General features: G+C 38.7%; 108 protein-coding genes, 2 pseudogenes and 2 riboswitches (1 of these 112 running past the window's edge). Of the genes and pseudogenes, 33 read left to right on the top strand and 77 right to left on the bottom strand.

Going from position 1 to position 115,343, the window contains the following annotated elements; genetic code table 11:
- Positions 1-1,161: the 5' portion of a peptide chain release factor 3 gene (locus V3595_RS11300; RefSeq protein WP_485907275.1), read on the bottom strand. The gene continues 414 nt to the left of window position 1, outside the view; only the first 1,161 of its 1,575 coding nucleotides appear in the window; its start codon is at positions 1,159-1,161; its stop codon lies beyond the left edge, outside the window.
- A gap of 502 nt (positions 1,162-1,663) precedes the next feature.
- A complete protein-coding gene (locus V3595_RS11295; RefSeq protein ID WP_485907273.1) occupies positions 1,664-1,831 on the bottom strand; it encodes a hypothetical protein in 168 nt (55 codons plus the stop codon).
- 221 nt (positions 1,832-2,052) lie between these two features.
- On the opposite strand from V3595_RS11295, the gene V3595_RS11290 reads away from it, so the two are divergent.
- Positions 2,053-2,256: a cold-shock protein gene (locus tag V3595_RS11290; protein WP_061462203.1), complete on the top strand. Its 204-nt coding sequence runs from the start codon at positions 2,053-2,055 to the stop codon at positions 2,254-2,256.
- 97 nt (positions 2,257-2,353) lie between these two features.
- On the opposite strand, the gene V3595_RS11285 is transcribed toward V3595_RS11290, so the two are convergent.
- The 3 genes from V3595_RS11285 to V3595_RS11275 are packed head-to-tail and all read right to left on the bottom strand — an operon-like array spanning position 2,354 to position 5,575.
- Positions 2,354-4,321, bottom strand: a complete 1,968-nt coding sequence (locus V3595_RS11285; protein ID WP_485907271.1) for a DUF6449 domain-containing protein — start codon at positions 4,319-4,321, stop codon at positions 2,354-2,356.
- Positions 4,296-5,195 (bottom strand): ABC transporter ATP-binding protein, encoded by a 900-nt coding sequence (locus V3595_RS11280; protein ID WP_485907269.1) that lies wholly within the window; start codon positions 5,193-5,195, stop codon positions 4,296-4,298. The genes V3595_RS11285 and V3595_RS11280 overlap by 26 nt, the downstream gene beginning before the upstream one ends.
- Entirely contained in the window at positions 5,192-5,575 is a 384-nt protein-coding gene (locus tag V3595_RS11275; RefSeq protein WP_101224476.1) for a GntR family transcriptional regulator, read from the bottom strand. The genes V3595_RS11280 and V3595_RS11275 overlap by 4 nt, the downstream gene beginning before the upstream one ends.
- 191 nt (positions 5,576-5,766) lie before the next feature.
- On the opposite strand from V3595_RS11275, the gene V3595_RS11270 reads away from it, so the two are divergent.
- Positions 5,767-6,183 (top strand): organic hydroperoxide resistance protein, encoded by a 417-nt coding sequence (locus tag V3595_RS11270; RefSeq protein WP_137018930.1) that lies wholly within the window; start codon positions 5,767-5,769, stop codon positions 6,181-6,183.
- A 53-nt stretch (positions 6,184-6,236) separates the two neighbouring features.
- Here the strand turns inward: V3595_RS11270 and V3595_RS11265 are convergent, their stop codons facing one another.
- Positions 6,237-7,553 (bottom strand): MFS transporter, encoded by a 1,317-nt coding sequence (locus V3595_RS11265; RefSeq protein WP_485907267.1) that lies wholly within the window; start codon positions 7,551-7,553, stop codon positions 6,237-6,239.
- 209 nt (positions 7,554-7,762) lie between these two features.
- Between V3595_RS11265 and V3595_RS11260 the strand changes: the two genes are divergently transcribed.
- Entirely contained in the window at positions 7,763-8,584 is an 822-nt protein-coding gene (locus V3595_RS11260; protein ID WP_485907266.1) for a glycerophosphodiester phosphodiesterase, read from the top strand.
- Between the two features lie 672 nt (positions 8,585-9,256).
- Here V3595_RS11260 and V3595_RS11255 read toward each other — a convergent pair.
- On the bottom strand, positions 9,257-9,472 hold the full coding sequence (locus tag V3595_RS11255) for a hypothetical protein (RefSeq protein ID WP_485907264.1): 216 nt from the start codon (positions 9,470-9,472) through the stop codon (positions 9,257-9,259).
- A gap of 304 nt (positions 9,473-9,776) precedes the next feature.
- On the opposite strand from V3595_RS11255, the gene V3595_RS11250 reads away from it, so the two are divergent.
- Together V3595_RS11250 and yidC are read left to right on the top strand one after the other, a co-directional pair.
- Positions 9,777-10,064, top strand: coding sequence for a hypothetical protein (locus tag V3595_RS11250; protein ID WP_048687259.1), 288 nt, complete (start codon positions 9,777-9,779; stop codon positions 10,062-10,064).
- A 28-nt stretch (positions 10,065-10,092) separates the two neighbouring features.
- On the top strand, positions 10,093-10,878 hold the full coding sequence (yidC, locus tag V3595_RS11245; protein ID WP_232782986.1) for a membrane protein insertase YidC: 786 nt from the start codon (positions 10,093-10,095) through the stop codon (positions 10,876-10,878).
- 95 nt (positions 10,879-10,973) lie between these two features.
- On the opposite strand, the gene cphA is transcribed toward yidC, so the two are convergent.
- Together cphA and V3595_RS11235 are read right to left on the bottom strand one after the other, a co-directional pair.
- Positions 10,974-13,595, bottom strand: coding sequence for a cyanophycin synthetase (cphA, locus tag V3595_RS11240; RefSeq protein ID WP_485907262.1), 2,622 nt, complete (start codon positions 13,593-13,595; stop codon positions 10,974-10,976).
- The gene (locus V3595_RS11235) at positions 13,592-14,407 is read right to left on the bottom strand and encodes a cyanophycinase (protein ID WP_485907260.1); all 816 of its coding nucleotides are present in this window, start codon (positions 14,405-14,407) and stop codon (positions 13,592-13,594) included. The genes cphA and V3595_RS11235 overlap by 4 nt, the downstream gene beginning before the upstream one ends.
- A gap of 185 nt (positions 14,408-14,592) precedes the next feature.
- Here V3595_RS11235 and V3595_RS11230 point away from each other — a divergent pair, with 185 nt between their 5' ends.
- Positions 14,593-15,015 (top strand): pyridoxamine 5'-phosphate oxidase family protein, encoded by a 423-nt coding sequence (locus tag V3595_RS11230; protein ID WP_485907258.1) that lies wholly within the window; start codon positions 14,593-14,595, stop codon positions 15,013-15,015.
- Between the two features lie 244 nt (positions 15,016-15,259).
- Here V3595_RS11230 and V3595_RS11225 read toward each other — a convergent pair whose 3' ends face one another.
- The 8 genes from V3595_RS11225 to V3595_RS11190 all read right to left on the bottom strand — a co-directional run bounded on the left by V3595_RS11225 (position 15,260) and on the right by V3595_RS11190 (position 22,481).
- The gene (locus V3595_RS11225) at positions 15,260-16,306 is read right to left on the bottom strand and encodes a M42 family metallopeptidase (protein WP_485907256.1); all 1,047 of its coding nucleotides are present in this window, start codon (positions 16,304-16,306) and stop codon (positions 15,260-15,262) included.
- A 94-nt stretch (positions 16,307-16,400) separates the two neighbouring features.
- Complete coding sequence (locus V3595_RS11220) at positions 16,401-16,538, bottom strand: hypothetical protein (RefSeq protein WP_241590503.1); 138 nt, start codon at positions 16,536-16,538, stop codon at positions 16,401-16,403.
- Between the two features lie 30 nt (positions 16,539-16,568).
- The gene (locus tag V3595_RS11215; RefSeq protein WP_034314269.1) at positions 16,569-16,757 is read right to left on the bottom strand and encodes a hypothetical protein; all 189 of its coding nucleotides are present in this window, start codon (positions 16,755-16,757) and stop codon (positions 16,569-16,571) included.
- A 109-nt stretch (positions 16,758-16,866) separates the two neighbouring features.
- Positions 16,867-18,630 (bottom strand): oligopeptide ABC transporter substrate-binding protein, encoded by a 1,764-nt coding sequence (gene opp4A, locus V3595_RS11210; protein WP_485907254.1) that lies wholly within the window; start codon positions 18,628-18,630, stop codon positions 16,867-16,869.
- A gap of 18 nt (positions 18,631-18,648) precedes the next feature.
- Positions 18,649-19,548, bottom strand: a complete 900-nt coding sequence (locus V3595_RS11205) for an ABC transporter permease (RefSeq protein ID WP_485907585.1) — start codon at positions 19,546-19,548, stop codon at positions 18,649-18,651.
- A 22-nt stretch (positions 19,549-19,570) separates the two neighbouring features.
- On the bottom strand, positions 19,571-20,536 hold the full coding sequence (opp4B, locus tag V3595_RS11200) for an oligopeptide ABC transporter permease (protein ID WP_137018948.1): 966 nt from the start codon (positions 20,534-20,536) through the stop codon (positions 19,571-19,573).
- A 15-nt stretch (positions 20,537-20,551) separates the two neighbouring features.
- On the bottom strand, positions 20,552-21,478 hold the full coding sequence (locus V3595_RS11195; protein ID WP_137018949.1) for an ABC transporter ATP-binding protein: 927 nt from the start codon (positions 21,476-21,478) through the stop codon (positions 20,552-20,554).
- Entirely contained in the window at positions 21,456-22,481 is a 1,026-nt protein-coding gene (locus tag V3595_RS11190) for an ABC transporter ATP-binding protein (protein WP_485907252.1), read from the bottom strand. Before V3595_RS11190 ends, V3595_RS11195 begins: the two co-directional genes overlap by 23 nt.
- Positions 22,482-22,974: 493 nt before the next feature.
- Here V3595_RS11190 and V3595_RS11185 point away from each other — a divergent pair, with 493 nt between their 5' ends.
- Positions 22,975-23,610: a Bax inhibitor-1/YccA family protein gene (locus V3595_RS11185; protein WP_101224033.1), complete on the top strand. Its 636-nt coding sequence runs from the start codon at positions 22,975-22,977 to the stop codon at positions 23,608-23,610.
- 202 nt (positions 23,611-23,812) lie between these two features.
- Here the strand turns inward: V3595_RS11185 and V3595_RS11180 are convergent, their stop codons facing one another.
- From V3595_RS11180 to V3595_RS11170, 3 genes are all read right to left on the bottom strand, one after another.
- Positions 23,813-24,355, bottom strand: coding sequence for an acyl-CoA thioesterase (locus V3595_RS11180; protein ID WP_101224034.1), 543 nt, complete (start codon positions 24,353-24,355; stop codon positions 23,813-23,815).
- Positions 24,356-24,486: 131 nt separating this feature from the next.
- On the bottom strand, positions 24,487-24,963 hold the full coding sequence (locus V3595_RS11175) for a M15 family metallopeptidase (RefSeq protein ID WP_485907584.1): 477 nt from the start codon (positions 24,961-24,963) through the stop codon (positions 24,487-24,489).
- Positions 24,964-25,098: 135 nt separating this feature from the next.
- Positions 25,099-25,581, bottom strand: coding sequence for a DinB family protein (locus tag V3595_RS11170; protein ID WP_485907250.1), 483 nt, complete (start codon positions 25,579-25,581; stop codon positions 25,099-25,101).
- A gap of 204 nt (positions 25,582-25,785) precedes the next feature.
- On the opposite strand from V3595_RS11170, the gene V3595_RS11165 reads away from it, so the two are divergent.
- Positions 25,786-27,603: an ABC transporter ATP-binding protein gene (locus tag V3595_RS11165; protein ID WP_485907248.1), complete on the top strand. Its 1,818-nt coding sequence runs from the start codon at positions 25,786-25,788 to the stop codon at positions 27,601-27,603.
- Between the two features lie 42 nt (positions 27,604-27,645).
- Here V3595_RS11165 and V3595_RS11160 read toward each other — a convergent pair whose 3' ends face one another.
- Positions 27,646-28,347, bottom strand: coding sequence for a GDSL-type esterase/lipase family protein (locus V3595_RS11160; RefSeq protein WP_485907247.1), 702 nt, complete (start codon positions 28,345-28,347; stop codon positions 27,646-27,648).
- 218 nt (positions 28,348-28,565) lie between these two features.
- Here V3595_RS11160 and V3595_RS11155 point away from each other — a divergent pair, with 218 nt between their 5' ends.
- Positions 28,566-29,072 carry a GNAT family N-acetyltransferase gene (locus V3595_RS11155; protein WP_485907245.1) on the top strand — a complete coding sequence of 169 codons (507 nt, stop codon included), beginning with the start codon at positions 28,566-28,568 and terminating at the stop codon, positions 29,070-29,072.
- Positions 29,073-29,140: 68 nt separating this feature from the next.
- Here the strand turns inward: V3595_RS11155 and V3595_RS11150 are convergent, their stop codons facing one another.
- Together V3595_RS11150 and V3595_RS11145 are read right to left on the bottom strand one after the other, a co-directional pair.
- On the bottom strand, positions 29,141-29,335 hold the full coding sequence (locus V3595_RS11150) for a Spo0E family sporulation regulatory protein-aspartic acid phosphatase (RefSeq protein WP_485907243.1): 195 nt from the start codon (positions 29,333-29,335) through the stop codon (positions 29,141-29,143).
- Between the two features lie 253 nt (positions 29,336-29,588).
- Complete coding sequence (locus tag V3595_RS11145) at positions 29,589-29,777, bottom strand: Fur-regulated basic protein FbpA (RefSeq protein ID WP_034314291.1); 189 nt, start codon at positions 29,775-29,777, stop codon at positions 29,589-29,591.
- Between the two features lie 175 nt (positions 29,778-29,952).
- Positions 29,953-30,057: riboswitch (SAM riboswitch) on the bottom strand.
- 157 nt (positions 30,058-30,214) lie between these two features.
- Positions 30,215-30,320, top strand: a riboswitch (TPP riboswitch).
- 89 nt (positions 30,321-30,409) lie between these two features.
- On the opposite strand from V3595_RS11145, the gene tenA reads away from it, so the two are divergent.
- From tenA to thiE, 5 genes are read left to right on the top strand one after another with little or no spacing between them, the layout of a single operon-like run.
- Positions 30,410-31,099, top strand: a complete 690-nt coding sequence (gene tenA, locus V3595_RS11140) for a thiaminase II (protein WP_485907241.1) — start codon at positions 30,410-30,412, stop codon at positions 31,097-31,099.
- 15 nt (positions 31,100-31,114) lie between these two features.
- Positions 31,115-31,636, top strand: a complete 522-nt coding sequence (gene thiW, locus V3595_RS11135; RefSeq protein WP_063232144.1) for an energy coupling factor transporter S component ThiW — start codon at positions 31,115-31,117, stop codon at positions 31,634-31,636.
- Positions 31,605-32,411 (top strand): bifunctional hydroxymethylpyrimidine kinase/phosphomethylpyrimidine kinase, encoded by an 807-nt coding sequence (gene thiD / locus V3595_RS11130; protein WP_485907240.1) that lies wholly within the window; start codon positions 31,605-31,607, stop codon positions 32,409-32,411. The genes thiW and thiD overlap by 32 nt, the downstream gene beginning before the upstream one ends.
- Positions 32,408-33,223, top strand: a complete 816-nt coding sequence (gene thiM, locus V3595_RS11125; protein ID WP_485907239.1) for a hydroxyethylthiazole kinase — start codon at positions 32,408-32,410, stop codon at positions 33,221-33,223. Before thiD ends, thiM begins: the two co-directional genes overlap by 4 nt.
- The gene (gene thiE / locus V3595_RS11120; protein ID WP_485907237.1) at positions 33,204-33,836 is read left to right on the top strand and encodes a thiamine phosphate synthase; all 633 of its coding nucleotides are present in this window, start codon (positions 33,204-33,206) and stop codon (positions 33,834-33,836) included. The genes thiM and thiE overlap by 20 nt, the downstream gene beginning before the upstream one ends.
- 39 nt (positions 33,837-33,875) lie before the next feature.
- Here thiE and V3595_RS11115 read toward each other — a convergent pair whose 3' ends face one another.
- Positions 33,876-35,081, bottom strand: coding sequence for an MFS transporter (locus V3595_RS11115; protein ID WP_485907235.1), 1,206 nt, complete (start codon positions 35,079-35,081; stop codon positions 33,876-33,878).
- A 272-nt stretch (positions 35,082-35,353) separates the two neighbouring features.
- Between V3595_RS11115 and V3595_RS11110 the strand changes: the two genes are divergently transcribed.
- From V3595_RS11110 to V3595_RS11100, 3 genes are all read left to right on the top strand, one after another.
- Positions 35,354-36,841 carry an aldehyde dehydrogenase family protein gene (locus V3595_RS11110; RefSeq protein WP_485907233.1) on the top strand — a complete coding sequence of 496 codons (1,488 nt, stop codon included), beginning with the start codon at positions 35,354-35,356 and terminating at the stop codon, positions 36,839-36,841.
- 294 nt (positions 36,842-37,135) lie between these two features.
- On the top strand, positions 37,136-38,368 hold the full coding sequence (locus tag V3595_RS11105; protein ID WP_249596490.1) for an aminopeptidase: 1,233 nt from the start codon (positions 37,136-37,138) through the stop codon (positions 38,366-38,368).
- A 236-nt stretch (positions 38,369-38,604) separates the two neighbouring features.
- Positions 38,605-38,772: a hypothetical protein gene (locus V3595_RS11100; protein WP_164855016.1), complete on the top strand. Its 168-nt coding sequence runs from the start codon at positions 38,605-38,607 to the stop codon at positions 38,770-38,772.
- Positions 38,773-38,896: 124 nt separating this feature from the next.
- Here V3595_RS11100 and cspC read toward each other — a convergent pair whose 3' ends face one another.
- Entirely contained in the window at positions 38,897-39,097 is a 201-nt protein-coding gene (gene cspC / locus V3595_RS11095; RefSeq protein ID WP_034314312.1) for a cold shock protein CspC, read from the bottom strand.
- 290 nt (positions 39,098-39,387) lie between these two features.
- Between cspC and V3595_RS11090 the strand changes: the two genes are divergently transcribed.
- Complete coding sequence (locus tag V3595_RS11090) at positions 39,388-39,648, top strand: hypothetical protein (RefSeq protein ID WP_485907231.1); 261 nt, start codon at positions 39,388-39,390, stop codon at positions 39,646-39,648.
- A 34-nt stretch (positions 39,649-39,682) separates the two neighbouring features.
- On the opposite strand, the gene V3595_RS11085 is transcribed toward V3595_RS11090, so the two are convergent.
- The 3 genes from V3595_RS11085 to V3595_RS11075 form a co-directional block, all read right to left on the bottom strand.
- The gene (locus tag V3595_RS11085) at positions 39,683-40,240 is read right to left on the bottom strand and encodes a YdcF family protein (RefSeq protein WP_485907229.1); all 558 of its coding nucleotides are present in this window, start codon (positions 40,238-40,240) and stop codon (positions 39,683-39,685) included.
- 136 nt (positions 40,241-40,376) lie between these two features.
- Positions 40,377-41,162, bottom strand: a complete 786-nt coding sequence (locus V3595_RS11080; protein ID WP_485907228.1) for a serine hydrolase — start codon at positions 41,160-41,162, stop codon at positions 40,377-40,379.
- A gap of 172 nt (positions 41,163-41,334) precedes the next feature.
- The gene (locus tag V3595_RS11075) at positions 41,335-41,502 is read right to left on the bottom strand and encodes a YezD family protein (protein WP_137020354.1); all 168 of its coding nucleotides are present in this window, start codon (positions 41,500-41,502) and stop codon (positions 41,335-41,337) included.
- 518 nt (positions 41,503-42,020) lie between these two features.
- Here V3595_RS11075 and V3595_RS11070 point away from each other — a divergent pair.
- Positions 42,021-43,409: an amino acid permease gene (locus tag V3595_RS11070; protein ID WP_485907226.1), complete on the top strand. Its 1,389-nt coding sequence runs from the start codon at positions 42,021-42,023 to the stop codon at positions 43,407-43,409.
- A 40-nt stretch (positions 43,410-43,449) separates the two neighbouring features.
- Here the strand turns inward: V3595_RS11070 and V3595_RS11065 are convergent, their stop codons facing one another.
- From V3595_RS11065 to V3595_RS10975, 19 genes are all read right to left on the bottom strand, one after another.
- Entirely contained in the window at positions 43,450-44,424 is a 975-nt protein-coding gene (locus V3595_RS11065) for an aldose 1-epimerase (protein ID WP_485907224.1), read from the bottom strand.
- Positions 44,425-44,653: 229 nt separating this feature from the next.
- Positions 44,654-44,953 (bottom strand): YxcD family protein, encoded by a 300-nt coding sequence (locus V3595_RS11060; RefSeq protein WP_076366987.1) that lies wholly within the window; start codon positions 44,951-44,953, stop codon positions 44,654-44,656.
- Positions 44,941-45,375: a hypothetical protein gene (locus tag V3595_RS11055; protein WP_485907583.1), complete on the bottom strand. Its 435-nt coding sequence runs from the start codon at positions 45,373-45,375 to the stop codon at positions 44,941-44,943. The genes V3595_RS11060 and V3595_RS11055 overlap by 13 nt, the downstream gene beginning before the upstream one ends.
- A 197-nt stretch (positions 45,376-45,572) precedes the next feature.
- Positions 45,573-46,949 carry a C40 family peptidase gene (locus tag V3595_RS11050; protein WP_485907222.1) on the bottom strand — a complete coding sequence of 459 codons (1,377 nt, stop codon included), beginning with the start codon at positions 46,947-46,949 and terminating at the stop codon, positions 45,573-45,575.
- 514 nt (positions 46,950-47,463) lie between these two features.
- Positions 47,464-48,528 carry a sulfate/molybdate ABC transporter ATP-binding protein gene (locus V3595_RS11045; RefSeq protein WP_485907220.1) on the bottom strand — a complete coding sequence of 355 codons (1,065 nt, stop codon included), beginning with the start codon at positions 48,526-48,528 and terminating at the stop codon, positions 47,464-47,466.
- 10 nt (positions 48,529-48,538) lie between these two features.
- Positions 48,539-49,378, bottom strand: coding sequence for a sulfate ABC transporter permease subunit CysW (cysW, locus tag V3595_RS11040; RefSeq protein ID WP_485907582.1), 840 nt, complete (start codon positions 49,376-49,378; stop codon positions 48,539-48,541).
- Between the two features lie 55 nt (positions 49,379-49,433).
- On the bottom strand, positions 49,434-50,273 hold the full coding sequence (gene cysT, locus V3595_RS11035; protein WP_063232096.1) for a sulfate ABC transporter permease subunit CysT: 840 nt from the start codon (positions 50,271-50,273) through the stop codon (positions 49,434-49,436).
- A gap of 67 nt (positions 50,274-50,340) precedes the next feature.
- The gene (locus tag V3595_RS11030) at positions 50,341-51,372 is read right to left on the bottom strand and encodes a sulfate ABC transporter substrate-binding protein (protein ID WP_350301810.1); all 1,032 of its coding nucleotides are present in this window, start codon (positions 51,370-51,372) and stop codon (positions 50,341-50,343) included.
- 266 nt (positions 51,373-51,638) lie between these two features.
- Positions 51,639-52,292, bottom strand: a complete 654-nt coding sequence (gene nadD / locus V3595_RS11025; RefSeq protein WP_241590536.1) for a nicotinate (nicotinamide) nucleotide adenylyltransferase — start codon at positions 52,290-52,292, stop codon at positions 51,639-51,641.
- 300 nt (positions 52,293-52,592) lie between these two features.
- Positions 52,593-53,438 carry a tryptophan 2,3-dioxygenase gene (gene kynA, locus V3595_RS11020; RefSeq protein ID WP_485907217.1) on the bottom strand — a complete coding sequence of 282 codons (846 nt, stop codon included), beginning with the start codon at positions 53,436-53,438 and terminating at the stop codon, positions 52,593-52,595.
- A gap of 17 nt (positions 53,439-53,455) precedes the next feature.
- Complete coding sequence (locus V3595_RS11015) at positions 53,456-54,805, bottom strand: amino acid permease (RefSeq protein WP_241590539.1); 1,350 nt, start codon at positions 54,803-54,805, stop codon at positions 53,456-53,458.
- Positions 54,806-54,819: 14 nt separating this feature from the next.
- Entirely contained in the window at positions 54,820-56,106 is a 1,287-nt protein-coding gene (gene kynU, locus V3595_RS11010) for a kynureninase (RefSeq protein WP_485907581.1), read from the bottom strand.
- A gap of 32 nt (positions 56,107-56,138) precedes the next feature.
- Complete coding sequence (locus V3595_RS11005) at positions 56,139-57,653, bottom strand: carboxylesterase/lipase family protein (RefSeq protein ID WP_485907215.1); 1,515 nt, start codon at positions 57,651-57,653, stop codon at positions 56,139-56,141.
- A 230-nt stretch (positions 57,654-57,883) separates the two neighbouring features.
- The gene (locus V3595_RS11000; protein WP_241590541.1) at positions 57,884-58,297 is read right to left on the bottom strand and encodes a MerR family transcriptional regulator; all 414 of its coding nucleotides are present in this window, start codon (positions 58,295-58,297) and stop codon (positions 57,884-57,886) included.
- Positions 58,298-58,382: 85 nt separating this feature from the next.
- Entirely contained in the window at positions 58,383-60,023 is a 1,641-nt protein-coding gene (locus V3595_RS10995; RefSeq protein ID WP_485907213.1) for a SulP family inorganic anion transporter, read from the bottom strand.
- Positions 60,024-60,532: 509 nt separating this feature from the next.
- Positions 60,533-61,942, bottom strand: coding sequence for a GH1 family beta-glucosidase (locus tag V3595_RS10990; RefSeq protein WP_485907212.1), 1,410 nt, complete (start codon positions 61,940-61,942; stop codon positions 60,533-60,535).
- 262 nt (positions 61,943-62,204) lie between these two features.
- On the bottom strand, positions 62,205-63,326 hold the full coding sequence (locus V3595_RS10985; RefSeq protein ID WP_485907210.1) for an NADH-dependent flavin oxidoreductase: 1,122 nt from the start codon (positions 63,324-63,326) through the stop codon (positions 62,205-62,207).
- A 21-nt stretch (positions 63,327-63,347) separates the two neighbouring features.
- Positions 63,348-63,656: an iron-sulfur cluster assembly accessory protein gene (locus V3595_RS10980; RefSeq protein ID WP_137020368.1), complete on the bottom strand. Its 309-nt coding sequence runs from the start codon at positions 63,654-63,656 to the stop codon at positions 63,348-63,350.
- Positions 63,657-63,737: 81 nt separating this feature from the next.
- Positions 63,738-64,736: a Gfo/Idh/MocA family protein gene (locus tag V3595_RS10975; RefSeq protein ID WP_485907208.1), complete on the bottom strand. Its 999-nt coding sequence runs from the start codon at positions 64,734-64,736 to the stop codon at positions 63,738-63,740.
- A gap of 207 nt (positions 64,737-64,943) precedes the next feature.
- Here V3595_RS10975 and V3595_RS10970 point away from each other — a divergent pair, with 207 nt between their 5' ends.
- Entirely contained in the window at positions 64,944-65,729 is a 786-nt protein-coding gene (locus V3595_RS10970; RefSeq protein ID WP_101224066.1) for an SDR family oxidoreductase, read from the top strand.
- 52 nt (positions 65,730-65,781) lie between these two features.
- On the opposite strand, the gene V3595_RS10965 is transcribed toward V3595_RS10970, so the two are convergent.
- Together V3595_RS10965 and V3595_RS10960 are read right to left on the bottom strand one after the other, a co-directional pair.
- Entirely contained in the window at positions 65,782-67,005 is a 1,224-nt protein-coding gene (locus V3595_RS10965) for a multidrug effflux MFS transporter (protein ID WP_485907205.1), read from the bottom strand.
- 509 nt (positions 67,006-67,514) lie between these two features.
- A complete protein-coding gene (locus V3595_RS10960; RefSeq protein WP_485907203.1) occupies positions 67,515-68,492 on the bottom strand; it encodes a 2-hydroxyacid dehydrogenase in 978 nt (325 codons plus the stop codon).
- A 318-nt stretch (positions 68,493-68,810) separates the two neighbouring features.
- Between V3595_RS10960 and V3595_RS10955 the strand changes: the two genes are divergently transcribed.
- Positions 68,811-69,776 (top strand): MBL fold metallo-hydrolase, encoded by a 966-nt coding sequence (locus tag V3595_RS10955; RefSeq protein WP_485907201.1) that lies wholly within the window; start codon positions 68,811-68,813, stop codon positions 69,774-69,776.
- Positions 69,777-69,830: 54 nt separating this feature from the next.
- Here the strand turns inward: V3595_RS10955 and V3595_RS10950 are convergent, their stop codons facing one another.
- The gene (locus V3595_RS10950; protein WP_485907200.1) at positions 69,831-70,802 is read right to left on the bottom strand and encodes a TRM11 family SAM-dependent methyltransferase; all 972 of its coding nucleotides are present in this window, start codon (positions 70,800-70,802) and stop codon (positions 69,831-69,833) included.
- Positions 70,803-70,948: 146 nt separating this feature from the next.
- The gene (locus V3595_RS10945; RefSeq protein WP_485907199.1) at positions 70,949-72,040 is read right to left on the bottom strand and encodes a CotH kinase family protein; all 1,092 of its coding nucleotides are present in this window, start codon (positions 72,038-72,040) and stop codon (positions 70,949-70,951) included.
- Positions 72,041-72,187: 147 nt separating this feature from the next.
- Here V3595_RS10945 and V3595_RS10940 point away from each other — a divergent pair.
- Positions 72,188-72,265: pseudogene (locus V3595_RS10940) on the top strand (CotG/ExsB N-terminal domain-containing protein); the annotation flags it as partial.
- 97 nt (positions 72,266-72,362) lie between these two features.
- Complete coding sequence (locus V3595_RS10935; protein ID WP_485907597.1) at positions 72,363-72,623, top strand: hypothetical protein; 261 nt, start codon at positions 72,363-72,365, stop codon at positions 72,621-72,623.
- Positions 72,624-73,193: 570 nt separating this feature from the next.
- On the opposite strand, the gene V3595_RS10930 is transcribed toward V3595_RS10935, so the two are convergent.
- The 3 genes from V3595_RS10930 to V3595_RS10920 are packed head-to-tail and all read right to left on the bottom strand — an operon-like array spanning position 73,194 to position 75,936.
- The gene (locus V3595_RS10930) at positions 73,194-73,505 is read right to left on the bottom strand and encodes a DUF3870 domain-containing protein (protein WP_485907197.1); all 312 of its coding nucleotides are present in this window, start codon (positions 73,503-73,505) and stop codon (positions 73,194-73,196) included.
- A 23-nt stretch (positions 73,506-73,528) separates the two neighbouring features.
- On the bottom strand, positions 73,529-74,734 hold the full coding sequence (locus tag V3595_RS10925) for an acyl-CoA dehydrogenase family protein (RefSeq protein WP_485907580.1): 1,206 nt from the start codon (positions 74,732-74,734) through the stop codon (positions 73,529-73,531).
- A 14-nt stretch (positions 74,735-74,748) separates the two neighbouring features.
- Complete coding sequence (locus V3595_RS10920; protein WP_485907195.1) at positions 74,749-75,936, bottom strand: CaiB/BaiF CoA transferase family protein; 1,188 nt, start codon at positions 75,934-75,936, stop codon at positions 74,749-74,751.
- A 447-nt stretch (positions 75,937-76,383) separates the two neighbouring features.
- On the opposite strand from V3595_RS10920, the gene V3595_RS10915 reads away from it, so the two are divergent.
- Positions 76,384-77,322, top strand: coding sequence for a DHH family phosphoesterase (locus V3595_RS10915; protein ID WP_485907193.1), 939 nt, complete (start codon positions 76,384-76,386; stop codon positions 77,320-77,322).
- 339 nt (positions 77,323-77,661) lie between these two features.
- Here V3595_RS10915 and V3595_RS10910 read toward each other — a convergent pair whose 3' ends face one another.
- From V3595_RS10910 to V3595_RS10895, 4 genes are all read right to left on the bottom strand, one after another.
- Positions 77,662-78,678, bottom strand: coding sequence for an aliphatic sulfonate ABC transporter substrate-binding protein (locus V3595_RS10910; protein WP_485907191.1), 1,017 nt, complete (start codon positions 78,676-78,678; stop codon positions 77,662-77,664).
- A gap of 35 nt (positions 78,679-78,713) precedes the next feature.
- Positions 78,714-79,472 carry an ABC transporter permease gene (locus tag V3595_RS10905; RefSeq protein ID WP_137020379.1) on the bottom strand — a complete coding sequence of 253 codons (759 nt, stop codon included), beginning with the start codon at positions 79,470-79,472 and terminating at the stop codon, positions 78,714-78,716.
- The gene (locus V3595_RS10900; protein WP_485907189.1) at positions 79,405-80,247 is read right to left on the bottom strand and encodes an ABC transporter ATP-binding protein; all 843 of its coding nucleotides are present in this window, start codon (positions 80,245-80,247) and stop codon (positions 79,405-79,407) included. The genes V3595_RS10905 and V3595_RS10900 overlap by 68 nt, the downstream gene beginning before the upstream one ends.
- Positions 80,248-80,534: 287 nt before the next feature.
- Positions 80,535-82,637: a YhgE/Pip family protein gene (locus V3595_RS10895; protein ID WP_485907187.1), complete on the bottom strand. Its 2,103-nt coding sequence runs from the start codon at positions 82,635-82,637 to the stop codon at positions 80,535-80,537.
- Positions 82,638-82,946: 309 nt separating this feature from the next.
- Between V3595_RS10895 and V3595_RS10890 the strand changes: the two genes are divergently transcribed.
- Positions 82,947-83,639: a DUF421 domain-containing protein gene (locus V3595_RS10890; RefSeq protein ID WP_485907185.1), complete on the top strand. Its 693-nt coding sequence runs from the start codon at positions 82,947-82,949 to the stop codon at positions 83,637-83,639.
- Between the two features lie 199 nt (positions 83,640-83,838).
- Here the strand turns inward: V3595_RS10890 and V3595_RS10885 are convergent, their stop codons facing one another.
- Together V3595_RS10885 and truA are read right to left on the bottom strand one after the other, a co-directional pair.
- On the bottom strand, positions 83,839-84,363 hold the full coding sequence (locus tag V3595_RS10885) for a type 1 glutamine amidotransferase domain-containing protein (protein ID WP_485907184.1): 525 nt from the start codon (positions 84,361-84,363) through the stop codon (positions 83,839-83,841).
- Positions 84,364-84,462: 99 nt separating this feature from the next.
- Positions 84,463-85,200, bottom strand: a complete 738-nt coding sequence (truA, locus tag V3595_RS10880) for a tRNA pseudouridine(38-40) synthase TruA (RefSeq protein WP_485907182.1) — start codon at positions 85,198-85,200, stop codon at positions 84,463-84,465.
- A 1,194-nt stretch (positions 85,201-86,394) separates the two neighbouring features.
- On the opposite strand from truA, the gene V3595_RS10875 reads away from it, so the two are divergent.
- Positions 86,395-87,531, top strand: a complete 1,137-nt coding sequence (locus V3595_RS10875) for a site-2 protease family protein (protein WP_485907180.1) — start codon at positions 86,395-86,397, stop codon at positions 87,529-87,531.
- 585 nt (positions 87,532-88,116) lie between these two features.
- Here the strand turns inward: V3595_RS10875 and V3595_RS10870 are convergent.
- The 6 genes from V3595_RS10870 to V3595_RS10845 all read right to left on the bottom strand — a co-directional run bounded on the left by V3595_RS10870 (position 88,117) and on the right by V3595_RS10845 (position 93,715).
- Entirely contained in the window at positions 88,117-88,944 is an 828-nt protein-coding gene (locus tag V3595_RS10870; protein ID WP_485907179.1) for a hypothetical protein, read from the bottom strand.
- A 1,378-nt stretch (positions 88,945-90,322) separates the two neighbouring features.
- Complete coding sequence (locus tag V3595_RS10865; protein ID WP_485907177.1) at positions 90,323-90,880, bottom strand: DUF5381 family protein; 558 nt, start codon at positions 90,878-90,880, stop codon at positions 90,323-90,325.
- A 13-nt stretch (positions 90,881-90,893) separates the two neighbouring features.
- Positions 90,894-91,691 (bottom strand): hypothetical protein, encoded by a 798-nt coding sequence (locus tag V3595_RS10860; protein ID WP_485907175.1) that lies wholly within the window; start codon positions 91,689-91,691, stop codon positions 90,894-90,896.
- A 9-nt stretch (positions 91,692-91,700) separates the two neighbouring features.
- Positions 91,701-92,948: a glycine zipper domain-containing protein gene (locus V3595_RS10855; protein ID WP_485907174.1), complete on the bottom strand. Its 1,248-nt coding sequence runs from the start codon at positions 92,946-92,948 to the stop codon at positions 91,701-91,703.
- 261 nt (positions 92,949-93,209) lie between these two features.
- Positions 93,210-93,377 (bottom strand): hypothetical protein, encoded by a 168-nt coding sequence (locus V3595_RS10850; protein ID WP_157831085.1) that lies wholly within the window; start codon positions 93,375-93,377, stop codon positions 93,210-93,212.
- A 35-nt stretch (positions 93,378-93,412) separates the two neighbouring features.
- Entirely contained in the window at positions 93,413-93,715 is a 303-nt protein-coding gene (locus V3595_RS10845; RefSeq protein WP_268572502.1) for a WXG100 family type VII secretion target, read from the bottom strand.
- A 1,141-nt stretch (positions 93,716-94,856) separates the two neighbouring features.
- On the opposite strand from V3595_RS10845, the gene V3595_RS10840 reads away from it, so the two are divergent.
- Together V3595_RS10840 and V3595_RS10835 are read left to right on the top strand one after the other, a co-directional pair.
- Entirely contained in the window at positions 94,857-95,126 is a 270-nt protein-coding gene (locus V3595_RS10840; protein WP_485907171.1) for a hypothetical protein, read from the top strand.
- An 18-nt stretch (positions 95,127-95,144) separates the two neighbouring features.
- Positions 95,145-95,687, top strand: a complete 543-nt coding sequence (locus tag V3595_RS10835) for a site-specific integrase (protein WP_485907169.1) — start codon at positions 95,145-95,147, stop codon at positions 95,685-95,687.
- 651 nt (positions 95,688-96,338) lie between these two features.
- Here the strand turns inward: V3595_RS10835 and V3595_RS10830 are convergent.
- From V3595_RS10830 to V3595_RS10795, 8 genes are all read right to left on the bottom strand, one after another.
- Positions 96,339-97,352, bottom strand: coding sequence for a hypothetical protein (locus tag V3595_RS10830; protein WP_485907167.1), 1,014 nt, complete (start codon positions 97,350-97,352; stop codon positions 96,339-96,341).
- Between the two features lie 319 nt (positions 97,353-97,671).
- Entirely contained in the window at positions 97,672-99,234 is a 1,563-nt protein-coding gene (locus V3595_RS10825) for a DUF4365 domain-containing protein (RefSeq protein ID WP_485907166.1), read from the bottom strand.
- Positions 99,235-100,259: 1,025 nt separating this feature from the next.
- A complete protein-coding gene (locus tag V3595_RS10820) occupies positions 100,260-103,046 on the bottom strand; it encodes a TrlF family AAA-like ATPase (RefSeq protein ID WP_485907164.1) in 2,787 nt (928 codons plus the stop codon).
- 525 nt (positions 103,047-103,571) lie between these two features.
- On the bottom strand, positions 103,572-104,498 hold the full coding sequence (locus V3595_RS10815; RefSeq protein ID WP_485907162.1) for a hypothetical protein: 927 nt from the start codon (positions 104,496-104,498) through the stop codon (positions 103,572-103,574).
- Between the two features lie 492 nt (positions 104,499-104,990).
- On the bottom strand, positions 104,991-106,883 hold the full coding sequence (locus V3595_RS10810; protein ID WP_485907160.1) for a DUF3732 domain-containing protein: 1,893 nt from the start codon (positions 106,881-106,883) through the stop codon (positions 104,991-104,993).
- A complete protein-coding gene (locus V3595_RS10805; RefSeq protein WP_485907158.1) occupies positions 106,880-107,392 on the bottom strand; it encodes a three component ABC system middle component in 513 nt (170 codons plus the stop codon). Before V3595_RS10805 ends, V3595_RS10810 begins: the two co-directional genes overlap by 4 nt.
- On the bottom strand, positions 107,385-108,668 hold the full coding sequence (locus V3595_RS10800) for a hypothetical protein (protein ID WP_485907156.1): 1,284 nt from the start codon (positions 108,666-108,668) through the stop codon (positions 107,385-107,387). The genes V3595_RS10805 and V3595_RS10800 overlap by 8 nt, the downstream gene beginning before the upstream one ends.
- 157 nt (positions 108,669-108,825) lie before the next feature.
- Complete coding sequence (locus V3595_RS10795) at positions 108,826-109,071, bottom strand: hypothetical protein (RefSeq protein ID WP_485907154.1); 246 nt, start codon at positions 109,069-109,071, stop codon at positions 108,826-108,828.
- A gap of 865 nt (positions 109,072-109,936) precedes the next feature.
- Here V3595_RS10795 and V3595_RS10790 point away from each other — a divergent pair.
- The 4 genes from V3595_RS10790 (at position 109,937) to V3595_RS10775 (ending at position 113,191) form a co-directional block, all read left to right on the top strand.
- Positions 109,937-110,074 (top strand): hypothetical protein, encoded by a 138-nt coding sequence (locus V3595_RS10790; protein ID WP_387548570.1) that lies wholly within the window; start codon positions 109,937-109,939, stop codon positions 110,072-110,074.
- A gap of 72 nt (positions 110,075-110,146) precedes the next feature.
- Positions 110,147-110,314 carry a hypothetical protein gene (locus V3595_RS10785; RefSeq protein WP_353871899.1) on the top strand — a complete coding sequence of 56 codons (168 nt, stop codon included), beginning with the start codon at positions 110,147-110,149 and terminating at the stop codon, positions 110,312-110,314.
- A 1-nt stretch (position 110,315) separates the two neighbouring features.
- A complete protein-coding gene (locus V3595_RS10780; RefSeq protein WP_485907151.1) occupies positions 110,316-111,713 on the top strand; it encodes a recombinase family protein in 1,398 nt (465 codons plus the stop codon).
- Positions 111,710-113,191: a recombinase family protein gene (locus V3595_RS10775; RefSeq protein ID WP_485907149.1), complete on the top strand. Its 1,482-nt coding sequence runs from the start codon at positions 111,710-111,712 to the stop codon at positions 113,189-113,191. Before V3595_RS10780 ends, V3595_RS10775 begins: the two co-directional genes overlap by 4 nt.
- Positions 113,192-113,560: 369 nt before the next feature.
- On the opposite strand, the gene V3595_RS10770 is transcribed toward V3595_RS10775, so the two are convergent.
- Positions 113,561-113,728, bottom strand: a complete 168-nt coding sequence (locus V3595_RS10770) for a hypothetical protein (protein WP_485907147.1) — start codon at positions 113,726-113,728, stop codon at positions 113,561-113,563.
- Between the two features lie 229 nt (positions 113,729-113,957).
- Here V3595_RS10770 and V3595_RS10765 point away from each other — a divergent pair, with 229 nt between their 5' ends.
- Positions 113,958-114,206, top strand: a complete 249-nt coding sequence (locus V3595_RS10765) for a hypothetical protein (protein ID WP_485907145.1) — start codon at positions 113,958-113,960, stop codon at positions 114,204-114,206.
- 89 nt (positions 114,207-114,295) lie between these two features.
- Here the strand turns inward: V3595_RS10765 and V3595_RS10760 are convergent, their stop codons facing one another.
- Together V3595_RS10760 and V3595_RS10755 are read right to left on the bottom strand one after the other, a co-directional pair.
- Entirely contained in the window at positions 114,296-114,640 is a 345-nt protein-coding gene (locus V3595_RS10760) for a YolD-like family protein (protein ID WP_485907143.1), read from the bottom strand.
- Positions 114,641-114,859: 219 nt separating this feature from the next.
- Positions 114,860-115,036: pseudogene (locus tag V3595_RS10755) on the bottom strand (CPCC family cysteine-rich protein); the annotation flags it as partial.
- Between the last annotated feature and the right edge of the window lie 307 nt (positions 115,037-115,343).

Below are 115,343 nucleotides of genomic sequence, written 5' to 3'. Positions count from 1 at the left end.
CAGCCTTTCAAACTGAAACATGTCTTTGCTTGTTGTAATCGTATCGCCAATTTGGTAGTTACCGGTATCATATAAACCGATGATATCTCCGCTTACCGCTTCATTTACGGTGTTCCGATCATCAGCCATGAATTGAGTAGAAGAAGAAAGGTTGATTGGTTTTCCTGTCCTGCTCAGGTTGACGCTCATCCCACGTTCGAATTTACCGGAGCAAATGCGAAGGAAAGCGATCCGGTCACGGTGTTTTGGGTTCATATTCGCCTGGATCTTGAAAATGAAACCAGAAAAATCATTACTGACAGGGTCCATTTCACCTGACGTTGTCATCCGCGCTTGTGGAGCTGGTGCAAATTTCAGATAAGCATCCAAAAACGTCTGAACACCGAACGTCGTTAAAGCACTCCCGAAAAATACGGGACTAAGTTTTCCATTCGCAATGTTTTCTTCAGAGAATTGGTTACCTGCTTCCGTCAACAGCATGATTTCTTCCAAAGTTTGCTCATATAACTGGGAATCCTTAAGTTTATGATCCACTTCGAGTTCACCATCTTCATTCAACGGAAGGAAACGCTCTTCCCCTTCCGTTTTGAACTGTTCAATCCGATTATTGAACCTGTCGTAAATGCCCACGAAGTCTTTTCCCATCCCAATCGGCCAATTCATTGGATATGTTTCTATACCTAATACCTCTTCGAGTTCGGCAAGCAATTCTAGCGGCGTTTTACCTTGTCGGTCCATTTTATTGATAAAAGTGAAAATCGGGATACCCCTCATCCGGCATACTTTGAATAATTTAACCGTTTGATCCTCGATACCTTTTGCCGAGTCGATGATCATCACGGCGCTATCAACAGCCATCAGTGTACGATATGTGTCTTCACTGAAATCTTGGTGGCCTGGTGTATCGAGAATATTGACACGGAAATCATCATAATCGAATTGCATGACTGAAGAGGTAACGGAAATTCCCCGTTGCTTTTCAATCTCCATCCAGTCACTTGTTGCATACTTCCCTGTTTTTCTAGCTTTAACTGTTCCGGCATCACGGATCGCGCCGCCAAACAGCAATAATTTTTCTGTCAAAGTCGTTTTCCCGGCATCCGGGTGAGAGATGATTGCGAAGGTCCGTCGGGATTGAACCTCTTCTTTTAAAGTAGTCATAAAATGTTCCTTTCATTAGTGGAGTCATCAATAAAAAAATTTATAGGGGGTTCATTTGAATTTTTTACATTGGAATGGCAACCTTTCTTTGTATGCGAAAATCCTGATCATACACAATATATGTAAGAAGAAATATATCATAAGGCTTAAACCTTTGCTACTCTGCATTCATTTCAATCAACCTTTCTATTTTAACACGATATGAAGGAAAGATGTAGAGGTGAATGAATCACCATAAGGGGTTTTGTTCAGATGGCAAAACAAAAGACGCTTAATCAGCGCCTCTTATCTTAATCCATATGGTTACCGTTCATTTATTCATGGTTTAACTTATTTACCTAGCAGGTTTAATCGCTTTTTGATTCCGTTTGTTCTTCCAGCGTTTTTTTACTTCCTTGAATATGATTGGAGCAGCAAAAATGAGGGCCCTTTTTAATAATTTCTTCATTTTTCATCAGTCCTTTCTTTCTTATCCTATACCCGATTATTTTCGTGAAAAACTTTAATGCCAAATTGTTTTCCTAATCTCCACTCTAAAGGCTTTTCCTATTGGCACCGTCATTTTCAATCCAGGAAACTCCTGTGCGACAATGACAATACCGTTATGCTTCCCCGTATAAAACCTGTCTAATATTATTTTCCCAAATAGGAATGTATAAATTAATTCCATTTGTTTTATCCTTTATAAAGGTGGGTATATACTAAAAAACTGGAAATTGCCCCTAAGGTTAGCGGGTTAATTTATCCTGTAGGCTTTCACATATTATCAAGCATCTTCGTATGATAATTTTAACTTGAATGAGGGTGCTGGATAATGTGTGAAATTGATTTTTCCATCACGGTAAAATCATCACCATTAATATTTTTTAACTTTTTAGGAGGATTCATCGAATGACAGTAACAGGTAAAGTGAAATGGTTCAATAGTGACAAAGGATTTGGATTTATCGAAGTACCAAACGAAGACGATGTTTTCGTACATTTTTCCGCCATTCAAGGAGAAGGTTTCAAGAGCCTTGATGAAGGTCAAGAGGTTGAATTTGAAATCGAAGAAGGAAACCGCGGACCTCAAGCTAAAAACGTCGTAAAACTCTAAAGCATAGACACACAAACATATTGATAGGCTTGCAAAAGGATGCCGCCCGGATTGGGCGGCATCCTTTTCCTTTATATGTACAAGCGGCATATTCACGTTATCTTTCATTAAAATGATCCAAAATGAAGCCGGGAACATGTTCGCCAGAAAAACTCTTGATGTCCACATCTCTGCTTTCTTTATAATAAAAGGCAGCTGAGTACTCCCCGCCCCAATCGATTTGGGCATTATCAATGGCCGTCTCGATTTCCGAAGCGGTCTTAATTTTCAAGCGGTTTGGCTGTTGTTCAATCTGCTGTGCGATTTCACTTTCAGAATACGAATGATAAACTTTCGAATCGGTCTTCGCAACCAGGATATAAGAGATATCATCAACCATTAACCGTGCTTTTTCCGATTGTCCGGTACTTTCCATCCATTTTGAAAACTGAGTATATGAAGAGTCCCAATTCATATAAATGGTTTTGTCATTATGCAAGAGAATGTCGATGGAGGCATAATCACCAAAAGAAGATGTCATTTGGTCGAACGATTGATTATTCAGATCCTCCGACAATGCCTTTACGGCTGCTTCCAGCTGTTGACCGTCCGTGATCGTTATTGATTTGTCTAATTGTCCGCTCGCCGTTATCTTGATTTTAGATACGTCTTCAGCAGAAACATTCAATAACTCATTAACCATTTTTTTATATTCATTCGACTCATAAATTTTCGCCAATAGCGGCTTGTATGAGTCGTAGTTTTGCAAATGATACTCCCTTGCTAACCGTTTTCCATTCTTGAGTTCATACATCAGGAATACGGATTGTCCATCATTCAATTCACCTATGGAAACCTTTTTACCCTTATCGATAATTTCCTGATGCAATAACCTGATCGCTTCTATATTTTCCTTCTCTTTAAGATAATTGGAAGCGTTATCCGATTTGTCACCATCTTCAAAAAATAAAGGAGAATTGCCAATATAAATTTGGCTAATCATCTTTTCATCAGGAATCTTGGCCTTATACTGAAGGGGATCTATTTTTATAATGAGTGCCAGCACAAGGATGGCCACTATAAATGCTGCATAACCTTTCAGGTTGACCCGTATTCGCCAAGTCTTTTGCAGGACCATTTCCCCTAAATAATATCCAAGCAAAGAACCGACGGTATATCCGAAGAAAATCCACCCAGGTTGTCCTGTCGTTTCGCTAAAATACAGCCCTGTAAACAGCATCATGCATAATGTCAGGCCGAATTTAAATAATGGCTTAATCTTCGGATAAACAAATGCCTGCGATACATGCTCCAGCTTTCTCCTCTCATAGAGAAAAAGAGAACTAATCAGAAAAAGTAAGGTTAATATACTATAAATTAAAGTATTAACAGAGAAAAAGTCCATTTTTTCCATCTCCGTTGCTGCTAATAAGGGGGAGATGCCATTCATATTGGAGCTTAGATAATAATCTGCAGAAAATCCTGCTATCAAAAACTTCACATTGGCTGCAAACAATACAAACAGCCCCACCGGCAAAGCAAGAAAAATATAGGTCAGCAGTCCTTGAAAGGCTGATAATCCCGTCACCATTCCAATTAAAACGGCAACAGAAAAGGTCAAAGCTTCCAAAATAAATGTAGTCCCCATCCAAGACCATATATCAGGCATGGTATATAGCGTTTCTATATCAATTGCCGAGTGGAATAATATCAAAATTAAACCTGTAAACAATATCGGCAAACCCAAGAAGCCAATTCCCGTCCCAATCATATGAATGTAGATGCTGCGTCTAGTAATCGGTAAGCTATGAATAAAGTCAGAGGCTTGTTTCATTTGTAAAAACCGAAAAAGGAAGATGGCAAGTAATACTGGAATAACGATGACCAAGACAAACTGTATCATCTGCTGACAGGAAAAAAGGTTTTCGAATTCCACATATTCATTGTTCTCATTCAATATAATCGCTAACATTTCCAAAGGCAGCGCAAATATGAGGCCGACGAGATACAGGAAGCCAATCCAGCCAGTGCTTCTGAAAATATAGATAATCAATTCTCTATTAAACAAGGTTATTCTGGATGACATAACCGATATCCCCCATTTCATAAATGAATATCTCCTCTAGAGTAAGGGGGAGAATATCTAATATTTCTGGCTGAAACTGATTAAAGTGCGATTTAATCATGGATTCTTTACCTTTAACGATGCAAACGATCACGCTGCCGCGTCTTTCCTTGTTTAGAATTTGAATTCCGCGGTATAAACCGTGGGGAATTTTATGTTTAAAGGCGATTTGCACTTTGTGTACATCCGCTTTTAAGTCATTCAAATCCTTTTGGATCACAAGCTCACCTCCATGCAAAATCCCTACATGATCGGCTAAATCTTCAATTTCCCGGAGATTATGGGACGATAGTAAAATCGTCATATCCCTTTCCGATACATCCTGAATCAACAACTGCCTCACATTTTTACGCATGACCGGATCTAACCCATCAAACGGTTCATCCAGGATGAGAACTTCCGGCATCGTCGAGAGTGCGAGCCAAAAAGCAACCTGTCTTTGCATACCCTTCGATAGTTTATGTATTTTATTTTTGACGGGTATCGGAAATATTTCCTGTAATTGATAGAAACGTTCCTGATTCCATTCACTATAAATATGGCTATAAAAACCTGCCATTTGCATGATCGTATAGTTAGCCAGGAAATAAGGCGTATCAGGAAGGAAGAAACAACGATTTTTCACTTCACGGTTTTCAAACACATATGATCGATCAATTAAAACTTCACCTGCATCCTGTATCAGATTGCCTGAAAGCATTTTTAATAAAGTCGTTTTCCCCGCCCCATTTGAACCTAATAACCCGAATATGGAGCCTTTTTGTATGACCAAGGTTACGTTTTTGATCGCTTCTTTTCCTTCATATAATTTACTCACCTGTTTTATTTCAATCATGAATCTCCCCCCTTTGCCAATGGACTAATTTCCTTTATCAATCTATAAATTTCATGTTTATCGATTCCGATATAAAGAGCTTCAGCAAGTACCCTTGAAAGCTCGTTTCTGATCTTTTCTTCTTTCAATGAATTTTTCAAGGATTTAGGAGGTGCCACGAAATTCCCTTTGCCTGGTAATGTATATATAAACCCGTCAGATTCAAGCTGCTTGTACGCTTTCTGGATCGTATTTGGATTGATGGTCAATTCCTGAGCCAATATTCGTATAGATGGGAGCTGATTATGTTCCTGTAAAACTTCATTGATCATTAGTTCCTTTAACTTATCCATCAATTGCTCATATATCGGCTTTCCATTTTGAACATCCAACTCAAACATCATAAACCCTCCTTGCAAATGGGTGTATTACATCTCCTAATACAGTACATTATAAAACAATATCTTCCAATTTAGAACCAATTTAAAACCATTTTCACACAATACTCTCCATAAACTCGCTTTCATTTTGTTTAACAAGACTTACAGGAGGGAACTAATGATAGTAAGAATAAACAAAGGAGTTGTTTTCATTGAAACCATTATATACAGCTACAGTTACCGTACAAGGCGGTCGTGAGGGACATGTTAAATCAGAGGACGGGATTCTGGACTTCGATGTGAGATCACCGAAGGAATTAGGAGGTTCCGGTGAGCGCGCCACAAACCCTGAACAGTTATTCGCAGCCGGTTACGCGGCTTGCTTTGACAGTGCCTTGAATCTTGTTCTGCAAAAAGAAAAGAAAAAAGTAGATACTTCCGTGACGGCAAATGTCACGATCGGTAAAGATGAGGAAGACGGCGGCTTTAAATTGGCTGTAAGATTGGATGTTTCTATTCCCGACCTAAGCAGGGAAGAGGCTGAAGACTTCGCCAAAAAAGCACATATGACCTGCCCCTATTCAAAAGCGACTCGCGGGAACGTCGATGTCACCTTGATTTTGGTATAAGATTATGCAAGGGAATGGATACGGCATTAAGGCCGGCTCCATTCCCTTTTTTCTTAGTTCACTTCTTCCAATCCCTTCATTTTTAAAAGAAAGCCCAGACCTATTACCGCCATGATGATCAATGAGCCCAATGCCATCCTGCTCGCCAATGTACCGAGGTCATGGAATACCAACGTTATCGTTCCATATAAAAGCGGGCCGATTATTGAAGAGACTTTTCCTGAGAATGCAAATAGTCCAAAAAATTGCCCCCTCTTCTCATCCGGGGTCAATTCAATGATATATGTCCGTGATGTCACCCACATCGAACCTAGCGAAATGCCGAACATACTCCCTGCAACCCAGAACCATAGAGCGGTTTGTGCAAAGACCGCTATAAATAAAGCAACCAAAAGCAGAACTCCCACATATGTCACAGCTAGCCGCGGCCCCTTCGACTGTGTGATGTATCCAAACAGAAACGATCCGGCAATACTCGATACTGTCGAAACCAAGTAAAGCAAAATGAATCCGCTTGAGGAAAATCCAACAACAGTCTTGGCATATACGGCCATCATGCCGATAGTGGTCGCAATTGCATCATTTAAAAAGAAATAAGCAATCATGAATGTAAAAACCAATCGATAGGATTGCATCTCTTTAAATGTGGATTTAATTTCCTTATAACCGGATAAAAAAGGTTGTTTCGCTTTTTGCTGTTTTGGTGACTCTTTTAAAAAAAAGAACAATGGAAGGGAAAAAACCAGAAATAAAATGGCCGTGGGAATAAAGGCTTCATGTGAACTCCCTTTACTTATGAATGGATAGATTGACAGGCCCACTAACGTTCCAAGGTAGCCTACCGCCACGCCAAATCCTGATATAAGCGGCAATTGCTGTTTCGTGCCTAAATCACTCATCATCGTATCATAGAAAACAAGACTCGAATGATAGAAAAACTTTGCTATCACAAATAAAAGAATGACGATCGCTAAGGAAGTTGGAATGCCAAGAAGCTTCCCATCGAACGGCGCCCCTCCAAATACCCCCATTAAAAATGTACATACAACAGAAATGAGTGTGAAAATCATAATGTATTTTTTCATTTTTCCCGTTCGATCGATCATGACACCGAACAGCGGGGAAAACAAAACTAGAAACAAGCTGGCAATCGCATTTGCGTAGGAGATGAAGGTACTGGCAATCTGATCAAGAACGGCATTTTCCCCAATCTGTTCCTGGAGGAAGAATGGAAAGAAAATCGTATTGATATTAGAAGAAAAAATCGTATTGGCAAAATCGTAAAACGCCCAAGACAGAATGGGCAGGGAAAAATATAAACCAAAATTCCCCCTCCATTTTTTAGACTTCGGTTTCACCTGCAATTCCATCTGCTTTCCCCCCTTATTAATACTTAAATTATATGTATTCCATACCTTTCCAATAAATCCTTTAAGTCGGGATTAACATTGTGTAAAACATGATTTTTCCCTGCCTAACATGTAAAATTATGAAAGGAGGCTGTCCTGAGAACTTCTTTATATTCTTTTTAAAGAATATTTAAGAATTTTAATTAATGTGCCTAATAGGAGTGTGAAAGATGATTGAATTTTTTCTTATTATCTTGGTAACCATACTTGTCCTGTTCGCCATCTATTCTAATCGAACAAAGGGTGTTTTCCCTGAGGACTTCAAAATGCAGCATTCCCCTCTTAAAATTGGACATCGCGGTGCATCTGGATATTGCCCCGAGAATACAATGGCATCTTATAATAAAGCTATTGAATTGGGAGCTGATTTCCTGGAAGTGGATATCCATCTTAGTAAAGATGATGTACTTGTGGTTCATCATGACCCAACTCTGGATCGAACCACGAACGGCAAAGGGAACATCCGTGATTACACGGCTGCCGAATTAAAGGAACTGGATGCAGGAAGCTGGTATCATTCCCGTTATAAAAACGAAAGGATTCCTTTACTAAGTGAGGTATTGGAGAGTTTCGGGTCTGAAGTCGGAATCTTAATCGAATTAAAACATCCATCTGCTTATCCCGGCATTGAACAGAAACTTGCAGAGGAATTAGGAAAATTCCAGGAATATTCAACAAGTGAAAATAGGATAATGGTTCATTCGTTCGATATGGAATCCATGAAAAGGTTTCATCAATTAATGCCGGACATACAAGTGGGCGTTTTGATAAAACGGCGAATTAATGACCAAAAGTTAAAGGAGATTGCCGAGTTTGCATCATTTTTGAATCCAAAGCAAACGATTTTGAGTACGAAACTGCAAATGCGAATCCAAAAGCACGGGATGAAAGTATATACATGGACCGTCAACAATAAAAAACAAATCCGCATGTTCAAAAAGATGCAGTTAGATGGGATCATTTCTGATTTTCCTGATTATTTTTTTGATTGAATCTTTGAATGAATCCGACTTCTTTAATAACCTTACACTTGATTTCAGAAATCCGCTCCCTTTCCGCCCGCTGTCTGTCAAGCCTCATCAAAGCAAGCATCTAGGGGGTCTCAACTTGCCAGTTATTCGGCAGGAGTCTCGCAGATTTCTTCAATCTAATAAGGGTTACAGTAAAAAACATTAAGGATAATCTAGTCTCGTTTTATAATCATGGTTCGGGGTGAGACCATTCCGAACCTCCTTCTTAAAAAAACATCCCCGTTGTTTTCAGCCGGAGCACTTTTTTCGGCCGTCCACGCATTTTTTCGACCGTTCTCGCATTTTTTCGACGCACTTTATTCGACCGTTCACCAATTAGTTCGACTAGACCGTACTTTTTTCGCCCCCCTTTTGTCCACAACTGAACAATCCGCTAATGCGGATTGTTATTTTAATAACAATGAAAGAATTGTATCTCATGCGCGTCCGTTCCATAATAGGCCCATCGCTGTTGACTTCGTCTCCATCGATAACCTGCCACGGAATTATAGCCGACATATGTGGGGTAAAACCAAAATGAGCGGCCATTTTTAAGCCATACATACGTATGTTTGTATAAACACCCTTTCATTGAACCAGTGTCCATTGCCTTAGACATTCCATCGTGAAGTTGTGGAGTGAATAATGGCGGAGCTATATGAGGCGGGCCTCCTCCGTGCGGCGGCCGCGGCGGCGGCTGGTCCCCGTAGGACGGCCAGGCGGGCCAGGAGGAGTCCTTACATCCATTATCTGATTTTCATATGGCACTGCCAAGAAATCATTATCCATGTTTCGGAGATGTGCATTTTGATATATATTTTCAGTACCGTTATTGTGATTTTGTTGATCGAATGAATTGTATGGTTTCATACTTTTTCACCTCATAATTAACTTCCTTTTATCCGTATGTAGACGAACGACCATGTGTGCATCTTCATTCCGAATTACTGTCTCGACTCTGGGGTTCTACCGAATCTTTAATCGGAAAATAATGCATCAGAAAATATTCCCTGTTTATTTTTTGAAAAAATCCCTATATTTTTTAGCTTTCTTGCACTAGAATTTGATATAGTGTTCTTAATGATTTAAACTCAATAAGGTCAAAAGTCATTTCAGGCCCTGAATCATTTTTGGAGGCCAAATTTTCTTATCTTAGAAAAAACGAGGGATTCCTATGTGGGAATTATTATTAGAATTCGATTATCAGACCGTTCGCCATGCGGTATGGGCAGGTTACTTATTTACCTTTGTCTTTCCACTGGCTGCGTTTTACTTCTTAAATAAAAAGCAATCGCTCTTGAACGACAAATATCAAGCTTCCGTTCATACAGATAAAAGTAAATCCCCTGTTCATGCGGGCAGCATTTTTGACTGGCGCGGTGCACAGCGCTTCTTCACATTTATCCGGCAAAAGGATTCACCAGATGATTCCGATGAGCCAAGCCTCCTTCTCGTTGTTTAACCACTAACAATTTGAGGAGGAAATTATATTGAAGAAGAAAAACATGTTTCTAATTGCCGTACTATTTCTGGCAACGACCCTATTGACAGGATGCTCAGCAGCAACGAGCGGTCCATTTCATACCGCTTTGGTTAACCCGATGACAAAAATGCTAGAGTTTAATGCTGATTTATTTAATGGCAACTATGGTTTAAGCATCATCATGATGACATTTTTGATTCGCCTTGTCTTGCTTCCACTGACTGCCAAGCAATATAAAACACAGCTTAGCATGAAAACGAAGATGAATGGGCTGAAACCGGAAATGACTGCAATCCAGCAGAAAATCAAAGAGACGAAAGATCCAGCTAAACAAAAGGCCCTTCAACAGGAAATGATGCAGCTTTACCAAAAGCATGGAGTCAATCCTTTAAACATGGGCTGTTTGCCGCTCTTAATTCAAATGCCGATTCTAATGGGCTTTTATTATGCGATCCAAGGCTCCCATGAAATTGCGACCCATAGTTTCCTTTGGTACAGCCTTGGTCAGCCGAATATTGCCATGGCGATTATTGCTGGTGTCATTTATTACTTCCAATCGGTCATTTCCATGAGGCAAATGCCGGAGGAACAGCAGAAACAAATGAAGATGATGAGCCTGCTCTCACCAGCAATGATTTTATTCATTTCTTTCTCCGCTCCTGCTGCTTTGCCGTTATATTGGTCAATCGGAGGTATATTCATGATTGTTCAGTCCATTGTGCTTCAGCGAATATATAAAAAAGACCATGCCGTTGTTCCGGCTGCAAATGAAACGGTTATGAAAAAAAGCTAATCCAATTGGATTAGCTTTTTTTTCATACAGTGAAATTTTCGCGAGTAATTGCTAGCCTTGATGGAAAGTGGATTTTCAGGGCGAAATTCACTATTTTATTTCTTCGGCAATGGATTTGTTGAAACCTTTTCGAAAAACTTCTCTACATATTCAAAATCCGTGTAAAAGAACAATAATAGGTCACCCGGTTGTGATGTTTCCCAGGCTTTTACGAATGCGTCCAATTCATTAGGTTCGATTAAGGTCCGATCTTTTTGTAACCCTGCTTCTACGGCAGCTTCCTGAAGCAGCCTGGCTACTTCGAAAGGCTCCCTGCCCCGCAAATCATCGTCTTCTTTAATGATGAACAGATCAGAATTCATGGCCGCCGCCTTGGAGAGCCTGATAAGCTCTTCATCAATACGGTCCCCAGGTCCTGCCAAAACAGTGATAAGCCGATTTTTGTTATAAGCACTGACCGTTTCGAATATTGCCTTTAATCCTGCTTCATTATGGGCATAGTCGATGATGATCGTGCGCTCTTTCAACTTTTTTAAATTGAAACGTCCTTTTGACAAATTCATATCAGGCATAAATGTGGCAGCCTTCCTTCGTAGTTCTTCCATGGAAATTCCTTGAGTTTCGGCTGCAGCTAACGCCTGAAGTAAATTGGCGATATTATGACGTGCCATGCCGGAAATCGTTATTGGAATCTTGGTGCAATCCATAAATTGATGGATGACACCATCAGATGAATGACAGATTACACCTTGTTCATTGACGTACCAAACTTTACATCCGCCATTTATCGCAGCCTTAACGTGAGGCTGGGTGGCATCAGTAGAGGTGTAAATGACCTCTCCATCTGTATAAGCGTTCATGGCAGCTACATTCGGATCATCTGCATTCAGCACACAATAGCCTGTTTTCATTACGACTTCGGCTACCAGCCTCTTTAATTTAATGAGATCATCCAAAGTATCGATTCCATCACGGCCGAGGTGATCCTCACTTACATTGGTAATGATCCCCACATCACATTTACGAAAAGCAAGACCTTCACGCAGAATCCCTCCTCTGGCCGTTTCCAATACGGCTACATCAACTTCAGGATGGGCCAATACCATTCTTGCACTGACCGGACCACTGCAGTCACCTTGATCCAAAACCTCATCGCCGATATATACTCCATCAGAATTCGTCATACCCACCTTTGTATTTTCATTAGAAAGAAAATAATGAACCAATCGGGTCGTTGTCGTCTTTCCATTTGTTCCGGTCACTGCGATGATCGGTATAGCTGCCTCTTCCCGAGTCGGAAATAAATAATCGACAATGGCCTTGCCTACATCCCTTTTTTTCCCTTCGCTCGGATAATGATGCATTCGAATTCCCGGTGCAGCATTCACTTCAATAATCGCAGTCCGTGTATGTTCGATTGGTTTTGATATATCCTCACAGATAAAATCGATTCCGGCTATATCCAAACCAATCGCTTTCGCGGCAGCAACCGACATATTCTTAATGGTGGGATGAACCTGATCCGTTACATCGATTGCCTTTCCACCAGTTGAAAGATTTGCATTGCCGACAACTTGAACCAATTCCCCTTGATTCGGAATGGTCTCGAGCGTCCGATTCGATTTTTCCAAGTAACAGGTCACGGTATGTGTAAGTGGGATTTTTGACATCGGCTTCTCATGTCCTTCTCCCCGCAAATCATTACAATTTTCCTTTTCTATCAATTTACGTATCGATTCCTTACCGTTGCCAATAACATAGGGAGGAAGCCTCAAACTAGCGGCTATAAGTTCACCGTTGACTATCAGTAACCGATAATCATGTCCTTCAATATGCCGTTCGACTATGTACTTCTCCACATGCGACTCCAAACAATTGATTACATTGAATAGTTCATCCTTATTTTTGATATGGGTGATGACACCCTGCCCCTGCCTTCCATTATACGGTTTAATGACCAGCGGAAAACCCAGCCTGTCCGCCGAGGCAAAGATATCTTCGATGGAATGGGCAACTTCCCCTTCAGGTACAGGGAGGCCACACCCTCTTAAAATTGATTTGGTCAATGATTTGTCACAAGAATTCTCAACGGCAATATTCGAAGTCTGGCTGGAAATTGTCGCCTGGACATACTTCTGCCTTGTACCGGTTCCTAAACGCAGTAAGCTTTCATCACCCATTCGCTCGACAGGGATACCTTTTGCTTGTGCTGCCTTAAAAATGGCTTCGGTACTTGGCCCCAGTTTATTTTTATAATATAACTGCTCTATTTGTTTTACATAAGATTGTACATTTATATGCTTTTCACCATTCAGGATGGCTTCCGCTATATCTTTTGCTGCTAAAAAAGCTTGAAGACCTGAGTGAGGCTCCTGATAGTCAAAGGTCACATAATAAAAACCCTTCTTTTCCATCATTATCGTTTTTCCACGAATGGCTTCGATTCCGGCCAAGTTTTGAAGCTCAATCGTCATATGCTCCAATATATGTCCCATCCATGTTCCTTTTCTCAGCCTTTCGGCGAAACCGCCTCGATACCCTTTTGAACATGTATGGCTTCCCAAGTTCGGGAGCGCTTTTAACAATTTTTCATTGAATCCAGGTATTGAGTCAGATGGTTTCTGTTCCAGTTCCCCTATATCCAATTCAATGCAAATCGTCGGTGTATAAGCAAAATAATTAGGTCCTTTTAAATAACGGACTCGATTGATTATCATTGTTGGATCCCCTTTTTCATCAACAATTTCCTTTTAAGCAGGTCAAAACGGTATCCCCTGGTTAGTGCATGAAGGTTAAATCCCGAAAGAGTCAACTCTTCACTGCCATTATCAGAAGTTGTGATATTGATATAATCACTGGTGCTGCCATCAAGAACCAATACTTGATGTTGGCCAACTACTTCAAAAAGACCGTCTTTAACTAAAATTGCTGTATTTTCATCAATGCCAATACCCATAATTTCCTTTTTCCCTGCTATCGCACTTAACAGGCGGTCAAAGCGGCCACGCTGGGAAAAATGTTGATCGATTATCAAACCGTCAAGGAAGCCGAAGCCTACCCCAATCTCAACCTTTAACTTATTGTCATTCAGCATCGTGTCAGCAGCAATGATCATATGCTTACCTAAAATGGAAGCGCCAGCACTTGTCCCTGCTATCACCATTCCTTTATGCCAGGCTTTAGAAAGGGCATCGTGGAATTTGGTTTTTCCAATCAGCTCAAACAATCGGCTTTGGTTTCCCCCTGAAATGAAGATGGCGGAAAAAGACGTCAGCTGTTCACAAATTGCCGGGTCATCTGCATCCTGCCTTGAATCCAGCTTGATCACTTCCACCCTGCCCACGCCTAAATCCCTGAAAATCTTGATATACTCTGTACTCACTTCCTCAGGAATTTCACTCGCTGTAGGCAATATTCCTATTCCGCCATCACTATTACGGGTTGCAAGCTCGACAAATTTATTTAATACTTCACCTTCAAGGCACTTATCCTCTGCCCCGCCAATGATAAGTAATTCACCACAATTCATTCATCATACTCACCTTTACAAATGGATTAACATCATGAAATTGCTCAAAATAGAACACATAATGACTAGTATGGCAACTTCTATCAATCTTCATTCATAAAAATGGCAAACTGCAGAATTTTGTTTAACTTAATGAAAAGAGAGGAAAAGTAATAGAGTAAAAAAAATAAAAGGAGTGTGCAAAAATGAGCCAAAACCAAATAAAAGAAAAAGTATTGAACATCATCCGTGATCATAAAATAGGAGTTTTATCTTCAGTTGAAAACAACAAACCACATTCACGCTATATGACATTCTTTAACGATGATTTAACTTTATACACACCAACAAGTGGAAAGACGGAAAAAATTGATGAAATTGAAAAGAATCCTAATGTTCATATCCTGATCGGCTATGATAATAAAGGATTGGGCGATTCTTACCTGGAAATCTCAGGTACCTCGAAAATAAACGATTCGCAGGAACTGAAGGATAAATTATGGAATGAATCTTTTGAAGATTGGTTCGAAGGTCCGAAAGATCCGAATTATTTAATCCTGCAAATTAAGCCGGAAAGCATCCGGTTGCTGAACAACAACGGTGAACCTCCACAAGAATTATCATTGTAAATCTTTATTTTTTGTACTTACGCCAATTCACGAGTATTACGCTCAAACTCACGAGAAAATGGCCCAAACTCACGAGTAAAACACCAAAACTCACGAGTATTTGATCGAAATTCACGAGTATTATGCCAAATCACGAGTAAATGACCGAAATTCACGTGCATTTCACTAAAAACACAGTACTATAATAAAAATATCGCTAAAAAACAGTTAAAAGCCCGCACATGAGTGCGGGCTTTTTTCACGATTATACCAACTCTGACTGGATATAGTGCAAAATCAGATTGGCTGTATGCTTTAATGAAGAGACATGTGTCCGCTCGAAGGCATGTGAAGCATCGATCCCCGGTCCGATCAGACCATGTACGACATCATATCCTGCCCGGATTGCAGCGGAAGCGTCCGATCCATAATATGGATAAATATCGACGCGGTAGTCGACGGCATTTGCTTGGGCAAGTGAGACTAAATGCTGACGCAGTTTATAATGATATGGACCTGAGGAGTCTTTTGCGCAAATGGATACGCTGAATTCATCCGTCGATTGTCCATCACCGATCGCGCCCATATCGACTGCTAGATATTCGACTGTTTTCTCAGGGATATTGGAATTTCCGCCATAGCCGATTTCTTCATTGTTGGAAATCAGGAAATGGGTCGTATATGCCAATTTTATTTTTCCTGCGGAAATGAGGTCTATGATATGAAGGAGGATGCCAACGCTAGCTTTATCATCCAAATGCCTTGATTTCAAAAAGCCTGTATCCGTCACTTCCACTCTCGGTTCAAAGGAGACAAAATCTCCAACAGAAATGCCAATGGCCTTGGTTTCCGCTTTAGTTTTCACGACAGCATCTATCCTGACCTCTATTGTCTCATCATCCCGCTTGGCATCACCGGCATTTTTATATACGTGGACAGAGGTCTGATTGATTAAAATGGTCCCGGTGATAATGGCTCCGTCAGCTGTATGGATTTTACAATACTCCCCTTCCACTGAGTTCCAGCGGAAACCGCCGATCATCGTCAATTTAAGGCGGCCATTCGCCTTGATTTCCTTTACCATGGCCCCCAGAGTATCGACATGGGCAGTCAGCAAACGATGTTTGCCATCATTTTCGCCTTTTAATGAAGCAAGCAATGCCCCTTTATTCGTGATCTTGTAAGGAACCTTCCTCTGCTCCATGAAATCAGCCGTGTATTTAATGGCTTGCTCTGTATAGCCGGAGGGGCTGGGTATGGACACCAATTCTTTTATGTAAGATACAATTTCTTTTTCTTCGATCACACTCATGCGTATCATCTCTCCTTTCCTCTTGCTTCATTATATCTTTTCATGGCAACTTTTAACATATTTAAAGACCGCCAAAAGGCGGTCCTTTAATCGATTAACTCATAAAAGCCAGGACAGGCAACATGGCCATAACTAATGTTGAAATTCCATATAACGCTAAATTCTCCATATTCACTTTTCTTTTCCACTTATCGCGCCATACTTTGTATCTGTCCATATCTTCGTTCCTCATAAAAAACCTCCTTCATGATGAAAGTTCAACTTACTTCAACTGTCTTTGTTTGTTGGACATTTCCTTCATATATTCCAAGAAGGCAATTCTCTTTTCGTCTGGATAGGCTACAATGTCTGCAATGATTTCCTCTTCAAGAGGTTTCAGTAAACGGCCAACCGATTCAGTAAACAATATTTCTAACTCTCTCTTTGTTTCATTAGGATTTCTCACTTCCATCAATATCACCCTTCCAATTACTTACTATTATCTATATAACCTTTATCCACTTCATTGAAACGCAAAAAAATCGGCCGCCTATATAGGCAGCCGATAGTCATCAATTAAATTATTTCGTTACACCGACATTATGCCACTGATATTGGCGGCCTGCGAGATAATCATAACCTGTAACGCGTTCATTTACTCCAGCCAATTGATAACGGAATAATGTCGGAATGACCGGAACCTCTTCATGGATCAATTCCTGCCACTCATTATACGTATCGATTCGATATTGATCATCGAAGGCTTCCTCTGAAATCCCTTTAGCAAGTAGCTCATCATTTTTTTCATTCACCCAGCGGGTATAATTAAATTCTGCAGATCTGGACCATATTCCTGATGGATCCGGATCGGAAGCGACACCCCATGCAGCTGAATAAACATCAACTTCGTCATTATCCTTTTTCAGCAGGTCATAGAATGAATTGAATTCATGCAGTCTTCCATCCTGCAATTCGACGTCCAAACCTACTTGTTCCCATTGCTGGATATAATACTTCGCTAGTGGCTCAGAAACATCGGAACCGCTCATGGAAGCAAAGTTGATCTTGAACTCTTTTCCATCCGCATCTTCACGAATGCCATCGTTATTCGTATCTACAAATCCTGCTTCATCCAAAAGTTTTTTAGCTTTTTCAGGATTATATTCATATGGTTTTACATCTTTATTGTTATATTTAAAGTTCGGTGTAATGACAGAGTTGGCAGGGAAGCGAAGGCCCTTGAACATCTTTTCGCCAACTTCTTCATTATTGATGGCATATGCCATTGCCTGGCGAAGGCGTTTGTCACCGAATTTCGGATTCTCATCCATAACATTTTCTTCTTTTTCCTTATCATAATGGCCGAAGTTAAAGCCAATATAGGAATAAGCCAATTCAACTTTCCCCAATAATTCGACATTATCCAATTCCTTGGCCTGATCATATTGCTCAGCCAGGACCTCCGCTACATCGAGGTCACCATTTTCAAGTGACTTGACGACAACAGACGGATTCACGACTTTTAATGTGACACTGTCCAATTTAGGTTCACCGCGGTAATAATCTTTATTCGCTTCGAATTCGACCGCTTCCCCTTGAACGATTTTCTTCACTTTGAATGGTCCAAAACCAATCGGATTTTTACGGATTTTATCCGAAGATTCCAAATCTGCAATCGGAACATCTTTTAAGTATTCTTTATGAAGCGGGTATGTCCATAATCCAGTCGTGACGGAAGGATTCGCTTTTTTGAAAGTGAAAGTGATTTTCTTGCCGTCGACTTTTATGCCTGAAATCTTGTCCGCTTTCCCTTCATGATACTCCTCCATACCCTCGATTAAAGCCATTTGTTCATCATAGCGTACACCTTTATAATCTTTGCTTCCCATGACAAGGTATGCATATTCTAAATCAGCACCTGTCACAGATTTTCCATCATGCCATTTCACATTATCCTTAATCGTCAGCGTAACCGTTTTATGATCATCCGAAATCTCATAGGAAGCGGCACCTTCATTGGTATATACATAGTTTTCGTCTGTATCCAATAAATCTTCATCAAAGAATGTGATAACTTGGTTATCGGGTTCGCCTTGATAGAAAACTTTGTTTAATATCCCTTCAAACGGGGTATCGGAAACCAAACCATATGTCAAATGGCCGCCTTTAATCGGCTCTCCTTGATTTGTCGTCTTTGTCGGGAATTTAGAGGTATCGACCTGTTCGACATCTTTCCCTTTTTTCTCTTTCGTTGACGATTTCTCCGTATCATTCGAACATGCAGCAAGCAGTAGAGACGAAATGGCCAATGCACTTAATACCTTACTGTAGCTTTTGATTTTCATATCATACACTCCCCTTTTTTATGCTCTTCTTTGTCTTGCATCGGCTGCGCGTTTTAACGCTTGACCAACGAAATTTATACTCAGCATCAACACTAAAATCATGAGTGATGCGGGTACCCATATCCACCACTTGTTTTCCAGAACATCTGGATTACGAGCATAACTGATGAGCGTACCTAAACTCGGTGTGCTCTCCGGAAGACCGAACCCTAAGAAAGTCAAACTGGATTCTAGGCCAATATTGCCAGCAAGGTTCAAAATGAAGTTAACGATGATCAGTGAACTGACATTGGGCAGAAGCTGAAACAGGATGATTTTCCAATGTGGCGTTCCGAGTGTCTGTGAAGCGTGGATATAATCCAGCTCACGCTCTGACAAAGCCTTTGAACGAATCAGCCGGGCCTTACCTGTCCATAAAAACATCGTCATGATTAAAATGAAAACATATACATTGAAGATCGGTACAATCGTGACTACAACGATGATGAACATCAATTGCGGCAGGGCAATCACGAAATCGATAATGCGCATGATCACATTATCGGTTGCCCCGCCGAAGTAGCCAGCCAGAAGCCCTAATGATAAACCGATGATAGCAGTGAATAATGTTATGAATAAACTGATCGTGAATGAATTTCTGGTACCCACTATCAATTGTGCAAATACATCCCGGCCGCCATAATCGGTTCCAAGCCAATAGTCTGAAGATGGTTCCATATAAATGGAGAGAAAATCGACCTTGGCTATTTCCTTGGCGTCCATGAAGAGCGACGCACCGTAAACAAAAATCAATATGGCTGCTAATATAATCAATGAGCCCATGGCAAGCTTATCCTTTTTGATTTCCTGCCAGATGATTTTGATTCCTGAAGGGCTCACATCTTTCACTTGTATGTTCTTTCCGGTTTCTACTTTCATTTCCATACGACTCACCCCGCTCCTATTCTATCCGTATACGCGGATCGACCGCACTAAGTATGATGTCCGAAAGAAGAGTGCCAAGCAGAGTGGCAAATCCCGTCATCATGACGATGGCCGTGACAACGCTGAAATCCCGCAGACTGACTGAACTAAGGAAAAGCTGCCCCAGACCCGGATAACTGAAAATGGTCTCGATTATGACCGCGCCGCCAATCAATCCAGTAATTTCATAACCTAAGAATGCTGCTATCGGTAAAAAGGAATTTCTCAGGATATGCCGTGAATATACTTTTGATTCAGGCACTCCCTTCGAACGCGCTGTCCTTACGAAATCCTTGATTTTATTATCGATGATTTCATTTCGCAAATATTGGATCGTACTTGTTGTTGCAATTAAAGCTGTACTTAAAGCTGGTAAAATCAAATGATTGATCTTGCTTACAACATAGGCGAATGTTCCTTCATCCACCTTTGAATCGACACTGCCGCCAGACGGGAACCAATCCAGGGCAAATCCGAAAACGAATAACATGATTAAAGCAAAAATGAAAATCGGCGTGCCAAATCCTACATAGCTATAACCCGTAACGGTTTTATCCACCCAGGTATCGTTATACCTTCCGCTAAGTATGCCTAATGGAATCGCAAGCATATATGTAAAGATCAGCGTGACCAACGCCAGGAACACCGTGTTCCAAAGCCTGTCTTCGATAACATCCATGACGGGCGTCTTATGTGTATAGGAAATACCGAAATCCCCCTGTACTGCATTGGATGCCCACCTTATATATTGTTGGTACCAAGGGTCATTCAAACCGAGTTCTTCCCTGATCCTATCAAGCTCGGCCGGGTTGGCCCTAGGATTGATTTCCTGACCTGACAGTGCATCTCCCGGCATTGCTTTTGCCATCATGAAAACGATGATGCTCAATAAAAAGAGCTGCGGGATCATAACTAATAAACGCCTTAGGATAAACTTCCACATATTCCTTCCACCTCCTTATTGTAATGCGACTCTATGTGTCGATGAGATTGGCTTCAAATCGTAGGCACGTCCATTCTCATCGAAATATTTTGAGTAGGTAGACTCATATTCCGAGGTGAGTTTTTTTCTAAGCTGCACTTTATCTTCGCGAACTTCCGGCTCTAAATCCGGAATGGCGGCAATCAGGCGCTTCGTGTATATATGTTGCGGATTTTCATAGATTTCCTCGCTTTTGCCTTCCTCTACCAATCTACCGCGATACATAACGCCCATCCGGTCACACATATGCCGGATTACACCTAAGTCATGACCGACAAATAAATAAGTCAAATTGAACTCCTGTTGGAGATCCTGAAGGAAATTCAATACCTGTGCCTGAACGGAAACATCCAGTGCTGACACTGGTTCATCCGCAATGATCAGTTTAGGTTTCAATGTCAAAGACCTGGCAATCCCAATCCGCTGGCGCTGTCCCCCTGAAAATTCATGAGGATACTTGTGAATCGACTCCGGACTGAGTCCGACTTTGTCCAAGAAGTCCTGGACGATTTTCTTTTCCTCTGAAGGTGATAACCGTTCGAAGTTCCTCAGCGGTTCGGCAATGATGTCAAGTACCCTCTTCTTGGGATTCAATGATGAATACGGGTCTTGGAAAATCATTTGGATATCTTTTCTAAATGGTTTAATTTCTTTTCTACTTAAAGATGCTAAATCCCTGCCTTCAAACAGGATTTGTCCGGATGTGACATCATTCAGCTTGACCACTGCCTTGCCTGTCGTGGACTTGCCGCTTCCGGATTCCCCGACCAAACCATATGTTTCCCCTTGCTGCAACTCAAAGGAAACGCCGTCCACGGCCTTTACGTGATCAACGACCCTTCTGAAAAAACCGCCCCTTATTGGAAAATGCACTTTCAGATTATCTAATTTGAGTAATGTCATGGGCCGATGCATCTCCTTCAGCTTGAAAATAAAATTCTTTATAGCACGTACAGCGCACAAAATGATCGTTGCCCACTTCGTGAAGCCGGGGTGTCTCTTCATGCGCATGCTTAGGTATCCAAGGAATCCTATTTTGGAAGCGACATCCTTTCCGATCCATTTTCGCTATCGATGGAACGATTCCCTCAATAACGTGCAAACGGTTTTTCTCGTGTGCAGCCGAAGGAATCGAATTTAATAACGACCTCGTATAGGGATGCAGCGGATTGTTGAATATCTCTTTAACACTTCCCGTTTCCACTACCTGACCTGCATACATGACAACGATCCTGTCAGCGACCTCTGCTACGACGCTCAGATCATGTGTAATTAAGATGATCCCCATTTTTGTCCTGCTTTGGATATCCTTCAGTAGATCAAGTATTTGTGCTTGAATCGTAACATCCAGTGCCGTCGTGGGTTCATCGGCAATGACCAGTGCAGGGTTGCAAGCAATGGCAATCGATATCATTGCCCTTTGCCGCATTCCGCCCGAGAGCTCATGCGGATATTGCTTGTACGTCCGTTCAGGATATGGAATTCCCACTTGTGTCAAAAGTTCGATCGTCCTGTTCTTTTTTTCAGCACTGGAGAGTTCAGTATGGTAATCAAGATTCTCCTCGATCTGTTTTCCTATGGTCATGAGCGGGTTCAAAGCCGTTAATGGTTCCTGGAATATCATACCCAATTCCTTACCACGGACTTTATTCATTTGCACATCATTCAACTTTAGTAGATTTTGACCTTTATAATTGATATTTCCTTCGGATTTCGTTCTCTGCTTATTATGTAATTGCATGATAGATAAGGCCAAGGCACTCTTTCCACAACCTGATTCTCCAACAACTGCTACAATTTCATTTTCATTCACCGTAAACGAAACATCATCCACCGCTGCATGATATTTGTTACCGATTCGGAATGAGGTAGTTAGGTTCTCTATTTGTAAAATAGCTTTCTTCATCCTTGCTCCCCCTAAACTATTTTATCGGGAAAATAATTAATCTTCTGATAATTAGTTAAAATTTTAATCAATTTTTTACATTTATACAATAGTTTTTATAGAAAATAATCACATTTTTTTCAAATTTTATAACTTTAGGAATAATTTTCTGCAATAAAAAATCGTTTCCTTTATAACTGTTATACAGTAAAGTTTTGAAGTCCGATTAAATATATAGAATCAATAATTTTGAATTTATTATTTCAAGATAGCTTTTTTAAAGTTTATGCCCATTTATTGAACTTGTCGTTTTACGTACCGCGGAATGGTTCTGATTGAAGTATTTTAATATTTCAGAAAAATTAGCATATTTGTAAGAATATCATAGAAAAGGTAATTACTTCATATATATTTCAATACTTTTAAAAAAACACCAAATTTTCATGAAATGCAATGAAACCTTTTTAAAACAGATTCGTAGAAAACGGTAGAAAATAAATGATGAGGTGATTGAATGTATTCACAAACTGTACAAACATATATGCCGTCCGTCATGCGGACGTTCGCTTTATCACTTGCCGTTTCCGTTTTAGGGATGGCTCTCGGCACTCTTGTACCGCCATCGTTGTTTCTTCCCTTGGCGATACTTGAGATCGCCATGTTGATTGGAGCATTCATATTGCGGAGGAAAAAAGCCATCGGCTACACATTTTTGTATAGTTTCACGTTGATTTCTGGAATTACGACCTATCCGATCATCGCACACTACCTAGCTGCTGCAGGGGCAAATGTGGTGATCCTGGCAGGTGTTACGACGACAGTCGTATTTGGAGGACTGGCAATTTATGCCACAACCACCAAAAGGGACCTTTCTTTCTTGGGAGGAATGTTATTTGCGGCCTTGCTAGCTTTAGTGGTCATTAGCATTTTCAACATTTTCTCTCCATTAAGCTCTACAGCCATGCTGGTCTTTTCCTTTATCGGGATTTTAGTTTTCAGTGGTTATATTTTATATGATTTCAATCGAATGAAGCATTACGGGGTAACAGCCGAAGAAGTACCGCTCATGGCCTTGAATCTATATCTTGATTTCATTAACCTATTCATTAACATCTTGCGCTTCTTTGGGATTTTAGCAAGCGATGACTAAAGTGCTAATAGTATCAAACCTAGCAAGATAACATAAGAAAGACGCTTGGACTTATCCAAGCGTCTTTTCACATTTCTTTCCCATACAGTTAAGGTAAGATGTGAGTACTGATTTCCCCAAAACTCCTGGCAATGAATAAAAGACCAAATCACAATGAATTTGGTCTCAATCATTAATAAGAACGGCAGAAGGGATGCGTATCTTATTTATATAATCCTGGATTTGATTGATCGGTCCATGGCAGTTTCACTCCGAAAGTACTTGCAATGAACTGTGTATCTTCCCTTCGTTTTTTCCTTATTTGGGCCCGTTGTTTTGCTGATTCATTTAAATTCATTTCCATCTCTGTTTCAGGAACCAAACGCGGAACCGGAATTGGTTTACCTTCTTCATTAATGGCAACAAATGTCAAGAAGGAAATGACGCATAAATTCCGGGCTCCTGTAACTAAATCCTCTGCAACCACTTTTACTATGATTTCCATTGATGTTCTGCCCGTATACGTCACGAAGCTTTCAAGGCAAACTGCATTTCCTTCGTGAATAGGGTGCAGGAAATCGACAGAATCAGTTGATGCAGTAACGACGTTGCTTCGCGCATGACGCATGGCTGATATAGCCGCTACATCATCAATGTATGCCATTAATTTGCCTCCGAACATCGTACCAATATTATTTGTATCCGGCGGGAGGACAAGGCTTGTTTTTATGACCAAAGAGTCCCGGCAATTTTTTGTTTCTTCCATGGTGACTGCACTCCTTTATGTCTGATTTCTCACTAGTCCACTTTATCGAATTCTTACCTGTAAAGCAATTCACATGCTTATTTTCCTGCTATTAGTCAAAATTATGCGGCCTATAATGAAGCCAACCGCTTTCACTGCCCTTTTGGCTGCTTGCCTTGCTGCAGCTCACGCAGGCTTAAGCCAAATGTCATTTGTAAATGCGGATAATCCTTGAACCCTGCCCAATCCCCTCCCCAATCGAAACCTAACCCTTTAGCGATGGTTACGACTTCCATCCAATCTGACTTTCCATTATCGTTGCCGTCATAACTCATGTCCCAAATGGCCTCGCCTTGTTTGTTAAGGAGGGCAAAATCTATCGCCAAACCAAAATTATGCAGCGACTCGCCACCTCTTGCATTCGTTACGATGTTGCCCGAGTCTGATCTGCCCTTTTCATAGAGCTCATTTTGCTCGGCTAAAGACCGGAACCCCGCCGTAATGATAACCGGGATGCCTTTGTCATTAGCCAATTGAATGAGCTCGTCTTTTTTTTCGGCGACGATCGGATTCAGCTCGTCAGTCAGTTCGATTTCATCCAGATCAGGAGGAAGCATATACTTGAACAAAAGCCCCAGTAACAATCCAAAAAAGCCCAATACCAAACATGTCCTTACCCAAGTGGCTTTCACTGAAAAATCCTTCCTTTACGAATAACTGTCTGAAAGTGAAAAACTCAACCAAAGACGGATGAGTTTCTTCTATTATAACTTTGCTTTCAATTCTTCAATTTGCAATAAATGCCGTTTTTCATGTAGTCCCACGAACGGGATCCATTGCTTCAAGCTTAAATCTTTAAACAAAGGATGTGGAAAAGACTTTTGTTCGAGATCAATTTCCTTTGCATGGTCAACGACCTGTACAAAAGCTTTTCGGGATTCGGACAACTTTTCCTTAACCTCACTCAAAGTTTGGTATGATTCTGACGGAATGACAAATGGCGGGGCCTGGACCTTCACTTCACGATTTAAAGTAAGCTCGATCGGTTTATCCACAGCAGGAACGCTATCGTCGCTTTTCAATTTATCGGATATGCTCTTTGTTATGGCCCTCTCCATTAAATATAAATGATCCAATACCTGGATGATGCTCCATCGTCCTGTTTCAGGATGGGCGTTCAGCTGTTCATCCGATAGTCCGTTGACCGCATTTAAAAGCTCTTCCCTGATTTTTTCATTTTCATTCATTTTTAGCATCTCCTCTTATAAGCCTCGCTAATCTCCTTTAATTATTCCATGTCCTATAGGAAAGTGTAAAATAATAATACTTTTTGACAGAAACGAACCGATTAAAAGTTGTCTATTTTTTGAAAAGCTCTATGATAGTCATTAAGGTAAAATTCAAATGACTTTCAAAATTCATCATGGATAGTCTAAATAGGAGTGATCGCTATGAGTGGAGGACATATTCCATTCAGCCATAAAGGCCGCAGTGCCATGCATGCAATACCCTCAAAAGGAAGCATATGGTTGATGCTCAAACAAATGTTCAATCGGGTACCATCCAAATGGAAGTTTTGCACTTTGACTTTATGTATCATGCTTTTCATTTCATTGCTTGAGTTCTCCATCCCCCAGTTGACGCAGTTTACTATTGATAAAGTCATTCCCGAAAAAAGATATGATTTGTTAATCTGGATTGGCACAGGAATTCTTTGTGCTAGCATCTTATTGGCTTTACTGAACTACTTTAACAGCTATATCGTTTCCAAGGTCGGTCAAAAGGCTATTATGGATATACGGAATAGCATGTATGACCATATTCAAACACTGGATATGAAATTCTTTGACAAAAACCGTACTGGTGACTTAATGTCCCGGTTGACCAATGATGTCAACTTACTGCAGCAGCTCATTTCTTCGAGCATGCTTCAAGTCTTGACAGACACGGTGACTTTCATTGCCGTGGCGGTATATATGCTTTTCATTAACTGGAAGCTGACCATTGTCCTTCTTTTTACATTCCCTTTCATGTTCTATATCACAAGGGTATTCGGGAAACGCATCAGGATGTCATTTAGGTCTGTGCAAAGTTCCGCAGGAGATGTCAGCAACCAGTTACAGGATTCCATTTCAGGAATGCGGCTCATTCAATCTTTTACAAATGAAGAATTCGAATCAAGGCGGTTTGCCGAGCGTAATCAGGAAAATATGGCTGCGAACGTTAAGTCCGTTCGGCTACGTTCCATGTTCGGTCCGATTATTGATTTATTGAACAATATCGGTCTTGTAGCAGTCATTGTGTTCGGTGCTTGGCAAGTGATGGAAGGTGAATTCACAATGGGATTAATCGTGGCCTTCCTCGCCTATTTGAGGTTACTGCAGAGTCCCGTTCGTAATTTTAGCCGGGTCATCAGCATTGTCCAGCAATCAGCTGCCGCCTTTGAGCGGATAACTGAAATATTGGAAACACAACCTGAAATAAGTGACAAGGGAAATGCCATTGAACTCCCTTCCATAAAAAAGCAAATTGAATTTCAATGTGTTGATTTTTCTTATGATGAGAGTGTTCCTGTACTCAGCAATTTAAACCTGACCATGAAAGCTGGTCAAGTAACCGCTCTGGTCGGCTCCTCTGGTGCAGGAAAATCGACCATCACGAGCCTTTTGATCCGATTTTATGATCCGCAAGATGGAACAATTAAAATGGATGGCCATGATATCAAAAATGTATCACTGAAATCATTAAGGGGACAAATGGGAGTTGTCTCCCAGGATATCATTTTATTCAACGGTTCCATCCGTGATAACATCGTGTATGGAAAACTTGATGCTACAGATGATGAAATCATCGAATCCGCCAAAGCGGCAAATGCGCATGACTTTATCAGTGCCTTTCCTGATGGTTATGATTCTCAAATTGGAGAGCGCGGAGTCAAGCTTTCAGGCGGACAAAAACAGCGCATTGCCATTGCCAGGGCACTTTTGAAAAATCCGCAAATCATCATTCTCGATGAAGCAACGGCGGCCTTGGATACAGAATCCGAACATTTGATACAAGAAGCTTTGTCACGTTTATTGATAAACCGGACTTCAATAGTCATTGCACATCGTTTATCGACCATTCATAATGCCGATCAAATAATCGTTCTGGAAAATGGGCAGGTTCACGAAAAAGGAACACATGAACAGTTATTGCAAAACAACGGCAGATACAAGCAGCTCCATGACTTGCAGTTCCCTCAACTAAAAGCCATATTAAATCCCTAGCAAATAAAAATGCACAGAATGCCTTTCTGTGCATTTTTGCTTTCATTTGAAATCATAACTTTCCAAAACCCGATTCGCAATGAGCTGATACCCTTTTTCATTCGGATGTAACTTATCACTGAAATACTCTGTTTTCTTTTTACCTTCAAAAAGATCATTCGTAGGAATGAATAACATCCTTTTGTCTTTATCCGCTATTCCCTTTATTGACTGGTTATAATCGCGAATATGCTTTTCAAGTTTTTGATTTCCTTTAATTGGGTTATATAGTCCCACTACCAGAATATCCGCATTATCGTTTGCCTTTATCAGTGTTGACGTAATCTTTTTCAGATGGCTGATATACTCCCGTTTACCCTCATTGATTTTTCGATCACTGATTTTCTCCAAGTCCCCGCCGTTACTATTGATCAAATCATTCGTTCCGATATAAACGATGAAAGTATCGGCTTCATCAAGTTTCGTTTTAATGCGGTAATCATCAAGCTGTTTCATCACCCCATCCGTTTCCTGGCCTTTTATACCGTAATTCCAAAAACTCACCTTTTGCTCCGATTCCGGATTATTCAATTCATCCTCCAGGCCTTCTATATATCCTTCCCCGTCCTTATCCCCTTTTCCATAGGTTAACGAATCTCCAAAAGCCATCACCCTTTGCACATCTTCCGACTCCGAGGCCTGAAATTCATATGCAGCAAAACATATAACCAGTACTATAATCAAAAAAACTGACAATTTTTTCATTTGGTTCTCCTCTGTCTTTTTACTAGAAGTATTTAATCCTTTACATACCCCAAAAACCTGCAGACTTAACATAAAAAAGAATTGTCAGATAAAGAGTAAAGAGTGTATGATAATAAAAAACTTTCAATGGATTGGGTGTCATTCACCGTCCCTTAAACAAAAAACGGGATTAACCTTCATTCTGGAGATTGAATAAATGATAGTTAGGAGTTTAAATCATGAAAGAGCACATAGAGTTTAGAGAGGCAGAACTATCTGATCTACCCAGAATTGTAGAAATATATAATTCGACAATTGCTTCAAGAATGGTCACGGCGGATACGGAACCTGTATCCGTCCAATCGAGGGTTAAATGGTTTGAGGAACATCATTCAGAAAGTAGACCGCTATATATCATTACTATAGAAGGGAAAACTGCTGGATGGATGAGCTTTCAATCCTTCTATGGCCGACCGGCATATAATTCCACTGCCGAAATCAGCATTTATATTGATGATTATTTCCGGGGAAAAGGAATCGGACAAATTTCGATTCAAAAGGCAATTGAATTGAGTCCAAAAATAGGTATTAAGACTTTATTGGGTTTCATTTTCGCCCACAATATTCCGAGCCTTAAGCTTTTTTCCAAATTCGGGTTTGAAGAATGGGCACATTTACCTCAAGTTGCCGAGCTGGATGGCATTGAGCGGGATTTGATCATTCTTGGTAAACGTGTCGATATTTAATATAATTCTTTAGAGCTATTGCCTTGAGCAGTAGCTTTTTCAAATTAATACAGGTCGAATTGGCTAATTTAAAAATACCTATATGCTTTTTGGAGGGAAAAATATTCAGACTCTCTTTTACTTGCTAACGCATTTAATAGCGTATCCAATTCTTGACTGGCTTGAACAGTTAGCAGACTTGTTAAGCCGTAACTTGCTGCCAATTTGATCATTTCCTGTCTCTTTTCTTCTACCCTTTCTATAGTTACCTTACGGCAAGGCATTATATGCCACCTCCCATTTATTCAATTTTTTTACACTTTCATCATAATGAAACTACTAGTTAAAATCAACTATTTTTCAGAAATAAAATGTGTTATTTTAAAGGTCAAATGTGACAAAACACCTACTTTATTCTTTAATTATGTATATTTTATGTCATTTCCTATTAAACGCAAAAAAGCATCCACTAGTGTAGACTGTGAATGCTTACATCATATCCCTTATCCGAGAACCCAAAATATAGTCCATCGCTTACTATGTCATCCATTCAGAAGGTGACTCGTTATTAGGTCTATTTATAACAATCTTATATTCATCTTCAAGCACTTTTAATGGGGCATCATATAGGTGCCTTTCATCAGAGGTTTTGTATACTCCATTGGCCAATAGCTCTTCAATGAGCTTTGCCTTCCTCTGTTCAATCCTCTTAAATAATTCTGCCATGTAAATGGCTCCTTTCCTAGTCATCCTAGAGCCTGCTTCTAGTTAGCTAACTTTATCAACTTATTTGATTTTCACCAAATTATATATACCTTTTCTATTATGTCACTAAACGTTATTTCCCAAAAATAAAAGCCCCTTCTAATTCAAGAAGAGGCTGACAGTATCCGTGCGGCTCTTCTTATCTTCCAAGCATATGCTTGTTGGATTTAGCACAGTTCCCAAAACGGGTCCGCTGCCGAGGTTTCTTTGGGCCAAGTCCCTCCACCTCTCTGGATAAGAATTCGATATATAAATGTTGTAGAAATGATTCTATCCTAATAATCATCAAAAGTCAATTACCTGGTTCTCCCTTTTTTCCTGGACATAAAGTGCTCCCTCTTCAAATACGGGTTGCATTTTCTTGTCTTTCTGATATGATGTCAGTAATTACATACAATTCACACCACTAGGGGAGTCTTTTTTTAAGACTGAGATGGAAATAGTTCCGGACCCTTTGAACCTGAACCGGCTCATACCGGCGGAGGGAAGTGGATGATATCGTCCATTTACAGACTATATCCATCTACCCCGTTCCGTATTCAGGAACGGGGTTTTTCATTATCAAGGGGAACCATTCTAAAGGAGGATGAACAATGGAGAATATTAAAACAGAAACATTCAGTGATAGACTTCATGCACGGGCAAAAGAGATTTGGAAAAGGAACCATTCACATCCCTTTGTCCAGGCAATTGGAAACGGCACGCTTTCTGAAAAGAAATTTGCCTATTACCTGAAGCAGGACTATATCTATCTCATGGATTATTCCAAGCTCTTTGCTTTAGGTGTCATCAAAGCTCATAACATCGAAACCATGGCAAAGTTTGCGAGTATTTTAAATGAAACCCTTCAAGTGGAAATGGATATCCATCGGCAGTATGCTTCCGAATTCGGGATCAGTTCCAGGGAATTGGAAGATACAGAACCTACTCCCACCACTCTAGCCTATACAGGTTACATGCTAAATGCAGCTCAGCATGGGACTTTGGCAGACTTGATCGCTTGTCTCCTGCCCTGCGCTTGGGATTATTATGAAATCGGTTTGCTATTAAAAGAACAAAATGGAGCAGCATTGGAAAACAATCGCTACGCAGATTGGATAAGGTCCTATTCATCACCTGAATTCGGGGAAGCACACAAGTGGCTGATCGCATTGTTGGAAGAATTGACGGAAGGCATGCCAGAAAAGGAACTTCTTAGATTAGAAAAGCACTTTTTGGTTACTTCCCGATATGAATATTTATTCTGGGATATGGTTCAAAATGAGCAGGATTGGCCGCTGTAGGTCGCAGACATGATGATGAATCCTATCAAGAAACTGACGTTGACTGCCATGATCACGGCTATAACGACGCTGACCAGTTCATTTATTTTCATCCCTGCAGGATTTGCAAAGGTCTTTCCTATTCAGCATCTGGCGAATGTTCTCACGGCCGTTCTATTGGGGCCTGCTTATGCTGTGACACAAGCTTTTTTAGTTTCCATCATTAGAAACATGTCAGGTACCGGTTCAATATTCGCCTTTCCCGGCAGCATGATCGGTGCACTTTTGGCTGCCATCCTTTATCGAAAAACACAAAGCTTAAAATTCGCTTGTTTAGGTGAAGTGATCGGGACCGGCATTCTCGGTTCCCTGGCCTGTTATCCACTTGCCATCCTCCTATTGGGAGAAAAAGCTGCTCTTTTTGGTTTTTTACCGGCTTTTATGCTCAGTTCATTCGCAGGTGCGATTTTAGCTTTCATATTACTTAAAATACTTCTAAAAAATAATTATATGAAGGGGTTTTTTTATGAAAACAGCATTAACCATCGCCGGCTCTGATTCAGGGGGCGGTGCTGGAATACAAGCGGATTTAAAAACATTTTCTGCACATGGGGTCTTTGGAATGTCTGCCATAACAGCCGTAACCGCACAAAATACAATGGAAGTCCGTTCAGTACAGCCAATTGAAACAGCTATCATATCGGACCAAATTGCAGCTATATTTGAAGATATTCCTGTCGATGCAGTAAAAATAGGCATGCTTGGATCAAAAGAAATCGTGGAAACAGTCGCTGCGTCCCTTAAAACCTTCATGCCTGCCATCGTTATCCTTGATCCTGTCATGATTTCCAAAAGCGGCCACCATTTGCTCGACGAAAAGGCTGTCTCCGCCTTAAAAATGGATTTGCTTCCGCTTGCAAGACTTGTAACACCAAATGTACCGGAAGCGGAAGTACTTACTGGCTTGTCGATTCGGACGAAACAAGATTTCTACAGGGCATGCATTTCGATACAAGAAATGGGTCCCAAAGCCGTTTTACTTAAAGGCGGCCATGCAGCAGGAAATCCAAATGACCTTTTTTATGATGGGACTGACTTCCACTGGATCAAGGGAGAGCGCATTCATACAAAAAACACTCATGGTACGGGCTGTACCCTATCATCCGCCATTACATCAAACCTGGCAAATGGACTGCCATTGCAAGAGTCGATCGAACAGGCCAAGACTTATATTTCTGAGGCGATACGTAATAGTTTTTCAATCGGTAAAGGTCATGGACCTGTCCATCATTTTCATTCATATTCAAAAAAAGAACGGAGTGACTTAATATGAAGGTTTCCGCAGCCGATTTATTCGTGAAGGTAAAAGAAAGAAAACCACTCGTTCACCAAATCACCAACTTTGTTACGGTCAACGACTGTGCAAATGCCACCCTTGCCATCGGTGGTTCACCAGTGATGACATCGAGCCCAAGAGAAGTGGCGGATATGGTCAAATTAGCGGATGCATTGGTCCTGAATTTCGGTACGATCGATGATAAAGCCTTGGAAGCAATGGAGATTGCCGGTAAGACGGCAAATGACCTCGATATCCCGGTCATTTTGGACCCGGTGGGAGTTGGTGCCACCACCTATCGTACAGAGCAAGTGAAAGAGCTCCTAAGTAAGGTTACTTTCCAAATCATTCGCGGAAATGCAAGTGAGATCCTTTCATTGATTGGTGGGGATACCGTTACTCGCGGGGTGGATTCGGAGGAGCTTGCGGTTAGCAATGCAGAACTGGCTGCTCGAGCGGCAAATAAATTGAATTGCATCGTCGTGGTCAGCGGAGCGAAGGATGCGGTCAGCGATGGAAAACATACGTCCATCATCGATAACGGGAACCTCCTATTAACTAATGTTACTGGTACCGGTTGCATGTCCACTGCTCTTATCGGCACTTTTTCCGGAGTCACCGATGATTTCTATTCTGCGGCGATTGCCGGTATCTCAACCATGAGCATTTCAGGGGAACTAGCTGCGGCAAACCTTCAAAAAGATGAAGGAACAGGAACGTTTCGTGTGCGATTAATCGATGCAATATCAAGAATGGATAAGGAAATCTGGATGCATGAGGTGAAAATAAATGAAGAAGTCCCAAATTGATTTAAGCCTGTATTTAGTTACGGAAGAGTCCCTGCCAATAGAAGAATTGACCAAAATCATTGCAGAATCGGTTTCAGGAGGAGTCTCGATCGTACAGCTTAGAGAGAAAAACAATTCCTCCCTCTCCTTTTATAATAAAGCTTCTGCATTAAAACAGTTATTGAACGAGCTGTCCATTCCCCTTATCATCAATGACCGGGTGGATATAGCACTTGCTGTTGCAGCGGATGGAATTCATATTGGGCAAGATGACCTTCCACTGCCTGTCGTCAAAAAAATGGTTCCTGAAGATATGATTGTCGGTGTATCTGTCTCCACTCTTGAAGAGGCTCTAGAAGCCGAACGAAATGGAGCAGATTATATCGGAGTCGGTTCCGTTTTCCCTACAAAGACCAAACAAGATGCAACCTTAATGGCAATTGGTGATCTGGAGGAAATTTGCCGCAGCGTATCAATTCCCGCCGTAGCCATCGGGGGTATCACGGCCGATAACATTTCCGCCCTTTCTGCTAGCGGGCTGTCCGGTACCGCAGTCGTATCGGCCATCATGAATGCAGAAAGTCCAAAGACTGCCTCCGAATCCCTTTTAAAAATCATAAAAGACTTTAAATAACAAAAGGATGGGGACTGAATACAGTCCCCATCCTTTTGTTTATGTCAAAACGGTATTCTTTGTTTCCTTCCCAAAAGCTACGGCAACTGCCCCCACTAAAATAGCAATTGTAAAAATGGTGAAAATCGATGAAATCGGGGTGCCGGCAGCAACTAAATAGCCTACAAGCAACGGTCCCAGGACACCGCCGATCCTGCCGATTCCTGCGGCTAAACCAGCACCTGTACCACGAACTGCTGTTGGATACTGCTCAGGAGTATACGCATAAAGCGCCCCCCATGCCCCTAGGTTGAAGAAAGATAGGAACATCCCGGAAACTATCAGCAGTGCCAGCCCCTCTGCCGATCCAAAGAAAAAGGCACTGACGGCCGTACCAATTAAGTATGTGATCAAAACGAATTTACGTCCCAACTTCTCTATCAGCCATGCAGCTGAAAAATAGCCCGGAAGCTGTGCAAGGGTCATGATCAATACATATTCAAAGCTTTGAATCATGCTGAACCCTTTTAGGACCATCACGCTTGGCAGCCATAAAAACATCCCATAATAAGAAAATACCACGCAAAACCATAAAACCCACAACACAAGGGTCTGACGGGAGTATTCCTTTTTCCAGACACTTTTCATATTGCTTAATACAGATGGTCTCTGCTTTTTTTCAAGTTCCGTATACTTCGGTGAATCCGGCAGTTTCAAGCGCAGATACAGCGCATATAAAGCGGGTACGGCGCTCAATAACAATGCAACCCGCCAACCATAAGCCGGTATGATGAAATAGGATATGAGTGCTGCCAAAATCCAGCCAACCGCCCAAAAACTTTCAAGAAGGACGACGACCCTTCCCCTTTTACTCGCTTCAACACTTTCAGAGACCAATGTCGAGGCAACCGGAAGTTCTCCTCCAAGTCCCATTCCAATCAAAAATCGCAATATCAAGAACAAGCTGAGTGTACTGACTGCTGCAGACAGGCCACTTGCTATTGAAAACAATAATAATGTAATGATAAAGACATTCTTCCGTCCGATCCTGTCGGCCATCGCACCAAAGAAAACGGCTCCAACAGCCATTCCTATGGAGTTTATGCTCCCAATCCAGCCAACCTGCTCACTGGTTAAGTTCCAGTCCTGTCTTAAAGCAACTATAATGAAAGAAAGCATACCGACATCAAGTGCATCGAACATCCATCCAAGACCCGCAACACCAAGTAACTTACGCTGCGATATCATTTTCGCATCATTTCCCATATATTCCTCCTGAAGAACTTTAGACCTTCTTGTTATTTTATCCTTATTCATTTTAACTATTAACTTTCATTTTTGCTATAGTAAATACACATGTCATGACAAAAAAATACTTCATTTTTAAAATGATGAAGATTTCTTGGATATTCTGTCGAATGTTATAGATTGAATATTCCCTTTTTTTCATTTATCATAAAAATTGGCATAAATCATAGCGTTAACAATAAGTCATCATGTTTTGCCCAAGATAATCATTTTATTCAGGAGGGTAATTAATGACAAATCTAACGTTAGAAGTAAGTGGAAAGCTGCAAAAATTTTTAACAGGACCAAAAAAGCTCTATATTAATGGTCAGTTTGTAGAAAGTGCTTCAAAAAAAACCTTCTCCACTCCTAATCCTGCTACAGGACAAAAACTTGCCGATGTTTATGAAGCTGATAAAGAAGATATCGACTTAGCCGTCAAAGCTGCACGCAAAGCATTCGATGAAGGTCCTTGGTCAAGGATGAGCGCAGCTGCACGCAGTAGACTTATGTATAAACTAGCAGATTTAATGGAAGAAAATAAAACTGAACTAGCTCAATTGGAAACGTTGGATAATGGGAAACCAATCAATGAAACGACCAATGCCGACATTCCTTTAGCGATAGAACATATGAGATATTTTGCTGGCTGGTCCACCAAGATTGTCGGGCAGACCATTCCGGTAAGCGGAAATTATTTTAACTACACAAAACACGAGGCTGTTGGTGTTGTCGGCCAAATCATCCCATGGAACTTTCCGCTTCTTATGGCGATGTGGAAACTGGGCGCGGCACTTGCTACAGGTTGCACAGTCATATTAAAGCCTGCTGAGCAAACACCGCTTTCCGCTCTTTACCTGGCTGAATTATTGGCTGAAGCCGGTTTCCCTGATGGGGTCGTCAATATCGTTCCCGGTTTTGGTGAAACCGCTGGACAAGCACTTGTCGACCATCCGCAAGTAAATAAAATTGCATTTACCGGTTCGACCGAAGTTGGAAAATTGATCATGCGCTCCGCTTCATATTCATTGAAACGGGTCACATTGGAACTTGGAGGGAAATCGCCAAACATCATCCTGCCTGATGCTGATTTCTCAAAAGCCATCCCTGGAGCTTTGAATGGGGTCATGTTTAACCAAGGTCAGGTATGCTGTGCCGGTTCAAGGGTTTATATTCAAAAGAAACATTATGATAATGTTGTTGCCGATATGGCCAGCCATGCAAAAAACATCAAACAAGGGATAGGTCTGGATCCAAGTACACAAATTGGACCGCTTGTTTCCGAGGAGCAGCAAAACCGGGTAATGGGCTATATTGAAAAAGGGAAAAACGAAGGTGCGGAAGTTCTTGTCGGCGGAAATAAACCGGGTGAACAAGGCTACTTTGTTTCTCCTACTATATTCGCTGGTGTTGAAGAGGATATGACGATTGCTAAAGAAGAGATTTTCGGACCGGTCATAGCGGCAATGCCATTCGAGGATTTAGATGATGTCATTAACCGTGCAAATGCCAGTGAATATGGATTGGCTGCCGGCTTATGGACAAGCGATATAGCCAATGCCCATTATGTTGCAGGAAAACTTCGTGCCGGTACAGTATGGGTGAACTGTTATAACGCGTTCGACGCAGCTTCCCCGTTCGGCGGCTACAAACAATCCGGAATCGGACGTGAAATGGGATCTTATGCACTGGACAACTATTCTGAAGTGAAAAGCGTCTGGATTAATTTGGGCAAGTGATTTTTTGACTATTAAGAAAGAGGGTCTCAAAGAGGCCCTCTTTCTTTAAGTCCATTGATTCACTGTACAGAATCGTTGAATTATTCGATTATTCAAACCTTTTCAATAGTCTTTCCTTCTTTAGTTTTGGTAAAATTCAAGATAGACAAAATAACTGCCGGACTGAGCGAACTTATATTGCAAATGAACTCCTTCGTATACTATTAATTTTCACAATCGGTGTAAAAAGTTTCTTTTTTATATCACAATAAGTACAATTATAAATGTAGAAAATGGAAAAGGAGTTTTAAAATGATGAGTGATTTTCAAACGAATTTAGAAAAATATGCAGAACTTGCCGTAAAAGTCGGCGTAAATATCCAGCAAGACCAAACCTTGGTCGTAAACACAACATTAGAGGGCGCTGACCTTGTGCGTCTCATTGTAAAAAAGGCATACGAGAACGGTGCACGCAATGTCATCGTTAATTGGAATGACGATATCGTTTCACGTACCAAATATGAACTGGCTCCGGACGAGGTGTTCCACGAGTATCCAAAATGGCGCGCAGAAGAAACGATTGAACTTGCAGAAAACGGAGCTGCCTATCTTTCCGTCATCTCCTCCAGCCCTGACTTATTAAAAGGTGTAAAGCCTGAAAGGATTGCCAACTTCCAAAAAGCATCCGGGACTGCACTGAAGAAGTGGCGTCAGTATATGCAATCCGATAAAGTGAGCTGGTCCATAGTTGCCGTCCCTTCAAAGGCTTGGGCTGATAAAGTATTCCCTGAAGAAGCAGAAGGAAAACGTGTTGATCTGCTATGGGAAGCCATTTTCAAAGCAGTTCGTGTTGATGTGAAGGATCCTGTGGAGGCCTGGAAAAAACACGATGATACCCTGCATGAAAAGGTTGATTATTTAAATGATAAGCATTACCAAAAATTGCATTACACGGCTCCTGGAACCGACTTGACAATCGAGTTACCCGACAAACATCTTTGGGTCGGAGCAGGAAGCGTCAACGTACAGGGTCATGAATTCATGGCTAATATGCCAACCGAAGAAGTGTTTACAGTTCCATTGAAAACAGGCGTTAACGGTACGGTTTCCAGTACGAAACCACTTAGTTACGGCGGCAACATCATCAATAATTTTTCCGTGACCTTTAAGGAAGGACGGATCATTGAAGTAAAAGCTGAAGAAGGGGAAGAAATCCTAAAGCAATTGGTTGAAACGGATGAAGGTTCTCACTATCTTGGGGAAGTGGCACTTGTTCCATTCAACTCACCGATTTCCCAATCGAATGTTTTATTCTTCAATACATTATTCGATGAAAATGCATCAAACCATCTTGCTATCGGCAGCTCCTATGCTTTCTGTATTGAAGGCGGAAAAAACATGAGTCCAGAAGAGCTTGCAGAAAATGGACTGAATGAAAGCCTTACACATGTCGATTTCATGATTGGATCGGAGAAAATGAACATCGACGGCATCAAACAGGACGGTACTTCGGAACCTGTCTTCCGTAATGGGGATTGGGCTTTCTAAATAACCGGCATTAAGCGTGATCACTTGAAAACCTTCTAATTATAGCCACGTGATTCCTGTAAAACCAGGGAACATGTGGCTGTTTTTTTCATTCACAATTTAAAAATCACCATTAGGCTTTTAGCTTTTGTCCAGCCAACTGAATGACATGGCATGCCCCTTTATATCATTGGAATATCTTGAACACATCTTTCCATGCCAAATATGTTATACTATTATTAAAGAGGGTGGCTAAATTGAAAAGCAATAAGTATAATACTGGTGAAACAGTAACTATTCAGGATACTAATGAATCAGTAACCATTAATAAATGGGCATATGTAAAAAACATGAAAAGATATTCTTATACCGTTAAAGAACATCCGACTACTTTTTTCTTTGAAGAAGAATTAAAAAAAGCTTAATGACAAGTCACTAAAAACCTACTCAGTCAGAGTGGGATTTTTTTTGCTTTCATTTTTTAGCACAATAAAAAACAGACTCCCATCGAGGAAGTCTGTTCATATAGGTTACGATTTAATTTTAAAATTAAGCTTTTTGAACGTTAGCAGCTTGAGCTCCACGTGCACCTTGCTCAACTTCGAAAGTTACTTTTTGACCTTCGTCTAAAGATTTGAAGCCTTCGCTTTGGATAGCTGAGAAATGTACGAATACATCGTCTCCGTTTTCGCGTTCGATAAATCCAAAACCTTTTTCTGCATTAAACCATTTAACTGTACCTTGTTCCATTGTTGTTGCCTCCTAGTGCATAACACACATTGTATTACTATTTTTAATCATTTGGAAAATAACGAGTATCCTCTTCCACAACCAAAAACAATTCTTTATTAGATTAACATGAATTGATGCAGATAGCAAATTTTCCAGTGATATTTTAAAGTAGGCTTCACATTCTTTTTGCCTTCCTATTTTCTTTATTTATCCAATTTAATGATTCAGATAGTAATTAATGGGTATATCAGAGTAATAAGAAACCGTACGATTTTCACTTAAAGAATTATCAACAAGGAGGTCACTCAATGAAATATTACAAAGTTTCTAATAGCGGTTTTGACAGTAAGGTTATTGTAGCCTATAGCGGGTATGAGGCACTCGGATATTATTTAATGGAAATCGATGATCAACTTGGTTTTGTTGATGATATAGATGTGGAAGAAGTGGATGCTGATGAACGAGTCGAGATTTCCTATACCGGGTATCCCGTTTATAAAACACTTAAGGAGCTATATCAAGAGAAAGGTTTTTGGGAAGTTCCTAATGTTGTCGTGGAAGTCGAATAATGAAAGCTCCCCATATCTTTAGGACAATTCCATTTTACCTCCCAATCAAATCGGTCAAATAGTATTTGGTAATTGCCAGATATTCACGGGTATATGATTTCAATAGTGACACTTTTGGTGTCTTTGCCGGCATTCCTTTCATGTCCAAGCCTTCCCTTTTTGCTATTTCGACTGCCCGGTAGATATGAAAGTCATTACTAACGATCAATCCTGTAGCTGCCGTATCAGGAATGAGTTCTTTTGAGAAAACAATATTTTCCTGAGTTGTTGTAGATTTGTCTTCCATCATAATGCGTGCTTCTTCAATTCCCTGGGCAATTAGTCCCAGTTGCATGGCTTTTGCTTCCGATATTTCTTCTCCCGGTCCTTTGCCGCCAGATACAATGGCCACTGTCTGGTTATTAGCCGATAAATACTCTGCAGCTTTATCAATCCTGTATTGTAAGGATAATGATGGCACCGAACCTTTGACCCTTGCTCCAAGAATAATGAGATAATCGGCATTTTCCGGAATTTGTTGGTGAATGGTTCCTTGAATTTTCATGTGCAAAAAACCAAAATACCCCAGTACTGCAATAATGCTAATTACCAAAATTTCTTTAAAGTTTTTCCCGTTTTTTTCTTTCCTTATATATCATGTTTTCCCACTGACTCCCTCATAACTAAGATCGAAGAGCGGGAAATCATGAAGGACTTCCCGCTCTTCCAAAAATATTGAATTCACCAGCTTATTCTGAAACCATGTCATCATATATCAATTTTCCAATTTTACTGATTACTTGACGGCTTTCTTCCTCTGATTTCATATCTTCAGTAAGAACTGCAGCATAAACAGTTTGTGTTTCTGACCGAATGATTGCGCAATCATGGGCAACTCCTCGAATTCCGCCCGTTTTGCTTGCGACCTTGACCCCTCTGCCCATCAGTGATGGAAGTTTATCCCTTAATTGCTGATTGTCAAATACACGCAAGATTCTTTCCTGGCTTTCTTTCGTTAAAAAGTTGCCTGTATGTATGGCTTTTAAGCAGGTAATCGTATCTTCCGCCGATATGGTATTGTCGCGCCCTTCTTTTAATGCCTTAAAATCCTGCATTTTTCGTTCAAGGACAGTATTTTTCAAACCAAGTTCCTTGATGCATTGATTGATTTCCTCAAAGCCTAGCAGGTTCATCATCATATTTGTGGATGTATTGTCAGAAACGGTTATCATCAATGTCAATAAATCCTCTACGGTTAAAAATACCTTGTTCGATAAGACATGCAGGACCCCGGATCCCCCAGTCACTTCATTAGGCGGGATGGTCACTGGTTGGTTCAAATAGATTTTCTTTTGTTCACTTTGACGATAACCTTCGATGATCATTGGTATTTTGATCAAACTAGCTGATTGAAAGGATTCAGTCTCATAATATCCAATCGTGTCCCCAAGACCATTTTCAATTTTATATGCGATTCTCCCATTAAATGTTTCAACTAATGCCAATATATCATGTTCTATAGTCTGTAAGGTCATCTATCCCCTGTTCCTCCCTTATATATCATTTAATCCCTATAAAAAAATACCTTATACCCTAACTTATTCTACCATGTTAAAAGCAGTACAATCTTCTTATAAATTCCAAATTGAATAAATTTTTGTATAAAAAAAGAGCCTTCATATCGAAAGCTCCCTCAATAACTATTATTCATCTGGCATTAACTGCCCGGCTCTTCGCTAATGGGAATCGTTTCTTCTCGGTTGTATCCACCTGTGTAATTTTACCATCATGTACGGTTATTAAAACTGATCCATATTGCAGATCTTCCAAGCTTGAAATGATATGCCTGATTTTCAATTCTTCTTTCTTTTCCATAATATCTCCCCTTCAATACTGGTAATAAAGCTTCGTTTCATGCCTAATGTTAAAAGTGATCGCATGAAAAGCGCAGGCGCTTCCCACTTTCAATGTTTTCTTGAGGAACTTGGTTTACCTATCATATCCTCATCACTTTACTTTCCGAATAAGAATAACCAGTTAATAGGAACTCCATATTCCCCTCCCCTCACTATAAATAAAAGGCACCCGCCATCTAATTAGATTAGATGTAAGGGTGCCTTTAGTTGACTAATCGGCAATATTCGGGATTCTTATGTTATAGAAAAATACGATTCATACAACAAACCATATTATTCTTACCAACTAACTTGGTATTTACTAATATAATCCATTTTTCTCCTGTTGTCAATCACGTTTTTAAATTTTCTGATTAATCTGCGTTTTACATTTTACTTATTTACCACTTTACCAAACTAAACTATTTGAGATATACTATTTTAGTATAAGTTGTCGGTATAAACACACACTATGTATATAAGAAAGGTTCGATATAAATGGTAAATAAAAAATGGGGTTTATTGATTTTGACCACTTTCGTAATTGGAAATATGGTCGGCGGCGGAATTTTCATGCTCCCTGCTCAATTAGCACAGGTATCCAGTCCATTAGGGGCCACATTGGCATGGATTGTTACTGGACTGGGAGTTTTTCTAATAGCTTTAGTGTTTGGTAACCTGGCAGTCCGGAAACCGGATTTAAAGGCTGGACCGCAAAGTTATGCTCAATCATTATTTAAATCTCCTGCTAAAGGAAGGGTTTCAGGGTATAGCATGGCTTGGGGCTATTGGGCTGCGAATTGGGCTGCGACAGCTTCTGTCATCATTTCATTTGCTGGTTACCTATCAACGTTTTTCCCGGTGATGCATAGTACGAAAGTGATTTATACAGCGGGTTCGTTTCAACTTGAATTAGGTAAAGCATTAACGTTTGCGGTATGTTCCATTGCCCTTTGGGGGATTCAGGCAATCTTGGTAAGAAGTTTTAACAGTGCTGGGAAAATGAATCTTTTTGCTACAGTTACCAAAGTGCTTGGATTCTTATTTTTCATCATTATCACGATATTCATCTTCGATACTTCCAATCTAGGAAACGGAGCTGAATTTTATGATAAGGCAGGTTCAGCCATCTCTTTAGGTGATCAAGTGAATGCTGCTGCAATTTCAACATTATGGGCCTTCATCGGTATCGAAGCTGCCGTCATGCTTTCAAACCGTGCCAAGTCACAAAATGATGTAAAGAAAGCGACGATTTTTGGTTTACTTATCGCTGTTGCCATTTATATCGGCATTACTTTATTGACGATGGGTGCCATATCACAAGACGAGTTGAAAATATCACAAAAACCGCTTGTTGACGCACTACAAGCAGTAGTTGGTTCAAGCGGCACCTATATAATGGCTGCTCTTGCCGTCATTTCCTTATTGGGATCAACAATCGGATGGATTGTCGTTGCCTCAGAGGTTCCTTACCAGGCAGCGAAATCGGATTTGTTTCCGGCCTATTTTGCGAAAGCGAACAAAAATGGCACACCCGTCCGTTCTATGACAATAACAAATATCATGACACAGATATTCTTATTCTCCACTATTTCGGGTACGATTTTGGAAGCTTATAAATTTTCGATGATCGTCGCTACACTCGCTTACTTGATCCCGTATCTTGCATCCGTTTTGTATCAATTGAAACTGGTCATGACTGGGGAAACCTATGACATCATGAAAGGCTCAAGGGTACGTGATGGAATTATCACCACCCTGGCGTTAATCTACTCGATCTGGGTCATCAAGACAGGTACAACCGATATGAATACATTCATACTTGGCATTGCCTTATATGTATTCGGAATCGTCCTATACCCACTCTGGATGAGAAAAAAAGCATAACCTTGAACACCTTGGCACAAATAAGTGCCAAGGTGTTTTTTTATATATCCTTTATTGCCAATCTAGTTCTCAGCTGAACCGTTTCACCAGATCTTAACTCCCTCAATCCAGTCAATTTTGCTGACAAATCCAAATTAGGAGCATTCGTTACCCATGTATATGGTTCAGGACAGACGAACCCCTCTTGGTTGAATAATACCCAAAACTTAAAATGTTGATCGGCATGATAGATGACCTGTATGCCAGCCTCTTGGTCAGTGAGAATGCACTCGTTTTCGAGGGCTCTTTCCTCATCATAGCCAAATAGGTCATCAAACAGCCGGCCCTCCAAGCTAAAGGCGTTTTGGATTTCCATTATATCGGCCGTTTCATGAATTGCACCAGTGGGCAATGACCTTTCATTCAACTCCCAATGTTTATTGACGGGAAGAGATATTCTGCAATCCTCCAATTTCCCCCCTGGTCCAAATGGAAAATTGAATACTGTATGATAACCTGCCCCCCATGGAAAGGGTTCAATGCCCTTGTTGGTGATTTCCAATTTTATATCCAATGTTTCAGCCCTTAAAGATAAAGACATATTCACAGTGATATCTTGTGGAAAGCTATCTTTTAGATCAAATTCACTGCTTGAAAATTCAGTATTAATGACGATTTCTTTCCCGTTCACTTCCTTTTTGCAGACTTGCCAAGGCTTGTCATGTAAAAAACCATGTATATGATTGAATTTTCCCCTTTCATTGACCGGAAACCTATACTCAGTCCCCTTATATGTAAATTGACCATCTTCAATTCGATTAGGAGGAAACAGGATAGGCATTCCGTATAAAATGGGAGCCTTTTTATACTCTTCCAGACTAACCGGCGTTCGCAGCACCTCAATATCCTTTTGCTTGTACTTAAACGAAAGCAGATTGCTTCCTAAAGATGGCGCAAGTATCGCTTCCACTTTTTCATTGCCGAACTTTATGGCCTTTTCATTTAAAAAAGTGATATCTTCCATGTAACCTGTCACTTATTCTCCTCCTTTGAATTGAACATATATCCATCCTACTTCCGCAGACCATTTTTTGCAACAAATGGAAATTATAATTCATTATATTCTATCTGTGTTTAACAAATGTGTTGGTAATCTAGCATTTTGCTTTACTATTTTTCTATTTCTCTTTTATCTTTTTCCTTCACACCGATCAAGTTGTACCTCATTAAATAAAAAAAGGATGCCGTTACGGCATCCTTTTTACTTATCTATTACTTTCACTTACTAAAGCCACAATGCCTTCTTCATCATCCAAAACAAGTTCAATACCCGAGTATGGATCTTTATTCATATATTCATCCAGCCATAAGCGAAGCGCTTCTATCAAGTTGATGGTAATTAACACTTGTTTCCGGCCATCGACAAACGCTTCCGCCGAAAAACCATAATCATCATCATACATTAACTCGACTTCCACCTCATTGGGTTGTACCTGCTTTTTACGGGCAATGTAAACACAAACCGCATTGATGATATCTTGTTCGGATATCTTTAGCCTCTCCATGGGTTTGTATCCTCTTTCTTCTTCTTATCTTTGAAATATGTGAATATTTTACGGATCACAACGATTAATACCACAACCGCCAACACGTTGATTAATAGACCAAGTATAGAACCAAGCATTCCCATATTGGCGAATAGGCTGCCAAAAAGTAAACCTGCCAGTCCACCTAGCATAATTCCTTTCATTAAGCCGCCTTTTGCGAATGTGTTTCCACTCTTGGCTTTATTGGCAGTAGTAGCATCGGACTTCTTCGTTTCTTTATTTTGGAAATTCGAATTATTATTGTTGTTGCTGTTAAAGCTTCTTTTTCCTGACTTGTAACCCCTTGCATCGACTGACTCCGTATGATCCTGGAATACATAAGTGCCGACTGGCGAGAATGCTAGTGTAATTGTAAGTAATGCAGCCATAATTTTTTTCATCATGTTTTTTTGCCTCCGTTTAATAGTATGGATTGTTGTTTCTTTATATGTTTTCCAGAGTTACTGAAGTCCACATCACCTATCCTTGTTTTATCTTATAGTATTTACGTTGAAATTCAAAATAAGTTTCATTTTTTTCGATTTTTTTTCAAAAAAAATAAGCAGGGGCATTTTATCCCCTGCTTATTTTTGAACTATTAGTTTACACGAACGACACGGCCGTTGAATACACCTGCCCAATATCCGCTTTCCATATTGGCGATTGCAACACCTGTTGAACTTTGGGAACCGATAAATTTGCCGCCGCCGACATAAATACCGACATGTCCATCAGTTTTATAGGTATTGAAGAACACTAAATCTCCAGGTTGTATTTGACTCTTAGATACTTGACGTCCTGCACTTTTCAATGCATCCGTACTTGCTGGAAGGTTCACACCAGCTTGTTTATAAGCCCATGCAACGAATCCTGAACAATCGAAAAGACCGTTAGCAATATCGGATGCCGTTCTTCCGCCACCAAATTTATATGTGGAGTTACCGATATATTTATAACCTGCTGTAATGGCCGAGCCTGTATTTGCACTGCTTGGCTTACTTGATGTTTCAGTTTTACTGGCTGCAGGTTTAGCAGCAGAACTGTTTTCAGATGAATTTGAAGATGATTCAGCTTTAGATGAGCTTTTTGCCGAAGCTTCGCCTTTAGAAGAACTTGATGATTCTTCGTTAGAAGAGCTTGATGATCCTTCACTGGAAGAATTTGAAGAATTCACTTCTTCAGCAGCACGGTCAAGTTCTGCTTTCTCTGATGCTTTACGTTCTTCCTCTTTTTTGATATTTTCACGGATGGATGCTATCTGTGCTTCTAAACCGGCATCTTTATTCTCTAAAGATTGTTTTAGTGCTTCTGTTTCCGATTCCTTCTTTTCAATCTTAGCCTTCATGTTGACAGTTTCAGCTTTTTGATCTTTAATTTGCGATTGCATGCCTTTAAGCTCTACTTCCATATCCTTAAGGCTTTGCAATTTTTTCTCAACGGTCGCTTGTTTTTTCTCTAAGTCAGCTTTATCCGCTTCCTGCTCACTAAGAATCTGTTGGTCAGCTTCCACGATAGTGGCTACCGCTCCAACACGATTAACGAATTCACCAAAGCTTTTAGAACCTAAAACAACTTCTAGGTACTCAACGTCCCCGCCGCTCTCTTGGAAAGAAAGTGCGCGCTCTTTCAAGACTTCTTCGCGTTTTGCGATTCTTTCTTCCAACGCTTTAATTTCTTTCTTTAAAGATTCTATGTCTTTTTCGGTGTCTTTAATTTCTTGTTTAGTATCTTTGATTTTTTGGTCATTTTCTTTCATTGCCGATTCGATCTGGGCAATTTGGGCATTCATTTTCGATTGTTCTTTTTTCAATTGCTGAATAACTTGTTCTGCCTCTGAAATATCTGATTGTATTCCTGTACGTTGCGATTGAATATCCGTGATAGATTCAGCTTTTACAGACGGTATGGCAAAAGCGCTTCCTAATCCAAGCATAATTGTCGTGTTCAATACGATAAGTTTTTTCTTCAAACTCATTTCCCCTGCTTTCCTCCCCTTGCATTTCCATCGACCCACTTCTTTTTCTCTATGAAAAATGATTAGTCAAAATAAATTGCTGGGAACTCTTCTCTATTTTTTTTACTCTTTATGTAATCTTCTAAGGTTGAGATAATATTAAATACATTTCTTAAACTCTACTATGTTTTCATCTAAGTCGTAGTATATCATCAGATTTTGTCAAATACGTAATAACAATATTACAATTATATTTCAATTTTAACATTAAGCATAAAGATTCGACTTTTTTACGTGATAAAACATCCAATATCTTACATAACCACCTTCGTATTTTGATGCAAGACTTTCTATCTAGTGTTTAGCACCAAGGGACCATAGACTATTGGCAGACAAAAACGCACCACTTGTGAATGCACGGTAGCCCTTTTGGAACAGATTGCAGCTCATTTACCCTTCATACGGGAAGGTCCGTTAGCATTCCCATAAAAAAAACCGCTCATCAGCGGTTTTTCCGACAATATTCGACCCATCCTTAAATTCCAGCCATAAAGTCGACAAAAACTTTCAATTCTTTCGGTCGGACGAATACCCTTTCTCCTTTACTTATTTCCAGATTCATATATTGTTCTTTCGTCAGTTCGATTTCCAGCGGTTCGTTTGTATCCTGACGAATGACTTCAATCCGGACGATGGGGCCAATTGTATGGATGTGGTCAATTATGGATGCGATCGAATCCTTTTCTGTTGGTTCTCTTTCTATGATAAAGTTATGAGCCCTTACATAACCAGTTCCCGCTCCATCTTCACTGCCCGGTGCATTCATTTCCACATTCCCAGTTACCAATTTCCCTTGGTGAACGTTGCCCTTGAAAAGATTGACACTACCGAGAAAATCATAAACGAATGGATTTTCCGGGTGATCATATACTTCTTCCGGAGTTCCAATCTGTTCAATTTTCCCTTCATTCATGATTACGACCCGATCAGCAACATCCATCGCCTCTTCCTGATCATGCGTCACGAATACACTCGTAACATTGAATTCATCGTGAAGTCTTCTTAGCCAACGCCGAAGTTCTTTGCGAACCTTGGCATCCAATGCCCCGAATGGTTCATCAAGCAAGAGGATATTCGGTTCAACGGCAAGTGCCCTTGCCAGTGCGACACGCTGGCGCTGGCCGCCTGATAATTGCGATGGATAACGATCTTTATATCCTTCCAGCTTGACGAGTTGAAGCAATTCGGTAACCTTTTGTGCAATAACTTCTTTACTGGGCCTCATTTTTCTAGGGCGAACCTTTAATCCATAGGCAATATTATCAAAAATGGTCATATTGCGAAAAAGGGCATAATGCTGAAAGACGAAACCCACATTTCGATCTTTTACATGTTTATGCGTGTAATTCTCTTCATTAAAAAGGATCTTTCCGTTCTCAGCCTGTTCAAGACCCGCGATGATACGCAGTAATGACGTTTTTCCCGATCCTGAAGGGCCAAGAAGGGCTACAAGTTCACCGCTCTTTATTTCCAAATCGATGTTCCGGAGTGCTTGATAGGACCCGTAATATTTTGTAACATTTTCAATGATGATACTCATTTCATTCCTCCTACCTCGCCTTGGTTGATTTAAAGTCAGTTTTCCACTCTATGAAGCTTTTAATGATCAAGGTTATGATTGCAAAAATGGACATCAGGGATGCAACGGCAAAAGCGGCCGAAAATTGATATTCATTGTATAAGATTTCAATATGAAGCGGCATCGTATTGGTCATGCCCCGTATATGGCCTGATACGACCGATACAGCTCCAAACTCCCCAATTATTCTTGCATTGCAAAGGATGACTCCATATAGAAGTCCCCATTTTATATTGGGAAGCGTCACATACCAAAATGTCTTAAACCCTCCCGCACCCAGCGTGAGTGAGGCCTCTTCTTCAGACGTCCCCTGACTTTGCATGAGCGGGATCAACTCGCGCGCAATGAATGGGAAGGTAATGAAAATGGAGGCGATGACAATCCCTGGTATTGAAAAGATCACTTTAATGTCAAGAGATTGCAGCAGTGGACCAAGTGTTCCATGCAAGCCGAACAGAAGGACAAAAATCAACCCGGCAATGACGGGTGAAACGGAAAAAGGCAAATCTATCAATGTTATTAAGAAGTTTTTTCCCTTGAAATCATATTTTGTTATGGTCCACGCGGCAACCACTCCAAATATGGCATTGAGCGGCAAGGTGATAAGGACAACGATCAATGTTAACTTAATCGCAGCCACGGCATCAGGGTGGACAATGGCCGCCAAATAGGCTTCGGCACCTTTTTCAAAGGCTTTTACAAAAATCGCGATTAATGGGACAACTAAAAACAAAGTGAGAAATAGCAATACAATGGAAATAAGGATCCACTGAATGGATCTAGGCTCTTTAGTTGCGTTTCTCGTAATCATGACTGGGTGATTCGCATTTGCAACAACTGAATTATCATGTTCCATCATATCCCTCCTACTTCCCTGAATATCTTTTGCCGGTCCACCATTGTAAGATATTGATGGTGAATAAGATTATAAATGTAATAATGAGCATGACAGCTGCAACTGCTGTTGCACCTTCATAATCATACTGTTCAAGCTTTGTCATGATGATCAGCGGGGAAATCTCTGTTTTAAACGGCATATTTCCGGCAATGAAGACAACTGATCCATACTCTCCAAGTGCCCTCGCAAAAGAAAGTGCAAAACCCGTCAATATCGCTGGAATCAATTCCGGGAAGATAATTTTAATGAATGTCTGCATTCGATTCGCCCCTAAAGAGGCAGATGCTTCTTCCATCCCTTTTTCGATATTTTCAAGCACCGGTTGAACCATCCGCACCACGAATGGCAGACCGATAAATATAAGGGCGATGATGATCCCTGCGGGAGTGAAAGCGACTTTAAAGCTGAAAAATTGCCCGATCCATCCGTTCGGTGAATACAAGGTGGTCAACGTAATCCCTGCCACGGCAGTCGGGAGGGCAAAAGGCAAATCAACCAGTCCATCGATGATCCGTTTGCCGGGAAACTCATAACGAGTAAGCACCCAGGCAATTAACACACCAAAAACTGCGTTCACAAAGGCCGCAGTTAACGCTGTCATGAAACTCAATTTATAAGAAGCGAGAACCCTTGGTTCAGTTATGGTCGCCCAAAAATCCTGGAACCCCATTGAAAATGTGTTTAGAAAAACCATCGATAACGGGATCAAAACGATGATGGAGAGATACAGCAGCGTAAAACCCATCGTCAATCCAAAACCGGGTATGGTCCTCTTTTTCGTCTGTTTACCTTCAGTCACTATATTCATCGCTTCGCCTCAACCCTTTTTCTGATTTATGTAGGAGAAGATGTTAAAGCCATCTTCTCCTACATACTTATTGCTGTTGATAAATCTCGTCAAATGTGCCACCATCATTAAAATGTGTTTCCTGGGCTTTTTTCCAACCGCCAAACGTATCATCAACAGTCACCATATCGATATTGGCAAATTGGTCTTCATATTCAGCGAGAACCTTCTCATCCCTTGGACGATAGAAGTTTTTCGCGGCAATTTCCTGACCGGCATCAGTATAGAGATATTCCAGGTAGGCTTCAGCCACTTCCTTTGTTCCTTTTTTCTCGACCACTTCATCGACAACAGCTACCGGTGGCTCTGCTAATATACTGATTGAAGGATTGACAATTTCATATTTGTCATCTCCGAATTCTTCCAGTGTTAAATAGGCTTCATTCTCCCAAGCGATTAGTACGTCACCAATTCCCCTTTCCACAAAAGTGGTCGTTGCACCGCGGGCCCCTGAATCCAGGACTTCAACATTCTGATAAAGTTTTTTCATGAAATCCTTCACTTTTGTTTCGTCATTATCGAAATTTTTCTCCGCATAAGCCCAGGCAGCCAGGTAATTCCACCTTGCCCCTCCGCTTGTCTTTGGATTTGGGGTAATGACGGATACATCCTTTTTAATCAGATCATCCCAATCTTTAATGCCTTTAGGGTTATCTTTTTTCACCAAAAACACAATGGTTGATGTGTATGGTGTCGAGTTCTCCGGTAAACGTTTTTGCCAATCCTTCGCTAACAAATTACTAGCTTCATAAATGGCATCAATATCATAAGCCAATGCCAATGTAACGACATCCGCCTCCAATCCATCAATAACTGCCCTGCCCTGTTTACCAGATCCGCCATGTGATTGCTGAATCGTTACATCCTGACCGGATTCTTCTTTCCAGTGCTTCACGAACGCTTCATTGAATTCCTGGTACAATTCCCTTGTCGGATCATATGACACATTCAAAAGCTCGACTGACTTTGATGTCCCGTCGCCTTCCGTTTTTTCCGAGTTGCATCCCGCAAGTACACCGAATGCTAAAATCAAACTTATCAATAACATTACCTTTTTCATGAGCTTCCCCCTTTTTTTACAACAAAAAAGGCATGCTATTTCCCTTTCAATTATTCAGGAGATAGTATGCCTTCAGTTCTCTGATCAGCAAGTATTTTATTTTTTGTATATCATTACCATAAAGCAAAGTTAACCCAGTTGTCAACTAGGTATTACATGTCCTTTTATTTAAATTCATTCACGTTTTGCAAGTTTAAGAATTCCACCAAACGAAAAGGGCTCGATCCAACGGGGAGATCGAGCCCTTTTTAATACCTAGCCAACACTTATGAATTTGATGCTTTTTGATACAGCTTATTGTCCACGATATACTGATAACACTGATCAGGCAGTAAATATCTTGGTTCCCCGCCCATCGCGAATTCATCCCTTATATATGTAGAACTGATTTCCATGGAAAGGCCTTTATCAATAAGGTGAAATGTATTGCCATCATCATAATTCCTTAGCAATGGACTTTTGGATATGATTTTCAGCATATCGATCCCATCCCGTGCCATGACGATGAATTTATGATTTGCAATCAGTTTTTCCCTGAATTTCCATCGTAAGTGCACCGGCAACTCCTGATTATCAATATCTTCAAGTAAATCTGCACCCATTATGAAGTAAACTTCGTCCTTTGGAAATCGTGATTTAAAATATTCCATCGTATACCAAGTATATTGTTTACTCGTTCCGGCACGTTCATTAATTTCATAATCACTGACTTCGAATAACGGGTTGCCCCCTATTGCCAGCTTGAGCATTTCCCAACGGTGTTCATTGCTCGTTTTCATCTGTTTATCGATACGGCCATTTGAGCAAGGTAAAAAAATCACCTTGTCAAGCTTAGCACGATGCGCAATGGTGGATGCAGTCCATAAATGCACATTCGTGACCGGATCGAAGGAAGATCCATAAACTCCAATTTTGCCCATCCTTATATCCCCCTCATCAGCCTTTCTTTTTCACCACGGCCCTGACCGGGCTCCCGTGCCCGGCTTCATAAACCGAGATCATGTTCGATGGTTTTTTCCATTTCCATCAAAATGATATGGACAATCAATTGAATTCTTAAAGGGTCACCCTGATTTCCCCTACATTTGCAGATGACCCTTCAGCCCTGGATGAATTCAGCCGATATGAATATTACTATCTCCTAGCCAATATGGCGTATTTTCATTAAGGCGCTAGGAAATATCTAACCATTGATTAATGATATCCCCCCCAGTCAAAGCTTACAGTTTGGTCCTTAATGTCCAAAGCTCCGGAAAAAATGGCTGTTCGACCACTTTCTTCAGATAACTTACACCGGACGATCCGCCAGTTCCCTTTTTATTACCGATGATCCGTTCTACGGTGCTCATATGATTGAATCTCCAGAATTGTTGTAGACTTCCGATATCAACGAGTTTTTCGGCCAGCTCATACAAATCCCAGTAGTTATGCACATCACGGTAAACGGTCAGCCATGCTTTTTCAACACTTGCATTTTCCTGATAAATTAAAGACCAATCCCTCTTCAGGACCGATTGATCAATGGGAAGCCCTCTTGCAGCCAAAGCCCCTATAGCCGCATCATAAATACCTGGTTTATTCAAGGCTTCCATCATCGACTCATAAAGCTCGGGCTGATGACGGAAAACGGCCAATATTTGCGAATTCTTTTGACCCATCGCAAATTCTATCAACCTGTTCTGAAATGATTGAAACCCTGAAGAGTTCCCTAGTTTTTTCCGGAATTCCATATAATCGGATGGCGTCAAGGTCGAAAGCACATTCCAAGATTGAACTAGTTGCTGTTGGATCCTGGCCACTCTGGATAGCATCTTAAAGGAAGGCTCCAAATGTCCTGCCACAATATGATCAGTTGCCGCAGTCAATTCATGGATGATCAATTTCATCCACAATTCACTTGTTTGGTGAATGATGATGAACAGCATTTCATCGTGATGGCCGGAAAGTCGATGCTGACTTGATAAAATTTGATTTAAATGCAGATAGTCCCCATAGGACATATCTTTTTCAAAATCAGTTACCATACTTTCTTCCAAACGATGTTCATCTCTTGGACCCTTATCCATACTATCCCTCTTTCCCTTTACTTTCTTTTGAATTTCGACATCAATAAATAAACGATGCAAAGAAAGATCAGCCAAGGAACCCCGAACTGGAGCACGATTTTAAATGGGCCAGTGAACCAGGTAGATACCGTCAAAGCAAACAAAAGAAATGCACCAAGAATCGTTAGATATGGAAATCCATACATTTTAACCGGTAATTTGCGGCCCCCTGATTTCTCCCACCTCTTCCTGAAATATAAATGGGAAATGAAAACCATGAACCAGGTTAAAATGGCTCCGAACATCGATATCCCCATCATGAATGCATATGAAGTATCCGGAAGCAAGACCTTTACTCCTGCAGCAAGAAATATTCCTAAAGTGGATATGAGAAGTGCCCTTACCGGGACACCTTTCCTGCTCACTTTTTGAAATAAGGCTGGAGCCTGCTTTTGCTCGGATAACGAAAATATCATTCTGGTGGAGGCATATAATTGACTATTCATAGCGGATAAAGCAGCGGTTAAAATAATGAAATTCATTATTCCCGATGCCCCGGGAACATTCAGGATTTCCATTACCTTAACAAATGGGCTTTTATCAATACCGGCAGATTGCCAAGGAACAATCATTAACATGATCCCGATAGTCAGTACATAAAAAGTGGCAAGCCTGAAGACAGTTGCCTTCAAAGCTTTAGGGACTGCTATATCCGGGTCCTTTGCTTCTCCCGCCGTCACCGCAATCAACTCAGTTCCTAAAAAGCTGAAGAGCGAAATGAATATGGCGACCCATAGCCCCCAAAAGCCGAAAGGCATAAAACCTCCATCATTGGCATAGTTCTCTACACCGATCCCGCTTGAAGGTCCAGCGCCAATCACCACATAGGCGCCCAGTAGAATGAATATGACAATGGCGCTTATCTTGATCATTGAAAATACATACTCAAAATTCCCGAATGTATTGACACTCGTCGCATTTACATAGATTAGCAGTGCAGCAAAAAGGAAAATCCAAACACTTCCAGGTACAGCAGGGAACCAATATTTCATATAAACAGCGATGGCACTCACTTCGACACCGATGGCAAGAACATTCGCTATCCAATATGAATACCTAACAACAAAACCCGCAAATGGACTTATATATTTTTCAGCAATGGTTCCAAATGATCCCGATGTTGGATAGGCTACAGTCATTTCCGCCAAACAGCCCATCAGCAGAAGGACAATGAATGCACCTATTGCATAGCTGATAAGTACACTTGGACCTGCCGTTGAAATCGCAAGGCCGCTGCCCAAGAATAACCCGGTGCCAATTGCACATCCCATGGCTATCATGGTGATTTGATTCGATGATAATTCACGATGCAGTTTATTTTTCTCCATATGTTGCTCCCATTCTAGGCAATGATTCCCCTTTTATTTTCATAGTTTTCATATAATCTGCCGTCCATGACCTTCTTAAGCACCTGTACAGTTTCATAGACTTCCTGAAAAGAGGTATAAAGAGCAACAGGTGCTAAACGAATCATATTCGGTTCACGATAATCGGGAATGATGGCCTCTTGTTTTAATGCTTTACATATTCTTGCAGCTTCTGGATGTTCAAGGATGATATGACCGCCCCTTTTTGCTTCATGCCTTGGGCTCCCAATCTCAAATCCATATCCCGTCAATTCCGAATGTATTAAATCCATAAGATATTGAGTCAGCTTCAGGGATTTCTTCCGGACTTGTTCTATCCCCGCCTCCGCAAACATTTCAAGCGAGCCTAAAAGGGGAGCCATGCTTAATATATGGGGAGTTCCAATTTGAAAGGCACCTGCCGAATTTGCTTGGGTAAGGGTATGTTCCATATCGAACTGCTTATCTTTCCGCGAGCCAAACCATCCAGCCAACCCGGGCAGCCTTGCAAAATGCTTACGGTTCACATATAACCCTGCTACACATCCTGGTCCGCCATTCAAATGCTTATAATTACACCAAAACGCGAAATCCACTTCCCAGTTGTCAAACAAATGCGGGATGGCTCCCACGGAATGACAGGCATCGAATCCTATCATGATTCCACGCGCATGCGCTTCCTTTGTTAACCTCTCCATATCAAGGATCTGACCGCTTCGATATAATACCGTCGGAAGTACAATTAACGCTATTTCCTCGTTCATCTCGGCAATGATGTCAGCTTCTTCAAGGAATTTACCATCTCGGCTTTTCACCTGAACCAAGTGTGCCGAAGGATCAAGCCCATGCAATCGGAGCTGGCTTTGAAGTGCATAGATATCACTCGGGAAGGTTAGTTCATCCGCCAAAATCTTATTCCTGCCAGCTCTCGGTTCAAAAAAAGTGGCAGCAAGCTGATGCAGATTAGCTGTAGTCGACCCTCCCATTATCACTTCATCCTCTAAAGCACCTACCAGCGGGGCACTCAATTCACCCAATCTCTCAGAAAAGTAAAACCAGGACTCGGTGCCTTCCGTCCACCCATCGATTCCATACCTTTTCCAATCTTCCAATGACTTCATTAAACTTTTCTCAGCCCGCTTTGATAAAAGTCCCAATGAGTTGCCATCCATATAAATCATTCCGGGGTTCAAGTAGAACTCCTCTCTGTAAGAAACTAATGGATCTTCCTGATCCAAAGTTTTCGCATACTCTTTCGTTGACATGAAATTATTGATATCCATGTTCTCCCCGCTTTCTTCCAAGCCGCTATTTTTCACTTGTAAATCCCTACCCCTTCCCATGCCAACCTTATCATTCTGTCAGGATCTTTTTCAATATAATCCTTTTTATCAAAAATCATTGTGTAGTGATTTCTTTCATCATATTTCGGCCAGATTTCGCCTTCCGGGGGATTGGGGTTTCCATGTTTCGCAAAGTTGACCCAATGGCCCTGCATTCTATGGGAAACCTTTAGGGCAGCTGACCTTGAACCATATGAAGTAATCCGTTTCCCAAATGCCGAGTCGAAAGTCTGGAAGTCAAAAGGAATTTCCATACCATGTGTCGCCCCTAATTTACTTATGCGCATTGCCGCCGTTTTATAATCAAAACGGTACATCCATGTTTTTTCAAAGCGGCTGTATGCCTCCGCATACCAAACCGAGGGAATATGGAAAGTCGCATCACGGCCAATGCCAAGTGCAGCTTCCTTTTCTGGGTAGTTTATATAAGCATTCGTAATTCGCTCTTTCGCCTCTGGATCAGTGTTTTCGAACATTTTCTGAATCATCGCCGCATTAGTTGGGATTAACGGGGGATCCATCTGGTCGAATAACGTTGCTTCGTCCCTATTTGTTCCTATAAGCAAAGGTATTCCCTTTGCTTTTCCGGATCGAATCGAATCTAGTGGATAATCAGGCAGGAAGTCACCATCTACGACAGGTCCAAATGATAGTGAGCCCGGCATGGCCTGTGAATTTTCCTGTAAGAGTTGGTAGGAGGCCGTGACAATCTCTTGAACTGGAAGTGTCTTTAATCGGTGGATTTCATCCTTTCCAATGCCCAATATTCCAAGGAACCTTTCACTGAATTGGCGCGCAAATCCTTTTCCGTAAACAGATGTCGGAGCGGGACTTTCCGCAATGGCCTGTTTAAAAAGACCTCTCGCTGAAGGAACAGTAAGTAAAGTCGTCACCGCATTGCCACCAGCTGATTCACCAAATATCGTAACATTATCAGGGTCGCCGCCAAACGCTTCTATATTTTCTTTAACCCATTTCAGAGACGCAACTTGATCACGTAAACCTAAATTGGTTTCAAATATTTCTCCCTCACCTGCCAACTCGGAAAAATCCAGATATCCCAGTGCCCCCAGCCTATAGTTGATGCTTACTACGACTACATCTCCATTCTTAGCCAGTAAATGTCCATTGTACATATCAAGGGATCCAGCTCCCGTTATGTATGCTCCTCCAGGAATCCACACCATGACCGGGCGTTTTTTATCATCAGCCCTAGGCGACCAAATATTCAGGAACAAGCAATCCTCATCCATTTTTTCATTTCCGGTCATTCCTGTCCTTACCGCCCGATCCATCGGCTGCGGGGGAATCGGACCAAAATCCACTGCATCCAGGACACCGCTCCACTTATCAACTGGCTCCGGCGAGAGGAAACGCAGACCCTCAATCGGCGCTTTCGCATACCTGACTCCACGCCAAACGCATATATCGTTTTCCATAGTACCTTGAAGATGTCCTTTTACCGTCGTAACTATCGATCCAATCATTCCCTTTCACCTCTTCATATAGTAATAGATACTTAAGTTCTTCTTTTTCCATTCCCTTATATCCTTCATCTTTATTGAAAAAAGATCTATAGACTCCGTTCTTCCAAAAAAAAGTACCGCCATCGTATATAAAGTCAGGTTATCCTTATGAGTTTGAAGTTTTCATTAAATGTCCAGTTAACAAAAAAAGACCCAATCAGGTCTTTTTTTTGTTGAACTTGGCAAAAAGCTTAGGCGAGCATGGCAAGGATACTCAATAAAGAGCTGCCCCGAACGGAAAGCTGTTGTGCAGCATATGTTAATTGCTGTTCATCAAGCTGTTCCAATAAAGGCTTTAATTCCAGCAATTCATTCTCCAGTCCTTTAAGGTCTGTAGATAGCTTGTCCACCATCAAGAGCACTTGCTCAGAATCAACAGTGGTTTCCGACCAGACTTGTAACCGTTCCTTGATTTCGGTCAAAGGCATATTCTGTTCTTTATACCGATTAATCATTTGAAGACGATTTAAAGCATCTTCTGTGTAATACCGATATCTTGACCCAGTTTTTTCATAGTTCAGCATTCCTAATTGTGTGTAATAGTCAATGGTTCTTCTCGAAACATTCGCAAGTTCAGCAAGCTGGCCAATCCGATATACATTCACCCAGATAGTCACCTTCTTTTAAAAATCTACTGTTAACGATACTATAACATAACTATCCAAAAAGGTGACTTCGAGGATGAAACTATTAGACTACTTTATCCGAATTGCCCTTCAACTGCTTCTTGGCAAAATACAGGGCATCTTCCTTCGATTTAAAAAAGTGCTGTTTATCTATTTTATGATACAACCCAGTGCTGAGTAACAATTCCTTTGGTTGCTGCTGAATTCCGGAAATGATTAATTTCCCCTTATATTTTCCGATGCGATTAACAATCGCCAATAGTGCAGCCTCTGCTGAAGTGTCCATATATGTTACCCGGCGCATGCTTAATACCAACACTTTCGTCTTATTATCCAAGTTCTCCAATATCGATGACTCCAGGACGTCTATCGAACCAAAGAAGAGGGGACCTTCCAAGTTATACACATTGATCTTTGAATCCGAATTATCAATTGGAACAATCTCTGTAATCTCATGACTTCTTTCCCTGACTTTTAACGTGTGGCTCATTTTTGCAATGAAGGTGATGAAGGCAATCAATAAGCCGATTCCCACTCCCATGATTAAATCAGTGAAGACTGTGACGAGGAAGGTGACTAGCAAAACCGCAGAATCCGCCGTCTTCGTTTTCAATACATGAGCGAATTCCTTTCTTTCGCTCATATTCCAGGCAACAAACATCAATATGGGCGCCATGCTAGCCAAAGGTATATGCGCTGCATATGGAGAAAGCACCAGCAAAACCAGTAAAACGACAATTCCGTGAATGACTCCGGACATCGGGGAGACTGCCCCGCTTTTTATATTGGTAGCTGTCCTGGCAATGGCACCTGTTGCAGGTATCCCGCCGAAGAATGGGGTCGCGATGTTCGCGATTCCTTGCCCAACCAATTCCTTATTACTATCATGCTTGGTTCCCCCCATGTTATCGGCCACGGTAGCGGATAACAATGACTCGACACCGCCTAACAAGGCAATCGTAAAAGCAACGGGAAGGAGTGTGATAATGACTTCCACTGATAGCTCTGGCACTTGGAATTCCGGAAAACCTTTCGGAATCGCTCCATACGTGGAACCAATCGTAGCCACCTTATCGGGAAATAAAAAGTAAGCTGCAATTGTGGAAATCAGCAGACCCAGAAGCGGTCCTGGTACTCGTGGCAAAAGTCTAGGTGCCAGCAGTATGACGACAAAACATATAATCGCAACAATCACACTATATAGATTGATCGTGTCTGCTTTAATCACCAGTTCCTTCATGTTATCCATGAACGCTTCATGTTTTTCCACTTTCATACCAAAGAAGTTGGCAATTTGCCCTGAAAAGATTATTATCGCAATTCCTGTTGTAAATCCAATGATGACGGGACGGGGAATGAACTTCATCAAATTGCCTAACTTAAGAAGACCCATCACGACTAACATCATTCCGGCTAAAAACCCGGCAATAAGCAGGCTTTCATACCCATATTGCATAACGATTCCAAATAATAAAGGAACAAACGCCCCGGTTGGCCCTCCAATTTGATACTTGGAGCCACCCAAAATCGATATGAGGATTCCAGCGATGATGGTCGTATATAACCCGTATATCGGTTCGACGCCTGAAGCAATTGCAAAAGCCAATCCTAAAGGGATGGCTACAACACCTACGACCAATCCTGCCGTTACGTCCTTTTGAAAACCCTTCATATTATACCCTTTAAATCTAGAATCTTTTATCATCTTTTTAAAACTCACATCCTTAGTCGTTTTTTTAGTTGGGATCTACCATCATCAGGAAAAATCATTCTTTCATTTTAGAGGGAGTTGCTTGATCGAAATTAATCTAACTATTGTAGGTTTTTTCAACGGGACAAACCATGTGGGGGGGACTTTTCAAAGCTAAGAAATAATCGTCATATGTAATCTCCTTATGTTAAGTTATTTGACATGGCCTCGACCACGCTACAACATTATACAGTAAAACGTAAAACTGTACATTGTTAGTAACGTTAACATTTGTTTGCATTTTTTTGAATCTTTTTACATTTTTATTACAATCCGGGACCATATTTCCAGTCTAGTTAATTTGAAGCCGGAGATTCAGACTACGAATCAGGAGATTTGAACTTTGGACTAATTCCCCATATCAGAAAACTTGATTAATGACCAATAAAAAAAGCATGTTTTGAGAAAGATGCTCAAAACATGCTCTATAAAAACTCAAGGCTCTATATACGTTTTCTTTCAGTTTACAGCTCTTTTCCTCTCGTCTCGATAATATGCTTATACCAATGAAACGACAGCTTCTTTTTCCGGTTTAACTGATCATGATGATCCACGTAAATAAATCCGTATTGCTTCTTATACCCGTTTAACCAACTTAATAGGTCAATGACAGACCATGCGTAATATCCTTTTAAATGGATGCCTTCTTTGATTGCCCGCTTAATCACTTTTAAATGTTCCTCAATATATTTAATACGGGGAACATCCACTATTTCACCATCGATAATCGGATCCTCATCACCAAGTCCGTTTTCTGTAACATACATTTTAATATCACCATAACGCTCTTTTAACATATGAAGCCCATCTAAAAATCCTTCAGGTGAGATTTCCCAGCCCCATTTTGTATATGTTTTATCTTCCATTTTTACGGTCCGATAAAAGCCATCAAAAGACGGGTTTCCTGGAGCTAGAGTAGATGTTTCTCTTGAATGCTCCATATTTGAAACGGCTTCCCGATTTTTTTCCACACGAATGGGCTGGTAATAATTAAGTCCAATAAAATCATTTTTCCCCGCATTTCTTTTTAGCGTATCAAGTTCTTCTTCGGTCCAACTTGGTGTCCAGCCTTTCTCCTTTAATTGCTCAACCACATAAGCTGGATATTCACCTTTTAAAATGGGGTCATAGTACCAAAAAGTTTCATATTCATTGGCATGCCTAGCAGCTAATACATTCTCATGTTTGCCATCAATACTATAAGCTGGCAGGAAAACATGGGTAATTCCAATTTCACCGTAATGATTCAGTGCCTTGTATACCTCTACCGCTTTTGCATGTGCATAAAAAACATAATGTGTCGCTTGAAAGTATTTATTTTCATCGTTTTGGATTCCAGGCGGGTGCGCTCCTTTTAAATACCCTAAACCGCAAAACATAACCGTTTCATTAAACGTGATCCAATGTTTGACGCGGTCTCCGAATGCGCGAAAACAAATCTCCGCATACATGACGAATGCTTCAGCTGTTCGCTTATTCGTCCATCCCCCATCTTGTTCAAGCGTCAAAGGCAAATCCCAATGATACAGCGTAACAAATGGAACAATCCCATATCTTAAGCATTCATTAATTACATTATTATAAAATTCCAAGCCTTTTTCATTGACTTCCCCGTCACCTGTTGGCAAAATACGCGCCCATGAAATGGAAAACCGGTATGATTCAAGTCCCATCTCTGCCATTAATTTAATATCTTCTTTGTAACGATGATAATGGTCTATCGCTACATCCCCATTTGTACCTTCAAATGTTTTCCCCGGTATCTTTGAGAAAACATCCCAATTCGTTATACCTTTACCATCTTCATCCCATGCTCCTTCTATTTGAAAAGAAGCAGAAGCTGCTCCGAATAAAAAATCGTGTGGAAATTTCATTATAGACCCTCCATTTTCATACCTGCTTATTAAATTTATAATAATATATTTTATTCATTGGTACAAATATTAATTTTTAATTCACGTAAAACATAAGCCTTAAAGATAGTATTTACTATCAGGGAATGGTTAAATCCAGAATTCTGCTGAATCAACCTCTCTTTTTCTAGCTGAAGATGATTGATTTTTAGTTTCATATGAAAACATGCAAAAACCCGCCCACCTAAGGAGGACGGGTTACACATATTCAAGATGTTGCTAATCACTCCACAACCGGGAGCCAACCTTTTATCCCAATCAACTTTTCCCAAAGCGGATCTGGAATGACCAATTCATCCTGATCTTTTTTTGAAAGGGTGGTCCGTATTTCCGCTTCTTTTCCAGACCTGATTTTTTCAATCCAATGCGGTTCCATAAGAAGTTCGCGGCCAAGGGCGATAAAAGGGACACCCGTTTCCATGGCTTCTGCAACTTCATCGGGTGTCTGCAGTGAGCCCACACCGACAACAGGGATACGATTACCTACTTTATCGTAAATTTTAACGATGCGTGACTTTGTCCTATCACTCTCGCGGAATGAGCCATTCCAGAAGTGGCCTACCGATATATGTAGATAATCCAGGTTTTGATTCGCTAATCTATCAACGAATTGAATCGTATCATCTAATGTGATTCCAGGATTGCTGCCTTCTTCAGGAGAAAGGCGGTAGCCGATGATAAACGGCTTTTTCGCATGCTCAGCAACCGTTTTCTCGACTTCATTCACAATGGTAAGCGGGAAAATCAATCGTTTTCCCAGTGTTCCACCCCAGTTATCCGTACGACGGTTCGAGTGTGGCGAGAAGAATTGCTGCAGCAAGTACGTATTGGCACCATGGATTTCCACACCATCGAATCCTGCTTCGATTGCCCTTCTTGTTGCTTCTCCAAATGCTTTAATAATGTCTTGTATTTCAACTTCACTCATTTCCCGCGGTACAGGTGCTTCCTCGCTGGAAGCAATGGCACTTGCAGAAACAGGTTGGTTATCAGGCAATAATTCCGGCGGACTTTGCCGGCCTCCATGATATATTTGCAGAATCGCTTTTGAGCCGTTGGACTGAATCGTTTCGGCTAGTTTTCTCAAGGATGGGATAAAGAAATCGTCATCTGCACTAAGTTGGCCTGGGAATCCCTTGCCTCCAGCAGATACATAGGCACATGCCGTGACCACCGCACCTACACCAGCCGATCGTTCAGCGTAATAGGCCAGTTCATCATCGGTTACAACGCCTTGATCATCCGAAGAATAAGTGGTCATAGGAGCCATCATGATACGATTTTTCACTTCTACCCCTGATGGAAATATATATGGTTGAAAGATCTTTTCGTATTTTTGATTCATGCCAATCCTCCCCCTTTACTCTTAGTGGTGATGATGTCCGTGCGGTTCTTTAGAAGGATTCGTGATTTCAAAGCCTTCTTCAGGTACATAAAAATATTTAATCCAGACACCATCCAGAAATTCTTCACGTGAATCAAGCAAAATATCGATATCTTTATCTGTTTTGACAATTTCATCATGCTCTGCCGGTGTATCCAGCTTCATGTCATAATGGGCATGATCGCCATGCATATGGGTGATATATACACGAATCATTTTCCCTTCGGCTTCTTCAGTGCTCAGCATTTTTTGTAAGACCTTTGCTGCATTGCGATTTATTTTGCAATTCATGTCCATTCCCCCAACAATAAAATTATCCCTGTACTGTATTCTACCCAATTAAGGGTTATCAGTAACATCCATTTTTCCCCTTCATGATTGGCCATGTCCTCGGTCTGAAGGAAAGACGATGCCGATTTGCTTTCTTGCTTCATCCATGATTTCCATAGTCAACAGTGAATTCGAATATGAATTTATATCGGATTCCATTTTCCCCTGCTGTATCAAATCAACAAATTCTTTCGCTTCATAATACATGGTAGGCATATCCTGTTTAACAGAAATATTTTCAGTGGTTCCATCCCGATACTGAATATCCACCGCTTGCGGTCCTGAAATTTTCTGAATGATGATGCTTCCAAGTTCACCTTGAATTTCCGATGGCAAATTGGATTCAGTAATCTTGGAAAACATGACGACTGCCTCCATTTCATCATAGGAAAGCAGAATCGTTCCCTGCCCATCAACTCCTGATTCAAGCATCGTTCCTGATGCCTGCACCTTATTCGGTTTACCGAACAGTACAACAAGTGGATAGAGGACGTAAATGCCTAGATCCATTAAAGAGCCGCTGGAGAATTCAGGATTGAATGCATTCAGCACAGTCCCTTGTTTATATGAATCATAGCGTGATGAATATTGGCAAAAGCTTCCCGAGAAACGCCTTATCTTCCCGATTTTATCCAGATTCCCTTTTATACTTTCAAAATTCGGCATGATGGTCGATTTCATCGCTTCCATCAATAGCACATCATTTTGTTTTGCTGCCTCAATCATTTCCCTTACTTCTGCCGCATTCGAGGCCATTGGTTTTTCACATAATACATGTTTTTTATTTTGTAAAAACAACACGGCTTGCCTGCAATGATGAGAGTTAGGGCTTGCTATATATACAGCGTCGATTTCATCGCTGGCAGCCATTGCTTCTAAATTCGTAAAAGTCGTATGTACTTCGTATTTATTGGCAAATTCCTTTGCTTTCTCTTCTGTACGTGAATACACGGCGGTTAATGATAAATCCTCTACATGCTTCGCAGCCTCCAAAAATCGTTCCGTAATCCAATTTGTACCTATTACCCCTAATCTTATCAACATCCTATCCCCTTTCAAGCTAACTTAATTATGTCCTCAATATACAGACATTTCATTGAAAAACAAAGTATAATGAACAATCGCAATTGTTTAAATTGGATTTTTTAGGCAATATTCGTTTATAATTTTTCTATATTACCACTGCCATGATGTTTCTACATACTCCCAAATTGGGAAAAGAAGACTTAAAAGGAGCGTGTGAAGTTTATGACAGAATTAATGAAAAACAAAGTTGCCATCATTACCGGTGGAGGATCGGGAATTGGCCGGGGCGCTGCACTGAAACTAGCTGAAAACGGCGCGAACATCATCTTTTTTGACCGTACAGTCGAAAATGCCGAAAAAGTGAAGGAAGAAGTGGAGAACCTTGGTCGAGAGGCTTTAATCATTAAAACGGATGTATCCAAGGCCGAGCAAGTTGAACATGCCTACAAGACGGCCTATGAACATTTTGGGAAAATTGATTTTGTATTTGCAAACGCAGGCATCAACGGAGTGATTGCCCCTATAGAAGACATAAAGCCAGAAGATTGGGATCAGACACATACCATCAACCTCAAAGGCACCTTTCTCACCATCAAATATGCCATTCCCTACATGAAGGAAACAGGTGGCAGCATCGTAATCAACAGCTCCATCAATGGAAACCGATATTTCAAGAATTTTGGTTTTTCCGCTTATAGTTCATCCAAAGCTGGTCAAGTCGCTTTCGGAAAAATGGCTGCACTCGAATTGGCAAGATATAAAATCAGGGTAAATACCATTTGTCCCGGCTCGATTGATACGAACATTCACGATAACACATTCCCGGAAGATGAAAACTTAAAAAAAATCACGATTCCCATTGAATATCCGCAAGGCTCCCAGCCCCTGGCGAAGAAAGCGGGGACTACCGAACAGGCTGGTGATCTCGTATTGTTTCTAGCATCAGACATGTCTTCCCATGTTACGGGTACGGAAGTTTATATCGATGGAGCAGAATCACTATTATGATTCAAAAAGAAAAAAGCTGAAATCCTCATCAGGATTTCAGCTTTTTTCCTTTTTAAGCAACTCGCCTTAAACCGCGACGGGCAAGGAGTAAATAAGCGAGCATGGCGATGACATGACAGCTTACCATCACAACTCCCATCGGCAAGGGTGACTCACCTGAACCTAATCCCACCAGGGGAGCCATTAGTGATCCCAATATGAAGGGAAGCAGCCCAATTAAAGCCGAAGCACTGCCTGCAGTTTTTTTCTGATTTTGCATAGCTAAAGAAAAACTCGTTGTACCGACAATACCTACGCTGGAGACGGAGAGGAATAAAGCGGCCAAAATTCCTGCCAACCCCATTTCAAGAAGGACTGAGGCAAGAAGCAATATTCCCCCAAACAAAGCTAGACATAATCCCATTTGAAGCAGCTTTTCTTCTTTAACCTTCCCTGCAAGCTTCCCGGCAACTTGTGAAGCGATGATGATCCCAATCCCGTTAATTGCAAAAATCAGGCTGAAGGTCTGTGGGGAAACCCCATAAATGTTCTGAAGAACAAAAGGCGATCCGGAAATATAAGCGAACATAGCGGCACTTATGAATCCTTGTGAAAAAGCATAGCCCATAAACACACGATCCTTCAATAAGTTCCCAAAAGTCCTGATTGTATCATTTAACCCACCGGCACTCCTGAGATTAGACGATAAAGTTTCCTTTATCCCAAAAAATGCAGCCGCAACCATAATGATACCTAATACTGAAATGACAATGAAAACTCCCCGCCAAGAAGTGAACTGCAAAAGTTGACCGCCAAAAACCGGTGCCAATATCGGTGCCGCCCCATTCACCAGCATTAACATGGAGAAGAACTTGGTCAAATCCGTTCCTGAAAAAAGGTCACGAACTATGGCCCTTGAAATGACAATGCCTCCCGCTCCCGCAATACCTTGGATAAAACGTAATAATAAAAGCAATTCAATGGTTGGAGCAAAAGCGCATAACAGAGATGAAATGCAATAAATGGATAAAGATATGATTAACGGTGTCCGCCTTCCTTTTGCATCACTTAGAGGCCCTAAATAAATTTGGCCCAAAGCCAATCCTAACAAGCAGGCAGTCAAGCTCAGCTGCGCTAAAGACGTACTGCTATTCAGATCCTCTGCCAGTGTGGGGAGACCCGGTAAATACATATCAAGTGACAGTGGTCCAATCGCTGCAAAAGATCCCAGCATAAGAGCCAACAACAGCCTTTTGGATTTAGTCATTTCGTTGCCTGATGATATCGTTTCTTTCATTTCAATCATTATTACCCCTATCCCTTTCAACTAATTGTTTTTCCTAAATAAAACTCGACTTTCTTTATTTTACAAAAGATCGGCACAATTTACGATAAGTATGCTTCACTTGAATTCGTTTCTTCCTTTCAGCACTCAATTAAGCATTTATGTGAGGATAAAGGAAAACTTTTGAAGGTCAAAACGATTCCCACCTTCGAATGCAACTCCATTTGAGCATTATTTTCAGCTTCGGCTAAAAGAATCCAATAAAAAATGACCCCATTTTGGAGTCATTTCAGATTGTAGACATACTCGAAGTAAAGCGAGTTTGCCTGCCGTTTTTTTATTTAAAAAAGGTTGCAGGTGATTTCAGATTCCGCTCCCTTTCCGCCGACCGTCTGCCAAGTTCTTCAATCTAGTGATGTTTTAATCTATAAAACAGTAAAAACTCAAGGAGTATAACCAAGTCTCGTTTTAAAATCGTGAAAGGGATTCGGGATGTGACCATTCCGAACCCCCTATTAGGGTCATTTTGATTTATTCAGCACTACTAAATTACGGGGAGTATCACCAGATAACCCCTCCATCAAGTTTTGTACAGCAAGAGCTGCCATTTTCAATCTTGTGGCAATGCTAGCACTACCGATATGCGGCAATGTAACCACATTGGGCAATGTTAGCAGCGGGTGGTCCACTGGGACTGGCTCTTCTTCGAATACATCCAATCCAGCCGCCCAAATTCCTCGACTTTCAAGCGCCTGGTACAACGCTTTTTCATCGATAATCCCGCCTCTTGCGGTATTTATGAGCACAGCCGTCCCTTTCATTAATTCAAGCTGCTCCTTGCCAATCATGTAAGTGGTTTCCGGTGTGAGCGGCAGCATGACACAAACGAAATCCGAGATTTGGAGCAATTTTTCAAGAGGCTGATATTCGATTCCTAATTCTTTTTCCTGTTCATATTTACGGCTTCGATTAAAATAAACTATGTTCATATCGAATCCCTTAGCTCTTTTGGCAAGGGCTTCCCCAATCCTGCCTAACCCGATGATACCCAGCGTTCCACCGTGTACATCTTGTCCGGTCAGCTGCATCGGCGACCAGGTTTCCCACTTTCCACTCCTTAAATAATCTTCAGCCTCCATCATCCTTCTCGCCGTTGCAAGCAGTAAGCCGAAGGTTAAATCTGCTGTCGTTTCCGTTAAAACCCCTGGTGTGTTCGTTACCATGATGCCCCGTTTTGTTGCACTTTGAACATCAATATTATTATGGCCCACTGCCATATTCGCGATGATTTTCAGATTAGGCGCCTGTTCAATCAGTGACTCATCGATTTGTTCCGTCAATAAACAAAGCAGCCCCTCGACTTCCTTCATTTCTTCTTCAAGGACTTCTCTAGGGACCGGTATATCCTCTTGATCCCACATCCTGACATCATAATTTTGACTAAGACCTTCGATGATTTGTTCTGGCAATTTCCTTGTAATATAAATTTTTTGCTTCAAACCATAAACCTCCTATACCGTTTCGTTCCATGAAACGCATTTTTGCACCTTTTGTCGCCTTCAGTTTTCATTACACAAAAAAATTAAAAGAATATTGGCTAAATTACTGGCTTGTTTATTCAATTTTAAAATAAACTAGATAAATAGACCATTCATTTCCAATCAATCTTACTATTAAATTTCTCGATTGCCTGGAAGCTTCCGCTTGACAGTTTCAGTTCATTCAACTAATCATAGAATAATAACCCTTTAAATCTATTCGGTCATTAGTAATTTCCAGATGAAGTTTATCTCGATTTAGGAGGATATGGGACGTTCATGAAAACGAATACAACATTTAAAATTTATCCAATTATAGCTCCAAGCGCTTTATCTTTAAAAAGTATAAACTTTTATTTAGTTAAACAGGATGAATCTTTAACATTAGTCGATGCAGGTATGAATGATGACGTCTGCTGGAATGCACTGCAGCAAACATTAAACGAAAATGGATTTACCGTTGGAGATATAACGGAAATTTTATTAACCCATCACCATGGAGACCATGTTGGTTTGGTCAACCGGATTACCGAACTCCATCCGATTCCCGTTTATACCCATTCTAAATCCATTCCCCGTTTAAAAAGGGACCCTGACTTCTTAAGTATGAGAATTGAATTTTATAAGCAGCTTTACCATGAGATGGGCTGTGGTGAACTTGGAGATAAACAAGTGGCTTACCTATTCAACGCGGTCGATAATAATAAAGATCAAAAACTGAATGGTGACATCATCGCAATCACGGAAAAACAATGGCTGAATTTTGAAGTGATCGAATTTCCTGGGCATGCCCCGGATCAAATTGCATTCCTTGACCAAGAAGGAAAACGGCTTCTTGCCGGTGATTTATTGATTGAACATATATCAAGCAATGCCTTGATCGAACCTGATGAAAACGGTAATAGGATGCTGACTCTTGTAGATCATATCGATTCATTAAAACGATGTTTAGCATTGCAGGTGAATCTCCTCTTTCCTGGTCATGGTAACATCATTGAACAACCTGGTCATACGATTGAAAAAAGACTCAACAGCATAGAGAGAAAATCACAAAAGATCCTGGCCTTGATAGAATCCGGAATTTCTACCGGCAATGAACTGGCAAAGGAGTTTTACAAACAAAAGTATATAACAGAATTCCCGCTCGTCATGTCAGAAATCATCGGCCATTTGGATTATTTAGAATATCAGGGGAAGGTCACGAAACAACTCGTTGAAAATGTAGTTCATTATCAAGCTAAATGACATCAAAAAAGGCTGAAATCATTTAAGATTTCAGCCTTTTCTTGCTGATGAAACTCACACACACACTACAATCTCTCTGGAAAAAATGCCTTTCCTGGCTACACAGCGATCGGCGATCTCAAATCCTGCTTCTTCAATCATATGATCCATCGTGTCGATCGTTACGACAACGACCTTGTCAGCAAAACCCCTGGCATGTTTAAGGATCGATAGCTGATCTTCCGGCGTCGCATGTGTATATAAATTGTAGGGCATATCGATAATTGCTACATCATATTTACTGGTGACCTCCGAAATCGGACCTGTAGTTACATCACCTTCGAGTCCGAAATAAGCAATGTTCTCCCTGGAACCGTCGGTAACAAGCGGATTGATATCCCGGCCGACAATATCGATTCCCATCGACAGTGCTTCTACCAATACCGTTCCAATTCCGCAGCATGGATCAATTGCCTTCACTCCATCCGGATGCGGAACGGCTATGTTGGCAATGGCCCTCGCCACTCTTGTGCTAAGCGCTGTTGAATATTCACGGGGCTTCTTCATATGTTTTAGCCAAACCGCTTCAGGTTTGACATACTTCCCAAAATACCAACGTCCGCCAAGGGTCACGATTCCAAAGACCTGATCAGGATTTCGTACATCGGCATTTCCCTGAATGTGCCAGCCAATCTCCCGTTCAATTTCACGCTGTCCATCATAATCTATTTTTGCGTCTTTATTCAAATCGTTAATTTTCACGAATAATACTTTGAACGTCGAATCAGGCAAATGAATATCCTTCACTTGCTCAACGATTTCGGATATGTTTTCCCCTTCAAACATGACGTCGACCCGCCCTTTTATGAAAGGGCTCCTGCTCGGTTCAATTGCTATATCACTTTTTAAAATATCCCCTGAAGTCTCAAAGCCAAAGAACGAGCGCATCTCCATTTTAGATAATGAGCGTTCGTCAGGGGTGCATGTAAACGTATATATATATGCCGGTTTGCGGCTATGATTAGTCAATCCATTCCCATCCTTCATTACTTTAGATTATATCTTTCTATCAAACATAGCTGTAATAGTAGAGAAAAGCAAATGGAATCGTGCAGAAAAAAGCAGGAATGCTTATCATTCAACACTCCTGCTGTTATATTTTTCATTGTTCCATCACTAGCGGATAGGAATTATTATTCCAATTTATGCAGCCGGCTATTTATATACTTTGCACGGGCCTCAATGAATTTCAGGATGAATTCGGGCTCATTATCAAATTTCACAATATTCCCCTTGATATATGGATCTTTTGAAACATAAGGTCTTATTTGATCATGCATTTCCTGAATGATAGGTTTCATATAGTTCACGTTAAAATGATTGTTCAAAATCTCCTTAAGAAGTTCTTGGTATTGGACACGAAATCCCCTTACATCAAGGATTCTAGCAGTCAATGTATTGAACCCCTCGATTCCCACATAATCCTCTTCCATCACTTTCCCGTTAACATCCCTGCCCCATGTCGCATCATAATCCCATGGAATCATTTCAAAGAGTCCAGTTTCTCCATTTCGATACAAGGCATAGTTATGAACGAACCCATCATAGTTTTGTGTGAATATAACACCGGCCAGCCAGCGCAGGTATTTTTCGACATCGACATATTTTACGATTTCCTTTTCAAAATCCACTCTTGAAATTGTATTGATTTGAAGAATCAGCTCTTGTAAATATAATTCATCCTTTGCTGTTCCGCATTTTTTTTGATAGCCCATCTCCAATGATTTTTTAATTCCTTTATCCAAATCGCTCATCAATGAGAAATTGGCATCACCATCCACTGCATAGAAAATGGACCCCTTTGGCAGACCCCTTTTCTTCAAATAATATTCATCCACCGATTCCAATTCCAGGTATATCCCTTCGTCTTTTCCGTTCAGATTCAGGAAAACGAAATGTGAGTTCGGTGATAAGGTTCCTATATCCGCAAAAAAGTCTAAAGATAATTTATTTCTTAGTAAAGATTTATCTTTATATTCGGCATTTAAATGAACTTCCTTGGCATGCTTAAAAGTATTAGGTTTATAAAAGACTACATTATAGGATTTTTTGCGAAAACCACGGATATGTGAGCCACGGTAAACAATATCAATATCAAGTTTTTTTCTGTTAAGTGTTAACTTTGCCGGTAAAGGATCATTGCACCATATATCTCTGCGAAGTTCCATTAAATTAACTGGTGAAATAAAAAGCTGGTACACAGGCAGCTTCTTGTCAGAATCCATATAACCCTTCCCTTCACTTTCCTATTAAATTATGGAAAAAAGCGAAGGATGTCACCAAAAAAAACACTATTTTTAAAAAGATGGGGGTTTTCTTTAGCACATCACGTACAAGCAACATAGTTTAATGTATAGAAAGGGGGATTATATATGTCAGACATCATTCGTGACATACAGAATGCGGTGGATAGAGCCAATTCCATGGGATTAAGCGATTTCATGTTTAATGACCCACATCCAATAGGCAGACATTCACGTACAAGTAACAATAAAGGGTGCTCTTCTTGCAGCACTAAACGTTGCATGGACAGGAATCGGTCCACTCGTGGCACTCAAAGGCGCACGAGCAGGTCCACTTGCAGCACGCAAAGGCGCACAAGCAGGAATACTCAAAGGAGTTCTTGCTGGAAATGGAGATCGACATGCAGCACACAAAGGCGCACCAGCAGAAACCGGTGTTCTATATGCAGCAGACAAAGGCGCGCCAGCAGAAACCGGTGTTCCTCTAACCACTGCAGGTGGCTTTGCTGCAATAACTTTCGCAATAAACGGAAATGGTGCTTCTAGTTTCATGGTTCCGTTTTAATTTTTACTTTTATTAAGCTTTAATTTAAAGCCAATTCCTATATAAAAACACAAAACTCGCCACTATTTGACGAGTTTTTGTGTTTTTATCGGTTATATCCATCCACAGTTAATATGCTGTTATATCGGGTTGAAAAACAGCATGAATGCTTCGTAACGTATACGAAGAAGGAGAACGTTATAAACATTTAGCAAAACAAAATTATCTCACCGTTCTTTACCACTGATAAAAAGGCTATCAAGTTGATTATTGATATTATGTGGTTTTTAAATACTAGGCAAATCCCCAGTGTTTTATGAAATCTCTCCTTTGTCATTTAAAAAGTCCCCAGGTACTTTGGTTTATAGCTTGGTTTATCTAATTATGCAAGACTTCTTCTCTTAGGCTAGGCGTATTTTTTTAGCCGGGAAAGCCTAACCAATCCAACAACTAAGCCAAACCCAAAAATCAAGGCAGCCGGTTAAAATAGTTCCACTATTATTTTCATAAAATCCGCAGCTCCATCATCTACCTGAACATATTAAAAAGGATCCTACCCTCATACATACGGTAGAATCCTCCCAGTATCGCTTATTTAACGGAGACCAATTCGAACTGTGCATACACATCCTTCAGCCCTGCTTGAATGGCTTGACCAGCCTTCCCACGATAATGCATTTGCACCCGTTCAATCAATTCTTCGATACCATCTTTCAGGCAATAACCGCGCAGCAGCTGACGAATGAATTCCCTTCCATGTTCTGTAGCAAGCGTACAGGAAGCCTCGACTATTACTCCATATTTAAAGTCAAGCTCCACCGTGATGGTGATGGAATCATATATATTTCTCGCTGCCATCCCTTGTGGAAGCTTTGCATGCCCTGCAATAAAGTATGTGTTCATCATCTGATCTCCTCTATCTATAGTTAATGTACGGAAACCTGCTCGAAGGGCCATGCAGGCAATTGCTTACGAAGCTCTTTATCTTGTCTGTAGCCAAGTGCGTATTCACCCTGCATTACAGTATGAATCTCACGGGTTCCTTCATAAATGACCGGAGCTTTTGAATTCCGCAGAAAACGTTCCACTGGATATTCATCCGAGTAGCCATAGGCACCATGAATTTGAACAGCATCATTGGCAGCTTCGTTTGCAGCATTACATGATATCCACTTGGCAAGCGATGTTTCCTTCGTATTCCTTTTTCCTTGATTTTTTAAGGTACCCGCTTTAAAGACGAGCAATCTGGAAATCTCTAAATTTGCGGTCATCTTGGCAATCATCTGTTGAACGAGCTGATGCCTGCCAATCTCTTTTCCGAATGTGCTTCTTTCATGGCAATACTTCAAGCTTGCTTCCAGGCTTGCTTCTATTAACCCTACAGCACCTGCGGCCACTGTAAACCGGCCGCTGTCCAATGCCGACATGGAAATTTTAAAGCCCTCACCTTCTTCACCAAGCATATTCTCCACTGGAACTTTTACATCCGTTAAAAAGATTTCGCCTGTATTCCCGGCACGAATTCCCAATTTCCCTTTAATGGCTTTCGACTCCACTCCCTCGAAAGTCCGTTCCACAATAAAAGCAGTGATCCCCCTTGAACCGGCATCATGATCCGTCTTGGCGAAGATAAGGAAATGATCTGCATAATCACAGAGCGAAATCCATGTTTTAGACCCGTTCAAGATATAATGGTCCCCAACACGTTTTGCCGTTGATTTCATTGCAGCAACATCAGACCCTGCATTCGGTTCAGTCAGACCAAAAGCACCTATCTTGATCCCTTTTGCCTGCGGTACTAAATATTTCTGTTTTTGTTCTTCCGTCCCCCATTGCAGCAGGGTCATGCTATTCAACCCTGTATGTACAGAAACTGCAGTACGGTAAGCCGTATCGCCTCGCTCCAGCTCTTCACAAACGATGGCCAGGGTATTATAATCCATTCCGACTCCGCCATACTCTTCTGGTATACAAACGCCCATCAACTGCAATTCCGCTAACCTTTTTAAAATATGTGGCTGGAATTGACCTTGCCTATCCCACTCTTGAATGTAAGGGATAATTTCCTTATCGACAAATTTCCTTACCACTTTCTTCACGCTTTGCTGCTCTTCTGTTAATTCGAAATTCATCATTAAAATTCCTCCTAAATAATTTTATTTTCCTTGAATTTGCTTATTTGATCTGGACTATATCCAATATCAGCCAAAATGGAATCGGTGTGCTCACCATAGAGCGGCGGATGCTTTCTCATCGTAACCGGCGTTTTTGAAAGGTTCAGGGGCGATCCCGTCACTCTAAGATCTTCGATTGTGGGATGCTCCATGCTCACCAACATGCCTCTTGCGATGATTTGCGGATCCTCGAACATCTCTGCTATATCATTGATCGGACCATTGGGTATCCCTGCATCATCAAACAGACTTTTCCATTCCTTCTTTGTCTTTCCTTTCAACAAATCCTCTATTATCGGCATTAATACTTCCTTGTTTTGCAAACGTTTTTCATTATGCTTAAATTGTTCCTGCTGGGCTAAATCAGGTCTGCCTATAACGGTTGAAAATCTCCGGAACTGATCATCATTTCCTACTGCCACGACAAGCTCTCCATCTCTTGTCCGGAATGTCTGGTATGGAACAATATTGGGATGCTGGTTTCCCATTCTTTCAGGGGTCAAGCCACTGAATAAATAGTTGCTGGCGACATTCACCAATGAAGAAACCTGACAATCCATTAACGAAATATCAATTTCCTGACCTTCCCCCGCTTTATCCCTATGATGTAAAGCGGATAAAATGCCAATGCATGTATACAAGCCAGTCAATATGTCAGCTATGGCCACCCCGACCTTAACGGGACTCCCATCTTTTGCTCCTGTGATGCTCATCAAACCACTCATCGCTTGAATGATATAGTCATAGCCAGGCAAATCCTTATAAGGTCCTGTTAAACCAAATCCCGTAATCGATGCCAAGATCAGTTTGGGGTTCATTTCCTTTAAATCCTCATAACCCAACCCCATTTTTTCCAATGTGCCCGTCTTGAAATTTTGAATCACTATATCCCCTGAGGCCACTAACTTCCGGAAAATCTCTTTCCCATCTTCCGACTTTAAATTCAAGGTCATGCTTTGCTTATTTCTATTGGCACATACATAGTAAGCGCTTTCTCCTTGGGCGAATGGCGGACCCCATCCTCTCGTTTCATCACCTGATTCATGATGCTCGATTTTAATAACATCGGCACCCAAATCACCGAGAATCATTGAACAAAACGGCCCCGCCAAAACACGGGATACATCGATAATCCTGACTCCCTCCAAAGCTCCATTCATATCATCACCCCTTTCAAACTGTCGGGATACACAAAAAAGAGCCAGTAAAACCAACAATGTCATTACATTGTATGTTTCACTGACCCTTATCCACGAACTGTCTTCCTGCAAAGGAAGATCAAGTGAACCAAGTCAATTTTTATGAATTTCAGTTTTATAACAAGCCGGCCATGCAACAAGGTAATTTGTTGTCATCGGTTTGGTAAATTAAGTATAGTTCCATTTTTTGAATTTTGCAATAATTTTGTTTGGATGTTTTTATTACTTCCACTGAAATACTCTGTAGTATACCTCCCGTTAATATAAAAATACTTCCAGTAGTAATCGGAATTGCCTTTATTCGTGAGGCATGTGATGATTGAATATGCATAACTGTCAATATATGAATTATACATAATATCAATTATCGCTCGACAGACAAGGAAAAATTAAAAGGGAGATGGCGATATGGACAATAGAAAAACGGAAATAATCGAAGCGATCAAGAAATACCACACAATCATCATTCATCGCCATGTTAATCCGGATCCGGATGCATTGGGATCACAAATCGGTTTAAAGAAGCTATTGAAGCATTCCTACCCTTCTAAAGAAGTCTATGCGGTAGGCGAAGAAGTGGATAAGCTTCTATTCATTGGTGATATGGATGTCATTTCCGATAACAAATACAAAGGTGCCTTAGTGATTGTTTGTGATACGGCCAACATTTCACGGATCAGTGATTCCCGCTATGATCAAGGGGACATGCTGATCAAAATTGACCACCACCCTGAATATGAACAATTCGGTGATCTTTTTTGGGTCGACCCTTCTTATAGCTCTGCAAGTGAAATGCTTGTTGATTTATTCTTGGAATTTCCAGTGGGCTTTATCATGAATAAAGAAGCGGCTAAAGCATTTTATGCAGGAATACTTAGTGATACAGGGAATTTCATGAATGGGAATACCACTCCGAGGACATTAAAGATGGTTTCGCACTTAAGAACTTATAATATTCAGCCAGAAAGAATCCATAACAGTCTTAATGTAAAGGAAAAAAACGCTTCAAGACTTCAAAAAGACATCCTCATGAGCTTCAAGGTAACCGATAAAGGTGTAGCTTACTTCATTATTACGGAGGAACTTTTAAATATGTATGGTGTAGATCGACTCGAAGCTTCGAATTTAGTCAATACACTATCAAGTGTCAGGGGCAATAAAATCTGGGCTTTCTTCATCGAATATCCTTCTGAAATCCGTGTCAGGATACGTTCACGGAATATTCCCATCGCTTCAGTCGCACGTCAATTCAATGGAGGAGGACATTCACTGGCTTCAGGAGCTACCATCCATTCCTGGGAAGAGGTTGATCATGTTATCCAAGCATTGAATCAAGTCTGTCCATAACAGGGAGTTCATGACCTGCGGTGTTTATATGCAGGATTATTTCCCCAGTTTAATTAAAACGGATTAATTGGCCTATGTCGGATTATTCCGGTCTTTACCGGAAAATAATTCAACCCACAACGTAATAATTTGATCTAATTTTGATTTATTCGACCTGTACTGTCATTAATTCGACCTACAACGTAATAATTCGACCTAATTACGATTAATTCAACCTATACTGGAATTAATTCGATCTATGCAGGATTTATTCGACCATTACTGGATTAAATCCAACCTTCACCTGATTACAAAAAAAGCGCCAAAGCCAGGATGGCTGAGGCGCTTGCTTGTTTCAATTTATTTGGACACTTCTTGAAGAATTGATAAATCGATCATGCCTTTTATATCATTGCTAGGGATATAACCAGCTTCTTTGCTTATGTCGGCCATTTCCTGAATGACTTGCTCATTAACTTCAGTTGTCACTTCAAGGCGTGAAAATGCTGAAGCCACTTCTTCTTTACTTAATTCTTTTCCAGTCAGTTCCTTCAAATGCTTAATAACCAGTTCTTGGCTTTCTTCAGGGTTGTCTTGTATAAACTTCACCGCTTTTTCATGCGCTTTCAAATAGGAAGCAGCGAGCCCCTTTTTATCCAAGAACTTCTGGCTTGCAGCCACTACCGTGTTAGGTGAATCTTTCCCCCATGCAAATTGATCCCAGTCAAGCAGTAACTTTCCTTTTGCCTGGTTTTCCAATACATAACCCCATGGTTCCTGGGTTGCTGCTGCATCGACTGATTTTTGGACAAAAAGGGCGGTTGTGTCAGCAGGTGCTGATGCATACAGCTCAACTGTCCCCCCATTTGTAGTCGGTTTTAAGTCAACATCTTGAAGGGCTTTCCTAAGCATGACATCCTGTGTGCTCCCAATGACGGGAATCGCTACCTTTTTACCGTCCAAATCCTTTAAATCCGTAACCTTGCTTCCCTCGCTAGCCACAAGAACGGCACCGCCATTAACAGCTCCAGAGATCAGGTGGTATTCAGGGTTTTTTACGTAAAAGTTAAGCAATGGACCAGGACCAACCGTTCCGACATCAATGGCGTTTGTAGCCATTGCTTCCATGAATAAACCGCCATTGGCTACTGTTTTGGTTTCTATCTTAACATCTTTACCGAACTCTTCTTCGAAAAAGCCTTTTTCAAGCGCAATGATCGTTGCACTGTGGGTTAAGTTAGGAAAATACCCAATTTTCACGGATTTCCCCCCGGACCCTTCTCCTTCTTCATCATTACTGCTGGATTGAGTGCATCCGCTTACTATTCCGATTAACAATACAGACAGTATAAGGGCAAAAAATGATTTTTTCAGCATATTTTTCTCTCCTTCTAAACTATTATTTTATTAAACTACCGTTGATTCACTCCCCATTTCAATTGAACATTACGTTCAAGACGGGAGAAGACGACATTATCCACGATTGTTCCGATGATTGCGATGATGATCATCACGGAGATGACCAAATCCATTTGTCCCAGTGATCTGCCCATTTCCAGCAATTGTCCAAGACCGCCTCCCCCGCCAAGTAATTCACCGGCCATCAATGCACGCCAGGAAAAGGCCCATGCGATTCGGAGACCGGATATTATTTGCGGGACGGATGCTGGTAAGATCACGGTGCGAAGAAAATGAAACCCGGTCGATCCATATGTTTTTGCAACCCGCTGATACAACTGTGGTACATTCCGGAATCCACTCGTTGCATTAACCGTCATCGTCCAAGTTGCTCCGATGGTGACGATGAAGAGGATCGAAAAATCATTCAATCCAAACCAAATGATCGCTAAAGGGAACCACACGATACTCGGGATGGACTGTAATGCCGTCACGACGAATCCTAAAGTGTCTTCGACCAATTTATAGCGCCAAATGAAATATCCTAATATCAGACCTACTATAATGGCAATCATAAAGCCAATCAGGATACGGCCAAGGCTTTTTCCGATGGCTTCGGTTATTTGTCCGCTCATCAGTCCATTAAACAGAGTTTCCAAAACCTGAGTCAGGCTTGGGAACATGAAATCCGGAAGACTGGAAAGTCTAGATGTGACTTCCCATATCCCCGCTATCATCGCGATGAATATGATTCGTCTTAAAGCTGTAATCATTCCCCATTTCCTCCTTCAGCACTTTTTCAATTTCCTCCTGCAAAATCGATAGAACCCTTTGTTCTGTATGCAAAGTTACACTATCCGGCATAACTCCATCTTTCATGGAAGGGACGGAAATCGTCTCTTTGATTTTCCCGGGACGGGTAGCAAAGACGATAATTTTTTCGGAAAGCTGAACAGCCTCACGAATATTATGGGTAACGAAAAAGATCGTCACTTTAGTTTTTCTCCAGATTTCGAGCAGCTCTTTATGCAAGACCATCCTCGTTTGCTCATCAAGCGCGGAGAATGGCTCATCCATCAACAGGATATCCGGTTCCATCACCAATGCTCTTGCGATGGCTACCCTCTGTTTCATGCCCCCTGAGAGTTGATGTGGATAGGAGTCAACATACCGGCTGAGGTGAACCATCTTTAAAATGTCCAATGCCTTGGCTTTAGCCTCTTCATTGGGCATTTTCTTTAACTTCAATCCGTATGTAACATTTTCAAGTACCGTCAACCAAGGAAATAATCCCGCCTCTTGAAACACTACAACCCGTTCCGGACCTGGCTTCACCACTTTTTTCCCAGCTACACGTATTTCACCTGTATCTGCCTTATCAAGGCCGGCAATCAGATAAAGGAGCGTGGATTTACCACATCCAGAAGGACCGACGATCGAAACGAAGCTTCCTTTCTCGACCTCTATGTTTATCTTATCGAGCACCTTTATGCTATCTTTCTTTTCATTCTTAAAACTTTTTTCAATGCCATCTATTGTTAAATACATAAAGTCACCCCACTTTTATATCGCATCGATTTACTAAACATTATTTCTTAATAATGATTAATCCAATGGTTTTTGTCAACTATAAAAATGCAAAAATTCTAATTTATCGGTATCTTTCTATTCAACTGTCAATATATTGATAAATATTCCAGACTTACACAAAAATACATATGAACAAATCCCAAACAGCAAATAAAAAAACCTGAGCCCTTTGTAGGTTCAGGCTAATTTTAATATCCATTTTTTAAAGTTTAGTTAACCGAAGTCACCAGCATCTTCCGATAACGTTAAAAAATCCTGCTTCCATACAATTTATCCTTCATCTTTTGTGTCCTTGCATGCAGAGGCTTTTTCAAAATGACACCTAAGATGAGTGTAAATATTAAAAAGAGAATCAGGATAAAAATGTCCTTGCCAGCTACGCTCCAAGTTATTCCCCCAACAGATTCACGAAGTAAACCTACAGCATAGGTGAACGGCAAGAACGGGTTAATATGCTGAAAAAAGGGCGGCGTGACCTGAATCGGGAAGGTGCCTCCTGAACTTGATATTTGAAGGACCATCAAGACGACGCTTATCCCTTTTCCAACATTTCCAAGAACGGAAACGAAGGTGTAGACAATGAGTGTAAATACTGTACTTATCAGAACAGAAAACAGGATGTACTCAAATTTATCCGCTACATACACATCGATCAGGATGATATTCCCAATGGAAACAATAAGAGCCTGCATTACCCCAATGATGAAAAATATAAGATACCGACCGATATAAATTTGATACGGGCTGTAGACCTTTTGAGAAACACCCACGCTAAGCATGGAAATCAATATTGTACCGCCGACCCAAAGGGAAAGTGCCGTAAAGAAAGGAGACATGGCGGATCCATAGTTCGGAATCGGAAAGAGACTGTGTTTATTGAGCAGCACTGGTTCTGAAAAAAATTCACTTTCTTGTTCAATATCATTCCTTAGGAAATCGATCACTTCTTCCATATTATAAGACTTATCGAATTCCCTCATTTTAGAAGCTAGAGCCTTTATTTTCGTTTCGATTTCCGGAAACTTATTCTGTAACTTATCGATATCCCCTGTACGTGTTTCCAATGTTCGATTGGTCTCATTCAACAGCATCCTCACCTCAGGAAGAACCTTGGCGCCCTCCTCCATCGTAAGCTGGACATTATTCAATATTGCTTCCGTTTCATTCCAGATTTCAGTGAATTTTGGCCCTGTATCCTTTGAATAGCTCTCCTGGAATCTTGCCAAGACTTGATCATTGTTCCCAGCAAGTTCGATAAGATTGCCGAAGGCTCGGTTATTCAGCGCTTGAAGTTGGTTCGAAGCATTATCCCTTAGTTCATCAACCAGCTGTATTTCTGGCTGAAGCAAGTTTTTCTCATTAAATTGATTGACCCTCACCAATAAATTATACATACTGTCCAAAAGGTACAGCTCTTTATTTATCCTCGTTATCCCTTGTTCCACTAGCTGATCATACTCATTGCCAGGCAAACCCTGACCCGTTAACCGGTTCGCCAGCACTATAACGGATTCATTATCGCTCCTGATGTTCGCAATATCATTTTTCAAAAGGGGATTGATTTCTGTGAATGCCTGCCTTGTTGAATCTACATAACTAGAAACGTCAGATACCAATTTGTCCTTCTGCGATGTTATTCCTTCTATTGAATCCAGGCCATCATTAACCTTCTTAATGATATCTTCAGCCTTTTTGACATGTGTTTGAACGGTTTTGATATTTTGCTCGATCTCAGGAAGCTCACCCTCTAATAAATACACCATATTCTTCATTTTTTGTATCGTCGGCAACTCGTTTTGCAAGGTGATTCCGAGTTCATTAAAGATTGCAAGGATACTGCCACTGGCTGATTTGATAAAGGTTTTGCTCACATTGTCCACAATGCTGTTGGCACCCGCTGCCGTTATTTTAGGAGCAATGGAATTGATCTTTTCATTAACATAGTAATCAATTTCCGCCTTCTTAGGGTCATCGGTCATGATCGTCGCAATATGTTCGGAAAAGTTCTCCGGAATGATGATGGATGCATAATAATCACCCTTTTCCACCTTTTCTATCGCTTCTTTTTCCGATGTGAATCTCCAGCCCAGATCCTTATTCTCCTTTAACCCTTCCATTACTTCCTTACCTATGTTCACGGCTTCGCCATTTAACTCCGCACCTTTATCATTATTGGCAACACCGACAAGGATTCCATCCGTATTTGCATACGGGTCCCAAGATGCGACAATATTAAACCACGCATAAATGGAAGGGATGAACATGAGAAAAACAACTACGATACAAACAAAGAAATTTTTATAAATGCTTTTTAAATCGTCAATGAAAATTTCCTGAATATTTCTCAAAACATACCCCCGTGCAAAAGTATTTTGATACTATTATTCGAAGAAATTACTTTAACGATACAAGTAAACATATCCATCAATTTTTCAGACCAAATAAAAAGAAGCAAGTAACGAACTACTTGCTTCCTGAGATTTCACGAATCTTGAATGCCTGGTTTAAAAAATAAAGCTATCAGTTTATGTAAGATGGGTTCCCAATTCAAGGACGGCTTCTTGTCTTTTTCCTTTTTAGTTACAGAATAAACGGCAAGGTGTAAGAACATACTATCACAAACGAACTGTCGGGAGTTTTGCAAGGGAGAAATAGTCATGTCAGAATCTGTTGAAATCATCTTTCGAACCTTGACCTCTTTTATTTTATTATGGGTATTTGTCCATCTCCTTGGTAAACAGACGATTGCCCAGAGGACCTATCACCTTTATATCGCTTCTATTACGATGGGGACAATTGCAGGGAATCTAGCATTCAATATTAAAATTAAATTCCTGTATTTTATCATTGCAATTATTATTATGGGTACTGTCGTTTATATGCTGAATCTTCTATCGATTCGAAATCCGCTCTTCGGGAAATGGATCGCTGGAGAACCTGCTACCTTAATTCAAAAAGGACAAATTCTCGAAGAATCAATGGAACGAATGGGGTATTCACTAGAATCTCTTAAACAGGCTTTGCGAGGAAAAGATATCTTCAACATTGAAGAAGTGGAATTTGCCATTTTAGAGACAAATGGCTCCCTCTCTGTATTAAAAAAAGAACAATACCAAAATGCCGCCAAGCAGGATTTACCTTTACTGCCCTCAGCAGGAACTGTACCGATAGAACTGGTCCATGATGGAAAGATTCTATATGAAAACTTATCCAAACACACCTACGATTACGAATCGCTAGTGGCTGAACTCAAAAAAAGAAACCTTGCTGTTTTTGATATCTCGTATGCTGTCGTAGGAACAAAAGGAAATTTGTATATTGATTTGATTAAGGATCAATCAAGGGAATAATCTTTTGGTTTTCAGTAAGTATCAAATATCTTAACAATAATCCGGCCCATATCATGATTTGACTGGCCATTCCCTTTCCATTTTGTTTCATAAAATTAAACTGGATTAAATGAGTGAAGATACTCCTTTTCATTTTAATATTTCATAAATAAAAAGTGGTTTTTCCAGAAGGAAAAACCACTTTTTCAGCCTATTATATTTAACTCTTTTCAATCACGTTTATCAATTCCCTTAAATAATCAGGTAGATCAGGCGGACGCCTGCTTGATACAAGGTTTCCATCTACTACGACGGGCTTATCTATCCAAGTTGCCCCCGCATTTTCCATATCATCTTTAATGCCCGGTGTACTCGTTACATTCTTCCCCTGTAAAATTTTAGCGGATATCAATACCCAACCAGCGTGACAAATTTGCCCAATTGGTTTTTTACTTTCTTCCATGCTTTGGATAAGTGATATCACTTCAGGAAACCGGCGAATTTTGTCAGGTGCCCAACCGCCCGGTACAAGAATGGCATCATATTCTTCAGCTTTAATACTGCCATACTCATAATCTGATATGGCTGGTACACCATATTTTCCAATGTATGTTTCATTCGCATTTTCTCCAGCGAGGTGAACAATCGCTCCTTCTTCTTTTAATCGCAAAATCGGATACCAGAGCTCTAAATCTTCAAAATCATGATGCACAAGACTGATTATTTTCTTTCCTGCTAATCTCATGAAACCCTCTCCTTCTTTCGTTCTATTGCCCTTTACCATACTTCCCTTTTTCTACTGCCTGTACACTATGCATGCATTAACCGATCATCAATATTTGACCTAAAAATCAACCTTTACCAAGTACAACCCAGCTGCCTCCGCCATACGGCCCGTTTGGATTCTTTCTTTTGACTCTATAATACTTGGTATATTTTCAGCATCTATTTCATCCAACCCAACTTCTATCAACGTCCCGACAATCTTCCTAACCATATTATAAAGAAATCCATCGCCTCGCACCGTAATTTGGATGAAGCCGGCATTTTCTTCTATATCAATGGAATATATCTCACGCACCATGGATTTTTTCTTAGACTTTGCATTTGAAAAAGCAGTGAAATCATGTTCACCTATAAAAAATTGACATGCTTTTTTCATTCTTGTGATATCCAGCTTTTTCTCTACATGCATACTGTACTTTCGCATGAAAGGATTTGTATATTGCTCGTTCCAGATCTTATACAAATAGGTTTTATCCTTAGCATTATAACGTGCATGAAAACGTTCAGGAACTAGCCTAACATCGACAACGCTGATATCTCGGGGTAAATATCTATTCAAATAATTCATGATTTCAGCTTCAGTCAGATTTTCACCGAGCTTAAAATTGGCGATTTGAGCAAGGGCATGTACACCGGCATCCGTTCTGCTGCATCCGATGATTTCAATTTTTTCCCCTGCCATTTCCGTTAATACATTTTCTATTTTCCCTTGAATCGTATCATCACTATTACCTAGTCGCTGCCAGCCTTTATAGCGCCCGCCATCATATTGAATGGTCAATTTATAATTGTTCATTGCGTCCTCCTTATTTTATTCCTGTAAAGTCATCTAAACAGAAAATTCTTGATAAAATACAAGCCCCCATACAACTCCTGCTGTATGAGGGAACAGATGGTCCTTTCTTAGAAAAACATTTAAATTGTTAAGTTGTTAAAGGGTTTTGTAACTGCTCCACAAGTCTACAGTAAAAGGAGTTCCATTTTAAGGGTTCGTTCAGGATATACCCCCCAGCCTCATGGACCATGATTTATGTAAAGAACCTGCAGCTCATCCATGCGATTCGATAGTAAATCCTAGCAATCAAACTAAAAAAGCACTTCTGCATAGTGTACCAAAGTGGCTAACGTCATGCAACGAACGAGCCGGCGTCACATATGCAGTTTCTGTGCAATGCAGAATCACACAGGAATAATAAATGGAAATCAAAAAATAAAAAAGGCCCAAACCCTTGTTACATCAAGGATTTGACCTTTGGCAGTTGATGACCTGTGAGGGATTCGAACCCACGACCCCTTCCCTGTCAAAACTATTTCACAATTATCTTCATCAGATAACATATTATCCATAAGAGCAATTACAACCAATTTATTTTTTCACATGACAGCACTCTTTTGCTTAAGTCCTTTTTCAAATAAATGGAATAATCATTGTCCAACTTATAAAAATTAACGAAAAAGCATAAAAAGGGACTTCCAATGAGTAAAAGAAGCGTTATTTATACAAAGGCGAGTATATAACTGTAGCAAATATTTTCTCGATATTAATAATGATTCAATACCCAATTATAGCATCATTCATTGTAATAGGTGCTTTATTAGTTGGAACATCGCTAACCTCATTTTTTCCAGCCTTTTTTACTCTCCGTCCTTATAATCCGGTTGGAAAAACTTACTTTTTTCTTCTAATATACTTTCTATTGCACTTCTATTGCAGGGACTAATTTTCCGTAGTCTTCTGTATCATCAACAGCTTCTTTATCAAAAATCATGTTCATTACCTCCATCTAGTATTTCTGTGATAGGTGCACTCAACCTTAATTATAAAAAATGTAATACTTGAAAGTTAATACTCTAGAAAAATATTCCTAAAAGGAAAAGAAAAAATACGATATAATAAGGATATTAGCAAGATGATAAATCAAGAAGAAGCTCAGATAGACATAGTGTCACAGGGGTCATCTGTTTTCCCATTTACTCTAGGAGGTACATTTTGAAAGAATCTAAATTGAATAAAGGATGGTTAAGTTTGGGGGCAATCGGGTTATTTTTCCTAGGAAAAATGAAATGGTTGTTTGCGCTATTGAAAATAGCAAAAGTAGGTTCCCTGATTTCTATTTTCGTTTCATTAGGAGCGTATGCCTTGGTTTACGGTTGGAAATTTGCTGTAGCCCTAGTCTATCTAATTTACATCCATGAAATGGGGCATTTACTTGCTGCTAAGAGAAAAGGCATCAAAACATCCAATGCTATTTTCATCCCTTTTGTAGGAGCGTTAATTGCCCTTAAAGAAGAGCCCAAGAATGCTAACCAAGAAGCTTATCTTGCCTTCGGAGGTCCATTATTAGGTACATTAGCATTTCTACCAGCCATACCCCTATTTATGATGACGGAAAATCCATTTTGGCTTTTAGTTATTACACTTGGAGCCATGATTAACCTATTTAATCTAATGCCTGTGCATCCTCTTGATGGAGGACGTATAGTGGGAGTCATCTCCACAAAGCTTTGGGTATTAGGGATTATCGGAATGGTTGTATATTTGTTTCTCCATCCAAATCCATTTTTAATTCTTTTCTTATTATTGGGTATTTCTAAGTGGTGGAAAGAATTCCGTAGCGAGACAACCAGAAATCAAAGAGACATCATCATTGAATTGAATCAATTTGGATTAAGGCAACTAGAACAATATGCAGGTGCAACAGATGAAGAAAAAATTCGCCTGGTTAATATTTGGAATATGGAATTAAGCCAACTACATGAAAAGTTTAACAACATGAAGAGTTGGCATATCCCGCTATTTAGTGATAATAAGCTAAAAGAAAAACAGCTGACCGAGGTAAAATTAAATATTTATAGATCCTTAATGGATGCTGCTAATTCGAATGAATACCAGAACGGACCGACCGATTTTGAAAATATAGGCACGTATGAACGAATAGTAGCAACGTTCTTTAAAGAAGTGCAAGAACAAACTGAAATTAGGGATAAAGAGAAATCCTATTACTCATCGAGTCTCAAAACAAAAGTCATCTGGTTCTCATTATACATTGGGCTTGCCATTTTCTTAATGATAACAAGCTTATATGCAGGTGATTTAATGGAACAATATAAAACTTTATTACCGTAATACATTATGAAAGGGGACCTCATTTATGAGTGTCCCCTCAAACTTTAGACAAACTCGATTTTCATCGAGTTTGTCTAAAGTTTTTTTGCTTGTACAAATTTGGACGTTGATTGGAACGTAGGGCACTCGCTTTCCGCGGGCGGTCCGGGAGCCTCCTCGGCGCACCTGCGCCTGTGGGGTCTCCCTTGGACTCGCTATTCCCGCAGGAGTCTCGCACCTTCCGTTCCAATCAACTATGTTTTAAAATTTAGATAGAACTCCTTTTGCCTACAGTCTTTTTTGTTTTAAAATAGATCTATTAAAATTTGAGGTGATAAGGATGCTTTCGAGACATAATTCTATTCAGCGAGATCAACTTGAAATGATTACTTTAGATCAACTGGTGCCGGCGAACCATTTGGTTCGTAAAATTGAGGCTTCCATTGACTTCATTTTCATATCCGACTTGGTGAAAGCCTCCTTAATTAATGTTCCAAAAAAACCCTCGTTTGGATTATTATGATTAAGTAAATACCCCTACAAGTAACCTTTTAATAATTTTTGGTTCTGTTAAGGTTAATGGTGTTAATTAGGCAAAAAAAAAACCTAAAACACGTATAATCTACCGACTTCATCCTGTAAACCTAATTTTATCATTTCATGTATGACCAATTCTTTTAACGCTATCTCATTTGCAATTAAGTAAATAAATTGGACATCTCTGAAGAAAGCCATTTTACTTTCTGTTGTTGCAGAATTTAAAAAGGCCTTCACTTCTTCCAAGTCAATCGTCATATCTTTTTCAAGTTTGTATGGGAGAAAATTGCTTGTAATGTTCTCTACAGGTATTATGCCTAACCCATCAAGAGTTGATAAAATAGTTTGTTGCTCTCTTTCTGTCCTTACTTTTCTTTCCACATAATGATAGACATCTTCTATTCGTTCGCTATCGAATGTGGCTATTATCTTTTCCACTACATAGTTTGCGTTCTCTTCAAATTCCTCATCTTCAGGTTCTACTTGTTTTAGTTCTTTGAGCAAACGAATATACTGTCCCTCATCTTCCAGGATATTAAAGTTAGAAATAGTTAAGGCACCTTTCATCGTACAAACCAAGTTAAGAAACTCCCTTATATTCCTTGCTACAATCTTTATATGTGAATCAAAATCCATTGGACTAATACATACAACAAAAGCATTCCCTAAATCAGATACTGTTCCGAAGTCAGTTAGAAATCCGAAATGTATGCCGTCAACGCCTGTACTAGCAAATGTAATGACATCATAGGGAGTATTTTCATAAGGGGAGAAGTCAAATTCTAAATAAAGGGATAATTCACTTAAGGAGTGGCCTTCTTTTTCAATTTCCTTCTCTAATTTATGGAGCTTTTCAATTGTTGGTGGCATTTTCAAATACTTTCCGAGATAACTCACTATTTTCTCCTTTAATATTGTGCCTTATTAGGTGATTTAAGAATAACTTGTGTGTTAAATTATTACAATATTAAACCATCGTAAGTATTGTCGACCCCAATTCGGCTGATTTCATCAAAAACTAATTTCACTTGGTACAGCTGATTATATCGAACACGAATAGACATAGACTGATTTAACAAATTCACCTATGTATCGTTCAAAAAAGGAAGACAAATGGATTGCATTTATTGAATGTATGTTGAAGGGACTATCTCTTCGTAAAACAGCCGAAACACCGAATCGGTGATGGTCTTATTTTTAACCTCCATCGTTAGCAGATAAGCAAAAGGCTTTACTCAAAGTTCCTTGATATATTAATTATTAAAATAATTTTCCTGTATTCCTTTTAAATGCTGCTCTATCCGCCACCAATTGAATAAAACAAAACGAGCAATAACTTTATAAACAAAAAAAGGCCCAAACCCCTGTTATATCAAGGATTTGAGCCTTTGGCAGTTGATGACCTGTGAGGGATTCGAACCCACGACCCCTTCCCTGTCAAGGAAGTGAAAGTAATCGGATTATAACAGATTTAGTTAGAAAACGTTGATATAATGGTCCTTTATTTTTTCTATGTATGATATAAGCAGATGTAATTGGTGGCAATATGTTTTGTTTTGCCACCAATTTACCACGAGATAACCCCCTTGTGTTATAGTGGGTTTATCTGATGGTAAATAAAAAACTTTATTTCCCATTAAAGTAGAAAACTAAGTCAGCTACTGTTTCTTATATAATTACTTGCTAACCATTCTCCACAAAAGTAATTATAAAAATATATTTGATGTTGCTGTTGTTAAGTTGAAAAGATGGCAAACAAATCAATCCTCTCCCTATAATTAAATAAAGAGGATGTTATGCTATCGTGCGAAGTGACTGGTGGGACTGGTTTTGGCTTTTTGAATCATTACATCATGCCGCCCATGTGGTTTCAAAGTGTAATATGTTTAACAACAGTAGAAAGAAACAGCATGAAATCAAATTATTGCTCGTGCTAGCTGTAACATCTTTAACTTGGATTTAACATAATTTATTATATTTCGTTAGCAAAATGTTAGCAGATATTCGATATGGAATTACTCACAAATCAACAAAGCGATGCAAATTCTACATGCATCGCTTTGTTGCAATGATTACACACTCTACATGACTTGTAGAGACCGCAAACAAATTGAATTAGAAGTTGTTTTTACTGCCCAATTTTTGTTTAAACTCTTTGACATAAAAGTACTAGCATATGAACAATCCTTTTTACATTGTGTATCATCGATAATGAAAAAGACAATTGGACGCGAATCACCAGCTTTGGACTGAGATCTTTTAATTTGAATGATCGTTAATCAATTTTCTGCTCTTGCCGCTCGTATTTGGCTACTCTTTGCAATTTATCTAAATCCACCTTACGATCCCATACTTTTTTTGCATTTTCTGTAATATAGGGATAAAGATATTGATCAACGACCACCTGATAATCCAGGTCATCAAGTAAATTATACGTACGAATTTTTATGGTTTTGTTATCAAGGGTGTCAATGACTATATCATTGATTAAATTCAGTGGATTTCTTATTAAATCGATATTCCGGATATTCTTAATATAAACTGTACCTTTCTTCGACTTAATCGTACCATTTTCACCTTGGACAATCGTTAACAGGACCTTTCCTGGAATAAAACCTGGAAGTGACCAAAGCGATAGGTAAAGGTAAAAAGGAGTAAAGATGAGACCACCGCCAAGGTAAAATAAAGAATACTTGGACTCAAATTTCAAACCGTGTATGATTAAGAAAAAACAAGCAATTAAAAAACCTACAGTCGCAAGAAACATCCACCCGTACATGAACTTTGACCCTTTTATCTGAATGGTGTTATTTTCTTTCTTAACGTTTACCAAATAATGCACCTCCTTAAGCTGGAAGAATCTTGTTGGTTAATAATAGTTGATTAATAGATGCCTCATTTGCTCTCTGAATACTCAGGTCAAGGTTGTTGTCCCTTGTAGCTAGCCAACATTCATTCTTTCCTGGAATCATAAAATAAAGATCTTTTAGGTCAGGGTTATTCTCTGAGTCATACGTTAAGCTTACTAAACTATCCATTTTACCGTTTCTATTCGAAATATCATTTAAAAACTCTAAGATACTAGTAGACTCTCCCTTTTTACTTACCCATTTCTGAACAATTGACTCCGGTAAAGAATGAGATTGACTTACATATTCTAAAAGTTCTTCAAATTCTTCACTTTTTAACTGAAGAATAACTTCACCTTGCTTTTCTAACGTATGGAAATGGAAAAAACCGCTTATAACTGAAAGGATTTCTTCTTTCGGCAGCTTAGAAATAGAGTGAACTTGATGATCGTACAATACTTTATGTAAATAAACCTCTCCATTTTTAAAATGAAAGGAAATACTATCTTCTCCATTTAAGTCTGGCTGATGTTTAGAAGCGTTTACGGTACTTTCTGCATTATTCAATGTATGAATATAGGCAGCAAATTCATCTTTTAACTTATATTGATTATCTACTTCCTTTAACATATCTTTTGCTAACAAAGAGCGAGAGGCAATTTCTAACATTAATTTCAACTCGGCATCTTGAAGCGTTTGAAAATAGGCTCCCTTAATCGACATTCCTTGTTCAAATAAACCTTCACTATAAAATGAAAAAAGTAACTCTTCAATACTTAATTGAATGGTATTCATATATCCTCCTTAAAAAAATGAAAATTTATCCTCAAAAAAATCTTTTGCTCCATCGGCAAGGGAACTCGCTGTTTCTTTTGCTTTCGATAATCCATTACCAATTTCTCCCACCTTCCCTATTGGGTCAGCAATAGTATCCTTAATTTGATCATTTACGAAATCAGCACCTTTATTAACACCTTCAACAACTTTCCCAGCTTTCTCCAAACCACCTTTAATCAGTTCAAGCCCATCATGTATAGGTTCTTTAATGACATTCGCTGCTTTCTCTGCTATACCTGCCGTAAGTTTAGCCGCTTGCTCTCCAACAAGTCCTCCTACAAATGAACCTGCAGCGGCTCCTACAACCGTACCGACTGGGCCTACTATACTTCCTAGAGCACCTCCTACGAATGCTCCCGCAATGGAACCTCCAGAAATCGCTACGGTATTATTCACTGCATTTCCTACCGCTTTAGCATTTTCTCGCTTTAAGACCTCTGGATTATTTCCATATTTCGCATAGTTTTCGGAAATTTTCAGTCCCATTCCGCCTGCTTCCATTACTCCTGTTACTAGTACTGCACTAACAGCGTTGGTTTTGGCAAATTTCGCTCCCGTCTGAAGAAATGATTTAAACGTTGTAGAGTCCAATGCTCGATGCTTAATCCCTTCAAATAATGCCTTTGAACTATCTGTATACTTAACAACATCACCAGGAAGATATTTAGCAACCTTTTTGTGAACTAAGTCAGCAAATGGAACATCTCTATATTTTTTCAATAAAAAGGTTGGATTTAAATAGGCTCTTGCTACATTACGAAATTTGGAATTATCGACTACATCTGTTAGTTTATTTAGGGCATTCATATGTTTATACATATAGACATCATCACTATTTTTGATAAATTGCGTAAAACCTAGCCCATAAAATGCCAGCTGTTTTGATACTAAAGCACCCATCGCAGTGAGCGCTCCATATTTCTCATGCAGTTTATAAAGTTGACCGACTAAGTTATCAGCATCGGAAAATTTATTGGCGGTCATTCGAAGGTCGATCTCCATTTCACTCAGAAGGTCAACTAATTGATTTCCTGTTCCCCACGGATCTCCTACTTGATAAAAACAATGACTATACTCTGCTTGAGCACTGCTAATTAGGTTCACTAGTTCCAAATGAAGACTCTTGTATTCTTCTTCAATTTTTGACAAGTGCGAGACAAACTCATTTGCTAAATCTTCTAAACGACCTGGGTCTACTGAAATTTTATTCCCCACTGTATCATCCTCTTTTCTTTTCCTTTATGAACTATTTCATCTATATACTATGAAAAAAGTGATGTCCTAATAGAATAATCTATAAAGGCAGGATAAATAGGTCGACACAACCCGGTACCCAATTTTCATCCATTCCTTGCTTACCGTCATCTTCTTTTTTCTTTCCCTGTCTCTACTTATTACAAGCCATTTTAAACCTCTCAAAACAATTATCATTATTGGCAAGTACAGTTGTAAAACTTTAGCGGACATAAGGTAGACTTAAAAAAGAGTGATTATTTGATGTGCCAAAACACCAAATTGAATGAACAAAATAAAAAAACCACCGCAGCCGGGGAGTAAACTACCATCTTTATTTTGCTTATTCTTATCCGGGAGGATCCAGCCTTCCTCTTCCAAACTTTTACGATCCCTATTCTTCGGTTTCATATGACACCTCTTTATATCCTTCATTCATTTTGTTTCTACTCATCCTTCATACAAGCAAGGCGCTCTAATTCTCTTTGTCTTTCAATCTCTTCTCTCACTCTGTCAACATCATTTGCTGCGCTTTCTAATTCTCTACTTATTTGATAAAGATTGTCTGAATGTCTTTGAAATAGGACAGCTGCTTCATCTAGTATTGAATCAAATTTTTTCCGGGCTTCGCCAGCCCATGTCTCCGTATTCGTATGTATACTCTGCATTAATTTTGATTCATCTAATTTTAACTCCTCAGAAGATTCCTGAAACACTTTTGTTAATGCTCTGACTTTATCCGAATTCATCTTTTCACCTCATTATTGAGTCAACGTACTTTTTCTCTATTTATTCTCAAATACCATTTTAATACAACAATTCCCTATTTTAGATAAGTAAATATTACTATAATTACTAAGTCACTTCCATAGGCCCCCAGTATTGAAATAAGAAATAGATATAGGAATAATGTTTTATTTTATTAACATAACGAGTGTAGTTGTCAAATATGCCATGATATAACGAGGAAAATTGCAATTTTCCTCATGCAGAGGAAGAAGGTTTATCCATTTCTGCCGTTAAAAATGAAGGTGGTTGGAAAGCTATAGAAGTATTCGGTTGAGGAACTTTTGAGTAATAGATGAATTGAGACTTGCAGTTTCATTCAGGAGGAGAGCAGTTTGGTTCCTTATTTAGGCAAAACAGCTCTCTTTTTAAAGTAAAACTACACATTTGCTTCATTTCGATTCTTTTTTTGCCTTTCTTCTATCTGTCTTAACACTCTCCAAATCGTGATGAGAGAATAAAACAGCAGCAGCATCGAGTGCCCAGCTTTACACTAAAGTTATATTCCTCGTATGAATACCACTCCTCTATCCTAGAATCCCTATGATTCTTGAGATAGGGGGTGGGGATTTTTCATTGTCCATAACCCGCATAACCTAAAAGTGTATATCCCTCGCCCCTCCATTACATCACAACTCAGAAAAAACCACAATTTACCTCTTGAAATTTTCACGTGAAATGGTTTTCGCTATATGTTAAAAAATTTTGTTATACTTTCACGGATTGATGTAGGCTTTCTTCCAATTAGTTTTTCTTAATCATTAGACGTATTTCCTTCATGTAACTTATGCCGAACTTCTTTTAATTTTCTATGGCAATTTTTACAGTGGCTGAAGTCTATGACATTATCAAACTCCTCGTAGTTTACTTTGCTGCGCTTCCAAAATCCCATATATGCCAGCTCCTATGCATTAGAGTGGGCAGGTAAGGCTTTAGCATTAATTAAGAAGTGTTATCCCAGCCCATTTGAGCGAGCTGAATCATTATATAAAAAATCCCATCGTAGCGGAGGATTTCTGACCCAGGATTTTACTGCTTTAGTGGCATGTATGGAGTCTATACTTGAATGTGACGAATTTCTAGCCGATACATTTTCTCAGTTCGTTGAAGAGTGGTAAGATAAATAAAAAAAAAACAATTAGGTATGAAACATACCTAAATTTCCTAAACAAACGTATATTACCCAAGTTTGGTCATTTGAAAATTGATAAAAAAATCAATACTCTGCAAATATTTGATTTCTTAGATAAGTTACAAGAAGACGTAGCTAGAGGGGATGGAAAACCGGGTGCTTTTTCATCTGCAACAGTCGAAAAACATCACCGTATTTTCCGAAATATATTTAAACGTGCAGTTGAATGGAAGGTTATATAGGAAAGCCCCGCTGAAAATGTGAAAAAACCTAAGGTTCAATCGAGAGAAGGTAGGGTTTTTACAGAAGAACAAGTTCGGAAGCTAATGAACCATTTAAGTGGCGAAGATATGAAGTGGAAAATGATTGTTACCCTTGCAATAACCTCAGGTATGCGACGAGGTGAAATAGCAGGTTTGGAATGGAATCACGTCGACTTAGAAAAAGGGAAAATAAATATCCAACAAACATTAGCGTGCACAAAAGAAGAGAGATATATTTTTAAAGAACCTAAAACAAAACATTCAAAGCGATCCATAACACTATTACAAAGTGTGTTAGAACAACTTAAACGTTATAAAAGTATGAAAATTAGACAAAAGCTACGTGCTGGGGATAGTTGGGAAGGCGGAAATCGGTTCTTACTTTTTAGCTCTGAATTGGGTAAACAAATGGACCCGAAAAGCATAACTCGATGGTGGAAAAAACGGTTGAAAAAATATGAATTACCTGTGATAACATTTCACGAATTAAGACATACATCAGCTACCTTATTAATAAACCAAGGTGTCCATAACGATTAGTGCTAGGCTAGGGCATTCAAAAATAGGAACAACCATCGATATTTACGGTCATGCATTAGAAAGTGCAGATGAAAAAGCTGCAGAACACTTTGACAACTTATTAAATATTAAAGATACAAAATAGGAAAGGAAAAAATGTGTGATTAATTAATTTTTTTAATGGTAAGAACCAATAACCTATTTTTTAGATTTTAAGATTTTTGCCACCATTTTGCCACCAATTCATCTGTATTACTTCAAACTAAATCTCCTGTAACAACAGAAAAACCTTGATATCACAAGGATACCAAGGCTTTGTTGTAGTGACCTGTGAGGGATTCGAACCCACGACCCCTTCCCTGTCAATTTTGTTTCATAAAATCAAACTGGTTTAATTGCATTAAATGAGTGTAAAGAAGGTTGATTTCTCAAGGTTTTGTAAGGTGTTTATATCAACTCAGTAAAATGAATAAAGCTCAAAAAAATAATTATGTTAGCAAATGTGTGAGCAGGTGGTCTGCTAAAATTAATTAATAACTTAAAAAAATAATTATGTTAACATTTTGTTTAGCAAGATCTGCTGCCACTAATTTAATAATGCAGTACATATCAATTAGCGAGTTAGATGGGTTTGTTTAGTACACTTTCTTCCCTATATTGAGTATAAGTTTTTTATTCTATGGCTTCATTTCCGATATATAACAGACTACCATCTGATAAAATACTAAAAGCTTTATCATTTTCTTCTATAACTAATTCATCGTAAAATAATTTTGACAGTTCCGATAAATCCCATTTTTCAAGTAAATCAATAACTTTTTTATCAATACCATATTGAATATTAATATCGTTGCTTTTCCTATCTGAATCTGAACTTCTTCTGGTCCAAAATTCATTGTTACCTATAGAAATAAGATAGCCTATTTTTAAAACATTACTTTTTAATGGAGTATTTTCCCATATACCCGATTTCTCAAATTTTTTAATACGCTTTTCAATTGAAGACGATAGTACTGTTAAACCTGCTTTTTCTGTAACTCTTTTGTAATGGTTTGCAATTACATAATTTTCATTATAGTCTATTGCCTTATCATTTACAGGGGGATCAAATAAAAGCAGACGTACAGGATCACCATTTCTCGGTAAATGGCAAATTGTAGAATACATAAAATTAGCACGATAATTAGCCTTTTTCTTTATGCAATCATTTAAAGCAGATTTAATATCTTTGGAGTTTTTCCTCCCCTTAGCTTCAAATATAATTACTTGATTTTCATATCCAAACCTATAGTCACAACGTTTTTTAGCCCCTCCTATTTTTTCTACTTTATTAATATTTACCCCATACCATTTACACATAAAAATATTTGATAACCCTATTCCTAAAACTTCTGAAGAATCACCCTGTAGCTCTGACTCTTCTTTGTCAGATAAACATAAATTATTACCTTCATCTTGAATGGTTGCAGCAGAATTTAATAAAGCATTGAGGAATCTCAATGGATAACTTTCCCAACGGGTATTATAATGAATTGAGGAATAATGAAATATTTGTATACCTCTTATATACATACCATTATCCAACATATTTTTTAGTTTTATCTTCAGTTCACCCGAGCTTGCACCTAACCGATTATCACCATCAATTATATTTATTCTTTTATTTAAGAATAACTTTTTAAACATCTTAATTTCCTCCAAAAGCCCTATCTTCATCTAATTTTACTATCATACTAATTTAAAATATTATATATAGTTATAATCTACTCCTTATATTGAAATTCTTAACACTTACCACATTAAAAGGTAAATTTAATTCACGAAGATAATTCGAGGATCAAATCTGATAAAAAAATACAACAAAATTATTTTTAAAATACTAAATGATGATTTTCTTCAATCACAATTAACAGAACTAATCTACAATAGTTTAGCCAAAGAAGCAGTCGAGAAATAGTTTAAAACTTTTTTGTCAAAAGCATTGACCTTCAAGGTTTTTCATAGTTTAAATAGTCAGTGTATATTTTGTATAGTGCTTTTCTGATTGATCAGTCCTTATAAATTCCACATTATTATTAGAAATAAGAATTTTAGAATGCTCATCCAAGATTAATTCAGGAAAGCATACGGTTTTTCCTGTATTTTGCTCGATACTTATAATACTTACATTCTTCTTGGTGTCGAATTGAACCCCTATAGTATCATTGTTTCCCTTTAACAAAACACTACCATTACAGTCCACCCTCAAACAAACAGTAATTCCCCCTAAGTATACTTTTAAATAACTAGTGATAATCGCATTCTTCCATAATTTCTCAACGTTTTCCGTCAAATAATCTTGATTTTCTAAAATAAATCCTGGCAACATTATATTTTCGTGATCAAATAACAAATTGTGAAGGAAATAAAGATTAGTTAGTGTTTTTTCATCGTCAAGTTCGTATAACTTATACTTTGGTTTTTCAATATTAAGCTCATCATATATTTTCAATATTGTATTAATAATATCCCGATAAAAAAACAAATTTCCCCATTGCTCAGTAGGAACACCGTCACCTTTAACATTAGATACCTTAATTTTAGTATTCTCTATGCAATTTAGTAGAAAGTCAATTATATCCGGGTATTCAAATATAGATTTAGATGTTACTTCCTCCACTGTAATTTCAAAAAAATGATAATATTGTCCATCTTCTCCTAATCTACGTTGTGAAGAGATAAGTGTTAACCCTGAAGGGTGATAATAAGAAATTTCATCGTGATACTTTCTTTTTTCAAAGGAGCACTTCGATAACTCTCTAGTAGCACCTATAATTGACAGTTCTACTTCATCATAAAATATAGGTGCCACAACTGCTACATTAGTTGCAATTGAAGATAATTCATCGGTAACGAAATTCTTATAACTAGCAATTGGTATAGATGCTTTATTGATATCTCGTGCTAAAAACAAATTCCTAATTTCCTTATCTTTATCTATGAATAATTGTTCAAGATTTGCTACTTCAATTATTGCTAAAGAACCCTCTTCCGTTTGTTTAACAACTAACTTATTTTCTCCAATTATTTTATGGAGTTCTAATTTTATTTTCAGAATAGTTAAGTAGTTGCGGTATTCTTTTCGCATTACAGTATTTAACATATTTTCAAAAAGGGCAGAATCAGAGTACATTATCTCTTTCTTAATAATAAAATTTTTTCTGTTTGTATTTAAGAAACTGGAGAAGGCATTAAGTAATTCCAAATCAAAAAATCGAAAATAAACTCTTTCCTTTTTTATATCAACTAGAGTAATTAAAACAGGGAAATCACAAGCAATAATATTCTTAATATCATCCCTATTAAGTTTTGCTGATATTATTTCATTTTCAGTAGATTTTACATTCACACCGATAAAAAGGGGGTATACTATAGATGGTTCCTTTCCCTTCTGCAACTGGCATAGAAAGTCAAATCCGTAATCAAACTCTAACTTGTTTGGTAATAAATTAAGCTCTTTCTGTGCATATAACTTAAATATTGTTTCCCCAAGTTCTCCTATCCTTTGAGAATTACTCCTTTTTTTCATAAAATCATCCTTATAAAATTATATTTTTTCACACAATAAAAATTTCGATAAAATCATTTTATATAATTGGGAATTTGAGTTACCAAATAAAACTCCTTCTGGAACAAAAGATGCACAACGTCTACCTTTTTAAGCTTCTAATTTATTTTAAATTAATCATCTGATACAGATTCATAATCTAACGATCTTTTAAATAGTGGGTCTGCAAGAAGCCGTGTGTATTGTTCATTATCCTTATTTTGTTCAGAAAGCCTGTCGCGGTATGCAATATTAGGGGTATCTACACATTCAAAGAATGTTCCATCCCATTCAAATCGTAGAACATTCTTTGAATGAAATGCTCTCTTAAACTCTGAACTAAAAACATATCATTTTGATTTTCTTTTAAGTACTCACCAGATGATACAAGACAACCTGCACATCCTGCAGCTGGATCTACAATTATATCTTAAGGAATTTGGCTTCATAAGTCTGACAATCATAACGATAAATTTCAAGGGGTTCAGAATTGCCCATTAGTTCCCGCAGTGGACACTTTTGATAGTAGATACTCAAATAAATCATCAGGTTTCTTTTTTCCGTCTGAGTTACTCAGCTTGTAATAACCCATCAATACCGGCTACCACTCTTGCTAACAAAGAAGGAGTTGGAATAGCATCCTCCATAAATTTTGAGTTGATAGAAGTTTTCTTTGATTATAGTTTTTTAAATAAATCTTCAAATACAGTAGTATCTATATTGAAATTCATTAAATCATTTAATGATATACAACATCTCTTATTACATTTTTATTCGTTTGTTTTTTTTGTATCACCCATTAGTAAAGGGAAAGTATTAAGGAATCTGGATCTTCTTTCGATACTTACTCTTGTGGCATTCCATTCAGCTATAAGATCATTCGTTCCCTAGACAAGCTGCTAGAAGTTTAGAAAACAGACTACACTAAAGGAAATGTAGTCTGTTTTTAAAATAGTATTAGCTTGAAGGGCTATTAATACAAGAATTAAAAACCTTAAAGAAAAATGTTAAATTTCTACCTTGTACCGTTTGGCACGAAGTTTAAAGGCCTCTCTTCCACCTTCCATTATGTTGCAAATCACGTCTTTAATTCTCTGGTCTTCAATAGAACCTTCACAAAGAACTTCTATATCCTTGCTTTCGGAATTCATAGCTATCACCCATTCAGAGTCTCCATTAACTGGAATATTCGCATTATGGGTAACAGCTATTATCTGGCGTTTGTTTTTTGAATTAGCTAAACGATCTACAATTAGTTCATAAATAAGTTGGTTATCTAAATCATCCTCTGGTTGATCCAATAGAAGAGGAGAAGTTCCATAAGATAAAAGAAAGGTGAGTATTGCCGATGTCTTTTGGCCAGCTGAAGCGTTAGATATAGATTTAAACCCTGACGCATCATTTGCTTTGTATTGGACCTCAATTTTATCTTCTGGGTATAGAAGTCTAATCTTATCCATCTGTTCATCATTTAATCCTTGGATTAAGGTATTGAATCTCCTAGTAAACCTATTATCAGCTTCTCCCGTGTCTTTAAGAGAGGTTATTAACTCACTTAATTCTTGAATCTTCCGCTCCACCTGACCATTAAAAACGAAGGCATTAATAATCAGAAAATCATCTGTAAACTTATCTGGTCTTTGAAAAATCTTTCTTAATTCCGTTTCATAATTTTCGGAATCTCGAAATGGCTTAACCTCAATTTTTATATTCGGTGTATCCGCAAGTACAGTTTGTAGAAACTGTCTTCGAAGAGATGTGACCTGTTTTCTTAATTCCAGATAAGTGTCTGATATGCTTTTTAACTCTTCTGATAAAGCCTCTAATTCTTGTTCATCTTTTACAATATCCTCAAGTTCCCTTTCTTTATTGATTAATTGATTTGAAAGGGCTTCTATATTACCTAAGTCACTTAATTCTTCTTGGGTCAGTTCCTCTTGTAAGGATTTATATTCCTTTTTGGCTTCTTCGAAGTGTTGATTCCAACTAGAATTAACAATAGCCAAATCCAAGGATTCCTTTGTTTTAGATAAGGCTGTGTGTCCTTCCGCTAGTTTTATAATAACTTCTTGGAATTCAGTAGAGTTCCTGGCTAATATCATTTTTAGCTCTTCTGCTGCATCCGGTGTAAATTCATATGCATCAAAATCAAGGTAAGTGAATTCGTCGATAAATTCTCGAAGTCTAATTTCTTTCTGCTCTAGGTCATTGGTTACTTTTTGCAGAAGAGTATACTCAGCTTCAGCATCCTTCTGTTCTTTTAAAATGGTTTGATAGCCCTTTTCTTCAAACTCTAAAAGTCTTTCTTTAATATCATTTTTCTCTAAATCAATTCTTCCTTTTTTATAAATTCGATTTTGAAGGGTTCTTATTTTAGCAGATGTCACAAAATAGTTATCTTGAATCTCGACTATTGCATTCGAGAGTTGTTCTAATGAATCAATAGATTGGTCAATCTTCTCTCTAAGAGCATTAGGGCGTGTAGCAATGTGGTAGATTTGCTTTTGAGAATAAATTTCCGCACGAAATAGTTCTAAGATTGAATCAGTCGACTCTTCGAAAGCCCCATTGTCATTCAATTTATAATAAGTTTTTGAGAATTGATCTCCGTGAAAGCTGGAGTAGACAATTTTATATGTACGCCCCAATCTTTCTAAAAAGAGCTCTATTATCGTATCATTCGTGAAAATCCCTTTTTTTTCATCTTCTGCTCTAGGAGTTTCAAATTGTTTATAGAAATTTGTTTGTTCTTTGAGTAGTTCACTGAAATCAACAAGGTCATTATTATAGTCCAAAAGACCACGGATGATTCGATTTATAGCAGATTTGCCGGTCCCACGTCCACCTATAATTGTATTCAATTGAGAGTTAAATTGAATTTGGATAGGATTTTCCGAGTTTAAAACAGTTTTTTGTATCATTAAGCCTTTAATAAGTAGTTCTGGTTTAGTATAAGGGTTGGACTTATACTCAAAATCGTTCCTGATTTTCTGATGGGGCATTAATAAAGCGTGTCTCAGACTCTCCAAGGATACTTCTTCTTCCATTTTGATCCAAGTATATCTTTTCCCTATTCCCCAAAGCCCGTGGGTAGTTTCTTTTGGACCACTTGGATTATCTGAAAAAGTAAGAATCGCCTTGTTTTTTCGCTGCGATAACTTTACTGCGTTACTCCACTTTTTTATAAGTTCTTCATTAATGCTGGGATATCGTTCAGTAAGTGCTTCGATACGTTCTTGAGTGGAGTAATTTTCTTGTTTATATAGTTCTTCATTAACAACTTGAACACCATTGATATAAGATTTATCCAAGAACGTTTGCATTGTCTGGTAACTGGTCTCTGAGATGCCACTATACTCATCTATATGAGCTGGAATAACAAGGGCCCCACGCCTATTAGCCTTATCTGCAACGGTAAATAGAGTTTCCGTTTCATCTGTGGTTGCGTCTTGTTCAGCGAACTTATGGTCTTGAATTCCGCAATAATGAAGAAATTCATTTATGTCTCTTGAACGCTTATCCTTATCAAACAAGATTAATAGATGAACTTTAGATGTATCACAAGTAATCTCTACACCAGGAAAAACAGTTAAAGCTGTATCTTCGGCAGCCTCAATAATCTTATCGATGTTATTACCACTGTTATGGTCCGTAACAGCAACCACTTCTAATTCCTTATCCAAGCAAGCTTGGACCCATTCCTCTGCGGTTACTTCTTTATTAGTGAAACATTTACTTTCTGTTGTATGCAAATGCAAGTCACATTTATACCATCGATTTCCTCTAAAATCCATTCTATACCTCCGTTAGGTAAATAGGTTATTACCTTTTTTTCTAACATTAACCGATTGCTGTCTTCCTGTAGTTACCTTTATAGATCACTTCCACCTTTTACAAAAGTATTAGTTTCCATAATTATCTATTATACAACACTCGACACAATTCAATAAGGTGATTTGTTAATTCTATAAGAACCAGAGACGAGTTATCGCCGAATAACTTCCAATATTATGGTTGAATGATATAAAACCTACTTTTTAAAATTCAAACTAAAAATTATTTTGAGATATATCACACGGTAATATTTTCGAAACAAAAACAGAGCGAATTCTAAGTTGATTGTTCTGCTAATGTATAGACTTTATGCCTTTTATTGCTGCTAGTACTCCAAAACAGAAAAGTTCTTTAATTATAATAAATTTCTCTTTCAAGTACTTCCCTTAAACATCCATACCTATTTTAGAATGTTTTCTTTATTATTCAATAAAAAAAGACAGGTAATAGATACCCGTCTTTGTTATTCCTTTGGATCGTATTTATCATTTAACATATTCTTCAAAATTGGATAAGCTGTGCCCTTGTCTGATTGTTTTATGAAACATATAATAAGTTAATGTGTCCTTAACAGGCCAATTGGGTTTGAAACCAAATTGTTTATAATCTTTTATCCCTTTGTTAAATTTTTTAATTGAACCAAAGTAGTTTATTGTTTGTGGATTCATTTTTTGAATTTCATATAACCATTCGTTTTCAATAACATAATTCATAATAACATTATCGTAAGCATTATCGTCATTATCAACCCATTGTTGTGCGGTAACACCACTCTTATTTATACCTAGTGGGTTGAACGTAAAAACTCCATTAATTTTTATATTGTGAATAGCACCGCCAAATTTAAATTTAGTTGGTGCATTTAACCAGGTAGTGGAATTAATATCTAAATAAGTTTTAACAGCTAACCAGCCTCCTAAAGAATGACCGACAAAATACCATTTATAATCCCTATATTCAGGAAATTTATCATATAGATAATTAATATATAATTGCGATTGATAAGTTTGTCCTGGAACTTTAAAACCAAAGAGGTTTACAGCTGCATTTTTTGCGTCAAAATATTCATTTGTCCCTGCTAAGGCAATAAATAATTTATCACTGTTCTCTTGAACAACCGCCATCGCTTGAAAACCAGTTATGTTCAACTTAATCATTTTCGATGTGTCTTCAGCATTTGTAGAAAATGGATGCTTATTAAACATTTGTCCTAAATGGGTGTTATTTTTGACACCATCTATAATATTAAACTTTAATTCCCCCCCATATATATCCATACTTAATTTATTCAATTCTTGTTGAATAATTTTTTTGTGTTTTTCTTTGTTTCCTTTAATTTGGTAGGCTAAATCTGATAGCTTATAATATATGTAAATCGGATTGTCGTTCCAATTAATTAATAGAGAAGACACAAAAATTCCTCCTAAAATGGGATTTTCCAAACAATTTTATTCATCTGTTTTTATAAACAGACTTATATCTTCAATATAAACAATACAATACAATAACCCCATAAGAGGTTAACTTCTTTTAATGGTTCTTTGGACGACAATAAGCTTATATCATCATTCTCAAGGTGTATTTCAGCTCCTGTTAATGAATTAAAGCACTTGTTAGTCGAACAATCTCAAGAGAGTAGCCGTCACGCCTTCTCTAACTCCTTTTGTACACTCCCTGCTGCGAGAAAAAATGATAATCCGTTCCAAAGACATATTAATTAATTTATCTCATAGATAGTGGTAGTATTATTGATCCGCAAATGTCTATTCTTGAGCTAGTAGGTACAAAGTCATTGAGCTACTACTTTAAGTTCCGCATTGGATATCCAAATTCCTTCTTCAGCTATATTGCCCCGTTATTGGAACAAAAAAGCTGCCGCAGCAGCTCAATAAATGCCCATTAGCTTAATAAGGGTTTTCATTCTTATCAAATCTAATTAATGCATTCCCATTACTAAACTCTTTATCAACAAGATAAAAGTTTTGTAATTTTGCCTCCTCCCATATGGACTTTGGAATATGTTCTAATACTATAATTTGAAAGTCCATACTCAATTCATTATTTATATATGTAATGTAGTCGTTTAACAGCTGCATTGCAATTTTTATTTTTGACCGGTCCGTACTTAAAACATCTTTCCATTCTTTTAGTTCTTTTTTGTCCTCTTCTCCAAAATAAGGCCGACTTGGTTGGTCAAGTATTAACCAGTAAGGAACATATGGTGATTTTTGTCTTATAATTAACTCTTGCAAACCTAAAAAGAGACACAAATGTAAAAATAGGTGATTTGAACTACTCCCAACCTTACTAGGTAATAAAGCTTTTGGTGCTTTTAGCTTTAAACTTTTTTCCTTATATTGAAAAGCAGATTTGTATCCTTTATAGGTTGGAATAGCATCTGCACTCTGATCCAAATAATTTTGAATTACTTCGTCAAGAAGACGTAATATTGCCTCTTTTGTTTCTGTATAATCAATTACCTCTTTTTCTAATTCAGCTTTCAAAGACAATTTTGTTTCCAATTTATTTTTTTGTTGAATCTTGTCTTTAGAATCTTCCCATTGGGATTCATAAAGGGATAGTTTAGCTTTGAGCTCCCCAATAAACATTAATTTATCTATTTCATTCCTTGTTTTCATTTCGTTAATAGGAATATCATTAATTTGTGTATTTATTTTTTGAATACTTTTTTCATACTCTTTTATTTTGTTATCAATGTTAAAATCGAATGGGGGTTTACCTTCAATATTTTTCTTTATTTCATAATACTCCTCATTTAAAGCATTAATAATTAAATCGACCTCTGGTGATCCTAGAAGTTTATAGTATGCCTCTTTAATGGCTACCACTGGTTTTAAACTATCTAGATTAACAGCTTCAAGCTTTCTATACTCCTGGTATTCTTTTTTGAATCTCTTTAAATTTCTTACTTTTCTTATTAGTGTATTCTTATCTATCTTTAACTTATTAATTTTATCTAAATTTATATCAATGTTTTCTTCCTTATAACTATTAGTTATTTCTTTTAATTTCGAAAAGGCTTCATCGAATTCAAAAGACTTGTATTCTAATAAGTTATAGTTTTGGGCTTTTTGTACTAACGAGATAATATTATCATTGAAAACATTAATTTCTTTATCAAAAACCAGCTGCTTTCTTTTTAAAGAGTTAATATCTTTGCTTAAATTTGCTATTTTTTCTTTTAGACTTAGGTTTTCTTCAGTTTCTATTCCTACCGCTAAATCAAAAATTCTAGTTAGAGCTTCCCTATATTTGTCGTTATTTTGCTTATCAAAGAATACTTCACTATGCGTAATTACATCACCAGATTGTGTATTAAACATAAAAAAATATCTTGGGGAAATTTTACTTCCCAGTGATATTTTGTTTCCACCAAACGAAAAAACGGTTTTATCGGTAATGCTAAATTCTTTATCTATAATTTTTTTAATATCTTTTTCCTGCATATTACTTTCAGGAATTTCTGGTATATCTCCTAATGATGAAAAGTAATACTCAGAAGACAGTTTCCTTTGATTTATTGTGCCTCGTGCAATAGTATATACTTTATCATTGATAGTAAATTTGATACCATACCAATTTACATTTTCATTAATTTTTTCCTCAGTTATATCAATTCTACTAGCAAAAAAGCAATAATCAATAATACTAATGATTTCTGATTTACCAGTTCCACTTTCACCGGTAATAACATTTACCTTATTGTTTTTAAAGTTTAATTCTCGTATATTACCGTTTTTTAGCCACAGTATAAGTTTATTAATATGAAATCTCATAATTTCACCCTTAGTTGAAGGTATAAATTTTCGACTTTATCCTCTAGTAATTTTGCAACTTTATATGACACATTAATTATCTGAAAAGCTCTTTTACCTATTTCCTCTTTTTCATAACTAGGAATAAAATCTCTTTCACCTAGTAGTTCGATTTTTCCATCTGGGTTTATAGTTAAAAAGTTAAGTGCATTTAATATTAAAATCGAATTAACAGAAACTTGTAACAGTGAGTAGAAACGTTCATTAAAGTTTGATAATAAATCTGGTTTCCTTAAAATAAGTTGTTCAATACTCTTTACATCAACATTAGACCTACCCATATAACTCAATAAATCGTTTTGAAATACCATAGGAAGTATTAAAAGTGCTTTTGCTGAACTTATAGATTTCATATGCTTTGTAACTGAATATATTCCAATGCATCCTATTATTTCGTTATTATAGAGATTAACATAGTTGTTATTAAAATGGGATACTTCTCCATTAATCCAAGCTTCCGAATTACTCATTTAAGTACCTTTCTTTCCATCTAATATCCCATCCAAGAGCCGGAATATCAGATAATAGATAAAACTGTCCATTACTCATACTAGTATTTAGCGAGGTCTCATCTATTGAGAGATTTAATTTTAATGCTTCAAAATAACATTGACTCGCTAAGTCCAACAATTCATCCTGATCAATTTGTTCGATTGGCATTCGACGAAGTTTCCTTTTTAACTTATTGTAAATGCTCCCAAAAATATTTGTCCATATTAGTATTGTTTCCTCATCAAATTGTCGTATTACGTCTTCAGTAATTTCATCCTGTTGAAGCCAACGGAATAGATTATTGTGCATTTCATACTTACTTGTAAAAACACTAATCAAGCTGTCTTCAAAATCGTTATCTAGCTGGCTTATAATTTCTATATCAATTAATTGTTTAATAAAAGTATATTTTTCTGGATTTTTAGGTAAGGACACTTTTTTATCACCTAAAATAATAGGTAATTTTATACTTCTTCCCCATTCAAAGAATCTAGTAAAATGTTTATCATACTCATCAAAAGTGAATAATACCTTTCTACGAGCCTTGACATCATCATAAATTAAAGTTTTTAAGTGAGAATCTATCGAAGCAAACACATCATCAATACGCGAATGTTTTACATTTTTCTCTTTAATCCGTAATTTAATACATTGGATTAAATCATCCTTATTATGCTCTATTCTCAATTTATTTAAAAATTGTTGTAGCCATTCTTCCGCCTGACTTTCTAGTGTAGAGATGTATTTGTCAACTTTAGGAGTATCCTTGCCAGTTTTAGGACTACTAAGTATTTTTAAGTATGATTTCAAATCCCCCACAGTCAGCTTACCATTTTGATACTCAGCCAGTTTTTTTATAAACTGATTTGATGTAGAGTTAGATTTATTAGTTACCAATTGAAATTCAGTTTTATCGATAAAATTTATTTGTGCCTCTAAAGATGTCCTCTTTTCAACTGGATCATTAATAATTTTTATCCAATTCGAAATCGTTTTCCATATATCTTCATCTTTTTCTGTTAAGTTAACTATGCCCCCGTCTGCCCTCGTTTCAATTGAGTGCTTTAACTGTATTAGAATTTGTTCTCCATCTGGTTTATCGATATGCACATCATCTTTAACCTCATAACCTACTATTTGCCCAGTTTTTAACTGTAACAATTGATATAAAAAATAATAATATTGATAATCAAAACCGATTGATTTTGAATCCGCTGATGTTTTTTCTTGAACCGTCATTTGTTTTTCCGACACTAATGACACTCCTTTTAATACGAAGGTAATTGTCTATTAACCCATAGATTACATTAAATTACAATAATATACAATAAAATATAGGTGTAATAAATTTATTTATCTAGCCAAAACGAATATGATAAGTTCTTATATATACTAGGTAGTTTCGTACTTTCTAACGCTTCATCAAATAGGATTGATTGATAGAAATCAATTTTCTCCATTGGCCGGTCATATAAAGATTTCTTTTTTGTTTCAGTTCGTCTATCGACTTTAACCTCCACTCCATATTCCTTGAAGCTCCTATATACTTCTTCATTAATTTATCATTTGAGTTTCTAAAGCCTTCAATTATATCTTTAAATTCTTCATCAACCTCATTTTTAATATCCCAGCATTTTTCTTTAAATTCTTCTACCAACCTTTCCTTTTTTTGGTTTTCATTTTATATTTTTCAGATAAATCTCTAACTGCTTCTTTATATATTTTTGAATTTCACTTTCAAATCATCAACCTAAGTTTGATGATCAACGGAATCCTTACCCAAAGTACAAAAGTAGACATCTTTCCATTCTTACACTCAATTGAGCAGCTCGGAAAATCTTCCTCTTTTCCTCAGATATAGTTGTTTTACCGGCTCCATTGGTTCCGTATATGAAATTTAATTTTCCAGGACTTTCTAACGTGCTCCCTACATCATTATAAGTTGCAATACTCTTCAGATTATTTCTGTATTTTATAAGCAAACTTCTTAATACCCTTATGAGATTCTTAATCTTTTATCAACTATGACTATTATAAAAAAATTCCATACTTTTTCTTTAGAACCTTGTTTTTTTAAAGTTTTAACGAATATAATTCGTTTGTAAAAATTCAAGACAAGAAAATTGTAAATAATTAGACGAATAAGATAGTTTCTTAATCCCACTGATTATTTTCCTACTTATTAAATTTAAACAAAGGAAGAGTACTCAATTGAAAGTTATTCGTTGTTACGCTTCAGCAGAAAATGCAGCACAAATGGTCATCCAGGTTCTCCTAGCAGCAGAACTAGATGGCTTAATAAATACTACCAGCAAAAAGTAAATAAAGAACTTCCTAATCAGAGTAAAGGTCGTGAGAGTGCTTGATTTTTAAAAATTCAACCAAAGAGATATTCATAAGTACGTTACATCCCGATCAGCCTACAGCCTTAGTTGAGAAAATTAAGAAGCTTGAATTAGAAGGGCATTTGTCACCATTCCTTGTTCATAGTTTCCTAGAACATCTACAAAGGAGCGACGATTATGAAAGAAAAGGAGCGTGAGGATTTTCCTGGACAGGAAAAGGGGATAATTAAAATTTTCATCAAGAATTCAGTGGAAGAAGAATCTGTTCAATTACGATTTGAATTAGATTCGGAGGAACGTAATTCCAATACATAAGGAGATAAATGATTACATTTTGTATAAAATATACCTCCTAACGTCAATGCTGAAAAACGGAGGTGTACATTTATGCGTAGAAAAATTAATTTACATACCGGATCAGATGTTAATTCTGTTACGGATGTATGGTTTGAACATCTTATTCAACGGATCATTGTAGAGCAATTAGATATTCCTTATCGTCTTAAAGCTAAATTGCTCCATCAAACATTACTAAAAAAAAGTGAGGGTAAGTAAATTGCTACAAAATAAATATAAAGTTTTTTTTAGGAGAGTAAGTTCAATTAGTCAAGATTTAGCTATGCAACAATCTGCGGATGCAATATACCGTAAACAATATCTTTCCAAAGAGATTGTCATTATTGATGAGAACGCAATTTCTGCTAACAAATTATCAATGGTAAATCGGCCAAATATGATGAAAATCATCCATATGATTGAAAATAACCAAGTTGATATAATTTATGCTTTTGACCGAACACGTTTATTCCGTGACTTTTATGAAGCAAATTATTTCGTCTCGTTATGTAGAAAGAAAGAAGTTCAAATTATCTATACTTCTACCGGTAATGGTCATCAACAGTCCACAGGTAACATTCTCTTAGAGGGAGTAATGAACATTGTAGGAGATTTTGAAGGGAAAAATATCGCTAGAAGATCGGAGGAAGCAAGAAGAAGATATCCGGCTCAAAAGTTAGGCTATGTTAAAGATAAACAAACAAAACAATTTCATAAGGATCCAATAAAAAAAGAGACCCTTATTCATTTCTTCTTAGATCTCTCAAAAGTACAAACATATATCGAGTTGGAAAAGTTATTGAAGACCTATCAAAAAAAACTTGGAACAAAAAAAACTCAACTCCTTAGGGTAGCCAGGGATCCATTTTATGCCGGTTTTGATCTTAGCAAAGGAAAAAATAAACTGAGTCACGTTGAGCCCTACCTAACTTTAAGTGAATTTAGTGATTTACAAGATAAAAATGCGATTGTAGAAAAGTATTTGGAGAAGGATCAACACCTTCAAGAACAAAATATTTTCCAAGTTTACTGCGGAATCTGCGGAAAATCACTTATTTTTCATTGGGATATAGTAAAAGGAGCTGCTTGGTATTCTTGTGCAAGAAAGCATCCAAAAATTCAAATCTTGACGGATAGTCTTACTTCTATTATTGATTGCACCCTTGAACAGATTGTTAACCATCTTGACATAGATCGGCTATTGTTTGATTCATCGTTTTATTTTCGGAATATTAGACAATCATTTATACATAATCTTGACATTCTTAAAAAAGATAAGAATCAAATTCTTCAGAATATCATTATGGAGGATGATAACTTACAGAATTGGCGAAAGCATCCGCTTTACGAAGAGCTTTCTATTTTAGAAGAAAAACAGGAGCAGTTATCAGCTGAAACTCTTGCCAAAGAAGAACTCTTATTAGCTAATAAGCAGCTATCAAAGCTGGTAAAGGAATATCTAAATAGTACACGTACTACAAATTCATTTTTTCTTAGTTCATTACTCATTCAAAACCTATCCATTCATCCAAACGAGGTAAATATTGAAGTCAACAAATTTGATTATATTCAAGATATTCAAACTCATTTTATATTTGAAGGAGATGAATTTCAATGAGGTTAGCCTTTGGCTATATCCGGCGTTCTTCCTATAAACAACAAAAAAATAATAGTGTAGAAATTCAAAAACAACATATTCTTGAATTTGCGAAACGGAACCAACTCAATGTACCAGATGAATTTATCTTTATTGAAGATGTTACGAGTGCATTCTCCAAACGAGCCAACCAACGTAAAGAACTAATGCGAGTTGGACAAAAAATGCTTGAAATGCAGGTGCCAATTCTCATTTTTTACGATGTATCTCGAATGGATCGGACAGGCTACTCATTTACCATTGACTTTTATCGACCTATGCTTGAAAAATTACCAAATCTTGAGGTCTATACAACGGAATCCAATAAGCCAATAAACCCTGAAAATATGAATATGAAAATCAATTTTCTCTTGCAACAATATGAATCAGTACTTAAGTCAGAACGAGCGATAGGTAGTTTAACTACTGATTTGGAACAGGAAACCAAAATACGTCCCGGTTCTCGAACTCCATTCGGTTATAACCAAATAAATAAGCAGTTGACTCCAAACGAAAATGCTGAAATTGTCTCGTTTATCTTCTTTTTATATAGCTGGGGGCAATCTTTAAAAAAGATTGCTTTTCTGTTAAATGAAGCAAATATCCCTTCACCTAAAGGTAAGGAATGGCGTTCTAGTACCATTGAAAACATTTTGAAAAACCCTGTTTACACGGGAGATTTAAATTGGAACGTTCATAAAGGAGAAGAAGGTCCAAAAAAATTTTTGTTTAAGGAGACTCACGATCCAATTATTAATGAATTTCAGCTTCTATTTCATAAACAGAACAAACACCTTTTGGAGTCATTTGGACGTTTTGATACACCTTTTTTATTTCTTAACAAAATCAAATGTTGCAATTGCCAAAAGATCTTAGTCACACAAAATGGTTCAACCAAACGCAATGGGATGTCTTACCAATACCATTACTATGTTTGTAAGATTTGTCATTACAAAGTTAACACAGATGAAGTGCACGAAAAGCTTTTCCCCAACATCTTAAAACGTGTTCAACAGCTTATTTCAACAGAACAAACAAAACTACAAACTATTCAATACTTAAATCAAATGACCAACACTATGGAAGAACTCATCTCGAAGGTAGGAAATATGATCGAAGTATTCACTAAAAAGTTAACAATCGCAAAAGACAATGGTGATCGTGAATTAGAACTTCAAATAGCAGAATTTCTTGAAAGCCACCGGCATACATTACGTCAATATCTTGAGTGCCTTGAATATATAAATGAATCTTATCAATCTGTAATGAGCGATCAATTCTTTACTCATTTTAGTGACATTTTGTTGTATCAACTAGGTGATTCAGAAAAAAGACTTATTCTTTTATATTTTGTTGACTATATCCTTTTATCACCGGAGTATCACACACAAATTCAGTATAAGACCAATATATTTAATGACTTATTACCATTTTCAAATGGATTAATTACCGAACAATAAGTTCACTAATTGGATATAAAACCGAACATCAGATATCTGTACCTACTTCAAATGGAAAGACGTGAGGTAACCCCCCTTGTTATGAGGTGCTTCTTCTGGATCTCGTTCGGTAATATGTCCATATTGGGATACCAATTCGGATGCTTTACCGAAAAATTATTATTAGTATGGACAAACTACCGAAAATTATACATCCCCCGAAAGTGTACATTTACTAATACTTTATATCCTTTTACTGCTCGACTTATTTTAACCGGTAAATATTTACCGATTGTTCCAGTATAGGTTGAAACAACAAATAACTTCCTTCTTTATTTGCCTTTATAGGTAAAGCTCTTATTGGATAAAATTTCGAGATCCATTGGTATGTTATCGATTACGAGTCAACCTAATTCGATTACCAGACAGGGTTGGCATAGTAAGTTGATTTGCGAGAAAAGCCCCCTTTCCGACACCAGGTGGTTTTTCTGAACCAAGAGGCAAAATACCTTTTTTAAGGGTTTTAACCCATTTAGTTGTTTTAAACGCAATAACCAAAGCAATATCCTCCGCTAAATTACAAAATACAAGTGAATCAGTTTATGAATTTCGCACGACCTACAGATTAAGGAACTAAACACATTGAAGAATTCATCAAAAATGACTATGAAATTCAATCTCCCGAAGATATTTGGTGGTTATTATTAACATCTGTGAATTAAGAAGTGATAAATGAGGTAATATATATAAAACACTGGAATTGATTAAAAATGGAGGTGATGGCCTTTTGTCTAAAGTTCTAAATACTTGGCAAGGTATGACTAAAGAAGAGGCTGAGAAGTATTGGAAAGAAGGCATCGGCTTTGAAATGGCCCATTACGATTCCAATATGAAAATGGATAAAGAAATTGACACTAAAGAGAAGCTATTGAAGAATTTGATTATTTCAGGCAAGCATACTAAAGATGAAATGAAAGACTTGATTGACTTGCCGGCTTCAGCTTTTGAAATTATTTATGCCAGAAACAAAAAGTAAGGACTTCTGTTAATCTTATTATAAAAACTCTATATTATAAAGCTCTTGAAGAGCTTTATTATTTATTTAAAACTAAATTATATTTACTTTTAATCTTCTACAATCACACTAATAACCTCATCAAACTGAATATACTCAAAGGAACTATCTTTCTTCTGAATACGTAACTCTTTCGTAACAGGTTGTATGTACACACAATACCCGTGCATTTCTTGTAGATTTCCCTCATTATGCAATGTAAAAGTTATCGGTAAATGATATTCCATTGCATAATGAATGCTGTTTTCAAACTCTTCAACCTGGTATTCATCAAGGACAGGTTTTTTATTTAAGAAATTATCTTCTTCACCCATTTTTTTATTCAAGGCCTTATGTTCAGGTAACATCAACGCTGCTTGCCATTTAATAATCCCCCTATCACGAATTGTACCCATTAGAAAGATCCCTCCTTTTTATTCATTATACACGAACAAGAGTTCTTATAAAAGCCAAAAAAATTCCTCTTTCCCTAAATAAGTTCAGGCTTAAGATGTTTTATTATATAAAAGGCTTTATTGATTATTGAACAATTAAAAGAGACCACTTATTGTGGTCTCCTTTCTTACCTTATGGAACTAACGCACCTTTTAGTTGATCAACAAAATAATTGATTACTATATGTACCCATACTCTAACGGTTTCCAATTTGGGTCCTTTTTATCGGACTTATTAGGAGGTCTGACATTCTTCATAAACTCTTTTTCAGAAACTCCAAAGTTTATAAAATTTTGTTGTGCTACTACTAAGGAAACATTATTTGCTCCTTCCTCATTAGGATATATATATTGGTAATTATCATCTTCCTAATCCATCTTTTTCAAGGGAAACATTTAATTAAATAATGTTTTCTTACTTAAATGTTATTACTAACACTTATTCTTATTTCAAATATACTATAAATATATTATTGTTTTGTTAAGCTATCGCTCCTTTAGCTCCGTAAGAAAAAGAGCGGGTAAAGTAATTCCCTTATAGAAGTTAAGCACCATTTACTTTAAGTACACTCTTACACAATCTTTTACCGAGATTAAAAAATCCGTCCTAAAATACGTATCGAACAGCGATTCCAAAATATATGTTAGAGTCTGGAACAAGTTT

Origin of the sequence: Bacillus sp. CFBP9009 (genome assembly GCF_036541465.1) — a bacterium.
Classification (GTDB): Bacteria; Bacillota; Bacilli; order Bacillales; family DSM-1321; genus Peribacillus.
The sequence above is the reverse complement of the archived record's forward strand: the minus strand, read 5'-3'. Positions and strand labels throughout refer to the sequence as shown.

Excerpts from the sequence above, each read along its gene's own strand:
- V3595_RS11110 (WP_485907233.1), top strand. The coding sequence starts at position 35,354 with ATGACAAATCTAACGTTAGAAGTAAGTGGAAAGCTGCAAAAATTTTTA.
- V3595_RS11160 (WP_485907247.1), bottom strand. The coding sequence starts at position 28,347 with ATGAAAAAATTGTCAGTTTTTTTGATTATAGTACTGGTTATATGTTTT.
- kynA (WP_485907217.1), bottom strand. The coding sequence starts at position 53,438 with ATGGATAAGGGTCCAAGAGATGAACATCGTTTGGAAGAAAGTATGGTA.
- V3595_RS11005 (WP_485907215.1), bottom strand. The coding sequence starts at position 57,653 with ATGATTGGATCGATAGTTACGACGGTAAAAGGACATCTTCAAGGTACT.
- cysW (WP_485907582.1), bottom strand. The coding sequence starts at position 49,378 with ATGATTACGAGAAACGCAACTAAAGAGCCTAGATCCATTCAGTGGATC.
- nadD (WP_241590536.1), bottom strand. The coding sequence starts at position 52,292 with ATGGGCAAAATTGGAGTTTATGGATCTTCCTTCGATCCGGTCACGAAT.
- V3595_RS11295 (WP_485907273.1), bottom strand. The coding sequence starts at position 1,831 with ATGGAATTAATTTATACATTCCTATTTGGGAAAATAATATTAGACAGG.
- V3595_RS10845 (WP_268572502.1), bottom strand. The coding sequence starts at position 93,715 with ATGAATTCGGATAAAGTCAGAGCATTAACAAAAGTGTTTCAGGAATCT.
- V3595_RS11105 (WP_249596490.1), top strand. The coding sequence starts at position 37,136 with ATGAGTGATTTTCAAACGAATTTAGAAAAATATGCAGAACTTGCCGTA.
- V3595_RS11225 (WP_485907256.1), bottom strand. The coding sequence starts at position 16,306 with ATGAGTGTGATCGAAGAAAAAGAAATTGTATCTTACATAAAAGAATTG.
- V3595_RS11215 (WP_034314269.1), bottom strand. The coding sequence starts at position 16,757 with ATGGAAGTGAGAAATCCTAATGAAACAAAGAGAGAGTTAGAAATATTG.
- V3595_RS10995 (WP_485907213.1), bottom strand. The coding sequence starts at position 60,023 with ATGATAAAAGATTCTAGATTTAAAGGGTATAATATGAAGGGTTTTCAA.
- V3595_RS11115 (WP_485907235.1), bottom strand. The coding sequence starts at position 35,081 with ATGGGAAATGATGCGAAAATGATATCGCAGCGTAAGTTACTTGGTGTT.
- V3595_RS11180 (WP_101224034.1), bottom strand. The coding sequence starts at position 24,355 with ATGGAAGAAACAAAAAATTGCCGGGACTCTTTGGTCATAAAAACAAGC.
- opp4B (WP_137018948.1), bottom strand. The coding sequence starts at position 20,536 with ATGTGGAAGTTTATCCTAAGGCGTTTATTAGTTATGATCCCGCAGCTC.
- cphA (WP_485907262.1), bottom strand. The coding sequence starts at position 13,595 with ATGATAATCAATCGAGTCCGTTATTTAAAAGGACCTAATTATTTTGCT.
- V3595_RS11230 (WP_485907258.1), top strand. The coding sequence starts at position 14,593 with ATGAGCCAAAACCAAATAAAAGAAAAAGTATTGAACATCATCCGTGAT.
- thiW (WP_063232144.1), top strand. The coding sequence starts at position 31,115 with ATGAATCCTATCAAGAAACTGACGTTGACTGCCATGATCACGGCTATA.
- thiM (WP_485907239.1), top strand. The coding sequence starts at position 32,408 with ATGAAGGTTTCCGCAGCCGATTTATTCGTGAAGGTAAAAGAAAGAAAA.
- V3595_RS11165 (WP_485907248.1), top strand. The coding sequence starts at position 25,786 with ATGAGTGGAGGACATATTCCATTCAGCCATAAAGGCCGCAGTGCCATG.
- V3595_RS10785 (WP_353871899.1), top strand. The coding sequence starts at position 110,147 with ATGCGTAGAAAAATTAATTTACATACCGGATCAGATGTTAATTCTGTT.
- V3595_RS10970 (WP_101224066.1), top strand. The coding sequence starts at position 64,944 with ATGACAGAATTAATGAAAAACAAAGTTGCCATCATTACCGGTGGAGGA.
- V3595_RS11170 (WP_485907250.1), bottom strand. The coding sequence starts at position 25,581 with ATGAATGAAAATGAAAAAATCAGGGAAGAGCTTTTAAATGCGGTCAAC.
- V3595_RS11260 (WP_485907266.1), top strand. The coding sequence starts at position 7,763 with ATGATTGAATTTTTTCTTATTATCTTGGTAACCATACTTGTCCTGTTC.
- V3595_RS10980 (WP_137020368.1), bottom strand. The coding sequence starts at position 63,656 with ATGAATTGCAAAATAAATCGCAATGCAGCAAAGGTCTTACAAAAAATG.
- V3595_RS11050 (WP_485907222.1), bottom strand. The coding sequence starts at position 46,949 with ATGAGTTTGAAGAAAAAACTTATCGTATTGAACACGACAATTATGCTT.
- V3595_RS11195 (WP_137018949.1), bottom strand. The coding sequence starts at position 21,478 with ATGACATTACTCAAATTAGATAATCTGAAAGTGCATTTTCCAATAAGG.
- V3595_RS10900 (WP_485907189.1), bottom strand. The coding sequence starts at position 80,247 with ATGTATTTAACAATAGATGGCATTGAAAAAAGTTTTAAGAATGAAAAG.
- V3595_RS10955 (WP_485907201.1), top strand. The coding sequence starts at position 68,811 with ATGAAAACGAATACAACATTTAAAATTTATCCAATTATAGCTCCAAGC.
- V3595_RS10775 (WP_485907149.1), top strand. The coding sequence starts at position 111,710 with ATGAGGTTAGCCTTTGGCTATATCCGGCGTTCTTCCTATAAACAACAA.
- V3595_RS10905 (WP_137020379.1), bottom strand. The coding sequence starts at position 79,472 with ATGATTACAGCTTTAAGACGAATCATATTCATCGCGATGATAGCGGGG.
- V3595_RS11030 (WP_350301810.1), bottom strand. The coding sequence starts at position 51,372 with ATGAAAAAGGTAATGTTATTGATAAGTTTGATTTTAGCATTCGGTGTA.
- V3595_RS11265 (WP_485907267.1), bottom strand. The coding sequence starts at position 7,553 with ATGGAATTGCAGGTGAAACCGAAGTCTAAAAAATGGAGGGGGAATTTT.
- V3595_RS11055 (WP_485907583.1), bottom strand. The coding sequence starts at position 45,375 with ATGAAAAAAATTATGGCTGCATTACTTACAATTACACTAGCATTCTCG.
- tenA (WP_485907241.1), top strand. The coding sequence starts at position 30,410 with ATGGAGAATATTAAAACAGAAACATTCAGTGATAGACTTCATGCACGG.
- V3595_RS11185 (WP_101224033.1), top strand. The coding sequence starts at position 22,975 with ATGTATTCACAAACTGTACAAACATATATGCCGTCCGTCATGCGGACG.
- V3595_RS11070 (WP_485907226.1), top strand. The coding sequence starts at position 42,021 with ATGGTAAATAAAAAATGGGGTTTATTGATTTTGACCACTTTCGTAATT.
- opp4A (WP_485907254.1), bottom strand. The coding sequence starts at position 18,630 with ATGAAAATCAAAAGCTACAGTAAGGTATTAAGTGCATTGGCCATTTCG.
- V3595_RS10885 (WP_485907184.1), bottom strand. The coding sequence starts at position 84,363 with ATGAGATTAGCAGGAAAGAAAATAATCAGTCTTGTGCATCATGATTTT.
- V3595_RS11060 (WP_076366987.1), bottom strand. The coding sequence starts at position 44,953 with ATGGAGAGGCTAAAGATATCCGAACAAGATATCATCAATGCGGTTTGT.
- V3595_RS11220 (WP_241590503.1), bottom strand. The coding sequence starts at position 16,538 with ATGAGGAACGAAGATATGGACAGATACAAAGTATGGCGCGATAAGTGG.
- V3595_RS10910 (WP_485907191.1), bottom strand. The coding sequence starts at position 78,678 with ATGCTGAAAAAATCATTTTTTGCCCTTATACTGTCTGTATTGTTAATC.
- V3595_RS10920 (WP_485907195.1), bottom strand. The coding sequence starts at position 75,936 with ATGAATGGAGCTTTGGAGGGAGTCAGGATTATCGATGTATCCCGTGTT.
- V3595_RS11280 (WP_485907269.1), bottom strand. The coding sequence starts at position 5,195 with ATGATTGAAATAAAACAGGTGAGTAAATTATATGAAGGAAAAGAAGCG.
- V3595_RS10760 (WP_485907143.1), bottom strand. The coding sequence starts at position 114,640 with ATGGGTACAATTCGTGATAGGGGGATTATTAAATGGCAAGCAGCGTTG.
- V3595_RS11255 (WP_485907264.1), bottom strand. The coding sequence starts at position 9,472 with ATGAAACCATACAATTCATTCGATCAACAAAATCACAATAACGGTACT.
- V3595_RS11080 (WP_485907228.1), bottom strand. The coding sequence starts at position 41,162 with ATGACCTTACAGACTATAGAACATGATATATTGGCATTAGTTGAAACA.
- V3595_RS10820 (WP_485907164.1), bottom strand. The coding sequence starts at position 103,046 with ATGGATTTTAGAGGAAATCGATGGTATAAATGTGACTTGCATTTGCAT.
- V3595_RS11045 (WP_485907220.1), bottom strand. The coding sequence starts at position 48,528 with ATGAGTATCATCATTGAAAATGTTACAAAATATTACGGGTCCTATCAA.
- V3595_RS10805 (WP_485907158.1), bottom strand. The coding sequence starts at position 107,392 with ATGAGTAATTCGGAAGCTTGGATTAATGGAGAAGTATCCCATTTTAAT.
- V3595_RS10930 (WP_485907197.1), bottom strand. The coding sequence starts at position 73,505 with ATGAACACATACTTTATTGCAGGGCATGCAAAGCTTCCACAAGGGATG.
- V3595_RS11015 (WP_241590539.1), bottom strand. The coding sequence starts at position 54,805 with ATGGAGAAAAATAAACTGCATCGTGAATTATCATCGAATCAAATCACC.
- V3595_RS10985 (WP_485907210.1), bottom strand. The coding sequence starts at position 63,326 with ATGAATCAAAAATACGAAAAGATCTTTCAACCATATATATTTCCATCA.
- V3595_RS10810 (WP_485907160.1), bottom strand. The coding sequence starts at position 106,883 with ATGAGATTTCATATTAATAAACTTATACTGTGGCTAAAAAACGGTAAT.
- V3595_RS10950 (WP_485907200.1), bottom strand. The coding sequence starts at position 70,802 with ATGAAGGATGGGAATGGATTGACTAATCATAGCCGCAAACCGGCATAT.
- V3595_RS11235 (WP_485907260.1), bottom strand. The coding sequence starts at position 14,407 with ATGAATTGTGGTGAATTACTTATCATTGGCGGGGCAGAGGATAAGTGC.
- truA (WP_485907182.1), bottom strand. The coding sequence starts at position 85,200 with ATGAACAATTATAAATTGACCATTCAATATGATGGCGGGCGCTATAAA.
- V3595_RS11155 (WP_485907245.1), top strand. The coding sequence starts at position 28,566 with ATGAAAGAGCACATAGAGTTTAGAGAGGCAGAACTATCTGATCTACCC.
- V3595_RS10860 (WP_485907175.1), bottom strand. The coding sequence starts at position 91,691 with ATGAATACCATTCAATTAAGTATTGAAGAGTTACTTTTTTCATTTTAT.
- V3595_RS10990 (WP_485907212.1), bottom strand. The coding sequence starts at position 61,942 with ATGAAATTTCCACACGATTTTTTATTCGGAGCAGCTTCTGCTTCTTTT.
- V3595_RS11205 (WP_485907585.1), bottom strand. The coding sequence starts at position 19,548 with ATGAAAGTAGAAACCGGAAAGAACATACAAGTGAAAGATGTGAGCCCT.
- V3595_RS10830 (WP_485907167.1), bottom strand. The coding sequence starts at position 97,352 with ATGTTTAAAAAGTTATTCTTAAATAAAAGAATAAATATAATTGATGGT.
- V3595_RS10945 (WP_485907199.1), bottom strand. The coding sequence starts at position 72,040 with ATGGATTCTGACAAGAAGCTGCCTGTGTACCAGCTTTTTATTTCACCA.
- V3595_RS10965 (WP_485907205.1), bottom strand. The coding sequence starts at position 67,005 with ATGAAAGAAACGATATCATCAGGCAACGAAATGACTAAATCCAAAAGG.
- V3595_RS11285 (WP_485907271.1), bottom strand. The coding sequence starts at position 4,321 with ATGTCATCCAGAATAACCTTGTTTAATAGAGAATTGATTATCTATATT.
- cspC (WP_034314312.1), bottom strand. The coding sequence starts at position 39,097 with ATGGAACAAGGTACAGTTAAATGGTTTAATGCAGAAAAAGGTTTTGGA.
- V3595_RS10890 (WP_485907185.1), top strand. The coding sequence starts at position 82,947 with ATGTCAGAATCTGTTGAAATCATCTTTCGAACCTTGACCTCTTTTATT.
- V3595_RS11290 (WP_061462203.1), top strand. The coding sequence starts at position 2,053 with ATGACAGTAACAGGTAAAGTGAAATGGTTCAATAGTGACAAAGGATTT.
- V3595_RS10790 (WP_387548570.1), top strand. The coding sequence starts at position 109,937 with ATGAAAGAAAAGGAGCGTGAGGATTTTCCTGGACAGGAAAAGGGGATA.
- cysT (WP_063232096.1), bottom strand. The coding sequence starts at position 50,273 with ATGAATATAGTGACTGAAGGTAAACAGACGAAAAAGAGGACCATACCC.
- V3595_RS11275 (WP_101224476.1), bottom strand. The coding sequence starts at position 5,575 with ATGTTTGAGTTGGATGTTCAAAATGGAAAGCCGATATATGAGCAATTG.
- V3595_RS11145 (WP_034314291.1), bottom strand. The coding sequence starts at position 29,777 with ATGGCAGAATTATTTAAGAGGATTGAACAGAGGAAGGCAAAGCTCATT.
- V3595_RS11150 (WP_485907243.1), bottom strand. The coding sequence starts at position 29,335 with ATGCCTTGCCGTAAGGTAACTATAGAAAGGGTAGAAGAAAAGAGACAG.
- V3595_RS11090 (WP_485907231.1), top strand. The coding sequence starts at position 39,388 with ATGAAATATTACAAAGTTTCTAATAGCGGTTTTGACAGTAAGGTTATT.
- thiE (WP_485907237.1), top strand. The coding sequence starts at position 33,204 with ATGAAGAAGTCCCAAATTGATTTAAGCCTGTATTTAGTTACGGAAGAG.
- V3595_RS10825 (WP_485907166.1), bottom strand. The coding sequence starts at position 99,234 with ATGAAAAAAAGGAGTAATTCTCAAAGGATAGGAGAACTTGGGGAAACA.
- kynU (WP_485907581.1), bottom strand. The coding sequence starts at position 56,106 with ATGGATATCAATAATTTCATGTCAACGAAAGAGTATGCGAAAACTTTG.
- V3595_RS10925 (WP_485907580.1), bottom strand. The coding sequence starts at position 74,734 with ATGAATTTCGAATTAACAGAAGAGCAGCAAAGCGTGAAGAAAGTGGTA.
- thiD (WP_485907240.1), top strand. The coding sequence starts at position 31,605 with ATGAAAACAGCATTAACCATCGCCGGCTCTGATTCAGGGGGCGGTGCT.
- V3595_RS11190 (WP_485907252.1), bottom strand. The coding sequence starts at position 22,481 with ATGAAGAAAGCTATTTTACAAATAGAGAACCTAACTACCTCATTCCGA.
- V3595_RS11250 (WP_048687259.1), top strand. The coding sequence starts at position 9,777 with ATGTGGGAATTATTATTAGAATTCGATTATCAGACCGTTCGCCATGCG.
- V3595_RS10915 (WP_485907193.1), top strand. The coding sequence starts at position 76,384 with ATGGACAATAGAAAAACGGAAATAATCGAAGCGATCAAGAAATACCAC.
- V3595_RS10850 (WP_157831085.1), bottom strand. The coding sequence starts at position 93,377 with ATGAAACCGAAGAATAGGGATCGTAAAAGTTTGGAAGAGGAAGGCTGG.
- V3595_RS11075 (WP_137020354.1), bottom strand. The coding sequence starts at position 41,502 with ATGGAAAAGAAAGAAGAATTGAAAATCAGGCATATCATTTCAAGCTTG.